At 59.7% G+C, this 101,430-nt stretch carries 80 protein-coding genes, 2 tRNA genes and 1 other RNA gene; 17 read left to right on the top strand and 66 right to left on the bottom strand.

The genetic code is table 11. The features are described from left to right. Positions 1-111: 111 nt before the first annotated feature. The 12 genes from EDD77_RS10575 to EDD77_RS10520 form a co-directional block, all read right to left on the bottom strand. Positions 112-870, bottom strand: coding sequence for a DUF4340 domain-containing protein (locus EDD77_RS10575; protein ID WP_058967134.1), 759 nt, complete (start codon positions 868-870; stop codon positions 112-114). Beyond that, entirely contained in the window at positions 870-2,375 is a 1,506-nt protein-coding gene (locus EDD77_RS10570; RefSeq protein WP_058967135.1) for a GldG family protein, read from the bottom strand. The genes EDD77_RS10575 and EDD77_RS10570 overlap by 1 nt, the downstream gene beginning before the upstream one ends. Positions 2,376-2,391: 16 nt before the next feature. Then, positions 2,392-3,255 carry an ABC transporter permease gene (locus EDD77_RS10565; RefSeq protein ID WP_058967136.1) on the bottom strand — a complete coding sequence of 288 codons (864 nt, stop codon included), beginning with the start codon at positions 3,253-3,255 and terminating at the stop codon, positions 2,392-2,394. Further along, positions 3,252-4,355 carry an ABC transporter ATP-binding protein gene (locus tag EDD77_RS10560; protein ID WP_058967137.1) on the bottom strand — a complete coding sequence of 368 codons (1,104 nt, stop codon included), beginning with the start codon at positions 4,353-4,355 and terminating at the stop codon, positions 3,252-3,254. Before EDD77_RS10560 ends, EDD77_RS10565 begins: the two co-directional genes overlap by 4 nt. Positions 4,356-4,595: 240 nt before the next feature. Next, positions 4,596-5,258: a glycerol-3-phosphate 1-O-acyltransferase PlsY gene (gene plsY, locus EDD77_RS10555; RefSeq protein ID WP_077138631.1), complete on the bottom strand. Its 663-nt coding sequence runs from the start codon at positions 5,256-5,258 to the stop codon at positions 4,596-4,598. Between the two features lie 42 nt (positions 5,259-5,300). Beyond that, on the bottom strand, positions 5,301-6,629 hold the full coding sequence (gene der, locus EDD77_RS10550) for a ribosome biogenesis GTPase Der (protein ID WP_058967138.1): 1,329 nt from the start codon (positions 6,627-6,629) through the stop codon (positions 5,301-5,303). 61 nt (positions 6,630-6,690) lie between these two features. Further along, a complete protein-coding gene (locus EDD77_RS10545; RefSeq protein WP_058967139.1) occupies positions 6,691-8,004 on the bottom strand; it encodes a DUF512 domain-containing protein in 1,314 nt (437 codons plus the stop codon). 92 nt (positions 8,005-8,096) lie between these two features. After that, positions 8,097-8,279: a 50S ribosomal protein L32 gene (rpmF, locus tag EDD77_RS10540; RefSeq protein ID WP_058967140.1), complete on the bottom strand. Its 183-nt coding sequence runs from the start codon at positions 8,277-8,279 to the stop codon at positions 8,097-8,099. A 27-nt stretch (positions 8,280-8,306) separates the two neighbouring features. Beyond that, the gene (locus tag EDD77_RS10535) at positions 8,307-8,807 is read right to left on the bottom strand and encodes a YceD family protein (protein WP_058967141.1); all 501 of its coding nucleotides are present in this window, start codon (positions 8,805-8,807) and stop codon (positions 8,307-8,309) included. Positions 8,808-8,918: 111 nt separating this feature from the next. Continuing rightward, entirely contained in the window at positions 8,919-9,323 is a 405-nt protein-coding gene (locus EDD77_RS10530) for a hypothetical protein (protein ID WP_058967142.1), read from the bottom strand. A gap of 88 nt (positions 9,324-9,411) precedes the next feature. Beyond that, positions 9,412-10,746, bottom strand: a complete 1,335-nt coding sequence (locus EDD77_RS10525; protein WP_058967241.1) for a glucose-6-phosphate isomerase — start codon at positions 10,744-10,746, stop codon at positions 9,412-9,414. A gap of 163 nt (positions 10,747-10,909) precedes the next feature. Further along, positions 10,910-12,082 carry a D-alanyl-D-alanine carboxypeptidase family protein gene (locus tag EDD77_RS10520; RefSeq protein WP_058967143.1) on the bottom strand — a complete coding sequence of 391 codons (1,173 nt, stop codon included), beginning with the start codon at positions 12,080-12,082 and terminating at the stop codon, positions 10,910-10,912. A 167-nt stretch (positions 12,083-12,249) separates the two neighbouring features. On the opposite strand from EDD77_RS10520, the gene mtaB reads away from it, so the two are divergent. Next, complete coding sequence (gene mtaB, locus EDD77_RS10515; protein ID WP_058967144.1) at positions 12,250-13,545, top strand: tRNA (N(6)-L-threonylcarbamoyladenosine(37)-C(2))-methylthiotransferase MtaB; 1,296 nt, start codon at positions 12,250-12,252, stop codon at positions 13,543-13,545. A 138-nt stretch (positions 13,546-13,683) separates the two neighbouring features. Next, complete coding sequence (locus EDD77_RS10510; protein WP_058967242.1) at positions 13,684-15,201, top strand: 4Fe-4S dicluster domain-containing protein; 1,518 nt, start codon at positions 13,684-13,686, stop codon at positions 15,199-15,201. Positions 15,202-15,267: 66 nt separating this feature from the next. Here the strand turns inward: EDD77_RS10510 and EDD77_RS10505 are convergent, their stop codons facing one another. From EDD77_RS10505 to gdhA, 8 genes are all read right to left on the bottom strand, one after another. Then, entirely contained in the window at positions 15,268-16,296 is a 1,029-nt protein-coding gene (locus EDD77_RS10505; protein ID WP_058967145.1) for a WG repeat-containing protein, read from the bottom strand. A gap of 145 nt (positions 16,297-16,441) precedes the next feature. Then, complete coding sequence (rlmH, locus tag EDD77_RS10500; protein WP_058967146.1) at positions 16,442-16,927, bottom strand: 23S rRNA (pseudouridine(1915)-N(3))-methyltransferase RlmH; 486 nt, start codon at positions 16,925-16,927, stop codon at positions 16,442-16,444. 3 nt (positions 16,928-16,930) lie between these two features. Then, positions 16,931-17,719, bottom strand: coding sequence for an MBL fold metallo-hydrolase (locus EDD77_RS10495; RefSeq protein WP_058967147.1), 789 nt, complete (start codon positions 17,717-17,719; stop codon positions 16,931-16,933). Positions 17,720-17,796: 77 nt separating this feature from the next. Next, positions 17,797-19,080, bottom strand: a complete 1,284-nt coding sequence (locus tag EDD77_RS10490; protein WP_058967148.1) for a UDP-N-acetylglucosamine 1-carboxyvinyltransferase — start codon at positions 19,078-19,080, stop codon at positions 17,797-17,799. A gap of 331 nt (positions 19,081-19,411) precedes the next feature. Next, positions 19,412-21,235, bottom strand: coding sequence for a peptidoglycan DD-metalloendopeptidase family protein (locus tag EDD77_RS10485; protein ID WP_058967149.1), 1,824 nt, complete (start codon positions 21,233-21,235; stop codon positions 19,412-19,414). 139 nt (positions 21,236-21,374) lie between these two features. Continuing rightward, on the bottom strand, positions 21,375-23,171 hold the full coding sequence (locus tag EDD77_RS10480; RefSeq protein WP_058967150.1) for a peptidoglycan DD-metalloendopeptidase family protein: 1,797 nt from the start codon (positions 23,169-23,171) through the stop codon (positions 21,375-21,377). Positions 23,172-23,368: 197 nt separating this feature from the next. Beyond that, entirely contained in the window at positions 23,369-24,229 is an 861-nt protein-coding gene (locus EDD77_RS10475; RefSeq protein ID WP_058967151.1) for an RluA family pseudouridine synthase, read from the bottom strand. Positions 24,230-24,346: 117 nt separating this feature from the next. Next, positions 24,347-25,696, bottom strand: a complete 1,350-nt coding sequence (gdhA, locus tag EDD77_RS10470; protein ID WP_058967152.1) for an NADP-specific glutamate dehydrogenase — start codon at positions 25,694-25,696, stop codon at positions 24,347-24,349. A gap of 300 nt (positions 25,697-25,996) precedes the next feature. Here gdhA and rnpB point away from each other — a divergent pair. Further along, an RNA gene (gene rnpB / locus EDD77_RS10465) (RNase P RNA component class A) lies at positions 25,997-26,334 on the top strand. Between the two features lie 51 nt (positions 26,335-26,385). Here rnpB and EDD77_RS10460 read toward each other — a convergent pair. The 8 genes from EDD77_RS10460 to EDD77_RS10425 form a co-directional block, all read right to left on the bottom strand. Next, positions 26,386-26,637: a pro-sigmaK processing inhibitor BofA family protein gene (locus EDD77_RS10460; protein WP_058967153.1), complete on the bottom strand. Its 252-nt coding sequence runs from the start codon at positions 26,635-26,637 to the stop codon at positions 26,386-26,388. Then, complete coding sequence (locus EDD77_RS10455) at positions 26,637-26,921, bottom strand: DUF2508 family protein (protein ID WP_058967154.1); 285 nt, start codon at positions 26,919-26,921, stop codon at positions 26,637-26,639. Before EDD77_RS10455 ends, EDD77_RS10460 begins: the two co-directional genes overlap by 1 nt. 141 nt (positions 26,922-27,062) lie before the next feature. Then, a complete protein-coding gene (locus tag EDD77_RS10450) occupies positions 27,063-27,746 on the bottom strand; it encodes a cyclic nucleotide-binding domain-containing protein (protein ID WP_058967155.1) in 684 nt (227 codons plus the stop codon). A gap of 4 nt (positions 27,747-27,750) precedes the next feature. Then, the gene (locus EDD77_RS10445; RefSeq protein ID WP_058967156.1) at positions 27,751-28,926 is read right to left on the bottom strand and encodes an MFS transporter; all 1,176 of its coding nucleotides are present in this window, start codon (positions 28,924-28,926) and stop codon (positions 27,751-27,753) included. A 141-nt stretch (positions 28,927-29,067) separates the two neighbouring features. Then, on the bottom strand, positions 29,068-31,164 hold the full coding sequence (locus EDD77_RS10440; RefSeq protein ID WP_058967157.1) for a ribonuclease R family protein: 2,097 nt from the start codon (positions 31,162-31,164) through the stop codon (positions 29,068-29,070). A 92-nt stretch (positions 31,165-31,256) separates the two neighbouring features. After that, a complete protein-coding gene (gene secG / locus EDD77_RS10435) occupies positions 31,257-31,508 on the bottom strand; it encodes a preprotein translocase subunit SecG (protein WP_058967158.1) in 252 nt (83 codons plus the stop codon). A gap of 158 nt (positions 31,509-31,666) precedes the next feature. Beyond that, positions 31,667-33,916 carry a DNA gyrase subunit A gene (locus EDD77_RS10430; protein ID WP_058967159.1) on the bottom strand — a complete coding sequence of 750 codons (2,250 nt, stop codon included), beginning with the start codon at positions 33,914-33,916 and terminating at the stop codon, positions 31,667-31,669. A gap of 18 nt (positions 33,917-33,934) precedes the next feature. After that, positions 33,935-35,911: a DNA gyrase/topoisomerase IV subunit B gene (locus tag EDD77_RS10425; protein ID WP_058967160.1), complete on the bottom strand. Its 1,977-nt coding sequence runs from the start codon at positions 35,909-35,911 to the stop codon at positions 33,935-33,937. Between the two features lie 333 nt (positions 35,912-36,244). Between EDD77_RS10425 and EDD77_RS10420 the strand changes: the two genes are divergently transcribed. Then, positions 36,245-36,949 carry a hypothetical protein gene (locus tag EDD77_RS10420; protein ID WP_058967161.1) on the top strand — a complete coding sequence of 235 codons (705 nt, stop codon included), beginning with the start codon at positions 36,245-36,247 and terminating at the stop codon, positions 36,947-36,949. Between the two features lie 88 nt (positions 36,950-37,037). Here EDD77_RS10420 and EDD77_RS10415 read toward each other — a convergent pair whose 3' ends face one another. From EDD77_RS10415 to EDD77_RS10380, 8 genes are all read right to left on the bottom strand, one after another. Further along, on the bottom strand, positions 37,038-38,033 hold the full coding sequence (locus EDD77_RS10415) for a hypothetical protein (protein ID WP_058967162.1): 996 nt from the start codon (positions 38,031-38,033) through the stop codon (positions 37,038-37,040). Between the two features lie 21 nt (positions 38,034-38,054). Continuing rightward, a complete protein-coding gene (gene ftsH, locus EDD77_RS10410) occupies positions 38,055-40,223 on the bottom strand; it encodes an ATP-dependent zinc metalloprotease FtsH (protein ID WP_058967163.1) in 2,169 nt (722 codons plus the stop codon). Positions 40,224-40,285: 62 nt separating this feature from the next. Continuing rightward, positions 40,286-40,831 (bottom strand): hypoxanthine phosphoribosyltransferase, encoded by a 546-nt coding sequence (hpt, locus tag EDD77_RS10405; protein ID WP_058967164.1) that lies wholly within the window; start codon positions 40,829-40,831, stop codon positions 40,286-40,288. Between the two features lie 7 nt (positions 40,832-40,838). Beyond that, positions 40,839-42,224, bottom strand: a complete 1,386-nt coding sequence (gene tilS / locus EDD77_RS10400; RefSeq protein ID WP_082669697.1) for a tRNA lysidine(34) synthetase TilS — start codon at positions 42,222-42,224, stop codon at positions 40,839-40,841. Then, positions 42,214-43,611 (bottom strand): replicative DNA helicase, encoded by a 1,398-nt coding sequence (gene dnaB / locus EDD77_RS10395; RefSeq protein ID WP_058967165.1) that lies wholly within the window; start codon positions 43,609-43,611, stop codon positions 42,214-42,216. Before dnaB ends, tilS begins: the two co-directional genes overlap by 11 nt. A gap of 165 nt (positions 43,612-43,776) precedes the next feature. Then, positions 43,777-44,220, bottom strand: a complete 444-nt coding sequence (rplI, locus tag EDD77_RS10390) for a 50S ribosomal protein L9 (protein ID WP_058967166.1) — start codon at positions 44,218-44,220, stop codon at positions 43,777-43,779. Between the two features lie 73 nt (positions 44,221-44,293). Further along, the gene (locus EDD77_RS10385) at positions 44,294-46,279 is read right to left on the bottom strand and encodes a DHH family phosphoesterase (protein WP_058967167.1); all 1,986 of its coding nucleotides are present in this window, start codon (positions 46,277-46,279) and stop codon (positions 44,294-44,296) included. Positions 46,280-46,307: 28 nt separating this feature from the next. Then, positions 46,308-48,140 (bottom strand): ribonuclease J, encoded by a 1,833-nt coding sequence (locus EDD77_RS10380; RefSeq protein ID WP_077138632.1) that lies wholly within the window; start codon positions 48,138-48,140, stop codon positions 46,308-46,310. Positions 48,141-48,662: 522 nt separating this feature from the next. On the opposite strand from EDD77_RS10380, the gene rnhA reads away from it, so the two are divergent. Then, positions 48,663-49,112 carry a ribonuclease HI gene (rnhA, locus tag EDD77_RS10375; RefSeq protein WP_058967168.1) on the top strand — a complete coding sequence of 150 codons (450 nt, stop codon included), beginning with the start codon at positions 48,663-48,665 and terminating at the stop codon, positions 49,110-49,112. Between the two features lie 32 nt (positions 49,113-49,144). After that, a complete protein-coding gene (mnmA, locus tag EDD77_RS10370; RefSeq protein ID WP_058967169.1) occupies positions 49,145-50,215 on the top strand; it encodes a tRNA 2-thiouridine(34) synthase MnmA in 1,071 nt (356 codons plus the stop codon). Between the two features lie 81 nt (positions 50,216-50,296). On the opposite strand, the gene coaD is transcribed toward mnmA, so the two are convergent. The 16 genes from coaD to EDD77_RS10290 form a co-directional block, all read right to left on the bottom strand. Continuing rightward, positions 50,297-50,812, bottom strand: a complete 516-nt coding sequence (gene coaD, locus EDD77_RS10365; protein WP_058967170.1) for a pantetheine-phosphate adenylyltransferase — start codon at positions 50,810-50,812, stop codon at positions 50,297-50,299. A gap of 139 nt (positions 50,813-50,951) precedes the next feature. Beyond that, on the bottom strand, positions 50,952-52,235 hold the full coding sequence (locus EDD77_RS10360) for a diaminopimelate decarboxylase (RefSeq protein ID WP_058967171.1): 1,284 nt from the start codon (positions 52,233-52,235) through the stop codon (positions 50,952-50,954). A gap of 157 nt (positions 52,236-52,392) precedes the next feature. Next, a tRNA-Thr gene (locus EDD77_RS10355) sits at positions 52,393-52,468 on the bottom strand. Positions 52,469-52,472: 4 nt separating this feature from the next. Then, positions 52,473-52,549 (bottom strand) — tRNA-Asp (locus EDD77_RS10350). Between the two features lie 167 nt (positions 52,550-52,716). Continuing rightward, positions 52,717-54,636, bottom strand: a complete 1,920-nt coding sequence (locus EDD77_RS10345; RefSeq protein WP_058967172.1) for a DUF4910 domain-containing protein — start codon at positions 54,634-54,636, stop codon at positions 52,717-52,719. A gap of 195 nt (positions 54,637-54,831) precedes the next feature. Further along, positions 54,832-56,520, bottom strand: a complete 1,689-nt coding sequence (locus EDD77_RS10340) for an AlwI family type II restriction endonuclease (protein WP_058967173.1) — start codon at positions 56,518-56,520, stop codon at positions 54,832-54,834. A 14-nt stretch (positions 56,521-56,534) separates the two neighbouring features. After that, complete coding sequence (locus EDD77_RS10335; protein ID WP_058967174.1) at positions 56,535-57,383, bottom strand: DNA adenine methylase; 849 nt, start codon at positions 57,381-57,383, stop codon at positions 56,535-56,537. Between the two features lie 202 nt (positions 57,384-57,585). Next, positions 57,586-58,602, bottom strand: a complete 1,017-nt coding sequence (locus EDD77_RS10330; protein ID WP_058967175.1) for a glycosyltransferase family 2 protein — start codon at positions 58,600-58,602, stop codon at positions 57,586-57,588. Between the two features lie 264 nt (positions 58,603-58,866). Next, on the bottom strand, positions 58,867-61,449 hold the full coding sequence (locus EDD77_RS10325; RefSeq protein WP_058967176.1) for an FAD-dependent oxidoreductase: 2,583 nt from the start codon (positions 61,447-61,449) through the stop codon (positions 58,867-58,869). A gap of 36 nt (positions 61,450-61,485) precedes the next feature. Further along, complete coding sequence (locus EDD77_RS10320) at positions 61,486-61,893, bottom strand: NifB/NifX family molybdenum-iron cluster-binding protein (protein ID WP_058967177.1); 408 nt, start codon at positions 61,891-61,893, stop codon at positions 61,486-61,488. Positions 61,894-62,070: 177 nt separating this feature from the next. After that, positions 62,071-62,829, bottom strand: a complete 759-nt coding sequence (locus EDD77_RS10315) for an ABC transporter ATP-binding protein (protein WP_058967178.1) — start codon at positions 62,827-62,829, stop codon at positions 62,071-62,073. Then, on the bottom strand, positions 62,822-63,853 hold the full coding sequence (locus tag EDD77_RS10310; protein WP_242868490.1) for a FecCD family ABC transporter permease: 1,032 nt from the start codon (positions 63,851-63,853) through the stop codon (positions 62,822-62,824). Before EDD77_RS10310 ends, EDD77_RS10315 begins: the two co-directional genes overlap by 8 nt. Further along, a complete protein-coding gene (locus EDD77_RS10305) occupies positions 63,810-64,832 on the bottom strand; it encodes an ABC transporter substrate-binding protein (RefSeq protein ID WP_058967179.1) in 1,023 nt (340 codons plus the stop codon). The genes EDD77_RS10310 and EDD77_RS10305 overlap by 44 nt, the downstream gene beginning before the upstream one ends. A 29-nt stretch (positions 64,833-64,861) precedes the next feature. Further along, entirely contained in the window at positions 64,862-67,231 is a 2,370-nt protein-coding gene (locus EDD77_RS10300) for a homocysteine S-methyltransferase family protein (protein WP_276869851.1), read from the bottom strand. After that, positions 67,221-67,880: a methionine synthase gene (locus EDD77_RS10295; RefSeq protein ID WP_132587387.1), complete on the bottom strand. Its 660-nt coding sequence runs from the start codon at positions 67,878-67,880 to the stop codon at positions 67,221-67,223. The genes EDD77_RS10300 and EDD77_RS10295 overlap by 11 nt, the downstream gene beginning before the upstream one ends. Then, on the bottom strand, positions 67,877-68,755 hold the full coding sequence (locus EDD77_RS10290) for a methylenetetrahydrofolate reductase (protein WP_058967181.1): 879 nt from the start codon (positions 68,753-68,755) through the stop codon (positions 67,877-67,879). Before EDD77_RS10290 ends, EDD77_RS10295 begins: the two co-directional genes overlap by 4 nt. 486 nt (positions 68,756-69,241) lie before the next feature. On the opposite strand from EDD77_RS10290, the gene EDD77_RS18300 reads away from it, so the two are divergent. The 9 genes from EDD77_RS18300 (at position 69,242) to EDD77_RS10245 (ending at position 77,951) form a co-directional block, all read left to right on the top strand. Continuing rightward, positions 69,242-69,922 (top strand): hypothetical protein, encoded by a 681-nt coding sequence (locus EDD77_RS18300; protein WP_058967182.1) that lies wholly within the window; start codon positions 69,242-69,244, stop codon positions 69,920-69,922. Further along, positions 69,912-70,835 carry a DHHW family protein gene (locus EDD77_RS10280; RefSeq protein ID WP_058967183.1) on the top strand — a complete coding sequence of 308 codons (924 nt, stop codon included), beginning with the start codon at positions 69,912-69,914 and terminating at the stop codon, positions 70,833-70,835. Before EDD77_RS18300 ends, EDD77_RS10280 begins: the two co-directional genes overlap by 11 nt. A gap of 135 nt (positions 70,836-70,970) precedes the next feature. Beyond that, positions 70,971-71,345, top strand: coding sequence for a metal-dependent transcriptional regulator (locus EDD77_RS10275; protein WP_058967184.1), 375 nt, complete (start codon positions 70,971-70,973; stop codon positions 71,343-71,345). A gap of 79 nt (positions 71,346-71,424) precedes the next feature. Next, positions 71,425-71,970 carry a TIGR01440 family protein gene (locus EDD77_RS10270; protein WP_058967185.1) on the top strand — a complete coding sequence of 182 codons (546 nt, stop codon included), beginning with the start codon at positions 71,425-71,427 and terminating at the stop codon, positions 71,968-71,970. Positions 71,971-71,984: 14 nt separating this feature from the next. Next, positions 71,985-72,710: a YggS family pyridoxal phosphate-dependent enzyme gene (locus tag EDD77_RS10265; protein ID WP_058967186.1), complete on the top strand. Its 726-nt coding sequence runs from the start codon at positions 71,985-71,987 to the stop codon at positions 72,708-72,710. Positions 72,711-73,044: 334 nt separating this feature from the next. Continuing rightward, positions 73,045-73,914 (top strand): YitT family protein, encoded by an 870-nt coding sequence (locus EDD77_RS10260; protein WP_058967187.1) that lies wholly within the window; start codon positions 73,045-73,047, stop codon positions 73,912-73,914. Positions 73,915-74,143: 229 nt separating this feature from the next. Continuing rightward, positions 74,144-75,886 carry an ATP-binding cassette domain-containing protein gene (locus tag EDD77_RS10255; protein WP_058967188.1) on the top strand — a complete coding sequence of 581 codons (1,743 nt, stop codon included), beginning with the start codon at positions 74,144-74,146 and terminating at the stop codon, positions 75,884-75,886. Continuing rightward, positions 75,883-77,541: a thiol reductant ABC exporter subunit CydC gene (cydC, locus tag EDD77_RS10250; RefSeq protein ID WP_058967189.1), complete on the top strand. Its 1,659-nt coding sequence runs from the start codon at positions 75,883-75,885 to the stop codon at positions 77,539-77,541. Before EDD77_RS10255 ends, cydC begins: the two co-directional genes overlap by 4 nt. A 41-nt stretch (positions 77,542-77,582) precedes the next feature. Continuing rightward, positions 77,583-77,951, top strand: a complete 369-nt coding sequence (locus EDD77_RS10245; protein WP_058967190.1) for a YbaN family protein — start codon at positions 77,583-77,585, stop codon at positions 77,949-77,951. 59 nt (positions 77,952-78,010) lie between these two features. Here EDD77_RS10245 and glmM read toward each other — a convergent pair whose 3' ends face one another. From glmM to EDD77_RS10185, 12 genes are all read right to left on the bottom strand, one after another. Then, positions 78,011-79,354, bottom strand: coding sequence for a phosphoglucosamine mutase (gene glmM / locus EDD77_RS10240; RefSeq protein WP_058967191.1), 1,344 nt, complete (start codon positions 79,352-79,354; stop codon positions 78,011-78,013). A 23-nt stretch (positions 79,355-79,377) separates the two neighbouring features. Further along, the gene (locus EDD77_RS10235) at positions 79,378-80,043 is read right to left on the bottom strand and encodes an acyltransferase (protein WP_058967192.1); all 666 of its coding nucleotides are present in this window, start codon (positions 80,041-80,043) and stop codon (positions 79,378-79,380) included. A 252-nt stretch (positions 80,044-80,295) separates the two neighbouring features. Further along, positions 80,296-81,675, bottom strand: coding sequence for an MATE family efflux transporter (locus tag EDD77_RS10230; protein WP_058967193.1), 1,380 nt, complete (start codon positions 81,673-81,675; stop codon positions 80,296-80,298). A gap of 140 nt (positions 81,676-81,815) precedes the next feature. Next, entirely contained in the window at positions 81,816-82,886 is a 1,071-nt protein-coding gene (leuB, locus tag EDD77_RS10225) for a 3-isopropylmalate dehydrogenase (RefSeq protein ID WP_058967194.1), read from the bottom strand. Positions 82,887-82,912: 26 nt separating this feature from the next. Beyond that, positions 82,913-83,395 (bottom strand): 3-isopropylmalate dehydratase small subunit, encoded by a 483-nt coding sequence (leuD, locus tag EDD77_RS10220; RefSeq protein ID WP_058967195.1) that lies wholly within the window; start codon positions 83,393-83,395, stop codon positions 82,913-82,915. A gap of 18 nt (positions 83,396-83,413) precedes the next feature. Beyond that, the gene (gene leuC / locus EDD77_RS10215) at positions 83,414-84,679 is read right to left on the bottom strand and encodes a 3-isopropylmalate dehydratase large subunit (protein ID WP_058967196.1); all 1,266 of its coding nucleotides are present in this window, start codon (positions 84,677-84,679) and stop codon (positions 83,414-83,416) included. A 17-nt stretch (positions 84,680-84,696) separates the two neighbouring features. Next, complete coding sequence (locus EDD77_RS10210; protein ID WP_058967197.1) at positions 84,697-86,352, bottom strand: 2-isopropylmalate synthase; 1,656 nt, start codon at positions 86,350-86,352, stop codon at positions 84,697-84,699. Positions 86,353-86,757: 405 nt separating this feature from the next. Further along, on the bottom strand, positions 86,758-89,376 hold the full coding sequence (locus EDD77_RS10205) for a cation-translocating P-type ATPase (RefSeq protein WP_058967198.1): 2,619 nt from the start codon (positions 89,374-89,376) through the stop codon (positions 86,758-86,760). Between the two features lie 177 nt (positions 89,377-89,553). Then, entirely contained in the window at positions 89,554-90,918 is a 1,365-nt protein-coding gene (locus tag EDD77_RS10200; RefSeq protein ID WP_058967199.1) for a sodium-dependent transporter, read from the bottom strand. 195 nt (positions 90,919-91,113) lie between these two features. Continuing rightward, positions 91,114-92,925, bottom strand: coding sequence for an ABC transporter ATP-binding protein (locus EDD77_RS10195; RefSeq protein ID WP_058967200.1), 1,812 nt, complete (start codon positions 92,923-92,925; stop codon positions 91,114-91,116). Next, complete coding sequence (locus EDD77_RS10190) at positions 92,922-94,655, bottom strand: ABC transporter ATP-binding protein (protein WP_058967201.1); 1,734 nt, start codon at positions 94,653-94,655, stop codon at positions 92,922-92,924. Before EDD77_RS10190 ends, EDD77_RS10195 begins: the two co-directional genes overlap by 4 nt. A 114-nt stretch (positions 94,656-94,769) precedes the next feature. After that, complete coding sequence (locus tag EDD77_RS10185; protein ID WP_058967202.1) at positions 94,770-96,830, bottom strand: glycoside hydrolase family 25 protein; 2,061 nt, start codon at positions 96,828-96,830, stop codon at positions 94,770-94,772. Between the two features lie 301 nt (positions 96,831-97,131). On the opposite strand from EDD77_RS10185, the gene glgB reads away from it, so the two are divergent. Continuing rightward, positions 97,132-98,949 carry a 1,4-alpha-glucan branching protein GlgB gene (gene glgB, locus EDD77_RS10180; RefSeq protein WP_242868491.1) on the top strand — a complete coding sequence of 606 codons (1,818 nt, stop codon included), beginning with the start codon at positions 97,132-97,134 and terminating at the stop codon, positions 98,947-98,949. Positions 98,950-99,064: 115 nt separating this feature from the next. Beyond that, on the top strand, positions 99,065-99,916 hold the full coding sequence (locus EDD77_RS10175) for a DegV family protein (RefSeq protein WP_058967203.1): 852 nt from the start codon (positions 99,065-99,067) through the stop codon (positions 99,914-99,916). Between the two features lie 50 nt (positions 99,917-99,966). Here EDD77_RS10175 and EDD77_RS10170 read toward each other — a convergent pair whose 3' ends face one another. Further along, the gene (locus tag EDD77_RS10170; RefSeq protein WP_058967204.1) at positions 99,967-100,788 is read right to left on the bottom strand and encodes a metallophosphoesterase; all 822 of its coding nucleotides are present in this window, start codon (positions 100,786-100,788) and stop codon (positions 99,967-99,969) included. Between the two features lie 91 nt (positions 100,789-100,879). Continuing rightward, a partial coding sequence (locus tag EDD77_RS18085; RefSeq protein ID WP_172733319.1) for a hypothetical protein occupies positions 100,880-101,430 on the bottom strand: 551 nt, incomplete at its 5' end.

Here is a 101,430-nt window from a genome sequence, read left to right as displayed (position 1 = left end):
TATTTCTCCTAAAATTCTTGAAAAAGTCTCTTCCGATCCTGCTTTTCGCAAAAAGTGGGGGCTGTTGCTCAACTTCCGTTTTGCAACAGCCCCTTCTTTTTATCGGTAGCTTTATCCTTCGGAAGCGGCTTCGCCGGAGCTGCTCTCACTGGTGGCAGCCTCACTGGAGACAGCTTCACTGGAAGCCGCCTCACTGGTAGTCGCTTCACTGGATGCAGTCTCGCTGGAAGCAATGTCCCCGGTGGAATCACTGGTATCGCCCAGATCCATCCTGCTCTTTTCAAACACGGTCACCTTATTGGTATCCACCAGATAAACCGTATCCTCTCCCTGCTTCTGCAGGTAGACGGTACCGGTCACATCATTGGTGGCTCCGCAGATCCAGGTGGTAGTCTCCCCGTTGGCAGTCATCCAGAAGGTCAGGGTGGGTTCTTCCAGCCCGTATTCCTCGCTGGTTTCGGTCAGCTGACGGCTGGCCTCCAGATTCACAAAGGCGGTGAGCATGCTGTTCACGCTGCTCTGATCCAGTTTGTATTCCGGATCATCCGCCAGATACCAGACGGTCTCGGTTTCCGGTTCGCTCTCTTGTGAGGCGGAGGTGCTTGCGGAATCGTCGGCGGTTTCACTGCTGTCGCTTTCGGTTTCCACAATCTCCTGCCGCTGCTCAAAATTCAGCGTATCCCCCTGCCAGGTGTAGCCAAAGCTCTCGATCTCGGAGGATGCGGTCAGAGACGTGAGGGCGATGGAAGTGTCCTCCGACGCGCTGACCGCCGCGTCCCGGTCGCTGATGGTCTGGTCCGCCAGTACGCCGACCGCCAGAACCACCAGCAAAACCACAAGCCCGATCATCAGGTTTCGTTTTGCTTTCATTATTGGCGCCTCCGTTTGATGGTGATGGCCGCACCGGCAATCAGGCAGATCATCGGCAGCACAATGGTGGTCAGGTTACCCCAGAAGGCCGCATCCCCTGCACTCACGGTGAGGGTGTCGCTGCTCAGGCTCTTGGCCGCGATCAGAATGCTGCTGTCCTGCCCGCTGAGCCAGCTGACGCAGCCCAGCAGGAACTGGTCGTTGCCGCCGCCCACCGAGGCGTTCACGTTCTGATCCAGCAGCGCCACGCTGCTCATCCAGATCACCTGGGATTCAATTCCCTCGTCCTCATTTTCGGTCCTGGTGGCTGCCACTGCCAGATCGAAGGGGCCTTCCTGGTCGCCCTCCTCCTTGTCGGTGGTGGCCATGTCGTAACCGGCCGCCTTGTTGTAGGCGGAGGAGCTGGTGCTCAGCAGACTGTCCACCGTCACGTTCTCCAGCTCGCTGGTCTGGATGGCCTGTGCATAGGGCAGCATCACATACAGGTTGGCAAGGCCGCTGGTTGCCTCGTGGCTCTCAATTTCAGGCAGCAGGTAGTAGTTGAAGCCCCGGGCATGATAGGAGGAGTTGCCCTCCACCACCAGACCATCCAGCTTGCTCAGGCCGTATTCCGCCATCAGGGCGTTCAGGTTGGGGGTGCTGGCGGAGCTGTCGCTCAGGAAAATCAGCTTGCCGCCGCTGCTCAGGTAATCCCGCAGCAGCTGCACGTCCTCGGTGGTGTAATCCACGGTAGGGCCCGCAATCAGCACCGCCGCCGCATCCTCGGGAATGCTCTCAGCCGATACCAGAGACAAATCCACCAGCTCAATGTTCTGCATGTTCAGCGCGCTCTCCTGCTCGCCGGTCAACTGCTGCTCGCCGTGGCCGGTGAGGGTGTAGACCTTGGGCAGATCCTCGGTGGTCACATAATACACCGCGCTGGTCAGCTGCTGCTCGCCGTCGAACAGCACATCATAGGTGCCGGTGGTGTAGTAGTTGCTGTAATCGTAGGTGTACAGGTCATTGGAGTCGATCACCTTGCTGCGGTCACCGCTCACCACGATGATGCTGCCCTCACTGGCCGTTTGGGCGCCATACTGCTGGGCAAAGGTGGGATAAACCGCCGGATCCTTCTGTTCCCAGCTCAGGTGCTTGCTCTCCTGGGTATAGCGATCCAGGAAGGTGACCACGCTCTCGCTTTCATAGCTGCTCTGGGCCAGATAGTAGAAGGTAACGTCCTGCTCCAGGCCCGCCAGCAGGTCCTTTGTGGTGTCGCCAATGGAATAAAGCCCGTTCTGGCTCATGTCCCACTGGGTGTATTTGCTGGGCAGCTTGCCCAGCATCAGATTCACCAGAATCACCGCCACCAGCACAAGAGCGGTAAGCACACTGGCCATTGCGCCGTTCTGGAATACAGCCTTGCTGGTAGGCTGCCCCTTCAGGGCACCCACCACCAGCGCGCCCCACTGCCGGAGGCTGCGCTTTTCCCGTGCGGGCTTTTCCTCGTTCTTTTTGAAAAACTTCATTGCGTGTTTCCTCCTCTCAGTTCCAGCGGCGCTTTTCCAGCGCCTGCCCGGTGAGGAACAAGGACAGCACAATCACGCCCAGATAATACACCAGCGCCGTAACGCTGAACAGACCGTTCACAAACTCCAGAAAGGGCTCGAACAGAGCCAGCGCCCCCAGCACGCTGGTAAAGGCACTGGTAAGCACGGCGCTTCTGGTGTTGAACAGGATGGTCAGCAGCACAAAACCCACCACAAACACACCGGCGCCCAGAGTCAGACTGCGGCTGCGCAGGCCCACGATCAGGCTCACTGCCAGCAGGATCACCACAAACGCCGCCATGGCAAGGCCGCTGCCGGTGGTGAACAGAGTCTGGATGCTGGGCAGCAGATAAGATACCAGCAGCACGCCAAAACCGGACAGCGCCGCAATGATCTGGTTCTCGGTGAGGGTGGAAAGATACATGCACACGGCGATGCAGGCCGCGCCCATGAAGAAATAGCCCAGAATGCCCGCATAGCTGGCCACCAGATCCACACCGCCCAGCATCAGCATGATCAGCGGATACAGCGAAAAGATGGCCACCGGCACTGCGAACATGGCCAGCAGCGCCAGATATTTCCCCAGCACAATACCGGTTATGCTCACCGGGCTGGTAAGCAGCAACTGGTCGGTTTTGCTGCGCTTTTCCTCCGCAAAGCTGCGCATGCAAAGCAGCGGAATGAAAATCAGCAGTACGATCACGAAGCTGTAAAGAGCAATGGAAAAGTTGGTGTAGCCGCCCTGCAGGTTGGCTGCAGTGAAATAAAGGCCCCCGAACAGCAGCATCACACCGGTGAGCAGCCAGCCCATCATGCCGCTGTAATAGCTTTTGAATTCCCGCTTGAAAATCGCACTCATTTCTCGTCCGCCTCCTCCTGTTCCGCCTGGGCGGACGCATCATCTTCCTGCCCGATTTCCCCGTCGGGCTGCACGGTGCCTTCCACCGCATCCTGCACAAATTCCAGATCCTCCGGGCACAGAGCGTCCTCTTCCTGCTCCTCCAGAATCTCCTGTGCTTCCTCGTCGCCCGCCTGTGCGGTGAGCTGCAGGAATACGTCCTCCAGGCTCATGGAAGCGGTAGTCAGTCCCAGTACCGGGCAGCCCGCCGCCGCCAGCGCAGCACTGACCGCAGCACGCAGATCTTCGCCCTGCGGCACCTGCACCGTCACGCTGGTTTCGCCGTTCTGCTGGCCGGTGATCTGAACCTCGCTCACACCAGGTACGGTGAGCAGCGCGTTCATCACGGCATCCGCCTCGCCCAGCGCGGTGATGTTCAGCGCCGAACCGGCGGTCAGCCGCTGGGCCAGTTCCTCCGGGGTACCCTGCGCCACCAGCTTGCCCTTTGCAATGATGAGCACCTTGTCGCACAGGGTGCTTACCTCGCTGAGAATATGGCTGGAAAGAATCACGGTATGATCCTTGCCCAGCTCCTTGATCAGGCTTCGAATCTCGATCACCTGGGCCGGGTCCAGACCCACGGTGGGCTCATCCAGAATAATCACCTTGGGATTTCCCAGCAGCGCGGCGGCCAGGCCGACGCGCTGGCGGTAGCCCTTGGACAGGTTTTTGATCAGCCGGTTTTCCATTTCAATCAGACCGGTGCGCTCCATGGCCTGTTCCACCTGCTCAATGCGCTCGGCCCGCTTGACCTTTTTCAGCTCGGCCACAAACAGCAGGTATTCCCGGGGCGTCATGTCCACATACAGGGGCGGCTGCTCCGGCAGATAGCCCACACAGGCCTTCGCCGCACCGGCCTCCTCCAGAATATCATGCCCGTCGATGGATACCGTGCCGCTGCTGGCGGAAAGATACCCGGTCAGAATGTTCATCGTGGTGGATTTGCCGGCGCCGTTTGGGCCCAGCAGACCATACACGATCCCCTCTTCCACCTCAAACGAGATGTCATCCACCGCCAGGTGGCTGCCATATCGCTTGGTAAGATGTTCTACTTGAATCAAAAAAGCCACACTCCTTTGGTTCCGCCGCCCACGCCGGGGCGACGGATGCATAAAAAGGCGGCCCCGACTTTGCCGAGACCTGAACCGCGCGTTTTTTTGCCCGCCTTTCCTTGTTTGAGTGTATCCTCCGGCTGTGAAAGTTTTGCAAAAGCTCTTTGAAAATCGTGAAAAAATTACCGGCATTTTCCAGCAAAAAAGCCCTTCGGGAGATTACTCCCGAAGGGCTGCGGAACATTCCTGTTATTCGTCTTTTTTCTTTTCGCCGAAGCGGTATTCAGTGCCGTTCATCAGGCGCTGGATATTGGCCCGGTGCATCCACACCACCAGCACCGCCATCAAAACAGTGCATACGCCGGTAAACAGCAGGCTGCGCTGGGTATACCAGGACCAGAGCAGCGTGAGAATGGGGTACAGCACTGCCACGGTGACCGACGCCAGACTCACGATGCGGGTAGTAAGAGCAATGGCAAAGAACACCACCAGCAGCGCCAGCAGCACCACCGGCTCGCTGGCCAGAATAGCGCCCGCGGCCACCGCGATGCCCTTGCCGCCCTTGAAGCCGAACCAGACCGGCCACAGATGGCCGCACACCGCACCGATGGCAGCCAGATACCCGGCATAAACGCCGTTCACATCCGCCCCGGTAAGCAGGGCCACACCCCAATGGCACAGCCAGACCGCCACCGCGCCCTTGGCCATATCGCCGGCCAGGGTCAGGGCCGCCGCCTTTTTCCCGTAGGTGCGCAGGATGTTGGTGGTGCCAGCGTTGCCGCTGCCCTTCATGCGCACGTCCTCGTGGTAGAGCCCCTTGCTCACCACCACGCCAAAATTGATGCTGCCCAGCAGATAACCGATCACAACGGAGACGGCCATCATCAAAATAAACGCCGGTTCTAACGCCATGGATTCACACGCTCCTTTGTTGTTTTCCGCTTTGCGGCTCTTTTACTTGGTGCTGCCGTCGCCCCGTTCCCGCACGACCATACGCACGGGGGTACCTTCCAGACCAAAGGTTTCACGGATCTGATTCTCAATGTAGCGCTGGTAGGAGAAGTGGAACAGATCCTTCCGGTTCACGAAGCACACAAACGTGGGGGGCCGGGTGGAGATCTGGGTCATGTAGTAGATCTTCAGGCGGCGGCCCTTGTCGCTGGGGGGCTGCACGCGGGCAGTGGCCCGGGCCAGCAGCTCGTTCAGCATACCGGTAGTCACCCGCAGAGCATTCTGACTGTCCACATACTTGATCAGCTCAAACAGCCGGTCCACACGCTGGCCGGTCTTGGCGCTGATGAAGATGATGGGCGCATAGCTCATGAAGCTGAAGTCGTTCATCAGCTTCTTGCGCTGGGCGTCCATGGTCTTGTCGTCCTTTTCCACCGCGTCCCACTTGTTCACGGCGATGATGCAGGCCTTGCCCTGCTCGTGGGCGTAACCGGCAACCTTGGAGTCCTGCTCGGTGAAGCCCACGGTGGCATCGATCATGATCACACACACCCGGCTGCGCTCCACCGCGGCCAGACTGCGCAGTACGCTGTAACGTTCCACGCCTTCCTCCACCTTGCCCCGCTTGCGCAGGCCGGCGGTGTCGGTAAAGACAAAGCTTCCGTACTTGTTGTCCACCTGGGAGTCGATGGCGTCGCGGGTGGTGCCCGCCTCGTTGGCCACGATCATACGATTTTCGCCCAGAATGTAGTTGATCAGGCTGGATTTGCCCACATTGGGCCGGCCGATCACCGCCACGGTGATACGCTCGTCCTCCTGATCGTTCTCGTCATCAAAATTCAGGTGCTCGCACACCGCGTCCAGCAGATCGCCGGTGCCGTGGCCGTGCACGCTGGAGATGGGGTACAGCTCGCCCAGACCCAGGCTGTAAAAATCGTACAGCTCCATGGGGGGTTCGCCGATCCGATCCACCTTATTGACCGCCAGCACCACGGGCTTGCCGCTGCGCATCAGCTGGTTGGCGATGTCCTGATCCTGGGCGGTCACACCGGCACGCAGATCCACCACCATGATGATGCACTCCGCCGCGTCGATGGCCAGCTGAGCCTGATGGCGGATATGGGTCTGGATATCATCCTCGCCCATCTCGATACCGCCGGTGTCCACCAGCAGGAAGGTGTGGTTCTGCCATTCGCAGTCGCCAAAGATCCGGTCGCGGGTCACGCCGGGGGTATCTTCCACGATGGCCAGTCGCTGGCCGATCAGCTTATTGAACAGGGTGGATTTGCCCACGTTGGGCCGGCCCACCACTGCAACGATTGGTTTTGCCATAAGAGCCTCCTTCTCTCAGTTCTTTTCGCCCCTTGGGGCTCGGGGGGTTCCATGCGGGCAGTCAGGCCAGCTTTGGCGCCAGCAGCGCCCGCACCAGATCACCGCCGCCGCTGGGCAGGATATGTACCTTCACGCCCAGGGCATGCTCCAGATCCGCAATGGACTTGGAATCCAGGAACAGATCCTTTTCGTCCCGCAGCATGACCTCCGGCACGCCCAGATGCTTGCTTTTCAGCTTGCCCTTGCACTGGTCGATGATGTCGGTGGCGGTGACCAGACCGGCCACGCTCACGTTGCCGCCGAAGAAATTGTTTTTGATGGGGTGTACCTGCACCTTCACACTGCGGTGCCGGTGGGTCAGCTCCGCCATCATCTCCTGAATCAGCGGCGCCGCCAGGGTACCGGTGACCACGTCGATGCTGCGTGGGATGGGAATGCGCCGGTGGGCGAAGGTCAGCTCTGCCAGAAATTCATCCCGGAACATCCGCCACATACCCACACCGTTTTCCAGCTGGGGAAAATCCTCATAGAATTCGCCGCCGGGAATGGGCCGCCCGGCGCACAGGTACCACTCGTCGCCGGGATAGATCATGCGGCAGCCGTTCTGAGCCTTGCAGCGGTCGCCGTATTCTTCCAGAATATCCAGCACCTCAGCGCTGGTGGCCGCGTCGTAGGGCTCCAGCTTGTACAGGCCCTTGCGGTAGTCGGTCAGGCCGCTGGGAACCGCTGCGATGCTCTGCACCGCCGGATACATGCCGGTGAGCTTGTCCAGCGTGCGGCGCAGCTCGTCGCCATCGTTCACGCCCCGGCACAGCACCAGCTGGCAGTTCATCTGGATGCCTGCCTCTGCAAATTCATCCAGATATTTCAGCACCTCGCCCGCCCGCTTGTTGGCCATCATCCGAACTCGCAGCTCCGGGTTGGTGGTATGCACCGAGATGTTGATGGGGGAAATGTGCATCTTCTTGATGCGCTCCACCTCATGCTCGTTCAGGTTGGTCAGGGTCACATAGTTGCCGAACAAAAACGACAGGCGCTCGTCGTCGTCCTTGAAATACAGCGTTTCCCGCAGGCCCTTGGGCAGCTGGTCGATGAAGCAGAACATGCAGTGGTTTGCGCAGGAATGCTTCTGGTCAATCAGATAGGTCTCGAATTCGCAGCCCAGAGGCTCGTATTCGCCCTTTTCCACCTTCAGGTAATCCAGCTGGCCATCCTTCATCACGGCCAGCTCAAAGCGTTCGCCGGCGGTGTAGAACTGGTAATCCAGCATATCGTTGATTTCGTTGCCGTCAGCCGAATAAAGCATCGACCCGGCGCTCAGGCCCAGCGCTTCGGCTGCCGAGCCTTTCTGCACGCTTTTCACGCGTACTGCCATGCCAGTTTTGCACCTTCCTTTTCAACAGGTTTCGCTCTGCACAAGAAAAAGGGGAAGGCGTAAGCCCTCCCCTAGCTCTTACGGAAAGCGGATTACGCTTCCTTCTTGATGATTTCCTTGCCCTTGTAGTAGCCGCAATTGCCGCATACCTGGTGGGGGAGCTTGTACTCGCCACACTGGCTGCACTTTACCAGTGCAGGGGCTTCCAGCTTCCACACAGAGGAGCGACGCTTGTCACGCCGTGCCTTGGAAACCTTTCTCTTGGGTACTGCCATTTTAGCACCTCCTCAATGTGAATGAAGTTAATTCAGCAGTTGTTTTAATATAGCAAGCCGTTCGTCTACGGGGGTAGTGGAGCCCCCCTCACAGCAGGTGCAACCCGCTGCTTTGGGTTTACCGCAAACATGGCATAGCCCTTGGCAATCCGCACTGCACAGCAGCACGGTTGGAATTTCCATCACAAGTTCCTCGCACGCCAGCTCCTTGACCGAAAGCTTGCCTGCCTCGTCGATGGGCAATTCCTGATATTCATCGCTCAGCTCCTGCTCACGCACCAGCCATTCCCGCTCGATCGAACAGGGATATTCCACCGGTGCAAGGCAACGGGCGCATTCTGCCTGTGCCAATGCGTTCAGGCTGAGCCGCAGCACAACGCCTTCGCCGTTCAGCGCGGCGTCAAAGGTGCCTGTGACCGTCTGCGCAATCTGGTAACCCGGGAAATCGTAATCGCTCAGGTCCAGCTGCAGATCCGCGTGATAAGGCACACGGCCGGTCTGAAAAAACTTTTTCAGGTCGAATTGCATAGTACACCTCTAAAAGACTGCCTACCTAGTATACCGAATCCCAGAGGGTTTGTCAATACCAAATTTCGGGCGGGAACCAATTTTTTTGGCTCCCGCCCGCGCATGAAACGATTACAGGTATTTCTTTACGTCCTCGGGCAGAGTCTCGAGGGCAGCAGAAATGGTAATGGTAACGTTCACGTTCTCCCCTGCGATGGCCTGTACGTCGTCCAGGAATTTGCCCAGACCGGCCAGATCGTGGTCGCCGACCTTCAGGATGCCGTCCACAAACAGCTCGGTGATGTCGTAGTTGCCGGCCAGAACGCCTGCAACAAAACCGTACATCATGTTGTAGCCGGTGATGTGATACTCATCCAGGTCGATCAGGCGGGCGGCGTGATCGATGTCATAAGTCAGCTTCATGGATTTCTCCAGCACAACAACGTTGCCAGTGGTGGTCTTGGTAACTGCGTTGATGGCCTCGATCATGGCTTTGGTTTTGCCGGTGCCTTTCGTACCAACGATCAGTTTAATCATAAGAGGGTACCTCCTTCTATTTTGCGAAACGCGGCATGCCGCGATTTCCCTTTATGTCTCCCCGTTTATCCGCCGGGGGAGCGGTTTATCAGTTCAGCTTCGCTTCCAGCTCAGCCTTGCGATCCTCGTAGCCGGGCTTGCCCAGCAGAGCAAACATGTTCTTCTTGTAGCTTTCCACGCCGGGCTGGTCGAAGGGGTTCACGCTCAGCAGGTAGCCGCTGATGGCGCAGGCCCGCTCGAAGAAGTAGATCAGGTAGCCCAGATCGTACTCGTTCAGGCTGGGGGTCTCCAGCACGATGTTAGGAACATCGCCGTCGGTGTGGGCCAGAATGGTGCCCTGCATGGCCTTCTCGTTGACCACGCTCATGTTCTGGTTGGCCAGGAAGTTCAGGCCGTCCAGATTCTCCTCATCGGCTTCGATGAACAGATCCTGAGAGGGCTTGTGGATGTTGACCACGGTCTCGAACATCACGCGGGAGCCTTCCTGCACGAACTGACCCATGGAGTGCAGATCGGTGGAAAATACCACGCTGGTGGGCATGAGGCCCTTGTTGTCCTTGCCTTCGCTCTCGCCGAACAGCTGCTTGTACCACTCGTTCATCATGGTGAAGTTGGGCTCATAGGCGGCCAGCAGCTCCACAGCCTTGCCCTTGCGGTACAGGATGTTGCGGGCGGCGGCGTATTTGTAGCAGTCGTTTTCCGGAGTGCACTTGGAGTACTCCTCACGGGCGGCGGCAGCGCCCTGCATCAGAGCGTCGATATCGCAGCCGGCGCAGGCGATGGGCAGCAGGCCCACGGCGGTGAGCACCGAGTAACGGCCGCCCACATCGTCGGGTACAACGAAGGTGGGCCAGCCCTCTTCGTCGGCCTGCTTCTTCAGAGTACCGCGGCTGCGGTCGGTGGTAGCGTAGATGCGCTTGGCAGCGCCTTCCTTGCCATAGCGCTCTTCCAGGTACTTTTTGAATACGCGGAAGGCCAGCGCAGGCTCGGTGGTGGTACCGGACTTGGAGATCACGTTCACGCTGACCTCCTTGCCCTCACAGCAGGCCAGGATGTCCTGCAGGTAGGCGGGAGAAATGGAGTTGCCCGCGAAGAAGATCTGCGGGGTCTTCTTGCAGGTGCAGTTGTACATCTGACCCTTGATGGCCTCGATGGCGGCACGAGCACCCAGATAGGAGCCGCCGATGCCGATCACGACCAGCACGTCGGAATCCGAGCAGATCTTCTCGGCCGCGGCCTTGATGCGTGCAAACTCTTCCTTATCGTAATTTACGGGCAGGTCGACCCAGCCCAGAAAGTCGTTGCCGGGGCCGGTGCGGCCTTCCAGCATCTCGTGCGCCGCTTTTACCTGAGGCCAGATGGCTTCGAACTCAGTGTCCTTTACAAATTTTGCAAGATATTTACCGTTAAATTTAACGCTCATATCGCTGCCTCCCACCATGTGTTTTCTTTGTTATAACTATACCGTTTCACATGCTAAAAGTCAAGGGCAGCAGACAGTTCGCACAAATATTTCCCATAGGATAAGGCAGCCCGGAAAGGTGCTGTTCACACTCTTTCCGGGCTGCCTTTTACCGCATATTTTCTCAATGTGCCAGAAGGCCCTGCCACAGCCGTTCCATGGCCAGCTTCCAGCTCAGAGCCGGCACATCGGCCGCAGCGGTCACCGGCCAGCTTCCCAGCCCGGTTTCGCCAACATACACTGTCACCCGGCCCACCTCGTCACCCACAGCCACCGGGGCTTCTGCGTTCTCGGTCAGTTCAAGCTCTGCCCTCAGTCCCCCTTTCTCTCCCTTTTGCAGCAGAATCGTGCCCGGCGTCTGGTAATTCAGCGCCACGGTTTCCTGCGCGCCGCCATTCACCGGCAGGAATGAGGGTGCATTTTCCGGCGCGGGGGCCTCGACCCGGGTGAAATTGGCAAAGCCGTAATCCAGCAGCGCGGTGGCAGCATCGAACCGCTCGGCGCTGCTGGACGCGCCCAACACCACCGCGATCAGCGACAGACCGTCCCGGGTGGCACTGGCGGAAAGGCAGACTCCCGCCCCGCCGGTGGTTCCGGTTTTCAGCCCGGTGATTCCCTGATAGCGCCGCATCAGCTTGTTGGTGTTCACCAGCTGGGTCTGGCCATCGCGCAGGCTGTCCGTCCAGATGCCGGTATAATTCAGGATCTGCGGGTGACGGTTCAGCATCTCCCGGCTCATGATGGCCACATCCCGGGCGGTGGAGAGATGGCCCTCCTCATCCAGCCCGCAGGCATTTTTGAAGGTGGTGCCGGTCATACCCAGCTGGGCCGCCTTCCGGTTCATCTGCTCCACAAACACCGGCTCGCTGCCGCCCACCATCTCGGCCAGCGCCACTGCCGCATCGTTGGCGCTGGCCACGCAGACCGCCCGGAGCATCTCGTCCACAGTGAACTGCTCACCCGGTTCCAGCCAGATCTGGCTGCCGCCCATACTGTATGCGTGCTCAGTCACCGGCACCGTGTCCTCCAGTGTAAAGCGGCCCTCCTCCAGCCCCTCCATCACCAGAAGCAGGGTCATCACCTTGGTGATGGAGGCGATGGGCATCCGGGTATCCGCCTCCTTTTCATACAGCACGGTGCCGCTTTCCTGATCAATCAGGATCGCCGCCCGGCAGGGCACGTCAAACTGCCCCAGCGCGAACCGCCCTGCCTGCACCTCCTGCGCATGGGCCGGCAGGGCCAGCCCCACAAACAGCACCGCCGCCAGAACCAGCGCAGCCGCCCGTCGTTTTGCCATAAAACCTCCACCCTTCTTCCCGGGGTCTTTTCGCCGGCCCGCGGGCGTTGTTCATTCGTTCAACTCTATGTTCCGCTTCGCCGGAATATGCCCGCCCCGCTTGCCTTTTTGCCATTCTCCCCTATAATATAAGAGAAGTATTTCCCTTAAGAAAAAGGAGCGAATCCATGCGCGTAAGTTTTTACACGCTGGGCTGCAAGGTCAATCAGAACGAGACCGGCGCGCTTGCCCAGCTTTTCCGTCAGAACGGATACACTCTGGCCGGCCCCGACGAGGAGGCCGACGTATTTGTGGTGAACAGCTGCACCGTCACCGCCGGGGGCGATAAAAAAAGCCGCCAGTGGCTGCGGCGGGCCAAGCGCCAGTATCCCGGCGCGGTCACCGTGCTCACCGGCTGCTACCCGCAGGCCTTCCCCGAGGAAGCCGCCGCAGTCATGGAGGCGGATGTGGTGATGGGCAACGCCAACCGGCACGCCATCCTGAACAATGTGGCCCGCGCGCTGGAGGGCGAACGGGTGGTGGACATCGCCGCTCATGAAAAGGGCGAGGCCTTTGAGGAGCTGCCCATGGAGCGGTTCGAGGGCCATACCCGGGCCTTTATCAAGGTGCAGGACGGCTGCAACCGCCAGTGCGCCTACTGCGTGATTCCCCGCGCCCGGGGTCGGGTGCGCAGCCGCAGTGAGGCCAGCATCATCCGGGAGCTGGAGGCACTGGCCGCCGCCGGATACAAGGAAGTGGTGTTCAGCGGCATCAACCTGCCCAGCTACGGGCAGGACACCGGCACCAACCTGATCGAGCTCATCGAGCACAGCGCACAGGTAAAGGGCATCGAGCGCATCCGCCTGGGCAGCCTGGAGCCGGACCTGCTCAGCGACGAGGACATCGCCCGCATGGCCCGCACCGAAAAACTCTGCCCCCAGTTCCATCTTTCGCTGCAAAGCGGCTGCACCGCAACTTTGCGTCGGATGCGCCGGGTCTACACCGCCGAGGAATACGCCGCCGTGGTCAGAAAACTCCGTGCGGCCTATAACGGCGCATGCAGCTTCACCACCGACGTGATCGTGGGCTTCCCCGGCGAGACCGAGGAGGAATTTGCCGAAAGCGTTCGTTTTGTGCAGGAAATCGAATTTTTGAAGGTGCATGTGTTCCCCTACTCCCGCCGCGAGGGCACTCCCGCCGCCACCTTCCCGGACCAGATTCCCGAAGAGGAAAAGGCCCGCCGGGTGCACATTCTGCAAACCGCGGCGGATGAGGTACGCGGCCGCCTGGCCAACGAGCTGACCGGTACGGTGGATACCGTGCTTCTGGAAAAGCCCCTCAGCACAAATCTGTTCACCGGCTACACACGGCTGTATCTGCCGGTGGTGGTCAGCGCCCCCGGCGCAGCGGCCGGCCAGATCCTCCCCTGCCGCCTGGGCGAGTGGGATGGCGAACGCTGCCGGGCAACTGCGGTGCAGCCCTGACCGGGTGCACAAAAAATATCTGCTTTCTTCCCACTACTTGCCCGCTGTGGCGCTTGCCCCATTGGGATGAGTATGTTATATTTTTATTGTATGCGAACCCCAACGCATTTTGGAAGGAGTTATGTGATTATGAGCAACATGCGCGGTATCTACACCTCGGTTACCGAGATCCGTCGCCGGGTCTTTACCGAAGTGGCCCGTCTCTCTTATGAGGGTCAGAACTACGCACAGGAAGTTTCCCGCCTGCCCTACAAAATTATTCCGGGTGAGGTCAACAGCTTCCGCAACAGCATTTTCCTGGAGCGCGCCATCGTTTCCGAGCGCATCCGTCTGGCCATGGGCCTGCCCCTGCGCCCCATGGATGAGCAGGCGCCCACCAACGCCGGCATCGAAAACAGCGTGATCGCTCAGAAGTACTACGATCCCCCGCTGGTGAACATCATCAAGTTCGCCTGCAATGCCTGCCCCGAAAAGAAGGTGGAAGTGACCAACCTCTGCCGCGGCTGCCTGGCCCACCCCTGCGTGGATGTGTGCCCCAAGGAGGCTCTAACCTTCACCCCCGGCGGCCAGACCGTAATCGATCAGGACAAGTGCATCAAGTGCGGCAAGTGTGTGGATGTGTGCCCCTACCACGCCATCGTGAAGATGGAGCGCCCCTGCGCCGCTGCCTGCGGCATGAACGCCATCCACTCCGATGATCTGGGCCGCGCTCAGATCGATCAGGACAAGTGTGTTTCCTGCGGCATGTGCCTGGTGAACTGCCCCTTCGGCGCCATTGTTGACAAGGGCCAGATCTTCCAGCTGATCCAGAGCATTCGTCAGGGCGACCGTGTATACGCCATCATGGCTCCCGCCTTTGTAAGCCAGTTTCCCGGCCTGACCGTGGGCAAGCTGAAGGCCGCCATGCGTCAGCTGGGCTTTGCGGACACCTTCGAGGTTGCCGTGGGCGCCGACCTGTGCACCATCGAGGAAGCCAAGGACTTTATGCGTGAGGTTCCCGAGCATCAGCCCTTCATGGCCACCAGCTGCTGCCCCAGCTGGAGCGTGATGGCCAAGAAGCTTTTCCCCGAGATGGCCGACTACATCAGCATGGCCCTGACCCCCATGGTGCTGACTGCCCGTCTGGTAAAGAAGCATCACGGCAAGGACTGCAAGGTGGTCTTTGTTGGCCCCTGCGCCGCCAAGAAGCTGGAAGCCAGCCGCCGCACCATCCGCAGCGACGTGGACTTTGTGCTCACCTTTGAAGAGCTGATGGGCATGTTTGAAGCCCGTGAAGTGGACTTCGACAATCTGGAAGTGGATCCCGCCGACGACTTCAACAAGGCTTCTGCCGATGGCCGCGGTTTCGCGGTGAGCGGCGGTGTTGCCCAAGCTGTTGCGAACGCGATCAAGAAGCTGGATCCGGACCGCGAAGTCAAGGTTGCCAGCGCCCAGGGCCTGGCCGAGTGCAAAAAGCTGCTCATGATGGCCAAGGCCGGCAAGTACAACGGCTACCTGCTGGAAGGCATGGGCTGCCCCGGCGGCTGCATGGGCGGCGCCGGTACTCTGGCCGATCCCGTGAAGGCTGCTGCCGCTCTGGCCAAGTACAAGAAGGAAGCTCCCATCGAAACTTCGGTGGAGAGCCCCTACGAAAACGATCTGGCTTTCCTGAACTGATCACATTTCCGTTCAAATGCACAAAACCCCGGTGGGAAACTCCCACCGGGGTTTTTATTTATTGCGTCAGTTTGCCTTCACCGGGTAATCACTCAGATTGACCACACCCCAGCCCTCAGCAGTGCGCACCCAGGCAGTAGACTCGTCCGCCGCACTGGCTGCTCCCAGAAACTCCATGCTGGTTTTCTGGCGGCCGGTCAGGCTGATGTAGCCCCAGCCGCTTTCGGCCTTCACTGCGGCCCGGTCGCCGTTGAAGGGCAAGGCTTCCAGATACTGGCAGGGAACCATCTCTTCGCCGGTCTCCTGATTCACATAGCCCCACAGCCCGTTCTGCTTCACCGCAAAGGTACCGGTGCTGGCCCGCTGGATCTCTTCATACACCTGATCGTTCAGGGCCGTACCATCCGGCTTGAACAGTCTGTAGCCTTCCCCTTCACTCAGCAGGACCGGGTTGGACTCATCCTTCAGGCTGTACCCCTTCCAATTCGCGTCCTCTGTCGTCGTGGAGGTGGTGGTCGTGACCGTTACGATCATCGGCTCCAATGTGTTCACCATCGTGGAATCCCAGGGAATCAGCGTTCCTGTATCGGCCACATACAGGCCGCCGGATGTTTTGTCGTAGTACATCGGCATTTCAAACGCGCCATGCCCGCCGGAGCCAATCACCTCGCCCTTGGCGTTATAGATTTCGGTCTCCCCTTCGTTGGTGATGCCGCACACCGGGCACCAGTGGACGTCCTTTTCCGCCGGAATCACAATGTTGCCTTTCAGGTCGATCACGCCGGTTTTCCCGTTCTGAGTAAAGAAGGCCAGCTGCTCCCGCTCCTCCAGGCTCAGCTGAGTCTGCGAAGGCGCGGAGTAATCCGCCAGCGAAGCAACGATGTCAATGTCCTTCACCGGCCCAACCACAAAGCCGGCCTGCGGTTTCGGGGTTGCGGTGGGCTCCGCACTGGGCTGAGGCTGCGCCGTGGAGGGTGCGCTGGTCTTTTCCGGGCCGATTTCGGTCACATCATAGCCATCATTCGACTTTTTGCAGGCGGTAAAACTCACCGCCAGGCACACCGCCAGCGCGGCGGCAATCCATTTTTTATTCAAAGGGGATTCTCCTCTCTGTTCTGGCCCTGCGCGCCTTTGCAGCGCGGGCCGGGTTTTCGTTATTGTACCACGAAACTGTGAATTTTTCAAAAACAGAAGCTTTCAAAACGCAAAGCGGCCTGCCGGTTCCGGCAGGCCATTTGTATTACTTGTGGTACTTGATATGGTTGTTGATGGCGAACGCACGATACAGCTGCTCGGTGAGCACCAGACGGGCCAGCTGGTGGGGCAGCGTGATCCGCCCCAGGCTGATTTTCATGGCTGCCGCCTGCTTTACCATGGGGGCCAGTCCGTGGGAGGAACCGATTACAAAGGTCATATCCCCCGCGCCGCTCATGGCCCGGTCCGCGATGGCTGCCGCCAGCTCCTCACTGGAAATCAGCTTGCCCTCCACGCACAGCGCCACCAATGCAGCGCCCTTGCGCAGGTTGGCCAGAATCGCCCGGCCCTCCTTTTCCAGTGCTTTGTCGATCACCGCCTGGCTGGCGTTCTTCTCGCTGATGGTCTCCTCCGGTAGCTCGATGATACGGAACTCGCAGAAGGCCCCCAGCCGTTTTTGATATTCGGCAACGCCCGCGGCAAAATAGCTCGCATTCAGCTTGCCAATGCAGATCAGATCAATCTTTTGCATAACTCAAAACTCCATCCAGTCGCTGGGTTCGTTGCGCTTCTGCGCCTGAATCACCACGTTCTCGCCGGGCACAAGCCCCGCGCACAAAATCGCTTCCCGCACTGTGGCCAGCGCCAGCTCGGGGGTGTTGTTCTCCCTGCTCAGGTGGCACAGCGCAATTTTTTCGCAGCCATCCTGCAACAGTTCCAACACCTTGGCGGCGCATTCCGCGTTGTCCAGATGACCCCGGTCGGACTGGATGCGCCGTTTCAGATGATAAGGGTAAGACCCCATCATCAGGCAGTTGCGGTCGTAGTTGGATTCCAGCGCCGCCAGCTTCACCCCGGCCAGCGCCTGATGCACCTGGGGTGTGAGCACGCCCAGGTCGGTGGCAATGGCCATGACCCCGCCGTCCGGCGTGCGGATGCGGTAGCCGCAGCAGGGCACATCGTGGCTGGTGGGGAATGCCTCCACCACAAAGCCGCCAATTTCCTCCGGCCTGCCCTCGATGGCAATCAGCTCCGCTGCCGGAGGCACCAGCTCCATATCCAGCAGGTTGTCCAGCGTGGCACTGCAGCCGTAGACCGGCACATTATAATGCTTCAAAAACACCCGCAGGCCCTGAATATGATCCGAGTGCTCGTGAGTCACCAGGATGCCCTGCATATCGGCCACAGCCAACCCCATCTCCTTGAGGGCGTTCAAAGTGGTGCGGCAGCTTTTGCCCATGTCAATCAGCAGATACTTGCCCTCGCAGCGCACCACCGAGCAGTTTCCGGAGGAACCGGAATAAAGAGAAGTAAAAAATGCCATGAATTCTCCTATATGTATACAAAAGACCGCGGAAAACGCAGCTCCGCGGCCTTTTATCATCTTCGATCAGAGTGTGATCACAGCGCCTGCGGCAGACCGGCGGCGGGCTTTTCCACCCGGCGGATGTCTGCGCCCAGACCCTGCAGCTTTTCCACCAGATCCTCGTAGCCGCGCTCGATGTGCGCGATCTCCGACACCTCGCTGGTGCCTTTGGCGCTCAGCGCGGCCATGACCAGCGCAGCGCCTGCCCGCAGGTCGGACGCACGCAGAGGAGCAGGCTGCAGCTCGGGCACGCCCTCAATCACAGCCACCTGACCGTCCACCTGGATGTTGGCGCCCATGCGCACCAGCTCATCCACATAGCGGAAGCGATTCTCCCAGATGCCCTCGGTCACGATGGAAGTGCCCTTGGCGGTGGTGAGCAGCACGGTCATCAGGGGCTGCATATCGGTGGGGAAGCCCGGATGGGGCATGGTCTTAATCTTCAGCGGCATCAGATCGCCGGTGCGGCATACCCGGATGGAGTCGTCATACTCCTCCACGGTAACGCCCGCCAGCTCCATCTTCGCGGTGATGGGCTCCAGATGCTTGGGGATCACATTCTTAATCAGCACATTGCCCCCGGTGATGGCGGCGGCCACCATGTAGCTGCCGGCCTCGATCTGGTCGGGAATGATGGAATAGGTGCAGCCGTGCATGCTCTTTTTGCCGCGGATACGAATCACATCGGTGCCCGCGCCGCGCACGTCGGCGCCCATCATGTTCAGGAAATTGGCCAGATCCACGATATGGGGCTCCTTGGCCACGTTCTCCAGCACAGTCTGACCCTCGGCCAGCACGGCGCTGAGCATGGCGTTCATGGTAGCGCCCACCGACACATTATCAAAGAACACGTGCGCGCCCTTCAGGGGGCTGCCGCTCACCTTGATCATGCCGTATTCCACCGAATCGCCCGCACCCAGGGCGCTGAAGGCCTTCAGGTGCTGGTCAATGGGGCGGGGACCCAGGTTGCAGCCGCCGGGCATGGCAACCTGGCCGGAGCCGAAACGGCCCAGCAACGCGCCCAGGAAATAGTAACTCGCCCGCATCTGACGGGACAGATCGTCCGGCACCTCGGTGCTGTTGATGTGGGTGGTGTCGATCTCATAGGTATTTTTATTGAGCATCCGCACCTTTGCGCCCAGGGCGGTGAGGATCTCCAGCGAGACGGCCACATCGCTGATGGCGGGCACGTTCTCGATCACACATTTATCGGCTGCCAGGATGGTGGCGGGCAGAATGGCTACCACCGCGTTCTTCGCACCGCTGATGGTCACTTCGCCCTGAAGGGGCTTACCCCCGTTGATAACAAATTTCTCCACGATAACTCTCCTTTGCGCGCTTTGAGGCGTTCTGCTTCAACTGCATCACAACTGTTATATTATACACCGGATCCCCGCGAAATGAAAGGTTTGAGAGTAGTATTTACGCAATTTGTAACCTCTATGCGCGGATAAACCGCATGGGCCCGGCCGTTTTTGTCTGATTGGTCAACAATCGTTTTTTCCTGAAAAACAAAAGCGGTCAAAATAACCCGTTCACAGAAAAAACCTCGGACTTTTCCAGGCACTGCCCGGGAAAGTCCGAGGTTTATCATAGCAGTTTTTTCGGCTTAGCGCAAGCCTTTTTGCGGGTTTTCAACCGGTTTTCCACTTATTTGTAGGGGAACCACTCGCGGGCGGAGCGGCGCACACCGTTCACATACACCTCGAAGTGGCAGTGGTTACCGGTGGAGTTGCCGGTGGAACCCACGTAAGCGATCACATCACCCTGACTTACCGCCTGGCCCACATGTACGTTCAGCCGGCTGGCATGCGCGTACAGAGTCTGGTAGCCGTTGCCGTGGTTGATGATTACATAGTTACCGTAGCTGTAATGATAGCCGGCCGTGGTAACCACGCCGCTGTCTGCCGCATAGATGGGGGTACCATAGGGGGCACAGATATCCGCGCCCTTGTGGTAACTGCTCATCCAGCGGCTCACATAGCTGTATCCAGGCACAGGCCACATCAGCGTACCGCTGCCGGTGCTGGCCAGGTCACCGTTGGCCAGCTTCTTGCCCTTGGCAATGATCTTGGTCACCGGCTCCTGCACCACCACCCGGTCGATGATGGTGGTTTCGCTGGGCGTGGAGGAATCGCCATAGAACACCTGCTGCTGGGTTACTTCGGCCAGACCTTCTGCACCCTCCTGCACGATTTTGGTGGTGCCGAAGGCCAGATTCTCGTCCTCCTGCTCCTCCGTGCTGTACGGAATGGTCTCCTGATAGGTGCTCACCAGTGTGCGCTTTACCTGCAGATAGGGCATCGCCTGGCTGATGGTCAGCTGACCGCCCACCGGGAAACCGGAGCTGGAATTGAAGTCCAGATTCGGATTCTGGGCCTGCAGCTCGTCCACGCTGATGCCGAAGCTGCCTGCAACAGTCCAGGGGGTATCGCCCGACTGGATGGTATAATACACAGCCCCCTGCTCCTCGCCGTGGAACTTGTCGATGATCTCGCTCACCGGTACGATGGTATCGGTGAAATAGAGGCTGTTTTCCAGCCGGATGTCCTTGGTGAACTCCACAGTCAGATTCGGATTATCCGGATCCTCATAGGGTGCAATCATGCTGTCCAGATCCTGCTGCAGCACATCCCCTTCTGTGGTCACTGCAATCAGCTCGTCGTTCACATAGACACCGGTGGCATTCTGGATCTCATCGCTGGAGCTTTCCAGAATGGCAGCCGCCATCTGGTTTTCGTCCATCACGTCTTCGCCCACCGCAATCTGGTAGGAGGGCTCCACCGTCCAGCCTTCCCGATCCGTGCCCGCGTAGTTGATACGCTGGGCCACCTCATCCTTGGCGGAGTCGAACACCTGCTCGGTCTGCACATAGCCCACCACGCTGCCGTTCACTTCCACCGCCAGAACATAGTTGTATTCCAGCACGGTATGTACCGTATAGCCGAACACCGCCAGCGCCGCCACCGGCAGCACGTATGCCACCGCACGGCCCAGAAGCGGGAAATATTTGTGTACGCCGGAGGCAAAATACCGCAGGCCTTCCTTGGCCGCATGGGCCGTTCCTGCCTGTTTTTCCTCCTGCACCCGGGCGCGGATATTCTTTGCGCCGTTTGCCATGCGGGTGAACGGCGCCGTAAGATCCTGCGCACCGGTTTTCAGTGCACTCTTCACATGGTCTGCCACCTGGTTCCAGATCCAGGTAACCCGTTCGCCCAACTGCCGGATACAGTTCCACACAAAGCGGACCAGACGCCGGGCAGTATATTCGCCCCAAAAGCCTACGTTATATAAAAACTGCCCCAGCACCGCTGTTTCCGGGTGCCGTTTGGCCCGCTCAATCCAAGGGACAGCCTTTTGCAGAATTTTCTGTTTGATCGCTTCCCATCTGCCCGGGCCTTTTCCGGGAGAGGGGGAGCCGGTCTGCTGCTCTTGTTGGTTGTTCTTTTCTTCCGTTTCCGGGGTCTTTTCCAAAATCGCCAGCCTGACCGCCCTCCTTCCTTGCTTTTATACATCCCTCATTATAGCGCGAAAGGGGTCAATTGGGCAAGGATTTGGCAGTTTTTTTCACACTCCTTTCAAATCCGGTGGAAAATTCTGCACAAATAATCCATCATTTGTTTGGGAAATAATCCCGTGGCTGCTGGCGTGCGCCGTTCCGCTTAATCTCGAAATGGCAATGATATCCAAAGGAATTTCCGGTATTGCCCACATAGGCAATTACCTGCCCCTGGGTCACGGTCTGCCCAGCCCGCACCGCAAGCCGGGTGGCATGAGCATACAGGGTTTCATACCCATTTCCATGGCTGATGACCACATAGTTACCATAGCTGGGATGATACCCGGCTATTTTCACCAGTCCCCCGGCCGCAGCCAGAATGTCGGTACCTGCCGCTGCACGGATATCCACGCCGCCGTGAATCTGTCCGCTGGAGCCGATCATCCACCGACTGATGCCCCGATAGCCGGGCACCGGCCAGATCAGGGTGCTGCCGTCGGGAAGATAGGCAATGTTTTCCGCCGGAACATACTGCCCCATGGCCACGATGCGGTTCACCGGCTCCTGCACCACAACCCGGTCGATGACCGAGGTCTCGCTGGGGGTATCGGAGTCACCGTAAAACACCTGCTGCTGCGTCACCTCGGCAAGGCCTTCTGCCCCTTCCTGCACCACCTGCACCGTACCCATGGGCAGAGTGGGGTCCTGCTGCTCCTCCGTGCTGTACGGAATGGTCTCCTGATAAGTACTCGCCAGCGTGCGTTTCACCTGCAGATAAGGCATCGCCTGGCTGATGGTCAGCTGGGCGCCCACCGGGAAGCCGGAGCTGGAGGAAAAATCCCGTTCCGGGTTCTGGGCCTGCAGCTCGTCCACGCTGATGCCAAAGCTGCCAGCCACAGTCCAGGGGGTATCGCCCGACTGGATGGTGTAGTAGACCGCTCCCTGTTCCTCACCGTGCAGCTTTTCGATGACCTTGTCCACCGGCACAATGGTGCTGGTGAAATAGATGCTGTCCTCACAGCGCACGTCCTTATTGAACTCCACCGTCAGGTTCGGATTGTCCGGTTCCTTGTAAGGCGCGGTCATACTGTCCAGCTCTTCCCGCAAACGATCGCCGTCGGCGGTCACCGCCACCAGCTCGTCGTTCACATACAGACCGGTGGCGTTCTGAATCTCATCGCTGGAGCTTTCCAGAATGGCTGCTGCCATCTGGTTTTCGTCCATCACGTTCTCGCCCACCGCAATCTGGTAGGAGGGCTCCACCGTCCAGCCTTCCCCGGTCGCTCCCGCGTAGTTGATACGCTGGGCCACCTCATCTTTGGCGGAATCGAACACCTGCTCGGTCTGCACATAGCCCACCACGCTGCCGTTCACTTCCACCGCCAGAACATAGTTGTATTCCAGCACGGTATGTACCGTATAGCCGAACACCGCCAGCGCCGCCAGAGGCAGCACGTATGCCACCGCACGGCCCAGAAGCGGGAAATATTTGTGTACGCCGGAGGCGAAATACCGCAGGCCCTCCCTGGCCGCGTGGGCCGTGCCTGCCTGCTTTTCCTCCTGCACCCGGGCACGGATATTCTTTGCGCCGTTTGCCATGCGGGTGAAGGGCGCCGTCAAATCCTGAACGCCGCTCTTCAATATATTCTTTGTCAGGCCCGCTGCACGGGCCCAGATCCAGACAATGTGCCGTGCAAGAAAGCAGCCTCCGTTCCAGATTTCCCGCACCAGCCGCCGGGCAGTGTATTCCCCCCAGAATCCCATGTCGTAGAGAAACTGCCCCAGTACCGCCGCAGCACGGCTGTGGCGCAGACGCTTCCACAAGCGCATCACTTCCGCCCGCACCGCAAGCCAGCGATTTCCGCCGTTTTTCTGCCCGTTCGGGGTTTTGTTTTCCACGCATTGTGCCATAAAAAAGCGCCCGCCGCCTTTCTTCTACAAATTGTACAATATCATTATAGACAACTTGTAGAAGAAAAAGCAACCGGCAAATCATCATTTTCACAGGGTTTTCAAATTTTGGCTTTTCTTCGCCCCCGGACATACAAAACGGGGCGATGCCGGCCATCCGGCCACATCGTCCCATTCCTTTTCTTTTGTAGACGCACTCATTCCATCAGGCGCTGCATATCCGGCGGAAGCGGGCTTTCCACTACCACCGTCTTTTGAGTACCCGGTTCGGTGAATTCCATCCGGGCGCAGTGCAGCGCCTGGCGACCAATGCGCTGCCGGCTGCCGCCATACAGCTCATCCCCGGCCAGCGGGCAGCCGATATGAGAAAAATGTACTCGCAGCTGGTGGGTGCGGCCGGTAAGCGGTACCGCCGCCACCAGGCACAGGCCGTTTTTCTCGGCCTCCACCGTATAGCGGGTATGGCTGGGCTTGCCCTCCGGGGAGACCCGGCGCAGGATGATGCTGCCCGGCGCCCGGTCAATGGGGGCGTCGATCTGCCCCTCCTTTCGATCGGGGCAACCTTCCAGCACCGCCCGGTACACCTTGCTCACCCCTTTGGCCAACAGCGGGGCGGCATAGGCATTCTTGGCGCAGAGCACAAGACCGGAGGTATCCTTGTCAATGCGGTTCACCGGCCGGAACACGCCCTGCTGCCCCCGCTGCCGCAAAAGGCCCATATAAGCGTTGGCCAGCGTGCCATCCGCATAATTCAAAGTGGGATGCACCGCCATGCCCGCGGGCTTTTCCAGCACCATCACATGCTGGCTCTCGTATGCAATGGTCAGCGGAATATCCTGCGGCTCCACAGTGGTGGGCTTTTCCGGCGGCAGCACAAAGGTGACCATCTGCCCGGCGTGCACCGTATCGCAGGTGCGGGCGGGGCCATCCTCCACCCAGAAGCCGCCGGTCTCGTTTTTCACCGCCTTGATCAGCGTGGCAGACACCCCGCTGGCCCGCAGAAAATCCCGCAGGCAGCCGCCCTCAAACCGGGGCGGCACAATAAAGCTCAATTCCATGGGATCGTTTCCCTCTTTCGTTGATTTTGCTGTTGTACTGGCATTATAGCATTTTTCGCTGCATGGGGGCAAACAAAAAGGGGTACCCGAACGGGTACCCCAAAGAAATGCGGTGAATCAGTAGGCAATGCCCTGAGCGATCATGCTGTCGGCCACCTTGATGAAGCCGGCCACGTTGGCGCCCACCATCAGGTTGCCGGGGGCGTCGCAGGCCACAGAAGCATCGTAGGCAGCGTGGAAGATGCCCTTCATGATGTTCTTCAGGCGCTCGTCCACCTCTTCGAAGGTCCAGGACAGGCGCAGGCTGTTCTGGCTCATCTCCAGGCCGCTGGTGGCAACGCCGCCGGCGTTGGCCGCCTTGGCCGGGCCATACAGCACGTTGTTGGCCAGGAAGATCTCGATGGCTTCGGGGGTGCTGGGCATGTTGGCGCCTTCGCACACCACGGTGCAGCCGTTGGCAACCAGAGCCTTGGCGCTCTCGCCATCCAGCTCGTTCTGGGTGGCGCAGGGCAGGGCGATGTCGCAGGGGATGGTCCAGATGCCCTTGCAGCCCTCGGTGAAGGTAGCGCTCTCCTTGGCGTTGGCGTACTCCACAATACGGGCGCGGCGAACCTCCTTGATGTCCTTCATCAGATCCAGGTCAATGCCGTTGGGATCGTATACATAGCCGGTGGAATCGCTCATGGCAACCACCTTGGCGCCCAGCTCGGTAGCCTTCTGGCAGGCGTAGATGGCAACATTGCCGCTGCCGCTGATCACAACGGTCTTGCCGGCAAAGCTGTCGGAACGCATGCACTGCAGGGCTTCCTGAGTGAAGTAGCACAGGCCGTAGCCGGTGGCTTCGGTACGGGCCAGGCTGCCGCCCCAGTTCAGGCCCTTGCCGGTGAGCACACCGGTGAACTCGTTGCGCAGGCGCTTGTACTGGCCATACAGGTAGCCGATCTCACGGCCGCCCACGCCGATATCACCGGCGGGAACGTCGGTGAACTGACCGATGTGCTTGCTCAGCTCGGTCATGAAGCTCTGGCAGAAGCGCATGATCTCGGCATCGCTCTTGCCCTTGGGGTCAAAGTCGGAACCGCCCTTGCCGCCACCCATGGGCAGGCCGGTCAGGCTGTTCTTGAATGTCTGCTCGAAGCCCAGGAACTTGATGACCGAAGCGTTCACACTGGGATGCAGGCGCAGGCCGCCCTTGTAGGGGCCGATGGCGCTGTTGAACTGAACGCGGAAGCCACGGTTCACCCGAATCTTGCCGGCATCGTCCACCCAGGATACACGGAACTGGATAAAACGCTCAGGCTCGACCAGGCGCTCCAGCACACCGTTTTTCTCGTATTCCGGGTGCTTTTCCACCAGAGTCTGCAGGCTTTCCAGAACCTCGCGCACGGCCTGCAGGAACTCAGGCTCATTGGGGTTACGGGCTTCCACCTGTGCATATACACGGGCCAGGTAATCGTTTTTGAACATAACGTACTTCCCCTTTCAAACGATCATCATTATTCGCAACGAATCGAAATCTATTGCCTGAAGCAATCAGGGTAAAATCCCTGCTCCATTGCTACGCATTTTATTATAAAACCGTATTAAAGTGTTTGCAAGAAAAAACTTTTCCCACCCAGGCAGTTTTTTCAGGCCGTAGCGCCAATACTTTTTGTGCATTTTAACAAATTGTTTTGGCGAATCAGTCATACTTTTCCCAAAAGGGGACGGTTTTCTGATCAGACTTGCACGCAGGGGCCATTGTATGCTACAATATGGAACGGAAAACGAGTGGAACATACGGCAGCGGGGCGGCATTGCGTCCGTTCTGAGGAAAGTCCGGGCTTCACAGGGGAATGGTAACTGCTAACGGCAGCCGGGGGTGACCCCAGGGATAGTGCAACAGAAAGAAACCGCCGCTTTTTGCGGTAAGGATGGAAAGGCGAGGTAAGAGCTCACCAGCGCACTGGCGACTTTGCGGCTATGTAAACCCTACCAGAAGCAACACCCGTATGGGGCATACAGCGCTCCCCGCGCGCCCCGGAGGTGGCATGAACCCTGCGGCAACGCAGGGTCTAGACAGATTGTCGTTTAATACAGAACCCGGCTTACGGTCCGGTCGTTTTCTATCAAAAAGGGCGTGTTTCCTCAAACGGGAAACACGCCCTTTTTGATGTTCAAAGCCCCAGAAGCAGGTCCAGCAGAAGCAGCGTAATTACCCCCGGTGCGCCCAGCACCACCGCCATGAAGCTGGTGGCCCAGTTCAGCGCCAGGCTCACGCCGGTGAGGGGGGCCAGCAGATTCACCGCCCCCAGCGCGCCCATTCCGGTAAGCGCCGCGCTGAACGCCATACGCACCGGCTTGCGGCTGCGCCCGGCCGCAAGGCCCACCGCAACCAGCAGCACCGCCGCCCCCAGGGCCAGCCCCATCACAGGATGGCCCGCAGCCCCTGGGCCCGGGCCTTGCGCTGGTAATAGCGATAGCGGCTTTGAATGGCCTGATACTCATAGATCAGAGCATCGATCAGCTCCGGTTCGGTTTCCAGATCAAAGCACATCTGGTTCTGGCGCATCTGAAGCAGGCAGCGGCGCAGCTGTTCCTCCAAAGGCACCACCTGGCACGCCTCCCGATCCAGCCGCTCCTGCCGGTCCTCGCTCAGGGCGCGGGCTACCCGCTGCAATGCGGGCGGCCGCTTGGCGGCAGCTTCCATCATTGGCGATCCACTCCCTTCGAATCCTTCCTGTTTATGGATATGCTTCCAGTATGGCCCGGTATACACGCCCTGATTCCGTTTTCATACAAAAAAAGAACTGCCACACCATTTGCCTTTGACGGCAAAGCATGCGGCAGTTTTTTATTCTTTGGTGCGGGGAACGCTCCATTCCCCTTCCTCCTGCTCCCGGCCCAGCGCCAGCGGCTGCAAAATGCGGTAGCCGCCGCTGGTCTTTTCCAGAATGCCCCGGGCACACAACTCGTTCATGGTGCGCAGCAGGTGGCGGTTGCTCACCCCCAGATATTCGGCGGTCTCGGTCAGCCGGCCGCGGAACACCCCGTCCCGCTGGCTGTGGGCAATGTAGGCCCGCAGCCTTGCTTCCAGCGGGGCCAGAATGTTGAAGGTGTCGTTCACCGCGTTGCGGGCCACGATCTGGGCCAGCATGTGAGCCACCCGGTTCATGAACAAAATGTTTGCCCGCAGGCTTTCCGCATATTTTTTCATGGGCAACGCCACACAGCGCACCGTGCAATCCGCCTGCAGGCTGGTGGTGGCGGCTTCGCCGGTCATCAGCTCCACCTCGCCCACCAGCGTTCCCGGGCCATTGTAGCAGAACAGCAGGGTTTTGTCCGCCGGGGTGACGGCGCACACCTTCACCCGGCCCTCCACCACAAACAGCAGCTCCTCCATGGGGCAGCCCTGACGGCACAGAAAATCTCCCCGCCGGTACTGACGCAGGCGGGCGTCGGGATAATCCCGGCGTTCCAGCCCGAACTGCTCCAGCTGCTCCCAGTATTGCTCCAGTCGATCCGTTCTGTTTTCCATTTCTTTATCCCTTCTCTTTTTCGGCGGCAGGAAGCGATACGCCGGGTCTGCAGCTGGTCACAGCCGAACCAACCGCACAGACAAGGCCGAGCATACCGGCCACCCGGAACACATCCGCCGGGCTCTCGCCCACAAAACCGGCCAGAAAACCGGTGATGTAGGGGGACGCGAAATACCCCACGTTCACCACCGTGAGCACCATTGCGGTGACCGCGGCCAACCGGCGGGGCCCTGCACAGCGGGAAAAGCCCAGCATCAGGTTGGGGCTGAACAGACCCATGCCCAAAAACGCACCTGCCACACACAGCACCGCGCCGGGCAGACTGATCCACAAACCGCCTGCCAGATACAGAACCCCCAGAATGCCGAAGGCCCAGGTCATGGTGAAGCGGCCGGTGCGGCGCTCAAACCAGGCAAAGCCGGTGGAGATCAGCCCTGCCAGCACGCAGCCCAGGGCGCTGATCAGGCCGGTAAGTGCGGTATCGCCCAGGCCATAGCCCTCCACATACAGGGAAAGATGGGTGTTCACCATAAAAAACAGAGCCGCGAAGGCAAAGCCCTCCACCGCCAGCCGAACCGTTTCGGAAAAGCTGAACCAGTCGCCATCCTGCTGCCGGAGCTGTTCGCTGTGGGACTGACGAGGCAGGAACAGCACTGCCAGCACCAATGGAATCAGCACTGCCAGAAAGCACAGATACACATTGTACCAGCCACGGCGGGCCAGCATCCCTCCCACCAGTGTGGCGGCCACGCGACCCAGCTGAAGCATGCCGGAAACCAGCCCCATTACCTGGCTGCGCTCCTCGCCCTGGAACCCGTCGTTCACCAGCAGCGGGTACAATGCCGCCTGCATGCCGTAGGCAGCGCCCATAATCACGCTGGCAGCAATCAGCGCGGGCAGGTTTTCCCGCAGCACAAAGCTCGCAAGGCCGGATGCGAAAAACACCGCCAGCGCCGTGATGGAAAGGGTGCGGCGGCTGAACCACCGTTCCATCCAGGGTTCGGCCACAATGCCCGCGATGCCGGTGAGATTGGGCAGCGTGAGCAGCAGAAGCACTTTGTTCTGGGGCTGATCCGGGAAGGCAGCCACCATGCCGGAAACCGCCACCGAGGGAATCATATACAGCAGGTTCACAAAACAGATGGCCGAAATCGCCACCTTCAGAGGGGTATGCTTCATCAACACTTCTCCTTTGTTGGGGATGAGCGGCAGCCGGTCTGCTGCCATACATGTTTCATTTTACCATGACCTGCCCCCTGCCCGGCAAGGACATCCGTCACAGAAAACGGGCGGGCCTGCCTGGTCCGCCCGCGTTTGGGGTTACTCAGTTTCTTCCAGCGAAAAATCCACCCGGCCAAGGGCCACATCCGCCCGGTCCACCCGGACGTGTACCCGGTCGCCCAGGCTCCACTGGCGGCCGCTCACCGGGTCCTTCATGCGCATGGACTCGATCAGCTGGGGCTCGCCCTTGCAGATACTCTCTGCGTGAACCAGACCCTCCACGGTGTTTTCCAGCTCCACATAGATGCCCTGCGGCGCCACACCGCAGACCACGCCCTCGAACACCTCGCCCAGATGGTCGTGCATGTATTCCGCCTTGTAGCAGGCTTCGGTGGAGCGTTCCAGCTGCATGGCCGCCACCTCACAGGTGCTGGACTGGGCGCTGGCCTCCCGGGCGAACCAGGCATAGCGCCGGTTCAGCTCCTCCAGGCTGGTGCCGCCCAGCCAGTCGCTGAGAATGCGATGGATGGCCAGGTCCGGATACCGGCGGATGGGGCTGGTAAAGTGGGCATAGTCCTCCAGCGCCAGGCCGTAATGGCCCTTGGGCTCCGGCTCATAGCAGGCCTTTGCCATGGCGCGCAGCACACCGGTGTGTACCACCGGCTGCAGATCGGTGCCCCGGGTGGAATCCAGCAGAGCAGCCAGCTCCTTCTGGGTGGGCGCTTCGCCGGCGAAATGATCCGGCAGGCCGCAAATCCGCAGCATACCCGCCAGCCGCTCCACCCGCTCCGGGTTCGGAGCCTCGTGCACCCGGTACACAAAGGGCAGCTGATTGCGACGGGCCAGCTGGGCCGCGCACTGGTTGGCCAGCAGCATGAACTCCTCGATCATGCACTCGGTCACCCCGCGGCTGCGCCGCTGGATGCCCACGCAGCGGCCGTCCTCGTCCAGCTGCAGCTTGGCTTCCTCAGTCTCCAACTCGATGCCGCCCCGCTCACTGCGCAGCTTTGCCCGCTGCTCATAGAGCTTTTGCATCAGGGGCAGCTGGGGCCACACCTCGCTGTATTTTTCCGCCAGCTTCGGGGTTTCGTCCCCGGCCAGCAGCTGGTTCAATTCGCTGTAAACGCCCTTGACCCGGCTGCGGATCACGGTCTTTTCAAACCGGAAGTCCCGCAGCTCGCCCGCTTCGGTCAGCTGCATGATGCAGGAAAAGGCCAGCCGGTCCTCACCGGGGTTCAGGCTGCACAGCCCGTTGGAGAGCTGACGGGGCAGCATGGGGATCACACTGTCCGCGTAATAGATGGAGGTTCCCCGGCGCATGGCCTCCTTGTTCAGCTCGCTGCCCGGCTTCACATAGTGGCTCACATCCGCAATGTGCACCCCCAGCTCCCAGCCGTTTTCCACCACCATCAGCGAGATGGCGTCGTCGATGTCCTTGGTGGAGGCCGCATCGATGGTGAAAATAGGCCAGCTGCGCAGATCGGTGCGCTTTTTCAGGTCCGAGGGCTGGATGCCCTCCAGCTTGCGGGCCTCGGCCTTTACCTTCTCGGGGAAGTGCCGGTCCACACCGGCGGCGTACAGCAGAGCCTTGGCGCAGTTCTTTGCCGCCTGATCGCTGCCGAAGCGCAGGGCCACACCCACCCGGTGATCCTCGTAATCCTCGCCGCGGCTCAGCAGCTCCACCGCCGCCTTGTCGCCGTCCGACGCGCCGCCCGCGGCGCTCTTTTTCACCGCCAGGCGCACAAAGGGGCATTCATCCGGCAGAAAATACAGCCGCTCCTTTTCCCGCACGATGGTGCCCACAAAGTTTTTGCGGGGCTGCACCACCGCCAGAATCTCTCCCTCCCGGGAACCGGGCACCTTGGGCTTGTCAAACAGCTTCACCAGCACCCGGTCGCCGGGCAGTGCACCGCACAGTGCCCGCCCAGGGATAAAGATATCGCCCTTCTGATCGTTTTCCGGCGCGGCAAAGCCGAAGCTGGGCCCCAGCTTCACCAGCACGCACTCCAGCGTACCCTCGGCCTTGGTGTCTCTGGCCAGAAAATACGCGCCGCTCTTCTGGCGGATCTTGCCTTTTTTCTGCAGCTCTTCCACCGTCTGCTGCACCTTTTTGTCGTTGCCCAGCTTGTCCTTCAGCTCCTTGAGCCGCCTGGGCTTTTTCTCCAGTTCCCGCAGGATCTTGGATCGGATGGACATGACATTTCCCTCCCTCTCTGGGCCCCGCACCCCTCGCGCAGGGCCATGTACAGACAAAAAGGGCCCGCACAGTGCGGACCCTCTTTTGCTTGTTAGTTCATGCTCATAACGCTCAGAACGCTGACCGCAATCATGACAACAAAGAAAACGATGCCCACGATCTTGGTGTACTTGGCGAGCTTCACGTCCTTGGCACGGGTACGGCCGGCTTCCATCATGCCGCCCTCGCCGGCGATGGCGCCGGACAGGCCGCGGCCCTTGGACTCCTGGGACAGGGTCAAAAATACGATCACGATGGCGGCCAGAATCAGCACGACACCGCTGATGATCTCGATGATACTCATAGTGTAAACGCTCCTCCGCTTTTTATACGCGCTAATATGCAAGTATGATGATACCACACAGCCCCGCAAAATGCAAGGGCAACGCCGCACAATTCACAGCAAACACCGGGGCATCGCCCGGAATCATGCGGTGCTGCCCAAGGGTTCGGCCCGTTTTTTTACTGACCCAGCTGCAGCTGCTCGGCCACATCCTCTTCCCGCACCAGCGCGCCTGCGGCAGGCAGGCTGCGCACCCGGTAACGGTGGGGGTTGGTCAGCTCCAGTTCACCGGCAGGCTTGACCCACTCGATGTGCTGGTTCTTTTTCAGGGTGATCACCGCCACGCCCGCGGTGTCGCGGGTCTGCTTTTCGGCAATCTGGGTGGTGTGGGCCAGCAGCATGCGGCCGCCGCTGGTGCGCACGGCCAGCTCGGTCTCCTCGGGCAGCTGCACCATGCAGGCCAGCTGCTCCTTGTCGCTGTAAGCCTTGAGCAGCTTTTTCCGGTTCTGTTTGGTGGCGTAGCTGTTCATGGCGATCTTGGCAAACTTGCCGTTGGCGTAGGCAAACAGCATGTAGCCGCTGTAATCCAGCGTGACCGCCATATACACCGGCTGCTCGCCCTCGTCCATGCCAAGGCTTGCCGCCACAAATTCGCCCATGACGCTGGCTTTGGTGTCGGCAAAATCTGCCGCCCGGCACTTGTACACCTGCCGCTGGTCGGTGAAGAACAGCAGCCAGGCGTCGTTGCGGGTCTCGATCTGCTGCACCACCTCGTCGCCCTCCTTGAGCTTCTGCTCGCCGCTCATGCGCAGCGACTGGGGCGTGATCTTCTTGAAGTAGCCCTCCCGGGTGAAGAACACGGTAACCGGATAATCCGGCAGGCTCTCCTCCTCGGCGGCAGAGTCTGCGGTCTCCACGTCGTACAGAATCGTGCAGCGGCGGGGCTGGCCGTATTTTTTTGCCACCGCGTTCAGCTCTTCGATGATGATCCGTCGGATCTTGGCCTCGGATTTGAGGATCTCCTCCAGGCGGGCAATCTCCGCCTCCAGATCCGCAATCTCCTGGGTGCGCTTGAGGATGTATTCCCGGTTCAGGTGGCGCAGCTTAATCTCCGCCACATATTCCGCCTGGGTCTCGTCGATGCCGAAGCCGATCATCAGGTTGGGCACCACCTCAGCGTCCTCCTCGGTCTCGCGCACGATGCGGATGGCCTTGTCGATGTCCAGCAGGATGGCCTCCAGGCCCTTCAAAAGGTGCAGACGCTTCTGCTTGCCCTGCAGATCGTGGTAGGTGCGGCGGCGCACGCATTCCACCCGAAAGGCCACCCACTCGTTCAGAATCTGCCGTACGCCCAGCACGCGGGGCTGGCCGCCGATGAGCAGGTTAAAGTTGCAGGCAAAGCTGTCCTCCAGCGGAGTGGTGCGGAACAGTTTCTGCATCAGCTTGTCCGGGTCCTGACCACGTTTCAGGTCAATGGTCAGCTTCAGACCGTTCAGATCGGTCTCATCGCGCATGTCGCTGATTTCCTTGATCTTGCCGGTCTTGACCAGCTCGGCGATCTTGTCCATCACCGCCTCCACCGTAGTGGTGGGAGGGATACGGGTGATCTCCAGCATGTTGCCGTCCTTTTCATAACGGTACTGGGCGCGCACCCGCACGCTGCCGCGGCCGGTCTCGTAGATCTTGCGCAGCTCGGCCTCGTTGTAAAGAATCTCACCGCCGCCCACAAAGTCCGGCGCAGGCAGGGTGGTGAGCAGGTCGTGGTCCGGGTGGCGCATCAAAGCCACGGTGGTTTCGCACAGCTCCGCCAGATTGAAGGAACAGATGTTGGAGGCCATGCCCACAGCAATACCCAGCGTATTGTTGGCCAGAATGGTGGGGAAGGTCACCGGCAGCAGGGTCGGCTCGGTGGTGGTGCCGTCGTAATTGGGCACAAAATCCACGGTATCCTTGTCGATGTCCCGGAACAGTTCCTCACACACTGCTTCCAGCTTGGCCTCGGTGTAACGGCTGGCGGCGTAGGCCATGTCCCGGCTGTATGCCTTGCCAAAGTTTCCCTTGGAATCCACAAAAGGCACCAGCAGGCTTTCGTTGCCCCGGCCCATACGCACCATGGTTTCATAAATGGCCGCGTCGCCGTGGGGGTTCAGGTGCATGGTGCTGCCCACAATGTTGGCGCTCTTGGTGCGCGCCCCCTTCAACAGGCCCATGCCGTACATGGTGTACAAAAGCTTTCGGTGAGCGGGCTTGAAGCCGTCGATCTCCGGCAATGCGCGGGAGACGATCACGCTCATGGCATAGGGCATGTAGTTCTTTTCCAGCGTTTCGGTGATGGGGCTCTGAATCACAACGCCCGCGTCCAGAATCTCCACGTTATCGCCCAGCTGAGGCCGGGCAGGGGTGGCTCGTTTGGTCTGTTTTTTTGCCATAACTCTTCTCTCCTCCCCTTACGAAAGATCCAGATCGTCCAGATATTCCACACCGTGCTGAGCAATGTGCTCCTTACGGCCGGCCAGGTTGTCGCCCAGCAGCAGGTCGAACACGGCGGCGGTGTGCTCCACGTCCTCCGGGTTCACCTTGATCAGACGGCGGCTTTCCGGGTTCATGGTGGTAAGCCACATCATCTCCGGGTCGTTCTCACCAAGGCCCTTGGAACGCTGGATGGTGTACTTCTCCTTGCCGATGCGGGAAAGGATGTTCGCCTTTTCCGGCTCGGTGTAGGCAAAGTAGGTCTTGTTTTTGGTGTTGATCTCGTACAGGGGGCTTTCGGCAATGTACACATAGCCCTCGTTGATCAGGGTGGGGGTGAGCCGGTAGAGCATGGTCAGGATCAAGGTGCGGATCTGGTAGCCGTCCACGTCAGCATCGGTACAGATGACCACCTTGTTCCAGCGCAGATTTTCCAGATTGAAGGTGGCCAGGTCCTTTTTGGCCTTGCCGCCCAACTCCACGCCACAGCCCAGCACCTTGATCAGGTCGGTGATGACATCGGATTTGAAGATGCGGTCATAGTCCGCCTTCAGGCAGTTCAGAATCTTGCCGCGCACCGGCATAATGCCCTGGAACTCGGAGTCCCGGCTGGTCTTGACCGCGCCCATGGCGGAATCACCCTCCACGATGTACAGCTCGCGGCGGCTCACGTCCTTGGTGCGGCAGTCCACGAACTTCTGCACCCGGTTGGCGATGTCGATCTGGCTGGTCATCGTCTTTTTGATGCTCTGACGGGTCTTTTCTGCGTGCTCGCGGCTCTGCTTGTTGATGAGCACCTGCTGGCAGATTTTCTGGGCCTCTTCCGGATTCTCCAGGAAGTAAACCTCCAGATTGTGCTTCAAGAACTCGGTCATGGCCTGGGCCACGAACTTGTTGGTGATGGCCTTCTTGGTCTGGTTCTCATAGCTGGTGCGGGTGGAGAAGGTGCTGGACACATACACCAGGCAGTCCTGTACATCGGCAAAGGTGATCTTGCTTTCGTTCTTCTTGTACAGGCCCTTGGTCTTTAAAAAGTTGTCGATCTGGTTCACAAAAGCGTTGCGAACCGCACGGTCCGGGCTGCCGCCGTGCTCCAGCCAGCTGGAGTTGTGGTAGTATTCCAGCATCTGCACCTTGTTGGAAAAGCAGAAAGCCGCGCTCATCTTCACCCGGTAGTCCGGCTGATCCTCCCTATCCCGACCGGTGGCAGTGGACTCGCAGTAACGGGTGGGAGTGATGTAGTCCAGACCCACCGTCTCGTTCACATAGTCCTCAATACCCTTTTCGTAGCGGAATTCGGTGGTCTGCTTTTCCGGTCCGGTCTGATCCACGAAGATCAGGTCAAGACCCGCGTTGACCACCGCCTGCCGCTTCATGGTATCCGTGAAATATTCGGTGGGCACGTTTACATCGGTGAACACCTGGGTGTCCGGCTTCCAGCGGATGACACTGCCGGTGCGGCGGCCCTTAAAGGGCTCCTTGATCATCTCGCCGGCAGGTTCACCCTGCTTGAAATCCAGATGATAGTGGAAGCCGTCCCGGTAAATATCGGCGGTCATCCATTCGCTGGCATACTGGGTGGCACACAGGCCCAGGCCGTTCAGACCCAGAGAATACTCGTAGTTATCCTCACCGGCGGAGTATTTGCCGCCGGCATACATCTCGCAGAACACCAGCTCCCAGTTATAGCGCTGCTCCTTGGGGTTATAGTCCACCGGGATACCCCGGCCAAAGTCCTCCACCTGAATGCTTCCGTCCGCAAAGCGGGTGAGCAGGATCTTTTCGCCGTAGCCTTCGCGGGCCTCGTCGATGGAGTTGGAAAGGATCTCGAAGATGGAATGGGCACAGCCCTCCACGCCGTCCGAGCCAAAGATAACGGCAGGGCGTTTGCGCACCCGATCCGCGCCCTTCAGGCTGGAAATACTGTCGTTGCCATATTCCTGTTTTTTGGCCAACCTGTTCTACCTCCTGTTGGTTTTGGGGGCGCCTGGCCCCCGTACTCCCCGTCTGTCTGTGCCGGGGGCAGGCCCTCGCGCACCGGGGATTTTCTCACATTCTTGATTGCATACCATATTATTTAACCACGCTCCGGCGGAAAATGTCAAGGAGCGCACCGTGCGCCAAACCGCATTGCCGTGCGCCAAACCGCATTGCCGGGCCTTTTGCGGGCAGGCGGGCGGCGGTTTTCCCGGCCTCTGCCCCTGCCCTTGCGGGAAAAAGGCGGGCATGATATAGTTAGGGCAGAGCATATTTCTCCTTCCATTTTTGCTGTGAAAGGATGTTTTCCCATGACGATCCCCGAATGGATGACCCGCCGCAAAAAGCCTCTTCTCGCCGTCGGCGCTGTGCTGGCTGCGCTGCTGCTGGCCCTTTATTTCCGGGCGCTCTTCCACCCCGGCTACTGGTACGACGGAATCTTTCTGGCCCGACAACAGGCAGGGGTGTTTTCCGGGCAGGACTATCGAGCCGCCTGTACTTTGCAGATGGAACGGCGCGAAAGCGAGGCTGCACTTTCCTTCACACTGAACGGCGAGACCCGCAACTACCGGATTCTTTTGGGCTCAGATGGCTTTTCCACCCAGATCTACGAAAACGGCACGCTGGCGTTTTCCGGGCAGGCCAGCCCCATGGGGGACTGGCACCTGCTGACCGATGAAGCGGGCAATTTTAACATGGATGATATTGCACAGATTCATGTGGGCCCGCAAGAGCCGCCCCCGGAATTTCCCAGCTACGGTCAGCTCTACACCTGGGCGGTATCGGACCGGTGCGACACCTTCGGCTCCCCCATTTTCCTGCTGCCTCTTCTGCTGCTGGCCGCCTGCCTTGCGGTGGACATCCGCTTCCCCAACTTCTTCTTCCTGATGCGCCACGGCCTGGAAGTGGACGGCGGCGAGCCCAGCGGCTGGTACCGTGCCGGCCAGAAGTTTGGCCGGGTGGTTCTGGTGCTGGCCATGCTGTACTGCGTGGGCGCCAGCCTGTTCATGCACTGAACCGGTTCCACAGCGAAAGAAAGACCTTCCGCACTGCGTGTTGCAATGCGGAAGGTCTTTTTGTTTTGAAGTTGATTCAGCGTGCCGATCAGGCCAGCAGGAAGCCGATCAGAGCCACAATGGCGCACAGCACAGCGGTGATGGGTGGGGCCCAGCGGATGATCTTTTCCGCAATCACGTCCCGGGGGTCCATCTCCCCGTCGTAGTCATCGTAATCCTCGTAGTCCTCTTCGTAGCCGCCCTCGTCCTCATAGGCATCCTGTTCGTGGAAGCCCAGGCGGGAGGCGGCGTAGCGGGCATGGCCCCGGTCATCGGCCAGAGTCATATCCGCATCATCCTCCTCATCGGGATGCAGTGGGGGCACGTCGTAGCTGGGATCCGGCTGGCTGCGCAGCGGGGGCACCGCCCGGGTGGGCTCCTCCGGGCGAACCGGGGGCACCATGCGGGTGGGCTGCTGGTCTGCCGCGGGCTGCTGGGCGGTCTGCGCCGCCTGCAGCATGCTGGACAGGGTATTCTGCAACAGAATCCGGTCGGAGCCACACTCGCTGCACCACACACCGCTTTCCTCACGGGGATGGAAGGCGCCGCAGGCGCAGTACCAGCCCTGATCCAGCACCTGGGGCACAAACTGCAGCCCCTCCTTGCCGGTGCGCTCGCTCAGCTTTTTGGCCAGATCCTCCGGCAGCTTTTTGGGCGCGGGCAGCCGGGTACGCACAAAACCGGTCAGATCCTGCACGGTACCGTCGGCCATATAGGCCTCGATCAGATCCACTTCCACGCTGCCCACCGGAGCCTGGCTGATGTAAACCGCATCGTCCGAACCGAACACCTGACCGCCAGCCGCGTTCAGGCCCTGATATTCAAAGCGATCCTGGCAGACTACGGTGCCGGTGCGATCCTTGCACTTGAACTCCACCAGCAGGCCGATGACCGGCTGGCTGGAAATATTTTTGAAGGACAGGCAGACCGCGATGTCGCCGCTCTGGTCGCCCTTCAGCAGCTCCACCTTCACAAACTGGATGGGGCTGCCCTTGGTGTAATAGTTTGCACGGGATTGGGCCAAAAGGTCGAAATTCTCTTCCATAAGAGCGTCACTCCTTTTCTGTTACACAGAGCCTTCGGGCTTGCTGCCCTCGTCCGGCTGTTCCGGCATGGGCTTCGCCGGCTCGGCGGTTTCTGCCATTTCCGCGGGCTGAGCGAGCTCTGCAGCCTGTGCGGGCTCAGCGGGCTGGGCAGGTTCAGCAGGCGCTGCGGGCTGGGCGGGCTGCTCGGCCTCCGGCAGGGTGCCGCCCTCCATCAGGGTCTTGAACTCCTCGCCGGACAGCTTCTCCCGCTTGATCAGCTCGGCGGCCACCACATGCAGCTTATCCATGTTGTCGCTCAGGATGCGGCGGGCTCGTTCATACGCTTCGTCCACAATGTCGCGGATTTCGCTGTCGATCTCGGCGGCGATGGAATCGGAATAGCCTTTGCCCTGGCTGAAATCACGGCCCAGGAAGGTTTCCTCCGGGTCGGAACCGTAGACCACAGGGCCCAGCCGCTCGGAGAAGCCGTAGCGGGTGACCATGCTGCGGGCGGTCTGGGTGGCGCGCTCCAGGTCGTTGGAAGCACCAGTGGAGATATCCTCCAGCACCAGACTCTCGGCCACACGGCCGCCCAGCAGGCTCACAATGCGCTCCTGCATGGCGGTCTTGGTCACATAGCTGGCGTCCTTATCGGGCAGGTACATGGTGTAGCCGCCCGCCTGGCCGCGGGGAATGATGCTGATCTGATGCACCGGGTCGTTGGTGGGGCAGAACCAGCTGGTGATGGCATGGCCCGCCTCGTGATATGCGGTGAGCTTTTTCTCTTTTTCGGTAACCACACGGCTCTTCTTCTCGGGGCCGGCCACCACCTTGATGGAGGCTTCCTCGATTTCCTTCTCCGTGATGGCCTTCTTGCCCCGGCGCGCGGCCAGCAGCGCGGCCTCGTTCACCAGGTTCTCCAGATCCGCACCGGCGAAACCGGCAGTGGACTGGGCAATGGTTTTCAGGTTCACATCGGGAGCCAGCGGCTTTTTGCGGGTGTGAACCTTCAGGATCTCCTCACGGCCCTTCACGTCCGGCAGGCCCACATAGACCTGACGGTCGAACCGGCCGGGGCGCAGCAGCGCATGGTCCAGAATGTCGGCACGGTTGGTGGCCGCGATCACGATCACGCCCTCGTTTGCGCCGAAGCCGTCCATCTCCACCAGCATCTGGTTCAGGGTCTGCTCGCGTTCATCGTGACCGCCGCCCAGACCGGTGCCGCGCTGGCGGCCCACCGCGTCGATCTCATCGATGAAGATGATACTGGGCGCGGTCTTTTTCGCCTTGTCGAACAGATCACGCACACGGGAAGCACCCACGCCCACATACATCTCCACGAAATCGGAACCGGAGATAGAGTAGAAGGGCACGCCCGCCTCACCGGCGCAGGCACGGGCCAGCAGGGTTTTACCGGTACCCGGAGGGCCCACCAGCAGCACGCCGTGGGGAATGCGGGCACCCAGACTGTTGAACTGACTGGGATTCTTGAGGAACTGCACAATTTCTTCCAGCTCGGCCTTTTCCTCGTCCGCGCCCGCCACATCGGCAAAGGTGGTCTTGCGCTTGTCATCGTTCTGATCCTTCACCTTGGCGCGGCCCACATTCATGATGTTGCCGCCCTGGTTGCCCTTGAACATCACATAGAAAATGAAGATCATGCTGCCCACCATGACCACCATCATCATGATGTCCCACACGGGCACGCTGCTCTTCACAGGGGTGTAATCCTGATACATGGGTGCATCGGGATGGGCCTCATTGTAGGCCTGAACGTAAGGCTGCACCTCTTCATAAAAGATGCTGAAATAGGGCACGCGGTATTCCACCTGCCAGATGCCCTCACCGCTGGGCAGCTGATCCACAGTTTCCTTGGCATCGGTGGTGCTCTGGCTCTGGCTGCGGATCAGATCAAACATACCGCCCTGGGTCAGCTGGCCGCGGCCTGCAGGCTGCTTGCCGGTATCCACCGCGTTAGAAGGCAGCTCCACGCTGCCCTCCACCAGTGCCAGCTTGATGTCGCCGGTGTTCAGGTCCATCTCGAAACCGACCACCTGCTGGGACTGGAAGTAGCTGAGCACCCGGGAGTAGCTCATGGTAGTGGTGGAGGTGTTCATCAGGCTCCACAGATTCAGAGCCAACACGCTCAGCGCCAGCAGCACGACGATGATCATGCCGTTGAATTTTGGTTTACGCTGCAAAGACTTCATCTCCTATTCCGCACGGGGGCCCGGCCGCGTTTCGGCCGTTGCTTCGCGCCCCCGTGCGCATGTTATTTGGTGTATACTTCGGGCTTCAGAATGCCCACATAGGGCAGGTTGCGGTACTGCTCGTCGTAGTCCAGGCCATAGCCCACCACGAACTCGTCCGGCACCTCGTAGCCCACATAGTCCGCCTGCAGATCCACCTTGCGGCGGCTGGGCTTATCCAGCAGGGTGGCAATACGGATGCTGGCAGGGTTGCGGCCCTGCAGGAGCCCCTTCAGATAACTCAGGGTCATGCCGGAATCCAGAATGTCCTCCACGATCAGGATATCCTTGCCGGACAGATCCTGATCCAGATCCTTCACGATCTTCACCACGCCACTGGTTTTTACGCCGCTGCCGTAGGAGGAAACGACCATAAAGTCGATGGCGCAGGGCAGATCGATGCAGCGCATCAGGTCGGCCAGATAGACCACGGCGCCCTTCAGCACGGTGACCAGCAGCAGGTTCTTGCCCTGATAATCTTTGGTGATCTGGGCGCCCATCTCGGCGCACTTGGCTTTCAGCTGTTCTTCGGTGAGTAATACCTGCAGGATATCGTTGCTCTGACTCATTGTTTGTTCACTGCTCCTTGTTGGTTGGTTCCAACGGACGGATCACCAGGATACGGCTGGTGGCAGCTGTGGGGGCATACCCCTGGGCCACACCACCGCCCCACAGCCAGATCACCTGGCTGCCCTGGGCCAGAAGGGGCGCCAGCGCACGCTGTACGCCGGGAATTCCCGCCTCGTTGAAGTATTTTTTCAGGCTCTTGCTACCGCTGCGCCCCGCCGGATGGAACCGGTCGCCCGGCTGGCGGGTACGCAGAGACAAACTACTCCTTATTTTATCATAATCCACACAATTGGTTAAGCCCTTTTTCCGGCCCGCGGCAAATTTTTTGATTTGTTCACATTCTTCGCCCTCGGCCAGCTCCAGCCGCAGCCGATAGCCGCCGGGCAGGCGGTATTCCCCCGGCCTGGCGAGTCGGGGCGGATCCGGCTGCTCTTCGGTGCTCTGTGCCCAGCGCAGAACGCCGGCACACCGCTCGATCCGCACACCGCCAGCCAGCTGAGCCGCCCGGCTGCGGCCTTCGAGCAGAGCCTCCAGCTTGGGCAGATCCGCCTGACGCAGCGGGGCTTTTTCTTCCACCAGACAGCGCAGCGCCTCGGCCCGAAGCACCGGGTCCGCCTCCAGCAGGATCTTTGCGCTCCAGCCGTCGCCGCAGCGGGCCGTTTGCAGCAAGTGTTCCCCCTCACGGCGAAAATATTGCAGCCAGCCCTGAGCTCTGCTGCAATATTCCCCCAGTGCCCGCTGGGCTTCCGGGTTGATCTGCTCCAGCTGGGGCAGCACCTGATGGCGAATTCGATTGCGGGAATACGCACTGTCTGCGTTGGTCTCGTCCAGCACAAAGGGAGTGCCGGTGGCCCGGCAATAATCCTCGGTTGCATTTCGTGGCAGCTCCAGCAGCGGCCGGATATAGGGCTCCCGCACCGGCGGAATACCCGCCGCGCCAGCCAGCCCGGTTCCCCGGGCCAGCCGGAACAGTAGCGTTTCCGCCTGGTCGGTAAGGGTGTGGGCGGTGGCGATCTTCACCGCCGGATCTTTTTTTGCCAGCTGCTCAAAAAACGCATAGCGCAACTGCCTTGCCCACTCCTCGCTGCGTCGTTCGGTCTGCCGGCCGGCATGATGGCAATGCAGCAACACGCCTTCTTTTGTACAAAATTCAGCCACAAAGGTCTCGTCGTTCTCTGCCGCGTCCCGCAGGCCGTGGTTCACATGGGCCGCCTCCCATGTGATGCCCAGCTCCCGGCCCCGGCGCAGAAAAAAGCGCAGCAGGGCCATGGAATCCGCCCCGCCGGACACCGCCGCGATCACCCGGTCGCCGGGCTGCAGCATGTTCCGGCTGCGGATGCTCTCCAAGACCTGCTCCTCAAAGGCGGCGGCGCTCATCGGCTCATCCCGCATGGTTGTAATCCACGTTCACGAAGCGGGTGTGCGCGCCGTCCCAGCCCAGATCCACCTTGCCGGTTTCGCCGTGACGGTTCTTGGCGATGATGCACTCGGCGGTGCTGGAATCGCTCTCCTCCAGGCTTTCGCCGCTCATGGAGGTGTAGTAGCCCTCGCGGTACAAAAACAGTACGATGTCGGCGTCCTGCTCGATGGAACCGGAGTCACGCAGGTCGGACAGCTGGGGCCGGTGGTCGGATCGGCCGCTGCTCTTCTCCGCCGCACGGGACAGCTGAGACAAAGCGATGACCGGCACATTCAGCTCCTTGGCCATGATTTTCAGATTTCGGGTAATATCACTGATTTCCTGCACACGGTTTTCGGTGCGCTTGCCGCTGGTCATCAGCTGTAAGTAGTCGATGACCACCAGCCCGATGGGGGTCTTTTCCGGGTCCTGATTGATCTTGCGGATCTTGGCCTTCACCTCCGGGATGGTGATGCCGGAGGTATCGTCCATAAAAATGGGCACATCGTGCAGCACGTCCATGGCGTGGGCCAGATCGTCCCAGTCGTTGCCGCTGAGCGCACCGGAACGGAAGGAGTGGCTGTCCACGCCGGCCTCGGCGGAGAGGATACGGTTGGTCAGCTGCTCCTTGCTCATTTCCAGGCTGAAGATGGCCACAGGAATATGGCTCTTTTTGGCCACGTTGGTGGCGATGTTCAGCGCAAAGCTGGTCTTGCCCATACCGGGGCGGGCGGCCAGAATGATCAGGTCGGACCGGCCCAGGCCGGTGAGGATGGAATCCAGATAGGTAAAGCCGGTGGGAATACCGGCGTATTTGTCCTTGTTGGGGCCCGCGATCTTCTGCAGGGTGGCCATGGTCTCCAGAAACGCGTCGGACAGCTTGGTCAGCTCCTCCCGCTTCTGGTTGGAGCGGATGTCGGTCAGTCGCTGCTCCACACTCTCCAGCAGCATATCCGCGTCCGGCTGGGCGCTGGACTGCTTGAGGATGTTCTGGGCCAGCTGCATCACCTGACGGGTGAGGTATTTCTCCTCCACAATGCGGGCGTAGGCGCCGAAGTTGCTGATGGAGGGCACCACCTCGCCCAGACGGGCAATGTAGACCTTGGCGGCCTCCATGCTCTCGAACACGCCGGTGGAGGCCACCGCGTCGATCAGGGTCACCGCGTCCAGCTGCTCGGTGCCGGAATACAGCTCCACCATCTGGCTGAAGATCTCGGCGTTCTGGCGGGAATAGAACATTTCCGGCTTGAGGGTATTGATCAGCGCGGGCATCACCCGTTCGCTGTCCAGCAGAGCGGCGCCCAGCACCGACTGCTCCGCTTCCATATTATACGGCTCGGCCAGATTCATGCTGTCCAGTTCAAAATTTGTATCCTGCATCAGGCATCGTTCCCTTTCGCTACGGTTGGTTTTTCAGTCAGCGTCGCTCCACATGGAATGGAGTGCATCCTGCTTTGCTGTTTTCAGCAAGCAGCGCCCAGCGGGCGCGGCCTTCGGGGCCATTCTTCCCCATGACCGCCCCACTGGGCGCAGCGGTTCCGCTTTTTACTGCTCCTCAACCTTCACCTTGAAGGTGCTGGTCACGCCGGGGTGCAGCTTCACAGTGGCGTTGGTGGTGCCGAACTCCTTGATGTCCCGCTCCAGTTCCACCTTGCGCTTGTCGATCTCGGTGCCCACCATCTGGCTCAGGTGCTGGGCCACCTCCTTGGAGGTGATCTTGCCGAACAGGCGGCCGCCGTTGCCCTTGCTCTTGATCACAACGGTCTTGTCCTTGATGGTGGCGGCCAGCTGCTGGGCAGCAGCCAGGGCCTCGGCAGCATGATGCTCCTTGGCTTCGTTCTTGGTGCGCACCAGATTCAGTGCGGTGGCGTCCGCCTCGGCGGCCAGGCCGCGAGGGAACAGGAAGTTGCGGGCGTAGCCGTCCGACACTTCGTGGATTTCATCCTTTTTGCCGATGTTCTTCACATCCTGCTTCAGAATAACCTTCATTGGTATCTCTCTCCTTATGTGCGCGGCACCCGCTTGCAGGCGCCGCGTATTTTGGCCGGCCGCAGGGCCGGGTTTATCGTTTCTTGCCGGAGCGCCCCTCTTCCTCGGCCTGCTCCTGCCGGTAGCGGGCAATGGCCTGACGGATGCGCTTTTCGGCTTCGTCGATGGTGGTATCCTTCATCTGGGCACCGGCCATGGTCAGATGACCGCCGCCGCCCAGCTGCTCCATGATGACCTGCACGTTCACGGCGCCCATGCTGCGGGCGGAGATGTTCACCCCGCTGCCCTGCTGCACGGCCACAAAGCTGGCTCCCACCCCCTGGATGGTGAGCAGATCGTTGGCCGCCTGAGGCACCGCAACCGCCATGTCCGGCGGAAGCTCGCCGGATACCGACACCGCACAGCCCATATAAATATCGGCGTTTTCCACCAGATTGGACTTGGCGGTGTATTCCTGCAGGCTGGAGTTGAACAGCAGCTTCACCCGCTCGGTCATGGCGCCCATACGGCGCAGATAAGCAGCCGCCTCAAAGGTACGCACGCCGGTGTGAATGCCGAAGTTGCGGGTATCCAGCATGATGCCGGCCAGCAGCGCCTCGGCTTCCAGCGCGGTGGGGCGGGCATTTTCCGCCTCCACATACTGCAAAAGCTCGCTCACCAGCTCACAGGTGGAGGAAGCATAGGGCTCGTGGAAGAACAGCACCGCGTTGTCGATGTGTCCCACGGCCTTGCGGTGGTGGTCGATCACCGCCACCTGGCGGCATTTGCGATACACATCGCCGCTTTCCAGCAGGCCTTTGATGTGAGTGTCCACCACCAGCAGCAGGGTGTTGTCGGTCATGCCGTCCAGCGCCACTTCCGGCGAGATGAAGTCCTCGCCCAGGCCCGCGGCCTGGAATTCGTCCAGCACGCTCTGGGCCAGTGTTGCATCCCGCCGCACCACGATGGCAGCCGGCGCGTCCAGCGCCTTGCAGATGCGCAGCACACCGATGGCCGCGCCCACGCAGTCCAGATCGCTCATCCGGTGACCCATGATGAGCACACTGTCCGCCTGACGGATCAGATCGCACAGGGCCTTGGCCACGATGCGACTCTTGACCCGACTGCGCTTTTCCACGCTGCGGGACACACCGCCGTAGAAGGCAAAGCCCTCGGGGGTTTTCACTGCCGCCTGATCGCCGCCCCGGCCAAGGGCCATGTCCAGCGACTGGCGGGCCATCTCCTCGCACTGGCGCAGGGTGTCGCCGCCCCGGCCTACGCCAATGGACAGCGTCACGTTCACTTCGCCTTCCAGCGCACGGATCTTATCCAGCACATCGAACTTTGCCGCCACCATTTCCTTCATGTGGCGCTCCTCCACCACCGCTATGTAGCGGGCGTTGCTCACCCGCTGCAAAAAGCCGGTGGTGCGGCCGATGTAGTTCTCCAGCACCCGGTTGATGCCTTCCAGCACCCGGGCCTTTTCCGAGTCCTTCAGCTCGGCCAGCTGTTCGGCGTAGGCGTCGATCTCGATGATCATATAGGCCGGACGGGTGGCGTCGTATTCCGCCGCCCGCTGGCGCAGGTCGGTCTCGTCCACCAGATACAGCACCGTGAGTGCCTCACGCCCGGAGGTTACCGACGCAAAAATATTGTATTTGCGGCCCTCGTGCTCCAGCACCTGGCCGGCGGGCTCGCTGCACTGGTGCAGATCCAGCCCGCAGAGCACCTTGCCCACCGGAGCAAGCAGACGGTCCTCGTCTGCCAGAATGCGCTGGCGGAAGGCGCTGTTGTACCACACAAGAGTCTTGCCGCTGAGCAGGGCCACCGGCAGCGCCGTGGTGCCCAGACTCAGCTGTACCTGGCTGTTTTCAAAGCTCTCGCACTGCAGCGCCCGGGCAAGACCCCGGCGCAGCCGCCCTGCAAGGAAAAACAGCACCAGAACCAGAACGGCCAGCAGCGGGATCAGCACCCACAGCAGCCGGGGTTCCAGCAGGCCCACCAGAACGGTGAGCAGCGTGCTCAAAACCAGAAGCCCGGCGGTGTAGACCTCCAGTGTGAAACGTGGTTTCAGATCCATGGCCCAACAGCCTCCTTTGCGTTTGGGGTCAGACCTCCATGAGGATGGGCAGGATCATGGGGCTGCGCTTGGTCTTGCGGTAGATATAAGAGGACAGCGCCTCCCGCACGCGGGTCTTTACGCTGTTCCAGTCGCGCACATTTTCTGCGGCGCACCGCTCGAAGCACTGGCTCACCAGCCGGCGGGCTTCGTCCATCAGCTGCTCGCTCTCGCGCACATACACAAAGCCGCGGGAAACCAGATCCGGCCCGGCCATTACCTGACCGGTGCGGGAGTTGACCGTGGCCACCACGATAACCAGACCGTCCTCGGACAGATGACGGCGGTCCCGCAGAACCACGTTGCCCACGTCGCCCACGCCCAGGCCGTCCACCATTACGGCGCCGGCAGGCACCGGCTCACCGGTGGAAAGGCTGTCGGCCGAGAGGATGATGTCCTGCCCGATCTCGGCGATGTGGATGTTCTTGGGGGGGATGCCCAGCTTTTCGGCGGTGATGGCATGCTTTTTCAGCTGCTTGTACTCGCCGTGCACCGGCAGGAAGTATTTGGGCGCCGCCAGCGTGAGCATCAGCTTCTGCTCCTCCTGGCAGGCGTGGCCGGACACATGCACATCATACATGGATTCGTAAATGACCTCCGCGCCCAGCAGTAACAGACCGTTCACCACCTTGGTGACCATCTTTTCATTGCCGGGGATGGGGGTGGCGGAGATGATGATGAAGTCGCCGGGGCCCACGCGCACATTCCGGTGGCTGGCGCTGGCCATGCGGGACAAGGCGCTCAGCGGCTCGCCCTGGCTGCCGGTGGTGATCAGCACGATCTGCTCCGGCGGGTACTTGTTGATCTGCTCCAGATCAATGAGCACGCCCTCCGGCGCATGCAGATAGCCCAGCTCCAGGGCCATCTGGGTGTTGTTGGCCATGCTCCGGCCGGACACCGCCACCTTGCGGCCGTTTTCCACCGCCAGATCAATGATCTGCTGTACACGGTAGATGTTGGAAGCAAAGGTTGCAATGATGATGCGCTGTTTGTCCGCCCGGCGGAACAGGTTGGCAAAGCTGTCGGCCACCTTGTGCTCGGTGGCGGTAAAGCCCGGCCGCTCGGCGTTGGTGGAATCGCTCAGCAGGGCCAGCACACCCTTTTTGCCGTATTCCGCAATGGTCACCAGATCGGTGGGCCCGGCGGACAGCGGGGTATAGTCAATCTTGAAGTCGCCCGTCTGGATGATCACGCCCGCCGGGCAGTCGATGGCCAGAGCCACCGCATCCGGGATGGAGTGGTTCACATGGATGGGCTCGATGGTAAAGCAGCCCAGCTTGAACTTGTGGCGGGGATGAATCTCCACCAGCTTGGTGCGGCCCAGCAGATTGTGCTCTTCCAGCTTGTTCTTGATCAGGCCGATGGTCAGCTTGGTGGCATAGATGGGCAGGTTCACCTGCTTGAGCAGGTAGGGCAGCGCGCCGATGTGATCCTCATGGCCGTGGGTGATTACCACGCCCTTGATCTTATCCTTGTTCTGCACCACATAGGTGAAGTCCGGAATGACCAGGTCGATGCCGAACATGTCGCTGTCCGGAAAAACCAGGCCGCAGTCCACGATGAGCATGTCTCCCTGGCACTCATACAGGGTGATGTTTTTGCCCACTTCACCCAGACCGCCCAGAGGAATAATGTGCACCGGCACAGCCTCTTCCTGCTTATTGTGATTTTTGGCAGCAGGCTTGCGGCCCCGGGAATAGAAGGGGCGGCGGCGCTGAGCAGGCTGCTGCGTGCCGGCATTCTCGGCTTTGGGCGCGGCCGGCTTATGGGCAGCGCGCGGTTTTTTGGGCTCTTTTTCCTTCGTGTTTTTCTGTTGAGTCATAGATCTCCTCCGTAAAATTGCGTACGCCGGAAAAACCCGTTTCCCGTTACGATGCGAAAACGGCCGGGCGCACGATGGTTCAGTTTGAAAATGCTTGTGGTGTTGGGCACGACGGGTCCATTTGTTCAATGCGACCGGGCCCCGGACGGATCACGCACACAGAGCGGCGGCGACGGGCCGCTGCTCGGCCAAGGTTGGCAAACTTCTCCAACCTAAAGTTAGTTTTATTATACCCTCTTTGTATGCTTTCTGTCAACAAAGCGGAGCAGGCAGGGCAAAATAATGCGGGCAGGGCTTTTCCGGGGCAATCCCGCACAATTCCAGGTGGTGGAGCGCGCCGGAAGCACCCGCTTTGAAATGTGCGGTGTTGCCCCAAGTATGGGCCGACCAATCCCCTCTTACACTTGCCGCCCGGGAGCAAAACCGGTATAATGGTGCCATTGGGCATTGACCGGCTATTGGTTTCCAAACAAAGCCGTGCCCGGAACAGACAGCCCGCCTTCCCGCGGACAGGAGGACAGCATGAAACAGATTGAAATCTTTACCGACGGTGCCTGCAGCGGTAACCCCGGCCCCGGCGGCTGGGGCGCAGTACTGCGCTATAAACAGTATGAAAAGGAGCTTTCCGGCGGCGAGGCCGAAACCACCAACAACCGCATGGAGCTCACCGCCTTCATCCGGGCGCTGGAACAGCTGAAGGAGCCCTGTGAAATTACCCTGTGCAGCGATTCCAAATATGTGATTGACGGGCTGGAAAAGGGCTGGGCCAAGGGCTGGCGGGCCCGGGGCTGGAAAAAGAGTGACAAATCCCCCGCCCTCAACCCGGATCTGTGGGGTCGGCTGCTGGAGCTGTGTGAAGGGCATGTGATCCACTATAAATGGATCAAGGGCCATGCCGGTCACCCGGAGAACGAACGCTGCGACCGGCTGGCCGTGGAGCAGAGCAAGAAGTACGGCGGCCGCCAGACCTGACGGCTGCTTCCAACAAAAAGGAGCAACGAATTATGAGCGATATTTTATTCCCCGGCAACGATTTTTCCACCTTTGAAAAGCAGGACAAGGTGCTGGTGGGCGTATCCGGCGGGGTGGACTCCGCGGTATGCGTGCACATCCTGCGGGAGCAGGGCTTTGCGGTAACCGGTGCGGTGATCCGCTTCTCCCCCGCCCACGACAAGGCGGTGGAGGAAGCCCGGAAGGCGGCCGCCGCTCTGGGCATTCCGCTGGAGGTCATCGAGGCAGGCGAGGAGTTCGAGCGCCAGGTGGTGGAGCCCTTCTGCCAGGCCTACTGCGCCGGACGCACCCCCAACCCCTGCGTGCTGTGCAACCCCACCGTAAAGTTCAAGCTGCTGGCCGCCCGGGCCGACGAGCTGGGCATCCCCTTCATCGCCACCGGCCACTACGCCCGTGTGGAGCAGACCGCCGCCGGCCAGTACCACATCGCCCAGCCCGCCAGCGTGGCCCGGGACCAGAGCTACATGCTCTACCGCCTGGGGCAGGATATTCTGGCCCGGCTGTGCCTGCCGCTGGGAGAGTTTGAGAAGGAGGACATCCGCCAGATTGCCCGCGATCTGGGCCTGCCCTGCGCCGACAGCCCGGACAGCATGGAAATCTGCTTCATTCCGGACGGCGACTACGCCGCCTTCATCCGGGGCCGGGGCCTTGCGGACAAGGCCGGCCGTTTCATCGCGCCGGACGGGCAGGATCTTGGCCCCCACAAGGGCGTAATGCACTACACCCTGGGCCAGCGCAAGGGTCTGGGCCTTGCACTGGGCAAGCCCGCCTTTGTGAAGGCCATTCGGGAGAACGGCGACGTGGAGCTGGGCTGGGCCGGTGAGGAATTCTTCTCCGGCATGACCCTGCGTGACGTATGCTGCGCCGCCGGGGGCGAATTGCCCGCCGGGGATTATCTGGTGAAGATCCGCAGCGCCTCCAAGCCCGTGTCCTGCCATTACGACGGCAAGGGCGCCGTGCGCTTTGAAGAGCCTGCCCGCGCCCCCGCTCCCGGTCAGAGCGCCGTATTCTACGGCGGCGGCCTGGTTCTGGGCGGCGGCTTCATCGACCAGATTCTGGAGTAATCTCCCCAGAGCAGACAACACAAACAAAAAGCAGCCCTCTGCCGGAACACCGTGCAGAGGGCTGCTTTTTTGCGTTTTTGTTTATTTGTTTTCTTCGCTCTTGTCGTTCTTGGGCCCGAGACGGCGGCGAATGTCGTCGATGATCTCCGGGCAGACAAACTCGGAAATATCACCGCCCATGGTGGCCACCTCCCGCACAATGGAGGAGGAAAGATACATGTACTGAATGTCGGTGGTCATGAACATGGTCTCCAGTGTGGGGCAGAGCTTCTTGTTGGTGAGCGCCATCTGGAATTCGTATTCAAAATCGCTCACCGCACGCAGACCCTTGATCAGGGTACAGGCCCCCACATGGGAGGCGTAGTCCGCCAGCAGGCCGCCGAAGAAATCCACCCGCACGTTGGGCAGGTCTTTGGTCACCCGGCGGGCCAGCTCCACCCGCTCGGCGGGGGTAAAGGCGGTGTTGCTCTTGGCGTAGTTCACCAGAATGAGCACGATCACCTCGTCGAACAGGCCCGAAGCCCGGCGGATGATGTCCAGGTGGCCCTTGGTGATGGGATCAAAGCTGCCGGGGCAGATGGCGATGCGTTTTTCCATAAAGCGTTTTTCCTTTCCGCTGTGGGCCGCTGGGCCCACTGTTGGCCATTTTCCCGCCTTGCTGTTCGGCGGGCGCCCTTAAGTATACCCCCGGAAAAGCGGCCTTGTCAATCACATTTTTGCCGCCTTTCTTCTCCCGTCATTCCTGTTCACACAGCTCGCTGAGCTTCTGATAAAAGGGGGTATTGTCCAGTGTGGCGAAGTAATCCATGGGGGTCTCAGCCCGGCGGATCACCTCGTGGCTGCCGTCCTCATGCAGCAGCACCTCGGCGCTGCGCAGCTTGCCGTTGTAGTTGTAGCCCATGGAGAAGCCGTGGGCGCCGGTGTCGTGGATCACCAGCACGTCACCGATGCCGGTCTCAGGCAGGGCCCGGTCGATGGCGAATTTGTCGTTGTTTTCGCACAGACCGCCGGTCACGTCATACACATGGTCGCAGGGCTCGTTTTCCTTGCCCAGCACGGTGATGTGGTGGTACGCACCGTACATGGCCGGACGCATCAGATTGGCGGCGCAGGCATCCAGACCCAGATAGTTTTTCTGGATATGCTTTTCGTGGAGCACAGTGGCCACCAGATGGCCGTAAGGGGCCAGCATGAACCGGCCCAGCTCGGTGAAGATGGACACATCGCCCATGCCGGCGGGCACCAGAATCTCCTCGAACTTTTTGCGCACACCTTCACCGATGGCGGCAATGTCGCTGGCGGGCTCCTCAGGGCGGTAGTCCACACCCACGCCGCCGGATAGATTGATGAATTTGATCTTTGCGCCGGTGGCCTTGTTCAGCCGCACCGCCAGCTGGAACAGGATTTCGGCCAGCGCCGGGTAATAATCATTGCTGGTGGTGTTGCTGGCCAGGAAGGCATGGATGCCGAACTGTTTGGCCCCCTTCTTCATCAGCTTTTCGAAGGCGGAAGCCATCTGCTCTTCAGTCATGCCGTATTTGGCTTCGCCGGGGTTGTCCATAATGTCGTTGCCCATGCTGAACACGCCGCCCGGATTGTAGCGGCAGAACACGGTTTCCGGCACACCGGCCACCCGATCCAGAAATTCCACATGGGTGTAGTCGTCCAGGTTGATGTAAGCACCCATCTGGCAGGCCTTTTTCATGTCCTGCACAGGGGTCACGTTTGAGGAGAACATCACATCCTGACCGGTAAAACCGCAGGCTTCACTGAGCAGCAGCTCGGTGTAGGTGGAGCAGTCCACCCCACAGCCCTCCTCCTGCAGAATCTTTAAAAGCGCCGGGGTGGGCGTGGCCTTCACGGCAAAATATTCCTTATAGCCCTCGTTCCAGGCGAAGGCCGCGTTCAGGCGGCGGGCATTTTCCCGAATGCCTTTTTCGTCGTAGATATGAAAGGGCGTGGGCACGTCCTCAATGATCCTCTGGGCCTGTTCCAGGCTGATGAACGGATGCTTTTGCATGGTGGTCTTTCTCCCTTTCCCACGGGCTGTTCGCCCGGTTTGATTGCGCAGTGTTTATTTTAGCACAGTATAACACAAAAGGGGCCAGCCGCGCAACGACATGTTTTGCAGGCAGCAAAAAAGCCCTTCAAACGAAACGTTTGAAGGGCTTTGACCATGGAGCTGCTAAGCAGATTTGAACTGCTGACCTCATCCTTACCAAGGATGCGCTCTACCGACTGAGCTATAGCAGCAAGATGGCGACCCGGATGGGGCTCGAACCCACGACCTCTAGCGTGACAGGCTAGCGTTCTAACCAACTGAACTACCGGGCCATCTTTTGCGTTGCCTTGTGGCGACTTTTAATATTATACAGACAGTTCCCGCAATTGTCAACCACTTTTTTAAAAATTTTTTCAGGATTTTTTCAGCGGCTTTTTTCGCCCAAAAAACAGCGGCGGACGAGGTCTTTTCCCCGCCCGCCGCATGCCCTTTTGCGCTGTTACTGAACGCGTTCCAGCAGACCGCACCCGGCCAGCAGCCGCTGATACTCCAGCAGCATGGCCCGGTTTCCGCCGCCCAGCTCGGCAATGACCTGATCCGCCACCCGGCCGCAGCTGCGCGCACCGTCGATGTAATAGGCACACAGTGCCTGCTGCATCTCCCTGTCCGGCTCGGCTTCATAACGGCGGTCGTACTCCCGCACCAGAGTCAGCTTGTCCGGCTCATCCAGCATCCGCTTTTCCAGCGATTCCAGCGGGTCGCCAAAGAGGCGGCGGTACACCGGCCCCTCCTCGGCCCACTGCATCCGACCGGGCAGCAGGGCGTTCAGCCTTGCCAGCGGCTTTTCCGGATCCAGCCCCGCCTGCTGGCACAGCCGCCGGGCTGCCTCGGTGTAAAACTCCTTCAGCGCGCCCAGCTGGGCCGCCAGCTGTTTCGGGTCGCCGTGCTCCAGCATGGCCCGCCGGGTGATCCCCTCCATCCGGGCCATGAGCCGGGTGCACTGGTGGTTCAGAATCAGCCGGGCATCCCGCTTTTGCAGGTTGCACAACGTATAGGCATACACCGCCGCCAGCACGGTGGAAAACTTGAGCACGTTCATGTCCATTCGCTCGATGGTATCGGCGCTGGTGTGGTAGTATTTGTCCGGCCACTGGCCCAGCATGATGCTGGGGATGCCCACCTGCGGATCGCTCAGGATAAAGTGGTCGCTGCCCAGCCCGAAGGGCACCGCGTCGGTGCGCACGTTCTGCAGCAGCAGATCCTCCCGGCTGTTCACCTCCTGCTTGACCTCCTGCAACAGCAGGGTGGCCAGATCCCCCTCAAAGCCAGGCATGGCAAAGGGCAGGCCGGTCACGGTGATGGGGCCGGTGGTGTCTTCCTGTTTGGCGCCGATCATGTCCAGATTGATGCCCGCGGTATAGAGGGTTTTGTCCCGCCCGTCGTTCAGGTAATTGTAAGTACCGGTGAACTCCGGCACCAGAATCATGCGGATGGTCTTTTGCAGCGGCGGCAGCTGGCCCGCCTCCACGGCCGCGTGGATAGCCGCCATCAGGGTCATGGCCCCGGCCACGCCGGAAGCATTGTCGTTGGCGCTGGCGCAGGGGTGGCACAGATGGGCACACACCAGCACGCTCTCCTCGCTTTCGCCGGGCAGAACCGCTTCCACCACCTCGCTGGTGCCGTTTTCCAGTCTGGCATCCACATAGGCGTTCAGCAAAAGATAAGGACTTTCGCACTCCCCTTTTTCAAAGGCCTGCCGCTTCTGGTGGCACAGCTTTTGCAGCCGCAGCGAGGTGCGGGGCGACACCACAAACCCGAAGGCCTGCCGCTCGCCGGGGGTATGCTCCCACCAGAAGGAGGTGTAGTTCAGCGCATCCAGCAACTCCTCCGGGGTGCGCACATGGGGCGTCTCGTTCAGATAGTCCGACACAATGCCCAGTGCGCCCCGTTTCTGGATGGCCCAGCTGAATTTGTTGATGTGCTGATGGGTAAACAGCACCTTGCCCTCCAGATTCCAGCTCTGGTAAGCGGATTCTTCGCAGCCCTCGGTCATCTCCACCAGCTCCAGCGTTTCATCCCGCCAGTCGCAGGCGCAGCTTTTCTGGATCAGCGAGATGGGCTCCACCGAGTAATCCGCCAGCACAAAGCCCTCCGGCCCGGCAATGCGGCACCAGCCCGCGGTGCAGTTCCATTCCTGGAACAACCGGTAGCTGCCCGCGTAGCCGCCCGCCGGGGCCGGATAATGGAGCACCTGTGCCTGCACGCCCCGGCTGTTCAGCCAGTCGCAGCACCAGTTGGCCGCGGCCCGGAAGCCGCCGCTGGCCTGGATACGGTGGAAGCTGCTCACCTCTTTGACGATCTGATACAGCCCCCGCGTCTGTACCTGCTCCTTCATGATCTTTATGGTATCCTGCATCATCTGCGGCACGCCCCTTTTCGTCGTTTTGCTTCATTATACCACTCCGACGTTCTGATTTCATCCGCTAACGTAAAAAAGCAACCCAGACAATCATACCCTTGCGTTCAACGAGTGGGCATAATTGTCTGGGTTGCTAAAATAAACAAGGCTGTTCTCTGTATCGTTCTGACTGGCTTTCCTGGCGGAACCTCTTTTTTATGATGCCAGCCACAGATCAACACACGCTTGAATACCAGAACGCCAATTGTTTTCATCTGTTGCTTTTTCACACAACATAATGGCGTAATCGAGAAAACGTCGAATATCTTTTGGCTCTGGTTGAGTTTCATAACTGTACGCATTTTCAATAAGGCGCATAAACTGGTCTAATTCCAAGGGGATAATCTTAGACTTCCCACCATACAACGCAATCGAAAGATGGTTTAATCCATAAAAATGCGCTAAAGTTGCTGCGTTGATTGTCGGGGCAATAAAGAGGCAGTAGGTTTCTTTTCCACTTCTCTTTTTCAATTGTCCGTAATGTCGTGCAACAGGCTCTCCCTCAGATTCGTACTGACGTTGCCCGGACTGTAACGTCACTTCTACAGATAAGGCAAAATCATCATAGTCACATTCAATATCCGGCATATTTCCAGCCGCGGTAGACAGCGGTTGCCCTGCATCATCAAAATTAAAGTTGCCTTTGATATTTCCGCCATCAAGCATTGTCATCGCCCGCCATGTGTTATATTCAAGCATTAAGGGGGCGTCATAATATTCATCGGCAATAATTTCATTGAATGTGTCTATAATTTCTGAATATAGAGCATACGACTTTATCTCGGCAACTTGCTTATTGATAACAGCATCTTTGTGCCGCTGAACGATATCATCGCGTAAATCCTTTAGCTCCTCAAGAGTTTTGCCTGCTAGCTCCCTTCTTGTAAAGGAACCAATCCGCATAAGTACATCAACAATATTGGCTTTATTGTCTGTATAGAGAGCAGGCAAATTAGCAGAAAACAGATATCTTTTATAGGCATTCAGGTCATTAACACAAACCGGATCGCGCGGTACTGTCGAAAGAATAAAATCCACTTCAACAATTTTGTCATCAAAAATTGATATGGATCGATTTTTGTGTGAAATAGAGATTAGCCCGGTATATCTCAAATATCGAAAACAGGCATCCGCATAATCTCTCATATTGCTTTTTTGCGTAGCAACAAATTTTTTTAGGCTGGCATCGTGCGTTTCTCTTGTTCTTGTTTTTCCGGCCGCAATCCTGTCTTTGTGTATTTCTAATATTGCTCCTTCCCATATATGATTGACAAAACGCTTATATTGCCCTCTGTTTCGAGATTTTTCCTCTCTGAATTGCAAAACGGAATCTCTTATCGCTTCAAATCTGTGATAGTCTGTCATTTGAACAGCAAATATTTTGAATTCATCAAAAGTGATATATTCCAATTCCCGAACCAGGCGTAAAATTTCCAGATAGGGCCGAATATGAAAAGTTCCTGCAATATTTCTGTTCTCGGAGTGATATGGAGAAGGCAGCTGAAATTTCAATAACTGCCGTAAAAATATCTCCTGTGGGCGTTTTCCATAAATAAAAAAATGCCCTGCTTCAGTTAATGCCACACAGGGATTCAGATCAACAAACCCTAAAGCCTTTGGCGCTCGATTGATTCGATCTCTTGCGCTAAACGCCTTGTCGAAAGGTGATCCTTTTCCTTCAAAGAAATCACTTTGGGCCAATTCGTCCACAAATTTCTCTTGGGTGAATTGATTCCACTGGTTTCCTGAAAACTTTTCAGCTAAAAGTTTTATTTCTGGAATCATCTTGGCAGGTGTCCTAGGCGAAGTAGTAAAGAACAGCAGTTTATTATCAATTCTTGCCACAACGACATCTCCCGTTAATAATTTTTAACAATAATATGCATTTTATCGTTTTTAAACCGATTTTTTATATTAACCGAATAGTTTTTATAATACTCATCAAATATATACTCTCCATATAGCTCTTCCGTTAAGGGCGTTTTTCCTATTACCATCAGAGCACGACACGGCAAATTTCTAAAATCAGCAGCCAAACGCCTATGTTCTGCCTCATCGAAACCGTTCATCATATCGATATTGCCATAATCATTGAACACGCAGTCATACGGCGGATCAAGGAAGATAAAATCATCTGCTGTTGCCATATCGAATATATCATTGTAATCAAGATTAAACAGTTCTGCTCTTTGCAGCAACTCGCTATGCTGTCTCGTTACTAATTTGGTATTTAAATTAGGATAACGGCCAAACGGAACATTGTATTCTCCGCTGTTATTATACCGAATCATACCAGAATATGCCGTTTTGTTAATGAAGAAATATACGGATCCATCTAAAAAGGTATTGTCAGGATGGTTAAACAACTCCCTCATACGATAATATAATGCTTCGTTTGCGTTAGGAACCCTCTCGTCAGGAGTCAGCGCTTTTAATCTCTTGTATTCTGCCTGGTTGACCTCGTATAATTGTTGAAGCGTATCAAGTTGTGTGCGCATAGTTGAATAGTTGTCTCGCAACTGCTGATAAAACGTCATCAACCTGGTATTTGCATCATTGATAATCGAATTATCGGGCTCAAGATAAAAGAAAACAGCTCCACCGCCAAAAAAAGGCTCAATATAGCGGTTAAAATCATTTGGTATATATTGAAGAAAGCGAGGAATTTCCCTCGATTTTCCTCCACGATATTTCAAAACCGGGTTCATCCGTACACCTCGCTTTCTAAAGTTTAAAAAGAAATACTCAAAACAACCCATTTTTATTGTAACACACAAAGTTATCTACTACAACCGTCCATCCAGTTTTTCCACTGGTTCGCTCGCTTTAACAAAACAGGTGCCGGCGTGCCCTGAAAACAACTCCCCCAAAGCATTGCTTCAGGGGAGTTGAACTACGTTTTCAAATGGCTCAGTTGAAGCCGAAGATCTTCTGGCTGATCTTGTAGGCGGTCACCGCAAAAGCACGGCCCACCGGGCTGTTCCAGTTCATGGCCTGCCCCATGATGCCCCGGCGCAGACGATAGTACGCCCAGGGATCGTTCGCCTTGATGTAATCCCACAGCTCCTGCTTTTTGGCCAGATTCTCGGCAGTACCGCTGCGGATCATCAGAATGGAGGAAACCACCGTGATGATTTCCAGATAATTATACAGATACTGGCGCAGGCGGGTGTTCTTGATGCCCTGCAGGCGTACCTGCTTTAACATCAGCTTGTTTACCTTGATCTGCTGATCAATGCGCTTGATCATCACGCTCTCGTTCACGGACTGGTCGTCCCGGCCAATGAAGTAATGGTAGAAATCCACGTTGATGTAGTAGATGCTCTTCACACACTGCATGGGAACATACACAAACAGGTTATCCACATAGAAGGTGTGGCGGGGCAGATCCAGGCCGCTGTCGATCAGCAGCTGGGTGCGATAGATCACCGAGTGCATCAGGATGTACTGGCCCTTGTGGAAGCGGCCCACCTGATCCCAGCCGATCACCTGTTCCTCAGGCAGGGCGTTGGCGTAGCTCATCACCTTTTTATGGCGGGCGCCCACCTTATCGTATACAAAGTTGCTCACCACCAGATCCACTTCCTGGCCACCGTGCACAAAATTACGCAAGGCGCACAGAATCTTGGCATAGGCTTCCTCGTCCACCCAGTCGTCGCTGTCCACAACCTTGAAGTAACGGCCCTGAGCGTTCTTCAGTCCGGCCATTACCGCCGCACCGTGACCGCCGTTCTCCTGATGTACCGCACGCACAATGCCGGGGTACAGCCGTTCGTATTCATCCGCGATGGCGGCGGTATCGTCCTTGGAGCCGTCGTTCACGATCAGGATCTCCACCTCATCGCCGCCGGTGAGCAGAGTATCCACGCAATGGCGCATATAGTTCTGCGAGTTGAAGCAGGGCACTGCGATCGATAACAGTTTCATGTTTCACACACCTTTGTATTGATTTGCCGTCCGCCGCCCGAAAGAAGGGGGGCCGAGCCGGGCCGCAAGCTGATTCTGGTCATAAAATTGACACAATGTTACCTGTATATCATCGCGCGAACGGTGTTCAAAGTCAAGAGAATCCAGCCAATTTATGCGTCTTTTCTCCATTTTTTACAACTTTTACACCAAAACGGCGCACCCCGGAACCGGGATGCGCCGTTTGTTCAGTGTGTGTCGAAAGCGAAAAACTCCCCTGCCCGATCAGCAGGTGGCGCCGCCCTTCATGTGCTTCTGAGCCGCCAGATTTTCCTGCTTGCGGGCCAGAAGCTGGTTGTCCAGCAGCTGGCGCTGCACCTCTTCAAAGCCGATGCGGGCCACGGTGTCGGCAAAGCGCTCGCCGGTGATGCCCTGTTCACGGAACAGCAGAATGGCCTTTTCGATCACATCCAGCACTTCCTGCCGGTCAGTGAACACCTTGTCCAGATAACGGCCCTGAGCCACCTTCTTGCCCCAGCGGCCGCCGATGTAGATGCGGTAACCGTCGATGTGGTCCTCCACCGCCTTGAAGGGGCACTTGCCCACGCAGCGGCCGCAGTGGTTGCAGGCCTCGGGGTCGATGTGAATCTTGCCGTTCTCCATCTTTGCCACGTTGAGGGGGCAGGTTTCCTCGATCTGGCAGACCTTGCAGCCGCGGCACTTGTCCAGCTGAATCTGGGGAATGCGCTGACCGATCACGCCCAGATCGTTCAGATCCGGCTTGACACAGTTGTTGGGGCAGCCGCCCACGGCGATCTTGAACTTGTGGGGCAGCTTGACCTCATGGTAGCCCTTATAGAACCGCTCGTGAATCTCCTGAGACAGATCAAAGGTGTCGATCAGGCCGTACTGGCAGGTGGTACCCTTGCAGGAAACCACCGGGCGCACCTTGCTGCCGGTGCCGCCCATTTCCAGGCCGGCGTTCAGCAGGAACTCCCGCAGGGGCTCGATGTTGGCGAAGGGCACGCCCTGAATCTCCAGCGTCAGGCGGCTGGTCATGGTCACCTCGCCGCTGCCGAACTTCTCGGCGGCCTGAGCCACCACCATCTGCTCGGCGGCGGTGAGCTTGCCGTTGCGGGTGATCACACGGCCGTTGAACTTGTCCGGGGTACGTTTGTCCCACAAAAAGCCCAGAGCCTTCACCCGGGTGACCTCGGCGGGCGATACCTTTGCGCCCACGGTTTCCACCCGCACGTCGTTGAAGAAGGTGGCACCTTCCAGCACCAGTGTGTTGGTATAGCCGTAGCTGCGCAGCCGGTTCTGCATGAAGTAGGCGCGCTTACCCTTGCTGCACACGATCAGCAGTTTGTCGTCCTTATCCAGACCCTCCACCGGGCCGTTCAGAGTTTCCAGCTGCACGAAGGTTGCGCCGTGAACCGCGGGGGCCGGGGCGGCATCCACCACCCGATAGCCCTTGGCCGCGCCCGCCTGATACTCGGCGGGGGTGATGCTGTTGATCTTACCCTCCAGCTTGTTTTCCAGCAGATACACCGCCTGCACAAAGGGATGGATGGCGGTGGAGAAGGGCGGCGCGTAGGCCAGATCCAGATTGTCAAAGTCCTCCAGCGCGGCACCCATGGAGATGCCGGTCACCGCGATGTCCACCATCTTGTCCACCGCGCCGGGGCCCAGCACCTGAATGCCCAGCAGCTTGTGGGTTGCCTTGTCCGCGATGAGCTTGGTGGCAAACCAGGCGGAATCCGGGTAATAATGGGCCTTGTCGTCGCTGACCATCAGGGCGGTGGCCACGTCGTAGCCCGCCTGACGGGCGGCAGCCTCGGTCAGGCCGGTGCGGCCGCAGTTCAGGCCGGGCAGCTTGACCACACCGGTGCCCAGCACGCCGGGGTAACGCTTGTTCTCGCCGGTCAAAGCCAGCGCCAGCGTGCGGCCTTCCATGTTGGCGGAGGAGCCCATGGGCGACCACTGGGCCGCGCCGGTGAGCCGGTTGGTCACCAGAGCGCAGTCGCCGGCGGCGTACACGTCCGGCAGGTTGGTGCGCAGCTGGCCATCCACCGGGATGGTACCCTTGACCATCTCCAGGCCGCTGCCCTCCAGAAATGCGGTGTTGGGTCGGATGCCCGCGCTCACCACCACAACATCGGCAGGCAGGGTGCCCGCTTCGGTTTTCACGGCGGTGACCCGACCATCGCCCAGAATGGCCTGGGCCGCGGTGCCGGTCATCACCCGGATACCGGCGGCCTGCAGCTTCTTGCGGGCAAAGTCCGCCATTTCCGCATCCAGCACGCCGGGCATGATCTGGCCCGCCACGTCGATCACGGTCACACTCAGGCCCTGGGCCAGCAGATTTTCCGCAGCCTCCAGACCAATGAAGCCGCCGCCGATGACCACAGCCTTTTTCGCGGTGTTCTGCTCCAGATAGCCGCGCAGGGCAATGGCGTCGTCCGGGGTGCGCAGCTTGAACACGCCCTGCTGGGCCGCGCCCTCGATGGGCGGAATCACGCTGGATGCACCGGTGGCGATGATCAGAGAATCGTATTCGTAGGTCTCGGTTTCCCCGCTGGTCAGGTTTTTGGCAGTCACGGTTTTGGCCGCCGCGTTCAGGCCCACGGCCTCCCGGCCGGTGAGCACCCTGGCCCCGGTGAGGGCGGTGTACTTCTGCGGGGTGTTCACAATCAGCTCGCCACGGGTTTCGATCAGGCCGCCCACATAGTAGGGCAGGCCGCAGCCCGCATAGGAGATGTCCCGGTCCTTGACCAGAATGGTCACATCCGCGGACTGGTCCTGCCGTTTGATCTTGGCAGCGGCCTTGGTACCGGCGGCAACGCCGCCCAGAATCAATACCTTCATTGCATTTCCTCCTGCTCTCTCAAAACGCCTGACGGATCAGCCGTGGCAGTGACCGCCGCAGCTGTGAGAAGCGCCGTGGCTGCCGCAGTCGTGGCCTTCACCTTCCTCATGGTGGTGATTGCAGGTCACGTCCCCGTTCTGGGGCAGAGTGCCCTGCAGCAGCTGCTCCACCGCCGCATCGGTGCTGCCGGCCGCGCCCGCATACACCGCGATGCCCGCCTGCGCCAGCGCCTGACGTGCGCCGCCGCCGATGCCGCCGCAGATCAGCACCTGCACGCCCTGAGCCTGCAGAAAGCCCGCCAGCGCGCCGTGGCCCTGGCCGTTGGTGTCCACCACCTGGCTGCCGGTAATCTGCTTACCCTCCACCTGATACAGCTTGAACTGCTCGGTGTGGCCGAAATGCTGGAATACATTGCCGTTTTCATAAGTAACTGCGATCTTCATTTTTCTCCAACCTCTTTTACGCAAAGAAACGGTCGTCCGCAGGCAGGCAAGGGCCCCGGTTCGACCGCGCTTTGAAATTTATACTTTTATATTACGCCTTTCGGGGCAGCTTTTGCAACTGACAAAGTCACAAAAGCTGCCCCGAATACGGGCTGCGCCCGCAGCAGGCGCAGAGATTCACTTGTTTGCGGGGGTAAAGTAATATTCCCCCGCTTCGTCCCGGTGGCCGCGCACACCGAACACCCGGTCGATGCGGCCGGAGCGGAACATCTGCTCCGGCGTTTCAAAGGCCACCAGCTGCCCGGCTTCCATCAGGGCGATATGGTGGCTCACCCGCAGCGCCTGCGCCAGATCGTGCAGCACCATCACGATGGTCTTACCCTGCTCGTTCAGCCGCTGCAGCAGGCTCAGGATTTCGAACTGAACCCCCAGGTCCAGATAAGTGGTGGGTTCGTCCAGCAGGATGACCTGTGTGTCCTGCGCCAGTGCCATGGCGATGTAGGCCCGCTGTCGCTCGCCGCCGGAAAGCTCCCGCAGATCCCGACCGCGCCAGTCCTCCACTCCGGCAGCCCGCATGGCCTCGGCCACCTTCTGCCGGTCCTCCGGGCGCATGCGGCGGGAAAGGCCCAGATAGGGAAACCGCCCGTGGGCCACAAGGCTTTCCACCGTGATGGCAGGCACGTCCCGCACCTGGGGCATCAGCGAGGCAAACCGGGCAAACTCCCGTCGGTCGTAATCCCCGGCCGGGCGGCCCGCCGCCAGCACCTGACCGGCGGAAGGGGTCAGCTGCCGTGCCGCCACCCGCAACAGGGTGGTTTTGCCGCAGCCGTTGGGGCCGATCAGGGTGGTGATGCGCCCGGCGGGGATGGTGAGCGACACATCCCGCAGGACCACGCCGCCCTGATAGCCGGCGGTGATATGGTTCAATTCAATCATAGACCCGGCTCCTTTTCTGGCGCAACAGCAAAAACAGAAAAAACGGCCCGCCCAGGAACGACATGAGGATACCCACCGGCAGCTCGAAGGGGGCAAACAGCACCCGACCCAGACTGTCACATCCCAGCACGAAGGCCATGCCCAGCAGTGCCGAAGCTGGCAGCAGAAACCGGTTGCCGCCGCCCACCAGCCGCCGGGCCGCGTGGGGCACCAGCAGGCCCACAAATCCCAACAGACCCGCGAAGCTCACCGCCGCACCCGCCAGCAGGCTGGAGGCCAGAATGCACAGAAAGCGCACAAGGCCCACCCGCATGCCCAGCGAGGAGGCGGTCTCCTCCCCCAGCTGAAGCAGGTCCAGATCCGCCGCCAGAAACAGCGCCAGCACAAAGCCAGCGCCGATGTAGGCGGCTGCCGGCCAAAGCGAGGTGAGCGCCACGCCGGAAAAGCTGCCGGTCATGAAGCCGGTGGCCCCCACCACCTGATCCGGATAGAGCAGGGTGATGGTGTCGATGCCGGCGGAAAGAATGCCGCTCACCGCGATGCCCGCCAACACCAGCGTGACCCGGGAGAGCCCCGCCTTTGCCGCAAGGCCGTAGATGAACAGGGTGGTGAGCAGAGCGCCCAGAAAGGCGGCCGCCGCCATGATTCCCGGCACACCGGGCAGCAGCGTGGCCGCCGCGATGGCAAAAAAACCTGCGCCGGAGTTCACGCCGATCACATTGGGGCTGGCCATGGCGTTGTTCAGCACCCCCTGAATGAGGGCGCCCGCCACCGCCAGCGCAAGGCCCGCCAGCATACAGGCCAGCGTGCGGGGCAGGCGCACATACACGAAGATACGCCAGGTGGTGGAGCCGGTGTCGCCGGTGCAAAGCACCTGCCACAGCTGCCCCAGCGAAAGGGACTGGCTGCCGCTGCACAGGCTGATCACCGCAGCGATCAGCGCCGCAGCCGCCAGCACCAACAATACGGTCAGCTTGCCCTTAGCCGATCTGGCCGGCAAGGTCCGGGTAAAGGATCTTGGCAAGATATGCATAGCTCTCCCCCCAGCGCGCATTGGGCTTGTAGTGGAACAGATCCTTGGGCAGGGTCAGGCAGCGGTCATTCTGCACCGCGGTCAGCTGCTGCCAGGCCGGGTTGTTCTCCACGTTCTGGGCCATGTAGTCCATGGCCTGCTGCTCCGAACCCATGGTGGTGATGAAGATGTAGTCCGGGTCCTCGGCGATGATCTCCTCCAGATTGATGTCCTCCAGAAGGGATTCATGCCGGGCAACCATGTTGTCCGCACCCAGATCCTCCAGCATATAGCCCACCATGTTGTCGGCCCCCTTGGCCTTCACGCCGGTGGAATAGGCACGCAGCAGCAGCACGGTGGGGCTCTCCTCATCCTTCACCAGCTGCCGAATCGAGTCGATCTGTTCTTTGACCGCCAGACCGTTCTGCTCATACAGATCCTGCCGGCCGGTGAACTGGCACAGCTGGGCCAGCATGTCCAGATATTCCTCAAAGGAATCCACCCGGTAATAGGCATGGGTGATGCCCGCCTGAGTGAGGGCCTCGTCCATATCCACCTGGCTGGAGGTGTCCGCATTCATGATCACAAAATCCGGGTCGGCGGCGATGATCTCCTCCAGATTGGGCTCCTTTACGGTGCCGATGATGGCCACCTCCTCGCCCAGATCCATGCCCCGCTCTTCAATGGCATCCTGCGTGGCGCCCACCAGCGTGCCGCCCGCCAGCGTCCAGGTTTCGGCGTAGCTGCCGTAGGTGGCAACCACCCGATCGGTGCTTTCCACCGTGACGGTGTTGCCCACCGCATCGGTGAAGGTGTAAGCCCCTTCGCCCTGACTGGTGCTGCCCGGCTGGGCCTGCTGGGAGACCGCACTTGCTGCCGTGCTGCTGCCGGTGGTACTGCCGTTACTCTGGGCCGTGCCGCAGCCCGCGAGCAGGGCGGCGGAAAGGGCCGCGGCCAGCACAGCCGCGCCGATCTGTCTGCCTGTTTTCATGGTTTGTTCTCCTTTGTACGATCAAAACGTCAGCCAAAAATCTGCCGGGCCACATCCGCCGAACATTTGGCATCCTTCACATAATAATCCGCGCCGATCATCTTTGCGTAATCCGGCGTGAGCACCGCGCCGCCCACCATGATCTTGCAGTCCACGCCCGCTGCACGCAGCGCCTCGATGGTCTGCTGCATGGCGGGCAGGGTGGTGGTCATCAGGGCGCTCAGACCCACCAGCTTTGCACCGTGGCGGCTGGCAGCTTCCACCACCGCTTCCGGCGGCACGTCCCGGCCCAGATCGATCACCCGGTAGCCGTAGTTTTCCAGAATCACCTTCACGATGTTCTTGCCGATGTCGTGGATGTCGCCCTTCACGGTGGCCACCACGATGGGGCCCTTCTTCTCGCCGGAAACGCCCTGCTTTTCGATGGCGGTTTTCACCTCATCGAAGGCAACCTGCGCCGCCGCCGCGCTCTGCAGCAGCTGAGGCAGAAAACAGGTGCCCTTTTCAAAGGCATCGCCCACCTGATCCAGCGCCGGGATCAGCACTCCGTTCACCAGCTCCTGCGGGTCGGTGGTCTCCAGCGCCAGCCGGGCCGCTTCGCCCGCCTGGGCCTTCAGGCCCAGAACCACAGCATCCTTCAGGTCCACCGGCGCACCGGGCTGGGCCGCAGGCTGCACCGGGGCGGCGGTCTGCCCGCCGTAAGCAGCAATATATTCCGCCGCGCCCTCGTCCTGAGCGGTGAACACCCGGAAAGAGCGCACCGCCGCCATCATGGAGGGTTCGTTGGGGTTCATGATAGGCAAGTCCAGTCCGTGGGCCAGCGCCATGCCCAGAAACGCCGTGTTCAGCTGGGGCCGTACCGGCAGACCGAAGGACACATTGGAAACGCCCAAAACGGTTTTCAGGCCCAGCTCTTCTTTCACGGTACGCACCGACCGCAGAGTGTCCCACACATCCTGCTGCTGGGCGCTGGCAGTCAGGGTCAGGCAGTCGATGTACACATCCTCCCTGGGGATGCCCGCCTCCAGCGCCGCATTCAGGATGCGGCGGGCCATCTCCACCCGGTCCTCCGCTTTGGCGGGGATGCCGCTGTCGTTCAGGGTCAGGCCCACCACCGCCGCACCGTACTTTTTGCACAGGGGCAGCACCGCCGCCAGCACCGCGGGCTCGGCGTTCACCGAGTTCACGATGGGCTTGCCGTTGTAAACCCGCAGGCCCGCTTCCAGCACCTCGGGGCGGGTGGAGTCCAGCTGCAGAGGCAGCTCGGTCACGCCCTGAATGGCGGTCACCGCACGGCGCATCATCTCCGCCTCGTCGATCTCGGGCAGGCCCACATTCACGTCCAGAATCTGGGCGCCCGCCTGGGCCTGTTCCACCGCCTGGCCCAGCAGATAGTCCATATCCCCGGCCCGCAGGGCTTCCTTCATCTTCTTTTTGCCGGTGGGGTTGATGCGCTCACCGATTACGGTGCCGGGGCGCACCTTCACCGCCTGCATAGCCGAGCAAACCCAGCTTTCCGGCTGGTAAGCGGCCCGCCGGGGTGCGCAGCCCGCAAAGCATTCCGCCAGTTCCTTTAAATAAGCCGGGCTGGTGCCGCAGCAGCCGCCCACCGCGGCCACACCCAGGCGCTTGTACTGATCCATCTGCTCCCGGAAGTCCGCCGGGTGCAGGTCGTAAAGGCCGGTGGCCGGGTCAGGCAAACCCGCATTGGGCTTTGCGAACACCGGCAGGCGGCAGGCGGCGCAGAGCCGCTCCACCAGAGGCAGGATCTCGGCGGGGCCCAGCGAGCAGTTGATACCCACCGCGTCCGCGCCAAGGCCCTGCGCGGTCACCGCAAAGCTCTCCACCTGACAGCCGGTGAAGGTGCGGCCGGTGGCCTCAAAGGTCATGGAGGCCATCACCGGCAGATCACAGGTCTCCTTCGCGGCCAGGATGCCCGCCTTTACCTCCAGCAGGTCGGTCATGGTCTCAAAGTACACCGCGTCCGCACCGGCGGCGGCGCCCGCCGCCACCACCTCCTTGAACAGGTCGCAGGCCTGCTCGAAGGGCAAGGTGCCCATGGGCTGGAGCATCTCGCCCAGAGGGCCGATGTCCAGCAGGATCTTCGCATCGGTGCCCTCGGCGGCCTTTTTGGCGCACTGCACCGCGGCGGTGACCACCTGGGCCACCGTATAGCCGCAGCCCGCCAGCTTTTTACCGTTGGCGCCGAAGGTGTTGGTGCTGATGAAATTGGAGCCAGCCTCCAGATAGGCTTTGTGGATGCCGGTCACCGCCTCCGGATGGGTCACACTCCACACATCCGGGATCTCGCCGGGCGCAAGGCCCGCCTGCTGCAGCATGGTTCCCATGGCCCCGTCCAGAATCCAGACGCGGCTTTCGTCAAACAGTTTATTGGGCACAGGGTTTGCCCTCCTTTCGTTTCGTACAGGTATCCCGCAGGGCGCAGGTAGCGCAGCCTGCCAGCTTACCCTTCACCGGATGATCCGCCGCGCCGCACAGGGCGGTGATGCTTTTGCCCGGAGTGAGCACACAGCTGGCAGTGGAGCATATCCCCGCCTGACGGCCCGCGTCCAGCCACTGCACAAAGGCCGGCTGCACCGTGATGGGCCAGTCACCGTAGCCGGGAGAAAACCGGCCGGTCAGGTATCGCCCTTCCCGTTCCAGCAGCGCCCGCTGCTCGTTTTCCAGTGCATTCGCCAGCTGCTCCACCAGTGTGCTGGCGGCGGCGTCCAGCACCACGCCGTATGCCATATCGGTGGCCATGGCCCGGCGCAGGGCACCATCCACCCCGGCGCCCAGCGTCACCGCCAGCAGCAGGCCCTCGTCGCAGCCCTGCAGATGGGCGGCAATGTCCCGCCCGGCCAGCAGAGGGGCCAGCCTGTCCGCCGGCAGGCGGCGAACGGCGGCCCGGGGCGCGGCGGTTCGCCACAGCTCGGCGGCGGCTCTGTCCAATAGAGCGTCCACCGCCGGAGGAACCTCCTTGCCCGCGCCGCCCAGATACCGCAGGGCTTCGTCCCGATCCAGCGCCGGGGGCAGCGGCCGGATCACGCCTTTGCCTCCGGCAGCAGATCCCGGATGCCCTCATACACCCGGCGGGCCACCTCGGGATTGTTCATGGCGTAAAGATGCACGCCGTCCGCGCCGCCTTCGATCAGATCCCGCAGCTGCTCAATGGCGTAGTCGATGCCCGCGTCGAACAAAGCGGCCTCGTCGCCGTCGTACCGGCTGATCATCTTGGTGAACCGGGGCGGCAGGCTGGCGCTGCTCAGCGCCACGGTGCGCTGCACCTGCCGGGCGGACACAATGGGCATTACGCCCGCCTGCACCGGGGCCTGAATGCCCGCCTTGCGCACCAGATTCATGAAGCGGTAGTAACGGGCGTTATCAAAGAACAGCTGGGTGACCAGATGCTCCACCCCCGCGTCCAGCTTGTATTTCAGGTTCTCCACGTCCTGACGCAGATTTTCGCTTTCCACATGGCCCTCCGGGTAACAGGCGCCCGCCAGATAGAAGTCGCCCTTGCTCTTTACGAAGGAGGCCAGATCGCTGGCATGGAAAAAGTCCTTGCTGCGGGGAGCGTCGGGGCAGATGTCGCCCCGCAGGGTGAGCACGTTTTCAATGCCCGCTTTCTGCAACGCCTGCACGGTCTCGGCCACCTGTTCGCGGGTGGAGTTGATGCCGGTCAGGTGGGCCAGCGGCTCCACCCCCAGCTCCTGTTTCAGATGCCGGGCAATCTGCACGGTGGAAAGCCCCGCCTTGCCGCCGCCGGCGCCGTAGGTCACGCTGATGTAATCCGGCGAAAGACCGGCCAGCTTTTCCAGCGTGGGATACAGACTTTCGGGCGTGGCCCCGTTCTTCTTGGGCGGAAACACCTCGATGGAAAATACACATTCTTTTTGCCGGAACACCTGCGACAGACGCATAGCTCTAGCCCTCCCCTTCTATTTGCTTTGGTTTGGGCAATACCGCATAATTCCAGGTGGTGGAGCGCGCCGGAAAATTTTTTGTGATATGAATCAAAAAGCGCAGCCAATCCTTGGTGGATTGGCGAGCATTTTTGGAAAATAGCACGGAAAATTTTGGCGCGACACACCGCCTGAGCCGTTAGGCGTGAATTGTGCGGTGTTGCCTTTGTATTACATTAGCAATAACAATTGTTCTATTATAGCATAGATACCGGGCTTGAAAAAGTTTTTTCTTTCTGCCTGCAATAATCCGGCCCGGCTGTGCGTATTCCCTGCAGCAGGCGCAAAAAAACGCCCCCGCCGGGGGATACTAGGCAGTGTGGCGGCCCGGCAGCCTGCATCGGTTCAACACAAGGCAACACCGCGCAATTCCAGATGGTGGAGCGAACCGGAAAATTCCGGCGTAATTGTGCAGTGTTGGCACAAGAAAAAGGAGTTATTTTTATGAAAAAGCTTGCAATCACTCTCACCGCCCTGACTCTGGCCCTGGCGCTGGCCGCCTGCGGTTCCACCGCCGGCAGCTCTTCCAGCACCGCCTCCTCCGGCGCGGCTTCTTCTTCCGCTTCCTCCTCTGCCCAGAGCGGCTCCACCGAGACTGTGGATACCAGCGACCTGACCACCGTGATGGACGCCCTGTTCAACGGCATTGCCGAGGATCAGATGCCCATGCTCATGCCCCAGGAGGACGGCAGCAAATATGCCCCCCTCACCGAGGAAAACTCCGAGCACAACACCGGCGTGGCCATGAGCGCCTATAAAGAGGGGCTCTGCGCTGAAGCCGCCATGAGCGCCCAGGCCCACTCCATCTGCCTGCTGAAGGCAAACAGTGCCGAGGAAGCTGCCAAACTGGCCGAGGACGTGGCCGCGAACGCCAATCCCCGCAAGTGGATCTGTGTGGAGGCCGAGCGCACCGTTGTGGCCTACTCCGGCGACACCGTGCTGCTGGCCATGAGCTACAACGACCTGGCCCAGACCGTTCTGGACAACTTCAAGGCCCAGTGCGGCGAAGAGAATGTGACCGTTGTGAAGGATCAGGCCAGTGCCGACATGGCCATGCCCGAGGGTGGCGACGTGACCTCCGACCCTGTGGCAGCCATGCCTGAGGATGCTTCCGGTGCGCTGTAAACCGGTTGCGGTAAGCTGCGCGGCGGCCGCTCTTGTGCTGGCCGCCGCGCTGGTTTTGTCGCTGAGCACCCCGCGCCGCCAGCCGGACGAAAACGGCATGTATCAGCAGGAGGGCTACTGGGTGCAGTATCTGGGCGAGCGGGATGAAAAGAGCGCTGATTCCTTTGTAAAAAAGGTAAATACCATTCGCGACACTCTTCTCACCGAAGAGAACAAAGTCTACTGCGCCATCATTCCCGATAAATCCCACTACCTGCCGGATGAGGGCTGGCCGGTGCTGGATTTCGACGCCATGGCAAGCCAGGTGCAGGCCGGACTGGACGATTCCATCACCTGGATCGACCTGCGGGACAAACTCACACTGGCGGACTACTACAAAACCGACGCCCACTGGAGGCAGGAAAACCTGCAGCCGGTGGTGGACGCACTGGGCGAAGCCATGGGGTTCTCCCAGGAGCTTTCCGGCTGGGAGCAGCACGCCTTTGACGGCTTCGTGGGCAGCTACGGCAAGTACATCCCCGCCCCGGCCGAGCCGGAAACGCTGGTCTGGCTGACCAGCCCGGCCACCGAGGCCGCCCGGGTGGACAACTTCCAGTACCCGGAGGCCACCGCCGTTTACGACACCTCCAAGCTCAGCGGCGCGGGCAGCTACGATGTATTTTTGAACGGGGCCACCCCGCTGCAGACCATCGAAAACCCAAACGCCGCCACCGACCGGGAGCTGGTGATCTTCCGGGATTCCTTTGCCAGCAGCCTTGCGCCCCTTCTGTGCGAGCAGTACCGCACCATCACCCTGATCGATCTGCGCTACATGGTCAGCGGTCTGGTGCCCCAGTATGTGACCTTTACCAATCAGGATGTGCTGTTTCTGTTCAGCAGCTGGGTGGTAAACGAAAGCGCCATGCTACGCTGAGACAAAAAGCCGCTCTTCCGCCTTCCGGTAATCCGAAGCGGAGGGGCGGCTTTTTGTCTGCCCGGTTTGCAAAAGAGGGTGGATTATGGTAGGATATTTGATAGAGAATTTTCGCCCGGAAAGGAGGCTTTTGCCATGAAGATCATGGAATCCGCCGAGGATTATCTGGAGACGATCCTCGTGCTTCTGCACCGGAAGGGCCACGTGCGCTCCATCGACATCGCCAACGAGATGTCCTACTCCAAACCCAGCGTTTCCACTGCCATGAAAAAGCTGCGGGAAAACGGATACATCCATGTGGATGAGATCGGCCTGATCACCTTGACCGACGAGGGCCGTGCCATTGCCGAGAGTGTATACGAGCGGCATACCCTGCTCAGTCAGGTGCTCATCGATCTGGGCGTACCCGAGGACATTGCCCGTGAGGACGCCTGCCGCCTGGAGCACGATCTGCATCCGGTAAGTTTTGAGCGAATCAAGGAATGCTATCGCCGCCACAAGCAGGCCTGAACACGATTCCAATCCACGGGCAGCCCGATTTCCGGCGGGCTGCCCGCCTTATTTCAAACAGATACGAGGTGTTGTTTGCATGAATTATGATGTGATCCGTGCCCAGAGCGCACAGGCCGTGCGGGAGCTTCTGTCCGCCGCAAAGCTGCGGCCGGGCAGCATTCTGGTGGTAGGCTGCTCCTCCAGCGAAATCGTGGGCAGCCAGATCGGCCACGGCTCCAGCCTGGAAGCCGCGCAGGCTGTGTATGAGGGCATCGCCCCGGTGCTTCGGGAAGCGGGGGTCTTTCTGGCCGCCCAGTGCTGTGAGCATCTGAACCGGGCCCTCATTCTGGAGGAGGAGGCCCTGCCCGTGGGGGCTGAACCGGTGAACGTGATTCCCCAGCCCAAGGCGGGCGGCAGCTTTGCCACCACCTGCTGGCAGCGGTTTGCCCATCCGGTGGCGCTGGAAAGCATCCGGGCGGATGCCGGCATGGATATTGGCGACACCCTGATCGGCATGCACCTGAAGGCGGTTGCGGTTCCGGTGCGGCTGAGCGTACGCCACATTGGTGAGGCCAATCTGGTCTGCGCCCGCACTCGCCCCAAATACATCGGCGGCAGCCGGGCTGCCTACGCGGAAGCGTAAAGGAGGGTGCAAGAATGAACGAACTGCATGAACAGCTTGCTCAGCGCACCGCGCAGGTGCGCTGCCGCATGGACGAGGCCTGCCGTGCCGCCGGGCGTGATCCCGCATCGGTGCAGCTGTGCGCCGCCAGCAAGACTCAGACCTCCGACACGGTGCGCGCCGCCTGGAACATCGGCATTGACGTATTCGGTGAAAACCGGGTACAGGAGCTGGTGGAAAAGCGGGCCGCCGGGGCTTACGGCTCCACCCCGCTACACTTCATCGGCCACCTGCAAACCAACAAGGTACGCCAGGTGGTGGGCGCGGCGGATCTGATTGAATCGGTGGATTCCGAGCACCTGCTGCTGGCGGTACAGAAGGAAGCCGCCCGCCAGAACATCGTGCAGCCGGTGCTGCTGCAGGTAAACATCGGCGGCGAGGCCAGCAAGGGCGGCGTTGCCCCCGACGGGCTGATGGCCCTGTTGGAACAGGCGGATGGAATGGAAAACATTCTGGTCAAGGGCCTGATGTGCATCCCTCCGAAGGAAACCGAGCCCGCCGCCCAGCGCCGATGGTTTGCCGCCATGCGCGCTCTGTTTGATGAGGCTGCGGCCTGCAGCTGGCAGAAAGCCCGGATGGAGATTCTGTCCATGGGCATGAGCGGCGATTTTGAGGCCGCCATTCAGGAGGGCGCCACTCTGGTACGGGTGGGCACCGCCATCTTTGGGCCCCGGGCCTATCCTCTACCCGCCGAACCCTGAGAGCCTTGTTTGCTCCGATTATTCCACCCATTGCCCCGGTTCTTCGGCCGGGGCCTTTTTGCGCCTTTCTTTCGGCTCCAATCTGTCAATATATCACAATAAAGTGGTAGTGCGACGTGCTTTTCTTCCTCCTTTTCCACAAAACCTGCCGATTTTCTGCATCTTTTCACCAAGCTTTTTGCCGTGAATTTGCCCGGGCCGCACACAATTGCCGAACCTTGGCTCAAACCCTTGCAATGCCGCCAGAGCGTTGTATACTTTTATTTATATTGCAAAATCGTTCTGTCCTTTTGACCAAAGGCAACTGGGAGCGATGGGAAAGGCGGTCTTTTGGATGAAACAGTTTAAGCTACCGCGCAGGCTCAGAAACCTGCTGCTGGTGCTGGCAGGCAACGCCCTTTATGCCCTTGCGGTGGACATGTTCGTTCTGCCCTGCGGGCTGATTACCGGCGGCACCACCGGCCTTGCCCTGATCGGCCAGCACTGGCTGGGCATTTCCATCTCCACCTTTGTAATGATCTCCAACGTGATTATGTTCATTCTGGGCGCAGCTGTCATGGGCCGATGGTTCGCCTTCAACACAGCGGTTTCCACCTTCTGCTACCCCATCTTTCTGGAACTGTTCAGCTGGATTCCCGGCATCGGAGACATGACCCGTGACCCCATGCTGGCCACCGTGTTCGCCGGTGTGATGATCGGCGCGGCCATTGGTCTTGTGATCGGCGCAGGCGCTTCCAGCGGCGGTATGGATATCCCCCCCATTGTGGCCAACAAGTTCTGGGGCGTGCCCATCTCGGTGGTCATGTACGGGCTGGACTTCGCCATTCTCATCGGGCAGATGTTCTTCGCGGAAAACCGGGAGCAGATCCTCTACGGCATCCTGCTGGTGCTGCTCTACACCATCGTGCTGGACAAGGTGGTGCTGATGGGCCACTCCAAGATTCAGGTAAAGATCCTCAGCGAAAAGAGCGACGAGATCCGCCAGCTGATCCTGAAGGTGCTGGACCGTGGCTGCACCCTGCTCCACGCCCAGACCGGCTACGCCCGCAACGAGTGGGACATGGTGCTCACCGTGATCACCAACCGGGAGCTGGCAAAGCTGAACCATCTGGTGCAGGAGGTTGATCCCCAGGCCTTCATTATCATCGACTCGGTGAACGAGGTCCACGGCCGCGGCTTCACCCTGCGTAAACAATACAAATAACCATTCTATATGTGATGCGTCTCTTGGGAGACGCATCTTTTTTTGCCTTGTTCACGGTTGGTTTTCGTTTTCTTGCATTTTTTCTCCTGCTATCTTGACATTTTACCCGTGGTGTGGTAAAAAGAATCAGGCGTTTGTTAGTTTATGCTAACCATATGCAGTTTGGACTAACCATTTGCAGTCGTGGCTAACTGCCACATAACCACTATCAGGAGGACACACTGCCTTGATGATCAACAAACGGCTGATCGGGATGGTCAGCGATTCCAAAAAACATATCGCCCGGAATGTGGCATTCCAGTGGGCGGCACTGGCCGCAAACATCGCCATGCTGCTTGCCATCGCCCGGTACCTTTCCCGGCTGTTGGCCGGTCAGCCTGCTTCGCTGGCCGGTACGCTGCTGGTGGCCGCTGCTCTGGCCGCGGTTCGCTTTGTCTGTGCAAGGCAGGCGGCAATCTGCTCCTACCGGGCCAGCCGAAGCGCCAAGCAGTCGCTGCGCCGCACCATTCTGGAAAAACTTCTGCGGCTGGGACCGGGCTATTCCAGCCGGGTTTCCACCTCTGAGGTGGTGCAGGTAACAGTGGAGGGCGCCGAGCAGCTGGAAAGCTATTTCGGCGCGTATCTGCCCCAGTTCTTCTACAGCATGCTTGCCCCGCTGACGTTGTTCTGCGTGCTGGCGCCCATCAGTCTTTCGGCGGCGGTGGTGCTGCTGATCTGCGTGCCGCTGATCCCGGTGTCCATTGCGCTGGTGCAGACCTTTGCCAAAAAGCTGCTGGCCCGCTACTGGGGCCAGTACACCGCATTGGGCGACAGCTTTCTGGAAAACCTGCAGGGCCTGACCACCCTGAAAATTTATCAGGCGGACGAGGAACGCCATCGGCGGATGAACGAGGAGGCCGAGCGCTTCCGGCGCATCACCATGAAGGTGCTCACCATGCAGCTGAACTCCATCACCATCATGGATCTGGTGGCCTACGGCGGCGCGGCACTGGGCATCATTGTGGCCGCACGGCAGTTCGCCGCCGGGCAGATTGGCCTGTTTGGCTGCTTTGCCATCATCATGCTCTCGGCGGATTTCTTTCTGCCCATGCGGCTGCTGGGCTCCTATTTCCACATTGCCATGAACGGCATGGCCGCTTCCGAAAAGATCTTCAAGCTGCTGGATCTGCCGGAGCCGGAAGAAAAGACCGGCGTCATCGACCCGGAAAACTGCACCCTGCGCTGTGAAAACGTGCATTTTGCCTACGATCCCCAGCGCCCCATTCTGAAGGGCGTGGATCTGGAACTGCCCCGCACCGGTCTGGTGGCTCTGGTGGGCGAATCCGGCTGCGGCAAGTCCACACTGGCAGGCCTGCTGGCCGGCCGGTTGGAGGGCTACACCGGCAGCATCACCGTGGGCGACCAGCAGTTGAGCGAGATCCGCTTTGCCAACCGAATGCAGCAGATCACCACCGTGGGCTTTGCCGCCCGGCTGTTCAAGGGCACCGTGGCAGAGAACCTGCGCATGGCGGCCCCCGATGCCAGCGACGAGGCCCTGTGGCAGGCGCTGGAGCAGGTGAAGCTGGCGGATTTTTTGCGCAGCGAACAGGGGTTGGAGACCCCGGTGGCCGAAAAGGGCGCCAACTTCTCCGGCGGGCAGTGTCAGCGTCTGGCTCTGGCCCGTGCCCTTTTGCACAACAGCCCCATTTATATTCTGGACGAAGCCACCTCCAACATCGACGTGGAGAGCGAGAACCAGATCATGGCGCTGGTGCACCAGCTGGCCGAGACCAGAGCGGTGTTACTCATCTCCCACCGGCTGGCCAACGTGACCGGCGCACAGCGCATCTACGCGCTGGAGGAGGGCCGGGTCGCCGGCTGCGGCACCCATACCCAGCTGCTGACCACCTGCCCCTGCTACCAGCGGCTGTGGAACAGCCAGCAGGCGCTGGAACACTACACCCCCGACACTGAACAGGAGGCTCTTGCATGAAAAAACGTTCCGATCTGGCGGTAATGCTCCGGCTTGTGGGGCTGGTCAAACCGCTGATGGGCTTTATGACCCTTGCCATTGCCATGGGTGTGGCGGGCTTTCTGTGCGCCCAGTTCATTCCCATCTTCGGCGGCCTGGCCATCGTGAAGGCTCTGGGCGGCGCGGGTCTGCCCGCTCTGGGCGTGCTGTTTGCCTGCATGGGTGTGTTTGCGCTGGCCCGCGGCGTGCTGCGCTACGCCGAGCAGGCCTGCAACCACTACATTGCCTTCAAACTGCTGGCCCTCATCCGGGATAAGGTATTCGGCGCGCTGCGCCGCCTGGCCCCCGCCAAGCTGGATGGTCGGGACAAAGGCGACCTGATCGCGGTGATCACCTCGGACATCGAGCTGCTGGAGGTCTTTTACGCCCACACCCTCTCCCCCATCGCCATCGCGGCCATCATGTCGGTGATCATGACGGTGTTCATCGGCAGCTACCACTGGCTGCTGGGCCTTGTCGCCGCGCTGGGCTTTTTCGCCGTGGGCGTGGTGGTGCCGGTGCTGGCTGCCCGTTTTGGTGGCAGCCGGGGTCTGGAGTACCGCACTCAGGCTGGTGCGCTGAGCGCCTTTGTGCTGGACAGCCTGCGCGGTCTGGGTGAGCTGCTGCAATACGACGCGGGCCAGCGCCGTCTGGATGAGCTGGACGAGCGCACCGGCAGTCTGCTGGCCACTGAAAAGAAGATGAAAACCGCGCTGGGCACCGCAACCGCCTGCACCGGTGCGCTGATCTGGCTGTTTTCGCTGGCCATGCTGGCGGCGGGCAGCCTGCTCTACACCAATGGTCTGGTGGGCTTTGACGGGGTGCTGATTCCCCTGATCGCCATCCTCAGCTCCTTCGGGCCGGTGGTGGCGCTGGCCAATCTGGGCAGCACGCTGCAGCAGACCTTCGCCGCCGCCAACCGGGTGCTGGACATTCTGGACGAGGAGCCGGTGGTAGCGGAAAACACCACCGGGCGCACTATCCCCTTCACCGGTGCGGCCTGCGACAATGTGAGCTTCACCTACGAAGCCGAGCCCATTCTGAAAAACGTGAGCCTGACGCTGCCGGAAAACAAAATCATCGGCATCACCGGCCGCAGTGGCAGCGGCAAGTCCACCCTGCTCAAGCTGCTCATGCGCTTCTGGGACGTGGGCGATGGTGCGGTTGCCATTTCCGGCGAAAACGTGAAGAACATTCGCACCGCCAGCCTGCGCAACCTGCAGAGCTATGTGACCCAGGAAACCTACCTGTTCCACGACAGCATTGAAGAAAACGTGAAGCTGGCCAAGCCGGACGCCACCCACGAAGAGGTGGTGGAAGCCTGCAAAAAGGCCTCGGTGCACGACTTCATCATGAGCCTGCCCAACGGCTACGACACCAACGTGGGCGAGCTGGGCGACACCCTCTCCGGCGGCGAGCGGCAGCGGCTGGGCATTGCCCGGGCGTTCCTGCACGACGCGCCGCTGATTCTGCTGGACGAACCCACCAGCAATCTGGACAGTTTGAACGAAGCGGTGATCCTGCAGAGCCTGCACCGCCAGCGCAAGGGCAAAACCGTGGTACTGGTGAGCCACCGGGCCTCCACCATGCGCATTGCCGACACCACCTACAGCGTGGAGCACGGGCGGCTCAGCTGAGCCGCCTCTCTCCGGCGCCATACAGAAAGGATTGTTTGTTTATGAAATACCTCTACATTGCATTGGGTCTTGTCTGCCTGGCGCTGGGCGCCGTGGGAGCGGTGCTTCCCCTGCTGCCCGCTACCCCGTTTTTGCTGGGCACCTGCTTTTTCTTCGCCAAAGGCAGTGACCGGCTGAACCGGTGGTTCCTTTCCACCAAGCTGTATCAGAAGAATTTCAAACGCTTCCGGGAACAGCGGGCCATGACCTGGCGCACCAAGATCGGCATCATGATCACCGTGACCCTGACCATGAGCATCGCCTTTGTGATGATGCACGAGGTGCTGATCGGCCGCATCGTGCTGGGCTGTGTGTGGCTGTTCCATGTGTACTATTTTATCTTCCGCATCCGCACACTGGATGCCGAGTAAACAAAACGAGGGCGTTCCTGCTTTGGCAGGAACGCCCTCATTTTTTCGAAATATGCCGGTCAGCCCAGCTCTTTTTTCACCAGCTCGGCCAGATGGTCGGCAATGGCCTGGATCTCGGTTTCGTCCTGGCCTTCCACCATCACACGAATCAGCGGCTCGGTGCCGCTCACACGAACCAGCACCCGGCCGGTATCGCCCAGGGCCTCCTTCTGCTGGCGGATGGCCTCCTTGATCACGTCGTTGTTGTAGAATTCCAGCTTGCCCTCGGCGGTCACGGTCACATTCACCATCACCTGCGGCAGGCGGGTCATCACCTTCGCCAGCTCGGACAGGGGCTTTTTGCACCGCTTGAGCAGGCACAGCAGCTGAATCGCGGTGAGCTGGCCGTCGCCGGTGGTGGCAAAATCCCGGAAGATGATGTGGCCGCTCTGCTCGCCACCCAGAGTGTAGCCCTCCAGCTCCATCTCCTCCAGCACATAGCGGTCGCCCACCTTGGTGGCGGCGAACTTCATGCCGTTGGCGTCACAGAAGCGGGCAAAGCCCAGGTTGGTGAGCACGGTGCCCACGATGGTGGAGCGGCGCAGTTTGCCCCGCTGCTGCATGTCCAGCCCGCAGATGGCCATGATGTAATCGCCATCCACCACTTCGCCGGTCTCGTCCACAAACAGGCAGCGATCCGCGTCGCCGTCAAAGGCAACGCCCGCGTCCACCTTGTGGGTGCGCACATACTCCTGCAGCTGCTCCAGATGGGTGGAACCGCAGCCCTCGTTGATGTTCACACCGTCTGGCGCGTCGTGCAGGATCACCGCATTGGCGCCCAGCTCCTCGAACAGGGTGCGGGCGGTGGCGCTGGCGGAACCGTTGGCGCAGTCCACCACAATGTTCATTCCCTCCAGCGAATAGGGAATGGTGCTTTTCAGGTGCTCGATGTAATCTCGGGCGGCGGTGGTGCAGTGGCTGATCTGGCCCAGATTCTCGCCCCTGGCGTAGGTGAAATCGTTCTTCTCGATCAGGTGCTCGATCTGCTCCTCCAGCTCATCCGGCAGCTTGAAGCCGTCGCCGTTGAAGATCTTGATGCCGTTAAAGGGGTACGGGTTGTGGCTGGCGGAAATCATCACGCCCGCGTCCGCCTTGTACTTGCCCACCAGATAGGCCACCGCCGGGGTGGAGATCACGCCCAGGTCGATTACGTCCGCGCCCACCGAGCACAGGCCGGCAGCCAGCGCCGCGCCCAGCATATCGCTGGAAATGCGGGTATCCTTGCCCATTACCACCAGCGGACGGCGGCGACGGCCATAGGCCAGCACCGCAGCGGCGGCCCGGCCGATGGCCATGGCCAGTTCACAGGTCATATCCTCGCCGGCAATGCCGCGCACGCCGTCGGTTCCAAACAGTCTGCCCATATTCAAACACTCCTCTATTCTTCTTAAGTTCGGGGTACAATATGCTGCGCATCCTTGTAGATATGATTCGGGGCCACCACGCCCCGCACGCAGCTGGTGGGGTAAATCTGGCAGCGGCGGCCCAGCACCGAGCCGGGGCACAGCACGCTGTTGCAGCCCACCTCGGCTTCGTCGCCCACCAGCGCGCCCAGTTTTTTGCGGCCGGTCACCAGAATCTCCTCGTCCTGCCGGATGCACACCAGCGATTTGTCGCTTTTCAGGTTACTGGTCACCGCGCCCGCACCCATGTGGGCCTTGTAGCCCAGAATGGAATCGCCCACATAGTTGAAATGGGGCACCTGTGCACCGTCGAACAGAATGCAGTTCTTCAGCTCCACGCTGTTGCCCACCACGGCGCCCGCGCCCACCAGAGCACTGCCCCGGATAAAGGCACAGTGGCGCACCTCGGCTTCCGGGCCGATGATGCAGGGCCCGGTCAGCAGGGCACTGGGGGCTACCTGTGCACTCTTAGCCACCCAAACCCCGGGAACAGGCTGGCCGTATTCCTCACTGGGCAGGCTGCGGCCCAGCTTCTCAATAAATTCCTTCAGTTCATCCAGCACTTCCCAGGGGCGCTCCTTCCCCTCAAACAGGGGCGCGGCCAGGGTGTGGGAAAGATCGAACAACACTTCAGTGCGGCAGACATCCATACAGCAGATGCTCCTTTCAAAAATTCACTTGAGTAAATTATAAGCATCGGATTTCCAAAATACAACCCGAAAATATAAAAAACGTGGACGAAAAAGCAAATTCGGTGGAAGTTACGAAATTTTCGCTTCCAAGCCTTTTAAAATTGTCACAAAAATCCCCGAAATTTACACATTCATCCTCATGCTTGTACAAAAAGCGCCCCGCACCTGCAGCAGGTACGGGGCTGTTTTTGCAGAAAAGAGCGAACCGGCTCATGTTCGCGGAGCCTTGGCTCCGGCGGCCAGCCAGCGCATCCGGCTGAGATAGACCACCAGACTGGCCAGAGGGCCCAGAATATCCGAGATGGGCTCGGCGTAGAAGGCCGCCATGCCCCCAAACAGAGCGGGCAGAATAAACAGCGGCACAAAATAGGCCAGCTTCCGGAAGAAGGAAAGCGGCAGCGAATAGCGCATCATCCCCATGCCGGTAAAACCGTCGATGATGGTGTATTGCAGGCCCAGCGGCACCACCGCCAGCGTGCAGATGCGGATGGCCCGCACCGCCAGCGGCAGCACCTGGGCATCCTGGGTGAAGATGGAGGCGAACGCCGCAGGCAGCAGCTGCCCCGCTGCACAGAGCAGCGCCGTATAGATAAGGCTCAGCGCCAGAATAAACTTCTGGGCCTGGAGAATACGGTCGGGCCGGCCCGCGCCGTAGTTAAAGCCCAGAATGGAACCGGTACCGCCGGTGATGCCGCCCAGCGGCATGGTAACCACCAGCATAAAGCTCTGGGAAATGGTGGCCGCCGCCACCAGAAGATCGCCCTCGGTCGGGCCGCCATATTTTTGCAGCAGAGCATTCAGGGCAATGATCATCACATTGTCGAAGGCGATGATGGCAAAGGGGGTGAAGCCGGTGGCCAGCACCCGGCCCATCACCCGCAGATCGTAGCCGCCGAAGGTGATGTGGATGGGCGGCGTTTTGCTGAACAGAAAACGCAGCACGAACAAACAGCTGCCCAGCTGGCTGAGAATGGTGGCCAGCGCCGCACCGGTAACACCCATGTTCAGCACAAAGATGAACACCGGATCCAGCAGAATGTTCAACACCGCGCCCAGCATCACCGACTGCATGCCCTTTTTGGCAAAGCCCTGGCAGATGATGAACTGGTTCATACCGGTGGAAAGCAGCGCAAAGGGCGTGCCCAGCAGATACACCGTGTAATAGGCCATGGCGTAGGGCAGGGTGGATTCGCTTGCGCCAAACAGAAGCAGGGTCTGCTGCCTTGTGGCCAGCGCCAGCGCCATAAGCACCACCGAAAAACCGCAGAGCAGCAAAAAGCAGTTGGCAAGAATTCTTTTGGCAGCGTTCTGATCGCCCGCGCCCATGCGGATGCTCATCAAAGGCGAGCCACCCACACCCACCAGAAAGGCGACAGATCCGATCATGGTCACGATCGGCCCGCAGACGCCCGCACCTGCCAGCGCCAGCTTACCCACCTCGGCAATGTTTCCGATGTACATCCGGTCCACCACGCTGTACAGCACACTCACAAACTGCGCCAGCATGCTGGGGATGGCAATGCGCAGCACCAGCTGCGGAATGGGGTCCCGCCCCAGATCATTTTCCAGTTTTGCGGCCTGGCTCGCCATGATCTTCTTCACTCCTGTTTTGTGCGATACTTTTACGGCGCAAAGCCGCCCGGCTATTATAGCATTCCCGCATGGGAAAGTAAAGCGGGCCGCTTCCGGAAAAATCCGGCAGCGGCCCGCTTTTGTTTTTTGGGATGAACTTACAGGTTTTTCAGGATGGCGTCGCCCATTTCCGAGCAGCTGACCAGAGTGCAGCCCTCGGCCATCATGTCGCCGGTGCGCAGGCCTGCGTCCAGCACCTTATGCACCGCAGCCTCGATGGCAGCGGCCTCCTCATCCAGATCAAAGCTGTATTTCAGCATCATGGCAGCGGAGAGGATGGTGCCGATGGGATTTGCCTTGTTCTGGCCCGCAATGTCCGGCGCGGAGCCGTGGATGGGCTCGTACAGGCCCCGGCTTCCTTCGCCCAGGCTGGAAGAAGGGATCATGCCGATGGAGCCGGTGATCATGCTGGCCTCGTCGGAAAGAATATCGCCAAACATATTCTCGGTGACCACCACATCGAACTGGCTGGGGTCCTTCACGATCTGCATGGCGGTGTTGTCCACCAGCATATCGGCGTATTCCACGTCCGGGTATTCCTCCGCCAGCCGGTGCATCACCTTGCGCCACAGGCGGCTGGTATCCAGCACGTTGGCCTTGTCCACACTGGTCACCTTGTTGCGGCGCTTGCGGGCAGTCTCGAAGGCAATGCGGCCGATGCGCTCGATCTCGTGTTCGGCGTAGCTCATCACGTCGGTGGCCTTCTGCTCGCCGCCGCATTCCTCGGTGGTATGGCTGCCGAAGTACACGCCGCCAATCAGCTCCCGCACCACGAGGAAGTCAATCCCTTTTTCCACAATTTCCGGCTTCAGGGGGCTGGCGGCAGCCAGCTGGGGCCAGAGCTTCGTCGGGCGGTTGTTGGCATACAGGCCCATGCCGGAACGCAGGGCCAGCAGGCCCTTTTCCGGGCGCTTGTCGCCGGGCAGGCCGTCCCATTTGGGGCCGCCCACCGCGCCCAGCAGCACGCTGTCCGCCACAAGGCATTTTTCCAGCATGGCGGCGGGCAGAGCCTCGCCCCATTTGTCGATGGCAACGCCGCCCATATCCACATCGGTATAAGTAAAGGTGTGGCCGTATTTATTCGCCACCGCGTCCAGTACCCGCAGGGCCTGGTCCACGATCTCGGGGCCGATGCCGTCGCCCCGGATCACCGCAATCTGCTTTTCCATGGGAATCTGTCCTCTCTTTTCTGTGTTTACTGTCTGATGCTGTTCATCAGCCCGCCTGCCTTGATGATCTCCTGAATGAAGGGCGGGAAGGGCTGGGCCTGAAAGGTCTGGCCGGTGGTCTCGTCGGTGATAACGCCGGTGTCGAAGTCCACATGCACCTTGTCCCCCGCCTGAATGGCCTCGCTTGCCGCCGGGCATTCCAGAATGGGCAGACCGATGTTGATGGCGTTGCGGTAGAAGATGCGGGCGAAGGTGGCTGCGATCACGCAGGAGACCCCCGCCGTTTTGATGGCCAGCGGAGCATGCTCCCGGCTGGAGCCGCAGCCGAAGTTGGCTCCTCCCACCATGATGTCGCCGGGCTGCACCTTCTTCACGAAGTCGGGGTCGATGTCCTCCATACAGTGAGCTGCCAGCTCCTTTGCATCGGGGGTGTTCAGGTACCGGGCAGGGATGATTACGTCGGTGTCCACATTGTCCGGATATTTATGTACAAAACCGTTTGCCTGCATTGGTAATTCCTGCCTTTCTTATTCCGCAATGGCGCGGGGGTCGGTGATAAAGCCGGTGAGAGCGCTGGCCGCCGCGGTGGCGGGGCTTGCCAGATAGACCTCACTCTCCACATGGCCCATGCGGCCCACAAAGTTCCGGTTGGTGGTGGAGATGCAGCGCTCGCCCTGGGCCAGAATGCCCATGTAGCCGCCCAGACAGGGCCCGCAGGTGGGGGTGGAAACCACGCAGCCCGCGTCGATGAAATCGGTGGTCCAGCCCCGCAGGATGCACTCCTTGTAGATGGCCATGGTGGCGGGGATGATGATGGCCCGCACACCGGGGGCGATGTGTTTGCCCTTCAGCACCTTCCAGGCGGCCTCCATATCCTCCAGCCGGCCGTTGGTGCAGCTGCCGATGACCACCTGATCGATCTTCACGTCCCTTCCTTCCGCGGCGGGCTTGGTGTCCTCCGGCAGGTGGGGCCAGGCCACGGTGGGTTCCAGCGCGGAGAGATCAATCTCGATGGTCTGCTCGTACTCTGCGTCCTCGTCCGCCTCGTACACGGTCCAGGGGCGCTGGCTGCGGCCGGTGAGATACTGGATGGTCACCTCGTCCACCGGGAAGATACCATTCTTCGCGCCTGCCTCAATGGCCATGTTGCAGATGCAGAGCCGGTCATCCATGGAAAGGCTGGCCACGCCCGGGCCGGTGAACTCCATGCTCTTGTACAGCGCGCCGTCCACCCCGATCATTCCGATGATGTGCAGGATCAGATCCTTGCCGCTCACCGGGGGCTGCAGCTGGCCCTTCAGCACAAAGCGGATGGCGGCGGGCACCTTGAACCAGCATTTGCCGGTGGCCATGCCTGCGGCCATGTCGGTGCTGCCCACACCGGTGGAAAAAGCGCCCAGTGCGCCGTAGGTGCAGGTGTGGCTGTCCGCACCGATGATGCAGTCACCGGCAGTCACAATGCCTTTTTCCGGCAGCAGCGCGTGCTCGATGCCCATCTGGCCCACGTCGTAGAAATTCAGGATGTCGTATTTGTTCGCAAAGTCCCGGCACTGCTTGGACTGCTGAGCGGCCTTGATGTCCTTGTTGGGCACGAAGTGATCCAGCACGATGTTGATGCGGGTCTTATCGAACACGCTGGTGAAGCCTGCCTTGTTGAACTCGTTGATGGCCACCGGGGTGGTGATGTCGTTGCCCAGTACCTCGTCCAGTCGGGCGCTGATCAGCTGGCCTGCCTCCACCTTGTCCAGCCCGGCATGGGCGGCCAGAATCTTCTGCGTCATTGTCATTCCCATGATTGTTTCTTCCCCTTTTATTTGTTGTTGGCCGCGCTGACCATTGCCTTAATGCCTGCGCGGATGATGTCGGTGTCGGTTCCGGCACCCCAGGTCACGGTGCCGTCGCCCCAGCGCAGGCCCACATAAGCCGCCGCTTCACTGGTGGAGCCGTGCTGCAGGCTGTGCTCGGAGTAGGTTTCGATGGTGAAGTCCTGCCCGGTGGCCGCCTTCAATGCGTTGCACACCGCGTCCAGGCGGCCGTTGCCCTGGGCGCTGGCCTCCTTGGTGGTTCCGTCCGGCATGGCGACGGTGATGGCCGCGAAGATTCCGTTCTTCTGGATGAAGTGGGCGTCCGGAATGTCCACCGGAGCGCATTTGTTCAGATAGGTATCGTAGAACACCTGGGCCACCTCGTCGGGCGAAAGCTCCTTGTGGGCGTGGTCCGAGATGGATTTGACCGTGTAGCCGAAATGCTCCCGCATCTTGGGGGGCAGATCGTAGCCGAATTTCTGCTGCAGCAGGAAACCAATGCCGCCCTTGCCGCTCTGGCTGTTGATGCGGATCACATCGCCGTCGTAGGTGCGACCGATGTCGGTGGGGTCGATGGGGATGTAGGGCACATTCCACTGGTGCAGGTTCTTTTCCTTCCGCCAGTTCATACCCTTGGCGATGGCGTCCTGATGGCTGCCGCTGAAGGCCGCGAACACCAGCGCACCGGCGTAGGGAGTGCGCTCGTACACATGCATCCGGGTCACCCGTTCATACAGCTCCACAATGGCGGGCATGTCGCTGAAATCCAGCTTCGGGTCCACCCCGTGGGTGTACAGGTTCATGGCCAGGGTGATCAGATCCACGTTGCCGGTGCGCTCGCCGTTGCCGAACAGGGTGCCCTCCACCCGGTCCGCTCCGGCCAGCAGGGCCAGCTCGGTGTCGGCCACGCCGCAGCCCCGGTCGTTGTGGGGGTGCAGGCTGAGCACCACGCTGTCCCGGTATTTCAGGTTGTCGCTCATGTATTCGATCTGGTTGGCGTAGATGTGGCTCATGCTCATGGCCACGGTGACCGGCAGATTGATGATCATGGGCTTATCCGGGGTGGGCTGCATGATGTCCAGCACCGCGTTGCACACTTCCAGCGCATATTCCGGCTCGGTGCCGGTGAAGCTTTCCGGGCTGTATTCAAACCGGAAGTTGCCCGGGTATTCGGCAGCCAGCTGCTTGACCAGGGCCGCGCCGTCGGTGGCGATCTTTTTGATCTCTTCTTTGCTCTTTTTGAACACCTGCTCCCGCTGGGCCACGCTGGTGGAATTGTAGAAGTGGATCACCGCGCTGGGTGCGCCCTGCACCGCCTCAAAGGTCTTGCGGATGATGTGGTCCCGGCACTGGGTGAGCACCTGCACGGTCACATCTTCGGGGATCATGTTGTTCTCGATCAGGGTGCGCAGGAATTCGTACTCCGTCTCGCTGGCAGCGGGGAAGCCCACCTCGATCTCCTTGAAGCCGATCTTCACCAGCAGCTGGAAGAACTCCAGCTTTTCCTCCAGGCTCATGGGCACGATCAGGCTCTGGTTGCCGTCCCGCAGGTCCACACTGCACCAGGCGGGGGCCTTTTCGATGTGATCCTTATGCACCCAGCGGTACTCGGTCTTGGGCGGGTTATAGTAGCCGATCTGATACTTGGTCACGTCCATCATAAAACAATCGCTCCTTGTTTTGTTCTTCCTGCCGGGGCGGATGCAGACAAAAAAAGCCCTCGTCTCTCAAGGGTCTTTGCCCCTGAGAGACGAGGGCCACATCTTCATGTAAGGCTCCCGCGGTACCACTCTCATTGCTGTGTGTCAGCCGCTCTGTACGGTCGGCAGCCAATGAAAAAGCCGCGAACCGCGCCCCGGATAACGGTGGGGTTCCGCCCTGCGCCTACTGACCGCTTACATCGCTAAACGGGGTTCTGCCGGGTGCTCAGGGGCCAGTATACAGATTCCGCGCCGCTGCCTCGCACCAACCGGCAGCTCTCTGAAGGCGTATGGGCTCTGCTTTTTCCCCGTCCACGCATTTGGATGTTTATCTTGGTAGTAGTTTACCGCATTAAATCTAGTTTGTCAACCCTGTTTTTCGCCGCCCAGCATCCATTTTACCAGCTCCACCGCCGGGATCACCGCCAGTGCAAGCGCCAGACTCAGGCCGTACTGAGCCATGCTCAGAGGAGCAAACCCGAAGGCAGCTGCCGCCGGAGGAAAAAACAACACCCCGGTGGTGAGGGCAAGGCTGCCCGCCAGCGCCGCCCAGAGGTAAGGGTTCTCCCCCTGCTGCTCAAAAATGCTGCCCCGCCGGCTGCGCAGGTTGAAGCTGTGGAAGATCTCGGCCATGCTCATGGTGAGAAAGGCCATGGTCACGCCCAGCCCGCTCTGGTCTGCCTGCCAGAGGCCGGTTTCCAGCCGCACGCCCGCAAAATAAGACCCCAGCGTGAGCGCCGTAACCAATGCCCCCTGCCACAGCACATCCACGCCCAGACCTTCGGCGAAGATGCCCTGCCCCCGGGGCCGGGGCGGGCGGTGCATACTGCCCGGCTCCGCCCGCTCCATGCCAAGGGCCAGCGCGGGGAAACAGTCGGTGATCAGGTTGATCCACAAAAGATGCACCGGCTCCAGCAGCCGGATGCCCAAAAGTGTGGCCAGAAAGATGCTGGCCACCTCGCTCATGTTGGAAGCCAGCAGAAACTGGATGGCCTTGCGGATGTTCTCGTAAATGCGTCGGCCTTCCGCCACCGCGGCGGCGATGGTGGCAAAGTTATCGTCCGCCAGAACCATGTCCGCCACGTTCTTGGTCACGTCGGTTCCGGTAACGCCCATGCCCACGCCGATGTCCGCCGCCTTCACTGCCGGGGCGTCGTTCACCCCGTCGCCGGTCATTGCGGTCACGCAGCCCCGCTGCTGCCAGGCCCGCACGATCCTCGCCTTGTGCTGGGGCTGCACGCGGGCATACACCGAAAACTCCGGGGCTCGCCGCCGCAACTCCTCATCGCTCATGGCATCCAGGGCCGCGCCGGTGACCACCTGGCTCGCGCTGCTCACCAGCCCCAGCGTGCGGCCAATTGCGGCGGCAGTATCCGGGTGATCACCGGTGATCATCACGGTGCGGATGCCTGCCGACCTGCAAGCTCGCACCGCTCCCGGCACCTGAGGGCGCACCGGGTCCAGCATGCCCGCAAGGCCCAGAAACACCAGCTGGTTTTCCGCTGCTGCGGGCGTTAAAGGTGCGGGCAGCCGGTCCCATGCCCGGTAAGCCGCCGCCAGTACCCGCAGTGCCTGCGCCGCCATCCGCCGGTTCTCCGCCAGAATGCGAGTGCGGTCCGCCTGGGTCAGAGGCCGGGGCTGGCCATCCTGCAGCCAGTGGGTGCATTTTTGCAGCAGCACGTCCGGTGCGCCTTTCGTATACTGGATTATTCCGTCCTTCTGTTTATGGAAGGTGCTCATGCACTTGCGCTCGCTGTCGAAAGGCAGCTCGGCCACCCGGGGCTGTGGTGCCGCCAGTGCCGCCTTGCGCATTCCCAAGCGGGCGGCGTATTCCACCAGCGCGCACTCGGTGGCCTCCCCTTTTGCGGTACCATCCGGCTCCAGCTGTGCGTCGGTGCAAAGGGTCATCGCGGTTGCCAGCAGCTTCTGGGGGCCGTAGCAGCGCTGCACCTCCATCCGGTTCTGGGTCAGGGTTCCGGTCTTGTCGGTGCAGATCACCTGTGCGCAGCCCAGCGCCTCCACCGCCGTGAGCCGGCGGATCACTGCACCCTGACGGCTCATCCGGGTCACCCCCACCGAAAGCACGATGGTCACCACTGCGGCCAACCCCTCCGGCACCGCCGCTACCGCCAGACTTACCGCCACCAGAAAGGTGTCCAGAACGGTGGGCAGATCCACGCTGCCGTTTCGCCACAGGCTGAACCCGAACAAAAACACGCAAATGGCCAGCACCAGCGCACTCAAGGTCCGGCTCAGGCCCGCCAACGTCTGCTGCAAAGGTGTCTTGCCCTGTGCGGTCTCCGCCAGCGCCCCGGCAATGCGGCCCATCTCGGTGTTCATTCCGGTGGCGGTGACCAGAAGCTTGCCCCGGCCATACCGCACGGTGCTGCCCAGATAGGCCATGCAGCGGCGCTCGGCCAGCGGAGTATTCGCCCCCGTCGGGCGGGTGTTTTTTTCCACCGGCAGGCTCTCACCGGTGAGGGCGGCTTCCTCGGTGCGCAGGCTGACGCATTCCACGAGCCGCCCGTCCGCCGGAACCGCGTCCCCCGCCTCCAGCAGTACCACGTCCCCCGGCACCAGCTCCTCGCTGGCCACCTCCAGCTGACGGCCACCCCGCAGCACCCGGCTGTGGGCTGCTGTCATCTTTTGCAGCGCCTGAATGGCCTGCTCGGCCTTGTGCTCCTGATAGACCCCCAGCACCCCGTTGATGATCACCACCGCCAGAATGATAAACACATCCGCAAAGCTTTCGCCCGCCACAGCCGCCGCCCCGCCGGACACCGCCGCAGCAGCCAGCAGCACCACAATCATCGGGTCGGCCATCTGCTGCAAAAACCGCTGGAACAGCCCGGCCTGCTTTTGCTCGGCCAATCGGTTGGGGCCGTTCTCGGCCAGACGGCGGGCCGCCTCTGCTTCCCCGAGCCCCTGCGGGCTGCTTTTTGCCCGCCCCAGCGCGGCCTCAATCTCCAGCTGATACCATTCCATTCCCTCGTCCTCCTTTTTCCGCAACCGGTTCCTTTCAGTGTATGCGGGAAAAAAGCGGGGCATGAATGAGCTAGACAACCGGGGGTTTTGATATATTCATCCAATTATATACTTTTAGTATATAATCAACATAAAGAAAACCGCCCCGGACAAAACCGGAGCGGCGGTATACAAAACTTATTTGATGCGCAGGATGCTCTGAATGAGCAGCACGCCCACCAGGATGGGCAGCACGAAGGTCACATAGCCGCGCACCCAGTTCGGCACCTTGGGTCCCACGCCCTGGTTGGCCTCCTCCTGGTAGTTCTTGAAGCCCCAGCCAACACGGCTGACACAGAACAGCAGGTAAACCAGCGAACCGCCGGGCAGCAGGATGTTGCTGACCAGATAGTCCTCCAGATCCAGCACGGCGGTGCCTGCCTCGAAGGGCACGAAGCCGCTCCACACATTGTAGCCCAGAATACAGGGCATGGAAATGATGGCCACGATGATGCCGTTCACCAGCGCGGCCTTTTTGCGGCTCCAGCCGGAAAGGTCGATGGTGCAGGCCAGAATGTTCTCGAACACCGCCACGATGGTGGAGAAGGAGGCGAAGCTCATGAACAAAAAGAACAGAGTGCCCCACACACGGCCCGCCGCCATGGAGTTGAACACGTTGGGCAGGGTCATGAAGATCAGCGGAGGGCCGCTGTCCACGGGAACATCGTAGGCAAAGCAGGCCGGGAAGATGATCAGGCCGGACACAAAGGCCACAAAGGTATCCAGAATGGCGATGTTGATGGACTCGCCCAGCAGCCGGCGCTCACGGCCCAGATAGCTGCCGAAGATCAGCATGGCGCCGATGCCCAGGCTCAGGGTGAAGAAGCTCTGGTTCATGGCCGCGGTGATGGTGCCCAGAATGCCGGTCTCCTGCACCTTGCTCAGATCCGGCACCAGATAAAAGCGAATGCCCTCAGACGCGCCGGGCAAAAACAGGCTGTTCACTGCCAGTACCACCATGATGACCAGCAGAGCCACCATCATCCATTTGGTAATGCGCTCCACACCCTTCTGCAAACCGAAGGAGCAGATCACAAAGCCCAGCACCACGATGATGAGCATCCAGATGGTCATGGTCACCGGCTGGCCCAGCATACCGGAAAAGGCATTGTCGATGCCGGCCTTGTCCAGCCCGCTCATTTCACCGATGAGGAACCGATAGAAATAGTAGAGCATCCAGCCCGCTACTGTGGTGTAGAAGGCCATGAGCACATAGTTGCCCAGCATGGCAAAAATGCCGTGCCAGTGCCATTTGGATCCCTTGGGCTCCAGCTCCTGATACGCCTTGATGCAGCTCTTGCGGCTGGCCCGGCCGATGGCAAATTCCATGGTCAGCACGGGGATGCCCACCACTGCCAGGAAAAACACATACAGCAGCACAAACAGGCCGCCGCCGTTCTGGCCGACCACATAGGGGAAGCGCCACACGTTGCCGATGCCGATGGCGCACCCGGCACTGAGCAGCAGAAAGCCCAGCCGGGAACCGAATTTTTCACGTTGCATAATTCTCTTCCTCTCGCCGTTCGTTGATCCGCACCGGGCATTGCGCTCCGCAATCACTTTGCCGCAGTACTTCTTTATTATACATTCACAGTACAGTGACTTACAAGCCGTAACTGCATTTTGTGACTTTTTGTGACAAACAAAAATCGTCGCACCGGCCCGGGCAACATGCCCAAAACCGGCACGGCGTACAGCTCAGCTCAGCTCGAACATGCCGTTATACAGCTGATAGTATTCGCCCTTCTGGTCCAGCAGCTCCTGATGGCTGCCCCGCTCCACGATCTGCCCCTGCTCCAGCACGATGATGGCATCCGCGTTGCGCACGGTGGACAGCCGGTGGGCGATCACAAACACGGTGCGCCCCTCCATCAGCCGGTCCATGCCCTTTTCGATCAGGGCCTCGGTGCGGGTATCGATGCTGCTGGTGGCTTCGTCCAGAATCAGCACCGGCGGGTCCGCAATGGCCGCCCGGGCAATGGCCAGCAGCTGCCGCTGCCCCTGGGAAAGGTTCTTGCCGTCGCCGGTAACCGGGGTGTCGTACCCCTTGGGAAGACGGCGGATGAAGGAGTGGGCATTGGCCAGCTTGGCCGCCGCCACCACTTCCTCATCGGTGGCATCCAGCTTACCGAAGCGGATGTTATCCGCAATGGTGCCGGTGAACAGGTGGGTGTCCTGCAGAACCACCGCCAGCGACCGGCGCAGATCCGGTTTCTGGATGCGGCGCACATCAATGCCATCGTAGGTAATGCGCCCGTCGGTCACATCATAGAACCGGTTGATCAGGTTGGTCACCGTGGTTTTGCCCGCGCCGGTGGACCCCACAAAAGCAATCTTCTGGCCGGGCTTTGCATAAAGGCTGATATCCTTCAGAATCAGCCGGGAGGAATCATAGCCAAAGCTCACATGCTCAAAGCGTACATCGCCCCGCAGCGGAGTCTCCTTTCCGGAAGCGTTATCCTTCCAGACCCAGGCGCCCTGTGTGCCGGCCAGCTCCACGCTGCCCTTGTCCACCTCGGGGGTCTCCTCCATGGCGTTGAAGATTCGCTCGGCGCCGGCCAGCGCCGCCAGCAGGAAGTTGGACTGCTGGGTAAACTGGTTGATGGGCATGGCTGCCTGACGCACAAATACCAGATAACTGGTGAGGCTGCCCACGTCGGTCATGCCGTGGATGGCCATAATGCCGCCCAGCACCGCCACCACCGCATAGTTCACATAAGAAATACTCACCACGGTGGGCACCATGGTGGCCGCATAGCTCTGGGCACTGGTGGCCGCCTGACGCAGCGCCTCGTTCTGGGCGCAGAAGGCCTCCACATTCTGCCGCTCGTGGTTGAATACCTTGATCACCTTCTGGCCGCTGATCATCTCCTCAATGGTGCCGTTCAGCTTGCCCAGCACCTGCTGCTGGCTCTGGAAATACCGTTTGCTGCGCTGACCACTGTAACGCACGGTGGCGAACATGGCAATGTAGCCCACCACCACGATCAGCGAGAGCTGCCAGTTCAGCACGAACAGCAGCGTCAGGGTGCCAACGATCTGAATAAAGCTCTGGATCACCATGGCAAAGCTGTTGTTCAGCGCGTCGGCAATGGTATCCACGTCGTTGGTAAAGCGGCTCATAATGTCGCCGTGGCTGCGGGTATCAAAATAGCGCAGCGGAAGGGTCTGCACATGGCGGAACAGATCCCGTCGGATCTCGTACACAATTTTCTGGGCAGCCTTCACCATCAGCTGGGTGTAGCCAAAAGCAGATACCACGCCCACCGCATAGATGCCCGCCACAATGCCCACCGCCGCCAGCAGGCCGTTGGTATCGGCGGGCAGGATGTAACGGTTCACCAGAGGCTTGAGCATGAAGGTGCCCAGCAGGTTCGCGGCGGCGCTCAGGCTTACCAGCACCGCCACCAGTGCCATAATCAGCTTGTGGTGGCCCATGTAGGCCAGCAGTACCCCCAGCGTATGGCCCAGATCATTGGGCCGCCGGGCCGAAAACTGCCGTCTGCTCATTCTTCGCCGCCTCCTTTCATCTGGGATTCATAGATCTCCCGGTAGATGGCATTCTCCGCCAGCAGCTGGCTGTGGGTGCCAATGCCATTGACCCGGCCATCCTCCAGCACCAGAATCTGATCCGCGTCCATTACCGAGGTCACCCGCTGAGCGATGATGATCTTGGTGGTATCGGCCAAGGCCGCAAGCCCCGCCCGGATGCGGGCCTCGGTGGCGGTGTCCACCGCACTGGTGGAGTCATCGAAGATCAGCACCTTGGGCCGCTTGAGCAGGGTGCGGGCAATGCACAGGCGCTGCTTCTGCCCACCGGACACGTTCACGCCGCCCTGGCCCAGCTCGGTGTCCAGCCCCTTGGGCATCCGACTCAAAAATTCATCGGCACAGGCGGTACGGCAGGCCCATTCCAGCTCTTCTTCGCTGGCCTGTTCGTTGCCCCAGAGCAGGTTTTCCCGGATGGTACCGCTGAACAGCACGTTCTTTTGCAGCACGATGCCCACCGCATCCCGCAGCGCTTCCAGCCGGTATTCCCGCACATCCCGGCCGCCCACCTTGACGCAGCCGCCGGTCACATCATACAAACGGGGAATCAGCTGCACCAGCGAGGTTTTGGCCGAACCGGTGCCGCCCAGAATGCCCAGCGTCTGTCCCGCCGGCACACGCAGGCAGATGTCCTCCAGCACATTCTCCTGCGCGGAGGCGCTGTATTTGAAATCCACATGGCAGAATTCCACACTGCCATCTGTAATCTTCTCACAGGCTTCCGGCCCATCCGCCAGGCTGGGCTTCTGATCCAGTACCTCCATCACGCGGGCTGCGCTGGCAAGCGAACGGGTGAGCATCAGAAACACATTGGAGATCATCATCAGCGAGTTCATGATCTGCAGTACATAACTCAGAAAACCGGTGAGCTTACCCACCTGCATGCTGCCTGCAATCACCATATTGCCGCCGAACCAGAGCAGCAGGGTCACCGCTGCATACATGGTGAACTGGAACGCCGGCAGGTTCATCACCGCAAAGTGAAAGGTGCGCTGACTGGTCTGCATCAGGCCGCTGTTCACCTGTTCAAACTTCTCTTCCTCATACTCTCCCCGTACAAAAGCCTTTACCGCCCGGATGGCAGTCAGGTTTTCCTCCACAACCACATTCACCCGGTCCATGGCGATTTGAAGCCGGCTGTACATGGGGGCCACCTTATACACGATGAAAGCCAGCACTGCTGCAAGCACCGGTACACAACACAGAAAGATCAGGCTCAGCCGGGCGTTCATAAAGAACGCAAGCCCCACACCCATAATCAGCATGGATGGCCCACGCACCATGGGCCGGAGCCCGCCGCTCACCGCATTCTGCAACACCGTAATATCAGTGGTCATGCGGGTGATCAGCGACGAGGTCTCGAACCGATCCAGATCCACGAAGGAATATTCCTGAATCTTCCGGTACTGCTCCTGGCGCAAAAGCGCACCGAATCCACAGGCTGCCCGGGCCATATACCGGGCATACAACATACCGGTCAGCAGTGAAAGCAGAGCGCAGATTCCCATCTGCACACCCTTCATCAACACATAGTTCACATCCCGGTTGGCAACGCCCACGTCGATGGTATCCGCCATAATCACAGGGATGAACATTTCCAGCCCGGTTTCCAGCACCACAAACAGCACTGCCAGAACAAATTCCTTTTTGTAGCGGCCCAGATGCGCAAACACACGCCGCAGCTGTTCCATATATCATTCCTCCTTCCGTTTTTTTCCAATCATTTCATCGAACAAAATTCCCCCGGGGCGATTTCAGCGCTTGCCAAAACCGCCCCAGGGGGGAAATTTACAGACGTAAAGCAGTTACCCCAGCTTGCTCACGTTCATATCGGTGGGCTTGGGAATGCCAGGCACCGTGCCGGTGCTGCTGTACTGCCAGATGTCATAATTATAATCGAAGCTCAGCTGATCCCGATACTGGGCAATCCAGATGCTGTAGGGAGACAGGCTGGCCATGTTCAGCTGGTTGTAGAACCAGCTGGCGTAGCTGTAAACGCCCGCCTTGTAACCGGAATTGCGGATGGTCTCGCAGAAGGCCACCGCGTTGGCGGTACGCTGGGCACGGCTGATGTTATCGGCCCGGCCGGTATCTCCCGCCACTTTTTCGGTATCAAAATAGATGGGATAGCTGATGTTGTAGCCCTGGCACAGACTGATCACCATGCTGGCCTCTTCCACCGCTTCGGTCTCGTTGATGGCCTGGCTGTAGAAATACAAACCGACCTTCAGCCCCGCCGCAGTGGCACCCTTGATGTTCTGGCGGAAAGTCGAATCCTCAACCAGAACACCGGTGCCGTAGCCGCGGTAGCCCACGCGAATGATGGCAAACTCGATTCCGGAGACCTTCACCTTGTTCCAGTCGATGTTGCCCTGGTACTTGGACACGTCCACGCCCTTTACCCAGGCCGTGCCGCCGCTGTTCCCGCCGCTGCTTTCACCGCCGGTGCTTTCGCTGCTACTGCTTTCGCTGCTACTGCTTTCGCTGCCGCCAGTCTCCTGCTTCACCAGCGCGCCGTTTTCATCAAAGGTATATGTAGTGCCCGCAATTACCTTGGTGCCGGTCACCTTCTGATGCGTGCTCGGGTCATAATAGGCCTGTTTATCCGAAGTGCTGGGATACCAGCCGGAATACAGAGTTACGATCACCTTTTCCGCCGCAGTAATGGCAAAGCCATCGTGAGCAATTCCCTGCATGGCACTCTCGTCGTAGAACTGGAGTGTAGGCTCCAGAGAAAGCGTGCTCACACCATCTGCCGCACCGGCTGCCAGCAGGCCGCCGCGTGCCCAGGCACCCAGATCCAGCCCCAGAACATTGCCGGCCGCTGTTTGCAAAGCTGCAGAACCGCTGGTCGGCTCCTGGCTGGCCGCCGGAACTTCCGTCGGAGCCGGACTCTCGGTGGGGGCCGGAACCTCGGTGGGAACCGGAACCTCGGTGGGAACCGGAACCTCGGTGGGCGCCGGGGTGGGGGTGGGTACCATACCCGCATCCAACGTTGCTTCCACCAGGAATTCCGTACCATCCTGCGCAGTAGCCGTTTTGCTCACATAATAAGGACTGGTACTGCCATCGGCATATTTCAGATACTTCCGGCCATTCTGGTCTACCACATCCGGAATATACACCGTGGTTTTGCGCTCTTCTGCCGAGGAATCGTTATAATCATAGTCGTTGCCGGAAGGAGTCGGAGCCGGAGTAGGCGCTGCGGTGGGCTCAGGCAGGGTGGGATCCTTGCCGCTTCCGGTACCTGCACCGGCATGGCTGGCGTTGCCGTTATCTTCCTTGGCCTCGTTAACCTCGCTGGACTGCTTGATCTGATCCTTAACCGCTTCCACATCGGCCTTGTACTGTACCTTTTCCTTGACCGCCAGAGTCACCGGCTCGGGGGTCACAAAGCCCTCCCGCTCGGCCACCGAGACCGTATACTCACCGATGTTCACCTGCTTGATGAGCAGCGTACCGGTTTCCGGGTCCAGCGTATAGGTGCTTGCCTTGCCGGACTTCGGCGTGAGCTGCACCTCGAAATCCTGCCCCAGCACCGGCAGCCCGCTGTCCGCGTCCATCACGGTAACGCCCACACTCTGCTGCACGGCAGTGGCTTCAATCTCCAGCCGAACCGGTGCCTGGGTGGGCTCCGGCGTGGCGGTGGCTTCCGGCTCACTGCTTACCGGCGCAACCACAGGCTGGCTCACACTCACCGAAATGGACGAACTGTTGTTGGCTGCATTCACCGCAGTAAACGCAATGCCTGCACCGCAGCTCACGGTTACCGCCAGCGCGCAGCACAAAGCAACCAGCGCTTTGCCCAGCGGCATGCGGGAAAACTTACTGCCCGAAAAATAGCGGGAAAGATCCCGTTTGTTCATAGCTATGATCCCTTTCCTTTTTCCTGTATCTTGATCAAATTCCTCGTGCTGTAACGAAAAAGGCTATAATCATGTTTAGTATACCATATTTTCCGCATAGGGAAACCAACTTTCCCTCTCTTTAACTGTTTTTCAGAATTTTGCACGAATCCCGGCTTCGGTTCTTGTTATCTTTCTTCATTTTTCCCGACTTCCTTCTCTTTTCCTTAACCCTCTGCTGGTATTTTTGCCCTATATGTTGTAAGATGAAAAGGAAAAAGGTTCGCAATCATTTTCCCCATTCAGACAAAGGAGTTTTTTCATGGATCTTCCCATGCTACCCACCGAATTTCACACCGGTCTGTGCTTTGACGCTCATCATCTGCTGGGTGCGCATCCGGCACCGGAGCAGGGATCGGACGTCTGGCTGTTTCGTCTCTGGGCCCCCAGCGCCCGGCGTGTTCAGGTCTTTGGCGACTTCAACAGCTGGTCCGGGCAGGATCTTGCCCGTGATGCTGCCGGCGTGTGGAGCGGCTATGTGACCGGTGCACATCAGGGCCAGTTCTACAAATACAACATTCAAAAACAAAACGGCGACTGGGCCCTGCACACCGACCCCTACGGTTTTTACACGGAACTCCGGCCCGGCAGTGCCAGCGTGCTGTGGGGCCTGCCAACACACAAATTTCAGGACAAAGACTGGATCGCCAGCCGCAGCGCCCGCTATGACCATCCGCTGAACATCTATGAACTGCACGCGGGCAGCTGGAAGCGCCACCCGGACGGCCGTTGGTACACCTACCGTCAGCTTGCGGGTGCGCTGATCCCCTGGCTAAAGGAACAGGGCTATAATTTCATCGAGCTGCTCCCGCTGGCAGAGCATCCCTTCGACGGCAGCTGGGGCTACCAGTGCACCGGCTATTTCAGCGTGACCAGCCGCTATGGTACCCCGGAGGAATTCGCCGCCTTTGTGGATGCCTGCCACCAGGCGGGTATCGGTGTTCTGATGGATTTCGTACCGGTGCACTTTGCCTGCAATGGAGATGCGCTGGCCCGGCTGGACGGCACCCACCTTTATGAATACGACAGCGACGTGGGGCTCAGTGAATGGGGCAGCTACAACTTTAACCTGTACCGGGGCGAAGTACGCAGTTTTTTAAACAGTGCTGCCGCCTTCTGGCTGGAAGTCTATCACTGCGACGGCCTGCGCATGGATGCGGTAAGCCGGGCGCTTTACTGGCAGGGCGACGATGCCCGCGGGGTCAATCAGGGCGCGGTGAAGTTCTTGCAGACCATGAACCAGGGACTGCACCAGCGTTTTCCCGGGGTAATTCTGGCCGCAGAGGACAGCACCAACTATCTGAAGGTCACCGCTCCCGTGCAATACGACGGCCTGGGCTTCGACTATAAGTGGGATATGGGCTGGATGAACGACACTCTTCGCTATTTTTCCACACCTTTTGACCAGCGCCCGGCTCTTTATCACTCCATTACATTCTCCATGGAGTATTTTTATAATGAATTATACCTGCTGGCATTATCTCATGATGAGGTGGTACACGGCAAGCACACGCTGATTGACAAGATGTGGGGCAGCTATGAGGAAAAATTCGCTCAGGCCCGGTTGCTGCAGTTTTATTTTATGTTGCATCCCGGCAAAAAACTCAGCTTTATGGGCACTGAACTGGCTCACTTCCGGGAATGGGACGAGAGTCGCGCCATGGACTGGTGCCTTCTGGAATACCCCATGCACCAGGCCTTTCTCTGGCTCGTTCGGGATTTGAACCGCCTGTACCTTCAGGAACCTGCCCTGTTCAGCGGCGAATACCACAGCGGACGCTTTCAGTGGATTACCCGTGAGGCCGTAGATGATGGCGTATTTGCCTTCACCCGCACCAGTGCCGAGGGGGAAACTTTTCTGATTGTTCTAAACACACAGGACAAAACGCACAATCATTACCCATTGTATTTTGACAATTTCCGCCATGCCCATCTGGTACTTTGCACTGATTCGCCATATTACGGCGGCAGTCAGTCCCCCGTTGGGGAGACACGTTCGATACCGGGTGGCGTAATGGGCAAAAGCCATACCCTGTATCTCGACCTGCCCGCGTTAAGTGGCAGCCTTTATCGACTGTAATAAACAGTGAATGATCATGGATTGACAGCCCCTCTCTTTCCCGCTACAATGAAGGCAACAGGAAATCCCGGGCGGCCCGGCTGCCCCTATCACACTACTTGGGAGGTACGTTCCTATGCTGCGCATCTTGACCGATTCCACCGCTGATCTTCCAGCGGCGTTGGCACAAAGAATGCAGATGGAGATTATTCCCCTGCAGGTAACTTTTGAGAACGGCGAAACCTATCGGGACGGGCTGGATCTTTCGCCCGATGAATTCTATGAGCGGCTCAGTGAATGCCACAAACTGCCCAGCACCAGCCAGCCCAGCCCGGAAGCGTTTGAGAAAGCCTTTCAAGACGCACAGGATGCGGGTGACGAGGTAATTGCAATTCTGCTGTCCAGCAAGATTTCCGGCACCTATCAGTCCGCCCAGATTGCTGCCTCACTGGTGGATCACGATAAAATCTACCTGATCGATGGATTGAGTGCCACACTGGGCAATCAGCTGCTGGTTCGGCTGGCAGCAGAGCTGCGTGACGAGGGGCGTCCTGCTGGCGAGATCGTAAGCATTCTGGAAGAGGAAAAGCACAAGGTTCGGCTGCTGGCCGTGGTGGACGATCTGAAATATTTCCGCAAAGGCGGTCGGCTTTCCGGCGCTGAGGCTTTTGCCGGAACGCTTCTGGGAATCAAGCCTGTGGTTGGTATGAAGGATGGACATGTGTCTCTGGTAGGCAAAGCCCGTGGCCTGCCCGGTGCCTATGTGGCACTGTTCAAGCAGCTGGATCAGGATGGCGGTTTGGATCCGGACAAACGGTACCTGGTAGGCTATACCGCTCATCATCGTGCTATGGAGCCCATTCAGAAATATCTGATCGGTAACCTGCATCTGCCTGCTGCCGAAGTCTTCCATATCGGACCGGTAATCGGCACGCACGCCGGCCCCGGTGCCGCCGGCATCGCCTATTTTGCCAAGGGTGAAGATTGAATCTGAAAGCCAAAAGAGCTCTGCGCTGGTTAATCAGCGCAGAGCTCTTTTTACAGTTCATCCCTTTGAAGGTCAATACACACAATCTCCGGCGGTGCGAGCAGACGCATCGGAAGCCGTGTAGTTCCAACACCGCCGCTCACATACAGTCGAAAAAACTCTGGTTCGGCCTTATCCAGAGAATAAAGTCCACTCACAAAATCGCCGGAACCCGGTGGAAGAATTCGCTGCGCAATCCATGGCACCCCGATCTGCCCGCCGTGGGTATGCCCCGCCAACATCAGTCCTCCTTTTGGCAACTCTGCCAAAAGGTCAACGGTAACAGGCTCATGGGCCACCAGCAGCGGAAACATATCTTCCTGGAAATCGTTCAGCAGCTGTTCCATATCTCCGGTCAGATAGTCATCGTATCCCATCAGCTGGATCTGATACTCCTCCAGGAGCAGGCCCTCGTTTTTCAGTACCTGAAACCCACAGGATTCCATGAATTCCTGATAGATGCGCACAGCGCCACCGCCCCAGTCATGATTGCCCCAAACTGCATACTTGCCACCGGGAGCTTCTATACAGCTCAGCTGTATGCGCAGCATTTCCAGATCCAGCTGCTGTCGATCCCGGGCGTAGTTATCCAGAAGATCCCCGCCGAAAATCACCACATCCGGTTCCAGTCCGTTGATTTTATCGACCAGCTGCACCGCATCTGAAACAGACTTGTCCCTGCCAAAGTGGGTATCGGTAAAAAAGACAACGCGGCAGTCATCCTTCAGATTTTGTGCCGGCAGCGTCAGCCTGCGAACGATCAGCAACTCCGGTTCCACAAAGCGGGCATACAGTCCCGCCAATAAGGCCCCCAACAGGGGCAAAATCAGCATCCAACCCCAGCATCGCTTTTTTCTTGTTTGTTTCTGTCTCATCGATTGGTTTCTTTCTATATAAAAACAAACCGCTGTTTTTTTTCGCAGTTTATGGCTTGTGGAAATAGTCGAATAATATGAAAAACAACTCATCTTCTCCTCGGCAATATGGTTCCCGCAAAAATTTGCCTTGCAAAGTTTTGTGGGGATGAGGAGGAATGACGAAATAGTATGAGAAAAGCCCAGTCATTTGCCTGAGCTTTTGAATGGAATGCAGTCCATTCTGCCGGGGCGTTCGTTTTCCCCCGGCAGCGGGGCCCTCGCAAAAGTTTGCCTTGCAAAGTTTTGTGGGGATGAGGAGGAATGACGAAATAATACGAGAAAAGCCCAGCCATTTGCCTGAGTTTTTGAATGGAATGCAGTCCATTCTGCCGGGGCGTTCGTTTTCCCCCGGCAGCGAGGCCCCCGCAAAAATTTGCCTTGCAAAGTTTTGTGGGGAAAAGGAGGAATGACGAAATAATATGAGAAAAGCCCAGCCATTTGCCTGAGTTTTTGAATGGAATGCAGTCCATTCTGCCGGGGCGTTCGTTTTCCCCCGGCAGCGGGGCCCCCGCAAAAGTTTGCCTTGCAAAGTTTTGTGGGGAAAAGGAGGAATGACGA

This window comes from Allofournierella massiliensis (genome assembly GCF_004345265.1).
Classification (GTDB): domain Bacteria; phylum Bacillota; class Clostridia; order Oscillospirales; family Ruminococcaceae; genus Allofournierella; species Allofournierella massiliensis.
The sequence above is the reverse complement of the archived record's forward strand: the minus strand, read 5'-3'. Positions and strand labels throughout refer to the sequence as shown.

What these genes read in the sequence shown, in the direction of transcription:
- EDD77_RS10575 (WP_058967134.1), bottom strand. Translation starts at nt 870, where the DNA reads ATGAAAGCAAAACGAAACCTGATGATCGGGCTTGTGGTTTTGCTGGTG.
- EDD77_RS10570 (WP_058967135.1), bottom strand. Translation starts at nt 2,375, where the DNA reads ATGAAGTTTTTCAAAAAGAACGAGGAAAAGCCCGCACGGGAAAAGCGC.
- EDD77_RS10565 (WP_058967136.1), bottom strand. Translation starts at nt 3,255, where the DNA reads ATGAGTGCGATTTTCAAGCGGGAATTCAAAAGCTATTACAGCGGCATG.
- plsY (WP_077138631.1), bottom strand. Translation starts at nt 5,258, where the DNA reads ATGGCGTTAGAACCGGCGTTTATTTTGATGATGGCCGTCTCCGTTGTG.
- der (WP_058967138.1), bottom strand. Translation starts at nt 6,629, where the DNA reads ATGGCAAAACCAATCGTTGCAGTGGTGGGCCGGCCCAACGTGGGCAAA.
- EDD77_RS10545 (WP_058967139.1), bottom strand. Translation starts at nt 8,004, where the DNA reads ATGGCAGTACGCGTGAAAAGCGTGCAGAAAGGCTCGGCAGCCGAAGCG.
- rpmF (WP_058967140.1), bottom strand. Translation starts at nt 8,279, where the DNA reads ATGGCAGTACCCAAGAGAAAGGTTTCCAAGGCACGGCGTGACAAGCGT.
- EDD77_RS10535 (WP_058967141.1), bottom strand. Translation starts at nt 8,807, where the DNA reads ATGCAATTCGACCTGAAAAAGTTTTTTCAGACCGGCCGTGTGCCTTAT.
- EDD77_RS10530 (WP_058967142.1), bottom strand. Translation starts at nt 9,323, where the DNA reads ATGATTAAACTGATCGTTGGTACGAAAGGCACCGGCAAAACCAAAGCC.
- EDD77_RS10525 (WP_058967241.1), bottom strand. Translation starts at nt 10,746, where the DNA reads ATGAGCGTTAAATTTAACGGTAAATATCTTGCAAAATTTGTAAAGGAC.
- EDD77_RS10520 (WP_058967143.1), bottom strand. Translation starts at nt 12,082, where the DNA reads ATGGCAAAACGACGGGCGGCTGCGCTGGTTCTGGCGGCGGTGCTGTTT.
- mtaB (WP_058967144.1), top strand. Translation starts at nt 12,250, where the DNA reads ATGCGCGTAAGTTTTTACACGCTGGGCTGCAAGGTCAATCAGAACGAG.
- EDD77_RS10510 (WP_058967242.1), top strand. Translation starts at nt 13,684, where the DNA reads ATGCGCGGTATCTACACCTCGGTTACCGAGATCCGTCGCCGGGTCTTT.
- rlmH (WP_058967146.1), bottom strand. Translation starts at nt 16,927, where the DNA reads ATGCAAAAGATTGATCTGATCTGCATTGGCAAGCTGAATGCGAGCTAT.
- EDD77_RS10495 (WP_058967147.1), bottom strand. Translation starts at nt 17,719, where the DNA reads ATGGCATTTTTTACTTCTCTTTATTCCGGTTCCTCCGGAAACTGCTCG.
- EDD77_RS10480 (WP_058967150.1), bottom strand. Translation starts at nt 23,171, where the DNA reads ATGGCACAATGCGTGGAAAACAAAACCCCGAACGGGCAGAAAAACGGC.
- EDD77_RS10475 (WP_058967151.1), bottom strand. Translation starts at nt 24,229, where the DNA reads ATGGAATTGAGCTTTATTGTGCCGCCCCGGTTTGAGGGCGGCTGCCTG.
- gdhA (WP_058967152.1), bottom strand. Translation starts at nt 25,696, where the DNA reads ATGTTCAAAAACGATTACCTGGCCCGTGTATATGCACAGGTGGAAGCC.
- EDD77_RS10460 (WP_058967153.1), bottom strand. Translation starts at nt 26,637, where the DNA reads ATGGGGCTGGCCCTGGGGGCGGCGGTGCTGCTGGTTGCGGTGGGCCTT.
- EDD77_RS10455 (WP_058967154.1), bottom strand. Translation starts at nt 26,921, where the DNA reads ATGATGGAAGCTGCCGCCAAGCGGCCGCCCGCATTGCAGCGGGTAGCC.
- EDD77_RS10450 (WP_058967155.1), bottom strand. Translation starts at nt 27,746, where the DNA reads ATGGAAAACAGAACGGATCGACTGGAGCAATACTGGGAGCAGCTGGAG.
- EDD77_RS10445 (WP_058967156.1), bottom strand. Translation starts at nt 28,926, where the DNA reads ATGAAGCATACCCCTCTGAAGGTGGCGATTTCGGCCATCTGTTTTGTG.
- EDD77_RS10440 (WP_058967157.1), bottom strand. Translation starts at nt 31,164, where the DNA reads ATGTCCATCCGATCCAAGATCCTGCGGGAACTGGAGAAAAAGCCCAGG.
- secG (WP_058967158.1), bottom strand. Translation starts at nt 31,508, where the DNA reads ATGAGTATCATCGAGATCATCAGCGGTGTCGTGCTGATTCTGGCCGCC.
- EDD77_RS10430 (WP_058967159.1), bottom strand. Translation starts at nt 33,916, where the DNA reads ATGGCAAAAAAACAGACCAAACGAGCCACCCCTGCCCGGCCTCAGCTG.
- EDD77_RS10420 (WP_058967161.1), top strand. Translation starts at nt 36,245, where the DNA reads ATGACGATCCCCGAATGGATGACCCGCCGCAAAAAGCCTCTTCTCGCC.
- EDD77_RS10415 (WP_058967162.1), bottom strand. Translation starts at nt 38,033, where the DNA reads ATGGAAGAGAATTTCGACCTTTTGGCCCAATCCCGTGCAAACTATTAC.
- ftsH (WP_058967163.1), bottom strand. Translation starts at nt 40,223, where the DNA reads ATGAAGTCTTTGCAGCGTAAACCAAAATTCAACGGCATGATCATCGTC.
- hpt (WP_058967164.1), bottom strand. Translation starts at nt 40,831, where the DNA reads ATGAGTCAGAGCAACGATATCCTGCAGGTATTACTCACCGAAGAACAG.
- tilS (WP_082669697.1), bottom strand. Translation starts at nt 42,224, where the DNA reads ATGCGGGATGAGCCGATGAGCGCCGCCGCCTTTGAGGAGCAGGTCTTG.
- dnaB (WP_058967165.1), bottom strand. Translation starts at nt 43,611, where the DNA reads ATGCAGGATACAAATTTTGAACTGGACAGCATGAATCTGGCCGAGCCG.
- rplI (WP_058967166.1), bottom strand. Translation starts at nt 44,220, where the DNA reads ATGAAGGTTATTCTGAAGCAGGATGTGAAGAACATCGGCAAAAAGGAT.
- EDD77_RS10385 (WP_058967167.1), bottom strand. Translation starts at nt 46,279, where the DNA reads ATGGATCTGAAACCACGTTTCACACTGGAGGTCTACACCGCCGGGCTT.
- EDD77_RS10380 (WP_077138632.1), bottom strand. Translation starts at nt 48,140, where the DNA reads ATGACTCAACAGAAAAACACGAAGGAAAAAGAGCCCAAAAAACCGCGC.
- rnhA (WP_058967168.1), top strand. Translation starts at nt 48,663, where the DNA reads ATGAAACAGATTGAAATCTTTACCGACGGTGCCTGCAGCGGTAACCCC.
- mnmA (WP_058967169.1), top strand. Translation starts at nt 49,145, where the DNA reads ATGAGCGATATTTTATTCCCCGGCAACGATTTTTCCACCTTTGAAAAG.
- coaD (WP_058967170.1), bottom strand. Translation starts at nt 50,812, where the DNA reads ATGGAAAAACGCATCGCCATCTGCCCCGGCAGCTTTGATCCCATCACC.
- EDD77_RS10360 (WP_058967171.1), bottom strand. Translation starts at nt 52,235, where the DNA reads ATGCAAAAGCATCCGTTCATCAGCCTGGAACAGGCCCAGAGGATCATT.
- EDD77_RS10345 (WP_058967172.1), bottom strand. Translation starts at nt 54,636, where the DNA reads ATGATGCAGGATACCATAAAGATCATGAAGGAGCAGGTACAGACGCGG.
- EDD77_RS10335 (WP_058967174.1), bottom strand. Translation starts at nt 57,383, where the DNA reads ATGAACCCGGTTTTGAAATATCGTGGAGGAAAATCGAGGGAAATTCCT.
- EDD77_RS10330 (WP_058967175.1), bottom strand. Translation starts at nt 58,602, where the DNA reads ATGAAACTGTTATCGATCGCAGTGCCCTGCTTCAACTCGCAGAACTAT.
- EDD77_RS10325 (WP_058967176.1), bottom strand. Translation starts at nt 61,449, where the DNA reads ATGAAGGTATTGATTCTGGGCGGCGTTGCCGCCGGTACCAAGGCCGCT.
- EDD77_RS10320 (WP_058967177.1), bottom strand. Translation starts at nt 61,893, where the DNA reads ATGAAGATCGCAGTTACTTATGAAAACGGCAATGTATTCCAGCATTTC.
- EDD77_RS10315 (WP_058967178.1), bottom strand. Translation starts at nt 62,829, where the DNA reads ATGATTGAATTGAACCATATCACCGCCGGCTATCAGGGCGGCGTGGTC.
- EDD77_RS10305 (WP_058967179.1), bottom strand. Translation starts at nt 64,832, where the DNA reads ATGAAAACAGGCAGACAGATCGGCGCGGCTGTGCTGGCCGCGGCCCTT.
- EDD77_RS10290 (WP_058967181.1), bottom strand. Translation starts at nt 68,755, where the DNA reads ATGCGTCTGTCGCAGGTGTTCCGGCAAAAAGAATGTGTATTTTCCATC.
- EDD77_RS18300 (WP_058967182.1), top strand. Translation starts at nt 69,242, where the DNA reads ATGAAAAAGCTTGCAATCACTCTCACCGCCCTGACTCTGGCCCTGGCG.
- EDD77_RS10275 (WP_058967184.1), top strand. Translation starts at nt 70,971, where the DNA reads ATGAAGATCATGGAATCCGCCGAGGATTATCTGGAGACGATCCTCGTG.
- EDD77_RS10270 (WP_058967185.1), top strand. Translation starts at nt 71,425, where the DNA reads ATGAATTATGATGTGATCCGTGCCCAGAGCGCACAGGCCGTGCGGGAG.
- EDD77_RS10265 (WP_058967186.1), top strand. Translation starts at nt 71,985, where the DNA reads ATGAACGAACTGCATGAACAGCTTGCTCAGCGCACCGCGCAGGTGCGC.
- EDD77_RS10260 (WP_058967187.1), top strand. Translation starts at nt 73,045, where the DNA reads ATGAAACAGTTTAAGCTACCGCGCAGGCTCAGAAACCTGCTGCTGGTG.
- EDD77_RS10255 (WP_058967188.1), top strand. Translation starts at nt 74,144, where the DNA reads ATGATCAACAAACGGCTGATCGGGATGGTCAGCGATTCCAAAAAACAT.
- cydC (WP_058967189.1), top strand. Translation starts at nt 75,883, where the DNA reads ATGAAAAAACGTTCCGATCTGGCGGTAATGCTCCGGCTTGTGGGGCTG.
- EDD77_RS10245 (WP_058967190.1), top strand. Translation starts at nt 77,583, where the DNA reads ATGAAATACCTCTACATTGCATTGGGTCTTGTCTGCCTGGCGCTGGGC.
- glmM (WP_058967191.1), bottom strand. Translation starts at nt 79,354, where the DNA reads ATGGGCAGACTGTTTGGAACCGACGGCGTGCGCGGCATTGCCGGCGAG.
- EDD77_RS10235 (WP_058967192.1), bottom strand. Translation starts at nt 80,043, where the DNA reads ATGGATGTCTGCCGCACTGAAGTGTTGTTCGATCTTTCCCACACCCTG.
- EDD77_RS10230 (WP_058967193.1), bottom strand. Translation starts at nt 81,675, where the DNA reads ATGGCGAGCCAGGCCGCAAAACTGGAAAATGATCTGGGGCGGGACCCC.
- leuB (WP_058967194.1), bottom strand. Translation starts at nt 82,886, where the DNA reads ATGGAAAAGCAGATTGCGGTGATCCGGGGCGACGGCATCGGCCCCGAG.
- leuD (WP_058967195.1), bottom strand. Translation starts at nt 83,395, where the DNA reads ATGCAGGCAAACGGTTTTGTACATAAATATCCGGACAATGTGGACACC.
- leuC (WP_058967196.1), bottom strand. Translation starts at nt 84,679, where the DNA reads ATGGGAATGACAATGACGCAGAAGATTCTGGCCGCCCATGCCGGGCTG.
- EDD77_RS10210 (WP_058967197.1), bottom strand. Translation starts at nt 86,352, where the DNA reads ATGATGGACGTGACCAAGTATCAGATCGGCTACTATAACCCGCCCAAG.
- EDD77_RS10205 (WP_058967198.1), bottom strand. Translation starts at nt 89,376, where the DNA reads ATGGAATGGTATCAGCTGGAGATTGAGGCCGCGCTGGGGCGGGCAAAA.
- EDD77_RS10200 (WP_058967199.1), bottom strand. Translation starts at nt 90,918, where the DNA reads ATGCAACGTGAAAAATTCGGTTCCCGGCTGGGCTTTCTGCTGCTCAGT.
- EDD77_RS10195 (WP_058967200.1), bottom strand. Translation starts at nt 92,925, where the DNA reads ATGAGCAGACGGCAGTTTTCGGCCCGGCGGCCCAATGATCTGGGCCAT.
- EDD77_RS10190 (WP_058967201.1), bottom strand. Translation starts at nt 94,655, where the DNA reads ATGGAACAGCTGCGGCGTGTGTTTGCGCATCTGGGCCGCTACAAAAAG.
- EDD77_RS10185 (WP_058967202.1), bottom strand. Translation starts at nt 96,830, where the DNA reads ATGAACAAACGGGATCTTTCCCGCTATTTTTCGGGCAGTAAGTTTTCC.
- glgB (WP_242868491.1), top strand. Translation starts at nt 97,132, where the DNA reads ATGGATCTTCCCATGCTACCCACCGAATTTCACACCGGTCTGTGCTTT.
- EDD77_RS10175 (WP_058967203.1), top strand. Translation starts at nt 99,065, where the DNA reads ATGCTGCGCATCTTGACCGATTCCACCGCTGATCTTCCAGCGGCGTTG.
- EDD77_RS10170 (WP_058967204.1), bottom strand. Translation starts at nt 100,788, where the DNA reads ATGCTGATTTTGCCCCTGTTGGGGGCCTTATTGGCGGGACTGTATGCC.